Origin of the sequence: Microvirga puerhi, assembly GCF_020089865.1 — a bacterium.
In the GTDB taxonomy this organism is placed as follows: Bacteria; Pseudomonadota; Alphaproteobacteria; order Rhizobiales; family Beijerinckiaceae; genus Microvirga; species Microvirga puerhi.
In genome coordinates this window covers 55,237-169,790 of record NZ_JAIRBM010000006.1, presented here as the reverse complement: position 1 = coordinate 169,790, position 114,554 = coordinate 55,237, and the positions used below count along the sequence as shown (strand labels likewise).

Sequence of the window (114,554 nt, the reverse complement as noted above, 5' to 3'; positions counted from 1 at the left end):
CGCCGTCGTGGTCTTCATAGACAAGCCACAGCTTCGATGTGAGAGCCGTCGATGTGAACGCATAGTTGTTCTGAACGCCCCATGCCCATCGAATCTCGAGAGGAGCGCCGGGAACATTGAAAACCACCTTTGGTTGACGCGCGTGAAAATCCCATAGCACCATTGTCTGGCCGAATTTCTTGAGCGCCTCAGGATCTTTGATGAGCTCGCCGAACGGCCGCATGTAGTTGTCCTGCCCGGTGAAGGACGACGTGAGCATCACGTTTTTCCGGGGAAGCACTCTCGCGTCATAGCCGTATCCGTCGGCGACGTTCTCGACGGCTGCTCCGCGTGGGCTTGCTGCAGTCGGCATCCAATGGGTGGTAATATATTGGCCATCGTTAGAGTATTCGACGAGGGCCGTGCGGCCGTCTCCATTCCTATTGGACAATCCCGGAATCAGCATTCGCCCCGGAAGGGCATAGGCGCCATGAGGGCCGGTCACGCCGCCGCTCTTCTCCACAAAATCGCTGATGGTCTTGATGACCTTCGGGTTGGCGGGGTCTGTCGAAATATCGAAGATATAAATCTTGCTGTCGGCTAAACCGGCGGCCCAGAATGTCTTGCGATCATCCGTGAAGCCACCATGATGAGCTTCACCGCGCCCACCAACTGAATCCGAGTCGATGACCTTGCCAAACGTGGGAGAGTTCGTCCGAACATCGACCGTGACGATCTTGTCCATACCGTCGCCGACGCCTTCTTGGCCGAGCGTCCAGACATAGACGAACTCTTCTTCGCCGGTGATCTTGGCCATATAGGGAGACTGGCATGTCTCATCGGCGCGTGCCGTCCTCGCAGTCATTGGAAAAGACAGGGTGAGTGCGGCAACGGAGAGGAGAAGGGACGAGCGGAGGAGGCGGACGGAAGCGCATCCTGCGATACTTCCCGGTATGATTGCCGTTTCACACATTTCTTCCTCCATTGAGGAGCGCGGTCCTAATGTGCGAGCGAGCACACTGTCGCGCTGGCGTGGCTTCATAGTGGAGCCGGACGGCTTGCGCCGAAACGGGCGATCATGACAAAGTGTGAGGGCGAGAATGCCAGGGAGAGTGCAATGCTCCGTGTGGCTGTTCTATTTCTCAATGGCGGATGCGCTTCCACGGCTCTTCTGCCGATGGAAATTTTCCGCAATGCCGGCGTGCTCTGGAATCTCTTGAACAATCGCGCGCCCGTTCCGCGCTTTCACGTGACGACAGCCTCCGTCCGTGGAGAACCGGTCGTGACGGATCACCTCGTATCGCTGACGCCCTCGTGCGCGTTGGAGGAAGTGGATCGTCCTGACATCGTCTTCGTGCCCGCCGGTGGATTGCCGTTCGAGACATTGCTGCGGACCGGCTACGTCCTCGAGGATGTCATCGAGCGCAACCGGCCTGTGATCCCATGGCTGCGTTCCTGGGCATCGGACGGAGCCAGAATCGCCGGTGTCTGTTCCGGCGTGGCGCTCCTGGCTGAAGCGGGATTGCTCGACGGGAAGCGCGCGACCACCCATTGGGGGCTCGTCGATAGCTATCGGAGCCGCTTTCCGCAGGTGGACTGGCAACCCGAATATCTCATCACCGATTCCGGCGACGTATTCTGCGGCGGCGGCATCAACTCGGCCGCCGACCTTAGCCTATATCTGGTGGAGAGATTCAGCAGTCGCGACCTCGCGCGCGAGTGCGCCAAGGCTCTCCTGATCGAGATGCCCCGCATGTGGCAAGTCACCTTTGCCGATGCCGCGCTTCGGAAGGATCATAACGATGAGATTATTCGCCGCGCGCAGGATTGGATGCATGAGCATTTTTGCAGCGCATTGAGTATGGATGCCGTCGCAGCACGGGTGGGCATGAGCCCACGGAATTTCATTCGCCGCTTCAAAGCTGCGACGGGTCGCACCCCTTTGAGCTACGTTCATACTATTCGCATCACCATGGCGAAGAGATTTCTGGAGGATGGGCAACAGACGATTCAGGCCGTCTCCCAGGCGGTCGGCTACGACGACGTGATTTTCTTCCGGGATCTCTTCAAGCGGCACACGGGCTTGTGTCCGACGGAGTACCGAAGCCGATTTGGACCGCCTCCGGGAACCGCCATACGAAATACCCTCAAGCTGGATTCTATGTCTGACTCGCTCCCGCATGACACTGCGACCCACCATTGAGTCCTGCCCGCATCAGAGAAGGTGAGGCGTCGGCGTGTCTTTAAAAGGTGCGGAATGTATCCGCACCAGGAAGCGCGAGAGATCAAGCTCTGCAACGCATCGTGAGGCGCCAATCGAGGCGCGAGCGGTCGGTCCCCGGTGCATCAATCGACGAATGTCACTCCGCACTCATTCCCCGAGGACCACACTAGCCGCACTCTGGCATAAGCTCCTTCCTCCGGCACATGCAGATTAAATTCCAGTGGGATCTCCGCCGGATCCAGGATTGCAAGCCGCGCTCCGGTCTCCGAGATGTCGCACAGCACACAATCTGCAAGTACGGAGCTGTCATGATTCACGATCCGTCCGTCGAGATTGGTGAGAAAACGCTCCTTGGCGTATTGTCCTGTTATTCTGTTTAACATGTTTACATCCAACGTCTCGGGGGAGGGATCTCGTATCGCAGGAAGCTGACGCGAAGATTTCCTCGATCCAGTCTCCAGTGGCGCATGATCAGTCAGCGCAGTCTTGTTGGAGTAAATTGTTTTGATATTACAATGCCGATTGGCCCCATGGAGGATGCCAATCGGCTGGGACGATGGAGCGCCGAGAGCCTCAAAGGGTCGAAGTCACGGCCTCCACAGCGGATTTGGTCGCCGAGATAATCGTATCCGCTTCGTCCTTTGTCAGGCAGAGCGGCGGCGCGAAACCGAGGATATCGCCCTGCGGCATGGCGCGCCCGATCACGCCACGCTCCAGAAGAGCGGCCGTAATGCGAGGACCGACCTTCTCCGAGGCATCGAAGAACACCCTATCATCGCGATCGCGCACGAATTCCATAGCTGCCATCAATCCCTCTCCGCGCACCTCGCCGACGAAGCGGTTCTTGCCGACCGCGTCGGTGAGAGACTGCTTGAAGTAGGCGCCGACTTCCCGTGCGTTCGTCACAAGGTCGAGGTCGTCGACCACTTCCAAATTCGCGACGCCAGCGGCTGCGCACAGCGGATGAGACGAGTAGGTCCAGCCATGTCCGATCGGCCCGTAGGTATCGGAACCCTGCTCGAGGATACGCCAGAGCTTCTCGGACACGATGACGCCGGACAGTGGCGCATAGGCCGAGGTCAGACCTTTCGCGATGGTGATGAGATCCGGCTTCATCCCATAATGGTCGGAACCGAACATCGTGCCGAGGCGGCCAAATCCCGTGATCACTTCATCAGCAATGAGCAGGATGTCATATTTGTTCAACACAGCCTGAATCTTGTCCCAGTAGCCGGCCGGTGGCGGCACGATTCCACCTGTGCCGAGAACGGGCTCGCCAATGAAAGCCGCAATCGTCTCCGGCCCCTCTGTCTGGATCATCTCGTCGAGCTTGTCGGCGCAGTATTGCGAGAACTGTTCCTCGCTCATGGAACGGTCGGGACGACGGAAATAGTATGGCGCTTCCGTGTGGAGGATTGGCGGCCGCGGCAGATCGAACAGGTTGTGAAATGCCGCCAAGCCGGTCAGGCTTCCGCTCATCAGGCCCGAGCCGTGATAGCCGCGCCAACGGGAAATGATCTTCTTCTTCTCCGGGCGACCTAGAACGTTGTTGATGTACCATACGAGCTTAAGGTTCGTCTCATTGGCATCCGAGCCTGACAGGCCGAAGAACACGCGACTCATGTTCTTTGGCGCGCGGTCGATGATCATTTTGGCGAGCCGGATTGACGGCTCGGAGCCGTGACCGACATAGGCATGATAATAGGGCAGGGCGGCAGCTTGCGCCGCGATCGCGTCGGTGATCTGCGTGCGACCGTATCCGACATTCACGCAATAGAGGCCGGCGAAGGCATCGAGGCTGCGCTTGCCTTGCCGGTCGACGATATAGACACCCTCTCCGCCAGCGATAATGCGGTTGGGAGTCTCGCCGCGCGCATGCTGGGCCATATGAGTCGAGGGATGGAAGAAGTGGTCCCTATCCCAGGCGTTGAGCTCGTTGTCGAGGGTGTCGGCTTCGGTCAGCATGGTTGGCTCCGGATCAATTGAGGTCAAGGCAGAGGTATTTGAGATCTGTAAAGGCTTCCAGGCCATGGCGCGACCCCTCGCGTCCAACGCCGGATTGTTTCATTCCCCCGAAGGGAATCGGTGCGCCGGTAATCTTGACGCGGTTGATTGCGACCATGCCATATTCCAGCGAGCGCCCCAGGCGCAAAGCGCGGGCGCCATTCTCCGTCACCACGTAGGCGACGAGGCCGTACTCCGTGGCATTGGCCCGTGCTACCACTTCGTCCTCCGTATCAAACGGCGTCACGGCCGCGACCGGCGCAAAAGTTTCCTCGCTCATGATCAGTGCCTCATCCGGCACATCGGCGAGCAAGGTCGGCATGACATAGAGCGGCCCGATGGAAGCGCCGTCCCCAGTCATTTGGCGCGCTCCACGAGACACGGCATCGTCGATCTGCGCCCGCGCTTTCGAAACCGCCGTGGCATGCATCAGAGGGCCGATTTCCGTGTCCGCTTCCAGCCCCGGCCCGACCTTCAGAGACGAGATTCGCTGGGCGAAAGCTTCGCAGAAAGCTTTGTAGAGAGGACGCTGCACGAAGATGCGGTTTGCGGCAAGACAGTCCTGCCCCGATGTGGCGAACTTGGCTGCCATGGCTATGTTGACGGCCTTGTCCAGGTCGGCATCCTCGAATACCAGGAGCGGGGCATGGCCGCCGAGTTCCATCACCAGACGTTTCATGGTGGCGGCGCAGCGGGAGGCGATCTTGCGGCCGATCTCCGTCGAGCCGGTGAAGCTCACGACGCGGACGCGCTCGTCATCACAGAAGCGGTTGGCAATCGGCTCCGCGTCGCCCGTTACGATGTTGAACACACCGGCTGGCAGGCCGGCGCGCTCCCCAAGCTCTGCCAGCGCAAGGGCGGACAGCGGCGTATAAGAGGATGGATGCGCGACGATCGTGCAGCCGGCGGCAAGAGCTGCAGCCGCCTTGCGCGTCAGCATGGCCGAGGGGAAATTCCAGGGGGTCAGCAAGGTCGCCACTCCGAGTGGCTCGCGCCGGACCATCATCTCCGCGCCAGCCAGATGGCTCGTCACGCTTTCCACGTTCAGCCGCTTCGCTTCCTCTGCGAACCATTCCACGAAGGATGCTGCATAGTCGATCTCGCCGAGCGCTTCGGAATACGGCTTGCCTTGTTCGAGGGTCATGATCAGCGCCAGATCCTCCCGCGCGGAAAGGATGAGGCCGTGCCAGGCACGCAGAAGCGCTGCGCGCTGCTGCGGCAGAAGCCGCCGCCACGCCGGCAGGGCTCGACTCGCCGCGTCGACCGCCTGCGTGGCGTCATCCGCACCGAGGCGGGACACGCGCGCCACGATGAGACCCGACGCGGGATCGCGGATGTCGAAACGATCGTCTGAGGCCGCGCCGGTCCAGCGGCCGTCGATATAGGCCATCTCGCGAAGCAGGCGTGGATCCTGCAGGCGATTGAGAGCCGGATGGATATCCGCTTTCGTGGGCATGGAAGCAGTCGGGTATGTTATCGCGTTCATGCGGTGCTCTCCTGGAGGCCGGTATGACAAAACTAGCCCTGGAGGCGGCGAGACAGTTTCCGTTCTTTCGGGAGATCGCAGATAGAGTCTCGGTTTTTATGGAGCTGCGCCGAGACTCTCATCGTGAGTGGATCAGGTGTTCAGAATCGAGCTGAGGAACTCCCGCGTGCGCGGCTGTTCTGGATTGGTGAAGAACTTCTCCGGCTCTCCCTGTTCCACGATACGGCCTTTGTCGAAGAAGCAGACGCGGTCGGAGACTTCGCGGGCAAAGCGCATCTCGTGAGTGACGAGCAGCATGGTCAGGTCATGCTCACGGGCAAGATCGCGAATGACACCTAGAACTTCGCCGACCAGCTGCGGATCGAGCGCCGACGTCGGTTCATCGAACAGGAGGACCCGCGGCCGCATCGCAAGAGCGCGCGCGATGGCGACACGCTGTTGCTGGCCACCGGAAAGCTGGCTTGGGTAGTGATCCTTCTTGTCGAGAAGCCCCACCATGCGCAGAAGCTCGGTCGCTCGCGTCTCCGCTTCGTCACGCTTCATGTTCAGAACGGCGATCGGCGCCTCGACGATGTTGCGCATGACGGTCATGTGAGGGAACAGATTGAAGCTCTGGAACACCATGCCGACATTGCTGCGGATCTTGTGAAGGTGCTTCTCGCTGGCCTTGAACGTTCCGCGCCCATTGGGCTCATGGTAGCTGAGGCCGGCCAGTTCGAGCTTTCCTTCCTGGAACGGCTCCAGCGTCATGAGAATGCGCAGAACAGTGGATTTTCCGGAGCCCGATGGTCCAATCAGGGTGACTTTCTCGCCCTGTTGAACTTCGAAGTTGAAGTTGTCGAGGACGGTGAGGGCCCCAAATCGCTTGGTGACGTTCTGGAAACGGATGATGGATGTCATCGCAGGGGAATCCCGCTCTTGGGCAGGGCTCTTTCAACAAGGTGGATCAGAGCCGAGCAGATGAGAGTCATGGGGAGGAAGATCAGGCCGACCATGGAAAGTGGTACGAGATAGTCGAAAGTCCGCTCTCCGATCATGTTGGCAAGGCCGAGCATGTCGAGTACGGTCACCACGGACAAGACCGGAGTCTCCTTCAACATGGAAACTAGATAATTTCCCAGCGACGGAACGATCCGTGGAATCATTTGCGGAATCACGATGTCGCGGTAGGTCTGAAACCGGGAGAGGTTGAGTGCGGTCGCCGCCTCCCATTGGCCACGCTGGATCGCATCGATGCCTCCGCGATAGACTTCCGACGTGTAGGCCGAGTACTGCAGGCCCAGAGCCAAGGCGCCTGTCATGAACGCAGGCAGGACAATTCCGAAATCCGGCAGGACGTAGTAGAGGAAGAACAATTGCACCAGAAGCGGTGTGTCACGGACGAACTCGGTAAAGCATGCGACCGTCCATGAGATGGCCCTGATCCGGCTCCGACGCAGGAGCGCAAGAACGAGCCCGAAAACAAGGGCGATGGCATAGCCGACCGCTGCGGCCTGCAAGGTGACGAGAAGCCCGATACCGAGGATCGGCAGGATCGACGTTGCGAAGGCGAGGGTGGAGGACGTATCCCATTCATAGCCGTACATCATGAGTGGGCACTCCGAGAAAAGGCCGCGCCACGCCGTAATTTCATCTCGATAAGGCGGACGATGAGCATCAGCCCGAGCGCGATAATGAAGTAGCCGACCAAGGTCAGCGTATAAACCGTCGCGCTGTCGAGGGTGATATTGCGCAGGGATTGCGCCTGGAACGTGAGGTCCGCAATGGAGATCAGCGAGACGAGGGCCGTGTCTTTGAGGTTCTGGACTGCGAGATTGCCGAAGGCGGGCATCATTTCGACGACCGCTTGCGGCATGAAGATATGCCAGAGCGTATAGGTCTTGCTGAAATTGAGCGCCCGGGCGGCCTCATATTGGGAGACGGGAACCGCGAGCAGCGCGCCGCGGACCACTTCGGCTCCGAAGGCCCCTGTCAGAAGCGAGAGAGTCATGATTCCCGTCGTGATCGGATTGAACGAGATGCCGATCAAGGGAAGCGCATAGTAGAACCAGAAGAGCTGAACGAGCAGGGGTGTGCCGCGAAACAGCACGATATAGACGAAGGCGATTCCCGACACGATCGGATTGCTCGACGTGCGCGCGATTCCTGCTGCGAAGGCCAGAATCGTGCCGAGCACGATCGAAGCCAACGAGATTATGACGGTGATCTGTGCGCCCTTTAGGAGAGGCGCGAGATACTGCATCCATGTCATCGTCGTGATCTCCTCGCGAAGAGACCCTCCGGTCATGCGCAACGCTCATGGCCGGAGGGTGGGGCGATGTCGGCGACTATTTGCCGGCGCAGAGATCCGCGACGTTCTTGGCAGCGGCGGCCTTGATGCTTTCTTCGCTCAGACCATAGGACGTGAGAATCTTCTTGTAATCGTCCGTTTTGCGAAATTCCACGAGCGCCTTGTTGAAGGCGTCGTGAAGGTCCTTGTCCTCCGGGCGGAAAGCAAAGCCGCCATAATTGCGGACCGGCTTCCCATCGACGATCGGATCGGTGAAGGGACGAACCTGCTCGACATCCTTGCCGCCTTCGGCGAGCTTGGAAACCGTCAGCTCCGTCGCCGCATAGGCGTCCGCCCGCGTCTGCACCGTGGACAGGGCGTCGGCATTGGCCTGGATGATGATGATCTGATTGTCCTTCACGCCGACCGCACGCAGGAAGTCGATATTGTTGGCGCCGGAAACCACGGCCACTTTGAGCGACGGATCCTTGGCGATGTCGGCGTAGGTGGTCAGCTTCTTCGGATTGCCCTTCTTCACCAGGAGGCCTTCGCCGTAGCTGGAGTTCGGCTCCGTGAACGTTACCTGCTTGCAGCGCTCGGGCGAAATGTTTTGCTCGGCGGCCGCGAAAGCGAAGCGGCGTGCCTTGAGGCCCGGAATGAGGGTGCCGAACGGCGTCACCGTCCAGTTGACCTCATTGACGCCCATACGTTTGAAAACCGCCACGGCAACATCCGGACCGATGCCGGCGGCGGAGCCGTCTTCCTTCATATAGCCGTAGGGTACCTCGTTGGCGGTCGCGCCCTGGACATAGCCGGCGCTTTTGACGTCATCGAGCGTCACGGCATGGGCGCTCGCGATGCCTGCGGCAAGAGATAGTAAGGCTACGCCATAACGAACTGTCTTATGCATCTGGTCTTCTCCTCTGGGTTGTGGGTCCGCGTGCCGGTTGCTCCGGCTTGCAGCGTTGTCGCTGGCGGGTCTGGTTCAGTGTGCTTCCTCCATGGTTGCGACTACTGAGAGGCAGTCGCCCATCTTGACGAGGCCTGGAAAGTGCCGCGCAGCAAGAACGCCGTCGAGCTTGGCCCGGTATTCGGCAGGAGGCAGTCCGGTGCGTCCGATGGGATGAATGCGGGCGATGATGTCGCCCGCTCGGACGGGAGCACCAAGATCGATGCAAGGTTCGATGAGCCCGTCATCCTCTGCAAAGCTGAAGCAATCGTCCGACGGCATGTCGAGCCAGCGCGTCGGTGCGGTCTCCGGCGTTCCGGAAACGATGCCTGCATGTTTGAGCACGTTCATGACGCCGCGCTTGGCAATTCCGGCTGTGAAGGCTGTGGAAGTGCCGCCGCCCGACAGCTCCGTTGTGACGAACACTTTGCCCATCTCTTCGGCCGCAGAGTCGTACATACCGACCGAGTCGATCTCGACCATCTTCATGGAGTAGGGTGCGGCGAAGGCTACAACGGCGTCGAAGCAACGTTTCTCCTGTGTCTTGTCCGGCAACTGGTGTGCGGCCGCATAAGGCAAGAAATCCAGCGTACGTCCTCCGGAGTGAAAGTCGAGCACGATGTCGGCCAGGGGTAGTAAGGTACGCTGGAAATAATCTGCAATCTTCTCCGTTACCGTGCCGTCGGGCCGGCCCGGAAAGCTGCGATTGAGGTTGCCCCGGTCAATGGGAGATGTGCGCGTCCCGGCCCGGAAGGCCGGATAGTTCATGGCCGGTACGATCACGACGCGGCCATGGACGTCCTCGGCCTTCAGGGTTCGTGCCAGATCGAACAGGGCGACCGGCCCCTCATACTCGTCGCCATGGTTGCCGCCCGTGAGAAGCGCCGTTGGGCCTTCACCGCGCTTCACGACCGTGATTGGGACCATGACCGAACCCCAGGCGGAATCATCCCTGCTATAGGGAAGGCGCAGGTGGCCGTGTTGAACCCCGTCGACTTCGAAGTCGACGGTGGCCGCAATCGGGGAGGGGCGCAGAACGGGCGTCATGATGTTCATGGCTTCACGAAGAGCTGGCGCGGCATGTTGGAGAGGCATTCGACACCGGTATTCGTGATGACGATGCTCTCCGTGATCTCAAGGCCCATGTTTTCGAGCCAGAGGCCTGTCATGAAGTGGAACGTCATACCGGGTTGAAGTTCCGTCCGGTCGCCGGGGCGCAGGCTCATGGTGCGCTCGCCCCAATCCGGAGGATAACTCAGGCCGATCGGATAGCCCGTGCGGTTGTCCTTCACGATGCCGTAGCGCTTGAGGACAGCGAAGAAAGCGTTGGCGATGTCTTCGCAGACGTTTCCGGGCTTGGCTGCCGCCAGTCCTTCTTCCATGCCTTCAAGAACGGCTTTCTCCGCATCCAGAAAGGCCTGTGTCGGCCTGCCGAGGAAGAGGGTGCGTGAAAGAGGGCAATGATAGCGCTTGTAGCAGCCCGCGATTTCGAAGAACGTGCCTTCGCCGCTGCGCATCGGGCGGTCATCCCAGGTCAGATGCGGAGCCGAAGCCTCTTCTCCGGACGGAAGCAACGGCACGATGGCAGCATAGTCCCCACCGTAGCCGTCGACACCGCGCAGACTCGCATCGTAGATCTCCGCGACGAGATCGCTCTTGCGGATGCCGGGCTCGGCTTTTTCAAGAATGCGCCGATGCATGGCCTCTACGATGCGGCCCGCCTTCTTCATGTATTCGATTTCTGTCGAGCTCTTCACGGCGCGCTGCCAATTCACGAGCGACAGGGCATCCTTGAATCGGGCATTCGGCAGGTGCTTCGTTAGCGAAAGATAGGCTGCAGCGGAGAAGTAGTAGTTGTCCATCTCGACCGCGATCGTCCCCTTGTCCCAACCGCGCTTCGCGATGAGGTCGGACAGGAAATCCATCGGATGGCGTTCCGTCGACTGAACATAGTGGTCTGGGTAGCCGACGATGTTGTCGTGCGCCAGATAGGCGGTGCGCTTGGCGCCGTTGGCATCCTGACCGCGTCCGTACCAGATCGGTTCGCCGTCCGGGGGAACCAGGACGCATTGATGAACGTAGAACGACCAGCCATCATAGCCCGTCAGCCAGTGCATGTTCGATGGATCGGTGACGATCAGGAGATCGATCCCCGCCTTGTCCATGGCCTTGCGGGTCTTTTCGAGCCGCGCGGCATATTCGGCGCGGCTGAAATTGAGATGAGGCGGGTTCAAGGGCGTCCTCCGGCTGATTCTTGAGTGTTGATGGTTCGACCTGCTGCCGACTCGCGTGCCCGCCGGTGGGCGAGCGTTGCGATGGCGGTATCCTGGACACCGGTGCCGGTCAGATCGCAGAAGGTGATGGAATCGCGCGTCTCACGGCCGGGCTTTTGACCGGCGATGACCTGTCCCAGTTCCGGAAATGGTCGATCGGGAGCAATCAGTCCCGCCTTGATGGCATGATGCAGTTCGCCGAGCCGGCGCGTCTGGGCGACACTGTCGGCGACGTAAGACGAACGCGCAAAGACAGCAGGTTCGATCTCGTTCTTATGTTCGGAATCGGAGCCCATCGCTGTGATATGCTGGCCGGGCCGGAGCCATTCCGCCTTCAGGATCGGCTGTTCGGCGGGAGTCGTCGTGACGATGACGTCCGCGTCTTCGCATGCTGCCGCAGGCGTCGACGCTGCTTCCACTATAATCCCGAGCGTGCCGCTGAGCTCGCGTGCCGTTGCCGTGGCTTTTTGCTGGTCGCGCGCCCAGATCCGCGCATATCGGATCGGGCGGACAAGGGTGAGCGCACTCAGTTGAAGGCGGGCCTGAAGGCCGGCTCCAAAGATTGCCGCGCTCTGCGCATCCTCCCGTGCGAGATGTTTCGCCGCGACAGCACCGGCTGCCGCTGTGCGGATGTCGGTGAGATAGCCGTTGTCGAGAAGGAGCGCTTCGACGAGCCCGGTTGTCGTGCTCAAAAGAACCATGAGGCCGTTGAGGCTCGGCAGGCCCAGTTTTGGATTGTCGAAGAATCCTGGGCTGATCTTGATGGCGAAGCCATCCAGACCGGGAACATAGGCGGTCTTCACATCGACCTCGCCGCGATGCTCCGCGATGTCGAGCCTCAGGATCGGCGGCATGACGACCGGCTTCGTTGCCAGCGCCGCGAAGGCATCTTCGATGCAGGTCACAGCACTTGCATCGAGCTTGACGATGGCGCGAAGGTCCGGCTCGGTGAGTACGAGCATCTTTGCCATCAGCCATGTCCTCCTGCACCGCTGGTTTTCTCCGCCGCGCCGAAAGCGATCTGGCGGTGTCGCGCCTCATCGATGTTGCGGCCCGATACGACGACGACCGTAGGGCCTCTCGGCACGACCTTGCCTGCCAGGAGCGCGGCGATACCCACCGCACCGGCCCCTTCCACGATCTCGCCCTCTTCGATGGAGGCATGACGGATGCCAGCTGCGATTTCATCCTCCGACAGCAGCACGACATCGTCGAGGAGGTCGCGGCACATGGCGAAGGTGTATCGGTTGGCGAGGCCAATTCCGCCGCCGAGGGAATCCGCCAGGGTTTCCTGTTCCTCGACTGAAACCGGGTGCCCCGCATTCAGGCTTTCGGACATGGCCGCTCCGCGGGCCATGGATATGCCGACGGCGCGTATGTGAGGAGACTTGTTCTTCATCGCGGCGGCGACGCCTGCCGCAAGACCGCCTCCGGAGAGGGGGATGAGGACGAGCGCGGTGTCGGGTGCATCCTCCACGATCTCAAGGCCGATCGTTCCCTGACCGGCGATCACGGCCGCATGGTCGAAGGGCGGTACAGCAGTCAAACCTTCTTCGCGCACGAGACGGTCGACCTCGTTCTGGGCATCGTCCTGCGAATGACCGACGATGCGGACCTCGGCCCCGAGGGCACGAACGGCGTCGACTTTATTGCTCGGAACGAGAGCAGACATGCAGACGACCGCGTGTACGCCCGCGGCCTTCGCCGCCTGTGCCAGGGCGCGTCCGTGATTTCCGGTCGAGGCCGTGACGAGTCCGCGCTCCCGTGCATCGCGGCTCAAGGAGAGAACCGCATTGCTGGCTCCCCGCAACTTGAAGCTCCCTGTCGTTTGACGGGTCTCAAGCTTGAGGTGGACGGGAGCGCCACACCGGACTGAAAGACTCGCGGAATGATTGAGAGGAGTCCGAAGGATGTGAGGCGCGATCCTCACTCGCGCTTCCATCACCATATCGAGCCCGATCAGCGTCATGCGTTGCAATCCACCGATGCACTGAGATCGCGAAGGTCTAGGCGACCGAAGCCGGATCGACTGATTGGGGCTGCCTTGAAGCAGAGGAACGCTTCGGACCTTGCGCGCATTCGCCATCTTTCACCATGACAAAGCGATGGTGTAATGAGCAAAAAATCATGTCAATAATTATATTGTCATGAAACAATTGCCACTGTTCAGGCGATGGAGCTGACGTCGAAGACCGGCGGTAATTGATCGAAGGTGCGCCTGACGATATGGAGTGCCTCGGCTAGGGCTCCATGGGACAGCCGCCCGCCGAGGCAGATACGGATGCCGCCCGCGTCGGTTTCGCCTGCGATGAAGGGGTCTGACGGCGTGACGGCGACGTGGTTCTGGGCCAGGGCGCGCACCAGGCCTTCTTCCGTCCAGCGTGGCGGCACCTTGAGCCAGGCGCAAAGGGACAGGGGATGCGTCTGGGCAATGTGCTCGCTCAGGATTTCGCTTACGATGGTCTGGCGGGCACGCGCTTCCTGTCGCTGCACGTCGAGCAGTTCCTGCGCCGTTCCGTCCTCGATCCACCGTGCTGCGATCTCCGCAGCAAGATTGGTGGCGCTCCAGGTCGTGACGCGCATGATGCTGGCGACGCGGATGCTGTAATGCGACGGCACGACGAGATACCCGACCCGTAATCCCGTCAGGACCGATTTGGTGAAGCTGGTCGTGAAGAAGCCGAGATCGGGCAGGAGCTCGGCGAATGCTGGAAGCGGCTCCTCCAGAAGGGGCTTGTACACCTCGTCTTCGATGACGAACACGCCGTAGCGACGCGCGACTTCGGCGATGGCCTGCCGGCGTCCGGCCCCCATGACATGGCTCGTTGGGTTGCCCAGCGTCGGCACGAGCACCAGCGCCGTGACGCCTCCGGCTGCACAGGCTTCCTCGAAGGCCTCGACGAGGATGCCCTCTCGATCGATCGGCAGGCCGCGGAGGTTGAAGCCGAGCACGTTGGCGAGGCCGATGATACCGTGGTCCGTCAGGCATTCCGTAAGGACGGTCTCCCCGGCCTGGACGACGGCCGCGACGGCCAGGAAGAGGCCGTGGGCGGCGCCGTTGGTAATGAGGATGCGATCCTTATTCGCCTCGACGCCCAGGCCTCGCAGCCAGGTCTGGGCTGCGGCGCGATGAGGGTCCAATCCCGCGATGGGGCGGCAGGGACGCATGAATGTGCTGTTGTCGGCCTCCGCCAGCCGCTGCATGACGATGCGGGACGCATGCTCATGAGCTTCCGTATAGACCGCCCGGACGATGGAAAGATCCATGGTCTCGCCCTCGTTGCGGTCGAGCATGAATCGATCGGCCTTTTCCGTCACACGGCTGCGGACGAAAGTGCCTCTGCCGACCTCTCCCCGCAGATAGCCCCGCCTCTCGGCCTCCTTGTAGCTGAGGCTGACGGTCTGCACCGAGACGCCCAGCTTGCGGGCGAGATCGCGATGGGTCGGCATGCGGGCGCGCGGCGGCAGGACGTTGGCGTCGATGTCCGCGATGATCCGCTCGGTCAGAATCTTATGTTTCGTCGCTCCCTTCCGCTTGACCAGGATGGGCTGCCAGTCGGCCTCGTCGTCCCCCGGCAGGCCGGGGGCGGCTTCCTGATCGGCTGGGAAAGGTATTGATCCACGCATGGGATTGTCTCGAATGCTGAGGGTCGATAATCATGACATTGTGCTGAAACTCTGGATAGCCATGAAACTCGACAAGATCGATCTGAAAATTCTGACAGCTCTTCAGAAAGATGGTCGGATGACCAAGCTTCGGCTGGCGGAAGCCGTCAACCTTTCGCCGGCGGCCTGCTGGGAACGGCTGAGCAGGCTGGAGAAAGGGGGGGTGATCACGGGCTACGTAGCCCGCATCAACCCTGACAGCTTTGCCCGCCGTCTGACGGTGCTGGTCGAGGTGATGCTGAGGAGCCACCAGCAGATCGACTTTCAGCGGTTCGAGGAGGCGATTCTGAAGGAGCCCGCCATCATCTCCTGTGATGCGACCGGCGGCGGGGTGGACTACATTCTCAAGGTCGTCTCTGACAGTATCGACAGCTATCAGAGGTTGATCGACAAGCTCTTGGCGCTCGATCTGGGGATCGAGCGCTATTTTACTTATGTCATTACCAAGAATGTGAAGACGACAGATCCGCCTTTTGATCTTTTTGCCGAGCAATGATTGGTGAAAGCCCTTCGAAGAGGGCGACAAGATAAGCGGATCGATACAGGAAGCTTTCCTGGAACGAAGTTAAACTGCTCTCACGTGTTCAGGGATCGCGGCAGCCGAGCCTTGGCGCGAAACCCGCTTCATTGCATTTATACGCGGAACGTGTGTCAATGTCCGGGGGCTCTCTAACGTCGAGCGGGAGGTTCTTGATGCGAACCTACTACCTGTTCCGGTCCCAGACGAACCCTGAGCTGCGCGGCTTTGCCGAGGATGCCACCGGCCGTCAGCTTCCGGATGACGAGGGACCATGGACCTTCGTGCAGCAGATCTCTCCGGATGAAGAATGGAACCTGGACATCAGCCGGGCTGTCGTCGCCACGGGCGTGCTGGAGAACGGCTGCTATCTCTGGGGGCCGCTCCAGCATGCAGCCTCCGCCAAGCCGATCGTCGAGAGCGATCGCGTCGAGGGAACCCCGGTCTTCGACCGCGACGACAACCGGGTCGGCACCATCAAGCGGCTGCTGATCGAGAAGGTGAGCGGTCGTGTGCTGTATGTCGATGTGGCCTTCGGCGGGTTTCTCGGCCTCGGAACACGCCACTATACGATTCCTTGGGACCAGCTCTCCTATGCGCCCGGTCTCGGCGGATATCACACGGATATCTCGGAGGAGCAGCTGCGAGGTGCGCCGCCGTTCTACGGCAACAACCAGACGTGGCCGGAGCCTGCGCAGGAGCAGAGGACAAGGGAATATTGGCGCACGGTGTCCGAAGAGCGCATTTGATCCGGGCCCGGAACATGTGAACGTCGCCGAGGTGTATATGACACGGGACGGCTAAAAGGTCTCGTCAATATATGGGGGATGTGGAATGGCCTGGTGGGCGGCACGGAGCGCCGCCGACCAGCGATCGCGGAGATCGCGGAAATACGGCTCGTCCTCCTGGATCCGATAGGACAGCCCGGTCTTAAGGGCATCGCGCTTCGCCACCATGATGTCGATGGGCAGGCCGACGCCGAGATTGGACTTCAGAGTCGAGTCCATGGAGATGAGGCCGAGCTTCAGCGCCTCCACCAGTCCGACATCGTAGGAAATGGCGCGGTCGAGAATGGGCTTACCGTATTTCGGTTCGCCGATCTGCAGAAACGGCGTGTCCTGCGTCGCTTCGATGGCGTTGCCGGCCGAGTAGATCTGATAGAGGCGCATCGGCCCTTTCCCGATCTGTCCGCCGAGCAGGACCATCACGTCGAAGGTCGTGCCTCTCTTTTCCATCTCGGCTCCATCCACCTCATAGACGCGGCGAATGGCGCGGCCGATCAGCTGTGCGGCCTTGAACATGCTGGACACGGTCATGAGCGTCGTCAGCTCACCCGTTTCAGGATCCTCCAATCCGTCTCCGAGGAGCGATAGGACCGACTGGCTCACGGAGAGGTTCCCGGCCGTCGCCAGGGCGATGACCCTATCGTTGGCGGCTTCGAAGACGTGGAGCTTGCGGAACGTCGCGATATTGTCCACGCCGGCATTGGTGCGCGTATCGGCGATCATCACGAGGCCATCCTGAACGAGGATGCCGACGCAATAGGTCATGGGAGTTCCTCCAGGAGCCTTCTGGTCGTGTTGGCTGGTCGGTGCCATCCTAGGCCTGTATCTGTCGCGCGCTCTCGACCCTCAGGGAGACCTCGAGGGCCTCTTGAGATATCCCGTAATAGCTGCCGCGAACAGGGGCAGCCTCGAGGTAATCCAGGCCTATTGCGAGACGGACGTAGTGTTCCGTTGCGGAAACACCATTGGCCGGATCGAAGCTGACCCAGCCGAGATCCTGGATGTGAGCTTCGGCCCAGGCATGACCGGCCTCCTGCTCAGGCGCGTCCGGCTTATGCAGGTAGCCGGACACGTAGCGCGCTGGAATTCGTGCCGTGCGGGCCATCGCCAGAAAGACATGCGTAAAGTCCTGGCAGACGCCGTGCCCAGCCGAGAACGCATCGGCGGCCATGGTGGCGCTGTCCGTTGCCTTGGTGTCGAAACGCATGTGCTGATGGATTGCACCCATCAAGGCATGAGCCTTGTCGAGAGGGTTGGAGTGACGTCCCGCTTCCGCTCCCGCGAGTGCGCTGATCTCCGCACTGCTGCGGGTCAGTGGCGTTTCCCTCAGATAGAATGCAGGAGGAAAGCGTTCGATTCCGCCCTTAATGATACCCGATGTGTCGGATGTCTCGATCTCGCCGGCGACCCGCAGCTTGACTTGAGCGAGAGGGCCGGAGGCATAAAGATTGTGAGCGATGTTGCCGTACCAATCGTCCTGGCGCATGAGGCGGGCATCGCAATCCGTGTCGATGCTCCACGAAATCACGGTCTGACCCTCGTGGCCGCGCGGCGTGAGGCGCAGCATCTGGATCGCCGATTTGACGGGCGTGCTGTAGCTATACGTCGTCTCGTGAAGGATCCGGATGCGCATGGTCAGGACAGATACTGGTTCGAGATGGCGACGCTCAGCCGATTGTTCTCCGCGATGAAGTCCTGAAGAAATTCGTGCAGACCGTTCTGAAAGATGTCAGTGATCGTCTGATTGGCAAGCCGCGCATGGGACGCTCTTGCGCTCCGCTGAGCGACACCCGACGTACCGTAGCGCTGGGCGATGTCGTCGAGATGCCGCGACAGGGAGGCATAGCAGGCGGCCAGGGAGCGTGGCATTTCTTCCCGTAGGATCAGGAGATCCGCGACGAGCCAGGGCTTCAGGTTCTGGTGATAGACCCATTGATAGCTGACGAGAGCGGAAACGGATCGCAGGATGGCGGCCCATTGATAATAGTCGATTCCGCCGCCGACCTCGGCGTCCCGCGGCAGCAGAACGTGATACTTCACGTCCAGGACGCGCGCCGTATTGTCGGCCCGCTCGATATAGACGCCGAGTCTGGAGAACCAATACGCGTCGTTGCGCAGCATGGTCCGCAAGGCGGAGCCGTCATAGCGCAGGGACGCTTCTTTCACGAGGTTCAGGAAGCGGGGCAGGTCCTCGACGTTGATCTTACGGTTCTTGAACGGGCGCAGATCGAGCCAGGCCGAGTTGATGGCCTCCCACATTTCCGATGTGAGGGCGCTGCGCACCGAGCGTGCATTCTGTCGCGCAGTATCGAGGCAGCGCTGGATGCTGGACGGGTTCGCTTCGGAGAATGCCAGGAATTCGATCACCTGCTCCGGCGTCGCGTCACTATAGGCGTTCTGGAACTGGTCCTGGCACCCGGCTGTGACGATGGCCGATTCCCATTCATTGCCGCTTGCGCCGTTGTACCCGATCGGCATGGAGGCCATGCGATAGGCGACGTCCAGGATCCGGGCGGTGTTCTCCGCACGCTCCACATAGCGTGACAGCCAGTAGAGACTATCGGCGTCGCGGCTCAGCACGGAATGTGTCTCCTCACCAGCCCGGTCATTCGCTCAAGACCCATGTATCTTTCGTGCCGCCCCCCTGGCTCGAATTGACGACCAGCGATCCGGGCGTGAGCGCGACGCGCGTCAGGCCGCCAGGCACGATCCGTACGCCGTTGAGCCCGGTCAGGACGAAGGGGCGTAGATCCACATGCCGCGGCGACAAGCCGTCCTTCGTCAGAACCGGGCTCGTCGACAGGGCGAGGGTTGGTTGCGCGATGTAGTTGTCGGGCGCCGCAAGAACCTGGGCGCGAAAACGCTCCCGCATGTCGTTTGTCGCATGGGGGCCAACCAACATGCCGTAGCCGCCCGAGCCGTTCACCTCCTTGACGACGAGTTCATGAAGATTGTCGAGAACGTAGGCGAGCGCTTCTTTTTCGCGGCAACGCCATGTCGGGACATTCTTCAGGATCGGGTCTTCGCCCAGATAGAAGCGGATGATGTCGGGCACATAGCTATAGATCGCCTTGTCGTCGGCAACGCCGGTTCCGGGCGCGTTGGCGATCGTCACGTTTCCGCTGCGGTAGGCCGAGATCAGGCCAGGAACGCCGAGAGCCGAGTCGGGGCGAAAGACCAGGGGATCGAGATAGTCGTCGTCGATGCGACTGTAGATGACGTCGACCCGTCGCGGTCCCTCCGTCGTGCGCATGTAAACGATTTCATCGCGCACGAAGAGGTCACGGCCCTCCACCAGCTCGACACCCATGCGGTCGGCCAGGAAGCTGTGCTCGTAATAGGCGCTGTTCAAAGGGCCTGGCGTCAGCAGCACGACCCGCGGCTCGGCCGCGCCGCTTCCAGGTGAAATCGATTTCAAGGCGGCGAAGAGCTCGTCGACATAGTTGTCGATCGGGCGGATGCGCTGCATTGCCATCAGGTCGGGAAACAGCCGCAGCATGACCTCGCGGTTCTCCAGCATGTAGGAGACGCCGGACGGCGTGCGGAGATTGTCCTCCAGGACGTAGAAATCCTCGTCGTCGACGCGGACGATATCGATACCGGCGACCTGGACATAGATGCCGCCACGGACGGCAAGGCCGTTCATCTGCGGCCGGAAATATGGATTCCGGAAGACGAGCTCCTGCGGGACGATCCCGGCGCGCAGGATTTCGCGCTTGCCATAGAGGTCGCTGAGGAACAGGTTGAGGGCCTTGACCCTTTGTTCGAGCCCCCGCGACAGCCGGGACCATTCTCCGCTCGAAAAGATCCGTGGAATGACGTCGAAGGGAATGAGGCGTTCTTCCGCTTCGGCATTGCCATAGACCGCAAAAGTGATCCCGACTTTGCGAAAGAAGAGTTCCGCTTCTTCGGAACGATGCTGCAGGAGTTGTGGCGGCGAGGAATCGAGCCAGCTCCGGAGCACGCGATAGGCGTCTCGGATCGAGCCACCATCGCCTGTCATCTCGTCGAAAACGGGTCTGATCATGACCGAGAGTCCAACGCCCTCCCTGAACGAGATGCTTTGCCGATAGCGGCAGCACTGCCCGTTTCATAGGCTAGAGGCACGGCAAGCGGCGCGGCAAGGTCAATAAGGGGCAGGTCGCAGGCAACCATTGCCCGGAAAATCATCACTTGCATCTTTATTGCTCAGCTGGCCGCTGGATCCTACAAATGCTGCTAAGCGTAAACCGGGTGACGGGCCACCTCCGGATGGAGAGGAGCCAAGAAATTATTTGATTGCGGATCGGGAAGGTTCGGCTCTCTGCTTCCGTATCGGCATGAGATTGTAGTCCTCAACCGTCGGGCCTGGACCTATGGCCGAAACGGATGATGCTTCTAGTTTTCTTCCCGAGAGGGCCCAAGAAACATGAATTCAAACATGACTTCGCACCAGCCGTTGACCCTACAGGTTCCCGAGCCGGCCGTACGGCCCGGTGGAACGCCGGATTTCTCCAACGTGAAGATCCCGAAGGCCGGGGCCGTTCCGCGACCCGAGGTCGATGCGGATCCCGAGAGCATTCGCGACCTGGCCTATTCCATCATCCGAGTGCTCAATCGAAACGGCGAGGCCGTCGGTCCTTGGGCCGGACTTCTGAGCGATGAGGAGCTGCTCGAAGGTTTGCGCCACATGATGACTCTGCGCGCCTTCGATGCCCGCATGCTGATGGCGCAGCGGCAGGGCAAGACATCTTTTTACATGCAGCACCTCGGCGAGGAGGCGATCAGCTGCGCGTTTCGCAAGGCGCTTTCTCCTGGTGACATGAATTTTCCGACCTATCGCCAGGCCGGTCTTCTGATCGCTGACGGCTATTCCATGGTCGACATGATGTGCCAGGTATATTCGAACTCGCGCGATCCCCTCAAAGGGCGCCAGCTGCCGATCATGTATTCGTCGAAGGACCACGGCTTCTTCACGATTTCCGGCAATCTGGCGACCCAGTTCGTGCAGGCCGTCGGCTGGGCCATGGCCTCCGCGATCAAGAATGACACCAAGATCGCTGCGGCATGGATCGGAGACGGCTCTACGGCCGAGTCGGATTTCCATGCGGCTCTCGTCTTCGCGTCCACCTACAAAGCGCCCGTTATTCTCAACATCGTCAATAACCAATGGGCGATCTCGACGTTTCAGGGGATCGCGCGCGGCGGCTCGGGCACCTTCGCGGCGCGGGGCTTGGGCTTCGGGCTGCCGTCGCTGCGCGTCGACGGCAATGACTACCTGGCGGTGTACGCGGTCGCCAAATGGGCTGTCGAGCGCGCGCGCCGTAATCTCGGACCGACCCTCATCGAATACGTGACCTATCGGGTCGGCGCGCATTCTACTTCCGATGATCCTTCCGCCTATCGTCCGAAGACCGAGTCGGATGCATGGCCGCTCGGCGATCCCGTCATCCGACTGAAGAACCATCTGATCGTCCGGGGCGTCTGGTCGGAGGAGCGGCACAAGCAGGCAGAGGCCGAGATCCTCGACACGGTCATCGCGGCGCAGAAGGAGGCCGAGAGCTACGGTACGTTGCACGCCGGGGCCAAACCGTCCGCACGCGACATGTTCGAGGGAGTCTATGCCGAGATGCCGCCACATCTGCGCAAGCAGCGTCAGCAGGCGGGAGTCTGATCATGGCACGGATGACGATGGTCGAGGCGATCCGCGACGCCATGGACGTCATGATGGGACGGGACGACGGCGTCGTCGTCTTCGGCGAGGACGTCGGCTATTTCGGCGGCGTCTTCCGCAGCACGCAGGGTTTGCAGCAGAAATACGGAAAGACCCGCTGTTTCGATACGCCGATCAGCGAGGCCGGCATCGTCGGAACGGCGATCGGCATGGCGGCCTACGGCCTCAAGCCCTGCGTCGAGATACAGTTCGCGGACTACATGTATCCGGCCTACGATCAGATCGTCTCCGAGGCGGCGCGGCTGCGATACCGCTCCAACGGCGAGTTCACCTGTCCGCTGGTGGTGCGGATGCCCACCGGCGGTGGTATCTTCGGCGGCCAGACCCATAGCCAGAGCCCCGAGGCGCTGTTCACCCACGTCTCGGGCCTCAAGACCATCGTGCCCTCCAATCCCTACGACGCAAAGGGATTGCTGATCGCCGCCATCGAGGATCCGGATCCGGTGATCTTCCTGGAGCCCAAGCGCCTCTATAACGGCCCCTTCGATGGGCATCACGACCGGCCGGTGACTCCGTGGTCGAAGCACGATCTCAGCGAAGTTCCGAGCGGCTATTTCACCGTGCCGCTCGGCAAGGCGACGGTGGTTCGAGAAGGATCGGCTATGACGGTCCTGGCCTACGGCACCATGGTCTATGTCGCTCAGGCCGCAGCTGCCGAGACGGATATCGATGCGGAAATCATCGATCTGAGAACGCTGCTGCCTCTCGACATGGACACCATCGCGGCATCGGTCCGGAAGACCGGCCGGTGCGTCATCGTCCACGAGGCGACCCTGACGTCCGGATTCGGCGCGGAGCTCGCCGCTCTCGTCCAGGAGGCCTGCTTCTTCCATCTGGAAGCGCCGATCGCCCGCGTAGCCGGATGGGACACTCCCTATCCTCATGCGCAGGAGTGGGACTACTTCCCCGGACCGGCCCGCGTCGGGCGCGCTCTTGTCGAGACGATGGAGGGCTAGAGAAGATGGGCGAGCATGTGATCAAGATGCCCGATGTCGGCGAGGGCATTGCCGAGGCGGAACTCGTGGAATGGCACGTCAAGGTCGGCGATCTCGTGCGCGAAGACGCACTCCTCGCGGCCGTGATGACGGACAAGGCGACAGTGGAAATTCCCTCTCCGGTAGAGGGCAAGATCCTGTGGCTCGGCGCCGAGATCGGCGACGTGGTGGCGATCGGCTCGCCGCTCATCCGCCTGGAGGTCGAGGGGGAAGGCAACGTGCGGGCCATGCCCGCGCAGGAGCCGAAGCCCGCCGAACCGGAGAAGTCGCCCGCTGTCGTGGAAGCAGTTGCGTTGCCGGAGCCTTCAAAAGAACGACGCGCAGCCCCGAGGAGCGTTGCACCTGCCGCCACCACCAGCAGCGAAGTTGCGGAGCAGCGGATCGTACCTGTTCCTCGAAGCGAGGGCGAAAGACCACTCGCTTCTCCCGCTGTGCGCCTCAGGGCGAAGGAAGCTGGAATCGATCTGAGACAGGTTCCCGGATCGGGCCCGGCCGGGCGGATCACGCACGAAGATCTCGATCATTTCGTCGCGCATGGCCGCCAGCCGTCGCCTGCACGGGGCCTTTCCCCGAACACATCGGTACAGGACATCAAGGTCGTCGGTCTGCGACGCAAGATTGCCGAGAAGATGGCGCTCGCCAAATCCCGCATTCCGCACATCACCTATGTGGAAGAAATCGACGTCACGGCGCTGGAGGATACGCGCAATGCACTCAATCAGCAGAAGCGGGCCGATCAGCCGAAACTGACGATCCTTCCGTTCCTCATGCGCGCGATGGTTAAGGCCATTGCCGAACAGCCGCATCTCAATTCCCTGTTCGACGACGATGCCGGCATCATCCACCAGCATGGCGGCGTGCATATCGGAATTGCGGCGCAGACGGGTGCGGGCCTTGTGGTGCCGGTCGTGAAACATGCGGAAGCGCGCGATCTCTGGAGCTGTGCCGCCGAAGTCAACCGCCTGGCGGAGGCAGCAAAAGCTGGCACGGCGACGCGGGACGAACTGGGCGGTTCGACCATCACCATCACGTCCCTGGGGGCCATGGGCGGCGTCGCCACGACGCCGGTCATCAACTATCCGGAAGTCGCCATTATCGGCGTCAACAAGATCATGATCAGGCCCGTCTGGAACGGGGCATCCTTCATGCCCCGCAAGATGATGAACCTGTCCTCCAGCTTCGACCATCGGGTCGTCGATGGGTGGGATGCAGCCGTCTTCATTCAGCGCATCAAAGCGCTTCTGGAGACACCGGCCTTGATCTTCGTGGAAGGCTGACCCGATGAAGGACATTTCCTGCAAACTGCTCGTCATCGGCGCCGGCCCGGGGGGCTACGTCTGCGCCATCAGGGCCGGGCAGCTCGGCATCGACACGGTGATCGTCGAAGCCGGAAAGCCCGGCGGCACATGCCTGAACATCGGCTGCATTCCCTCGAAGGCATTGATCCATGCCGCCGAGGAATACGAGAAGATCGCGCGCTGGGCGGAGCATCCGAACGCGCTCGGAATCGCAACAGCGAAGCCCACACTCGATCTTGCCAAGACCATCGCCTGGAAGGACGGCATCGTCGGTCGTCTCAACGGCGGCGTGTCCGGTCTGCTCAAGAAGGCAAGAGTCAAAATAGTCCAAGGCTGGGCGACGTTCCGGGACGGGAAGACCGTCGCGGTAGAAACGGAGACCGGATTGCAGATCATCCGGGCGGAGAACGTGGTCATCGCGACGGGATCGGCACCGATCGCGCTTCCGAACTTGCCCTTTGGCGGCCCGGCGATCTCCTCGACGGAAGCGCTGTCGTTGTCGGACGTGCCGGAAAAACTGGTGGTCGTCGGAGGTGGCTATATCGGGCTGGAATTGGGAACGGCTTTCGCCAAGATGGGGTCGCAGATCACCGTGGTCGAAGCCCAGGAACGGATCCTGCCGCAATACGATGCAGAGCTGACTCAGCCCGTCGCCAAACGTCTGCGGACGCTCGGCATTGAGGTTCTAACGGGAGCGTCCGCCGTCGGAGTCGATGGAAAGGGGCAGGCGCTTCTCGTGAAGACGGCGCAGGGCGAGGACGCCCGTCTGCCGGCCGACAAAATCCTCGTGACCGTTGGAAGAAAGCCCGTCACGGAAGGGTGGGGGCTCGATCAGCTTGTTCTCGACATGGATGGCCGTTTCATCCGGATCGACGACCACTGCCGCACGTCGATGCGCGGAATCTACGCCATCGGCGACGTCACCGGCGAGCCGATGCTGGCACATCGCGCCATGGCGCAAGGCGAAATGGTTGCCGAGATCGTCGCCGGGCATCCGCGATCCTGGGACAAGCGCGCCATTCCGGCGGTCTGCTTTACGGATCCCGAGATCGTCTCGGTCGGTGCGAGCCCGGACGAGGCCAGGGAGGGCGGCGTCGAGATCAAGACGGGGCTTTTCCCCTTCTCGGCAAACGGACGCGCCATGACGAAGCTCGACGAGCAGGGCTTCGTTCGTGTCGTCTCGCGGGCGGACAACCACCTGGTGCTCGGTATCCAGGCGGTGGGGCAAGGCGTTTCGGAGCTTTCCGCCGCCTTTGGCCTTGCTCTGGAAATGGGTGCAAGACTGGAAGATATCGCCGGAACCGTTCACGCCCATCCGACCCAGGGCGAAGCATTCCAGGAGGCAGCCCTGAAGGCCCTCGGCCATGGGCTCCATATCTGAGGGACGATGCTCTGGAAGTCGGCTTTAGCCTGCGCGGGACAGGATGAGGCCGCTGAAGATCAGAGCAGCCGCGAGAAGGCGCTGCCAGGATATGCCCTGGACCGGTAGACCGAATGCGCCGATGGCGTCGAGCAGCAGAGCGGCGGCAAGCTGCCCGAAGACCAGGGCCGCGATGGTGCTGACGGCGCCGAGCTGCGGCACGCCCCAGATCACCACGGCCACATAGAAGGCGCCGAGAAGGCCTCCCAGCCACGACCACCAGGGAGCCGCGGCAATCGCCGATCCGGTGGGCCAGGCACCACGCGCCATGCTGATAATGCAAAGGATCAGAAAGCCGATCCCGAAAGAGAGGCACGCTGCCAGCAGAGGATCGCCCATGGCGCGCGCCAGGGCGGCGTTGACAGGGGCCTGTGCGGCCAGCATCGCGCCGCCGGCGACGATGCCGAGGATGGGGAGCATGATGGTGAGGTTCATGAACGCGTTCTCGGGAGGCGGAGGCCGTAGATGGCCTCAATAGTGGGGAGGAGGGGGCTCGGTCCGCGGAGCGCCGCCGACCTGCTCCTCGGCCTCTCGGACCCTGTCGACCAGAATCGCGAATTGGCGGGTGAGGCTGTCGATCTGCTTCCACTGCTCGACCACGGCCTTGTTGAGATCCTCGATGATCTGATCCTGATGGGCGACCCGCATTTCCAGCGCGTCGATGCGAGCCTGGGGATTCTCGAAATCACTCATCGGACGGCCTTTCTTCCTCGGACACCGGCAAGTTCGGAACTTCCACGAGTCCGTGGCCGAGAGCAATGCGCTCGTCGAAGACGAAGCAGGCGCCGTTCCAGCGGCTTTCCTCTTCCGGAACCGTCTCAAGATATTTCAGGATGCCGCCCTTGAGATGGAAGACCTCCTCGAATCCTTCCGAGAGCATGAACGCGCTGGCCTTCTCGCAGCGAATTCCCCCGGTGCAGAACATGGCGACTTTCCTTTGCGCCTTCGGATCGAGCTCGCGCCTGACGAAGTCCTTGAACTCGCTGAATCTCTCGATCCGAGGATCCACGGCTCCGTCAAAAGTTCCCATCTCGACTTCGAATTGGTTGCGGGTGTCGATGAGGATCACCTCCGGGTCTTGGAGCAGCGTGTTCCAGTCGCTCGGGTCCACATAGGAGCCGACCCTGCGCGTCGGATCGACGGAAGGATCGCCGATGGTCACGATTTCCTTCTTGAGCCGGATCTTGAGGCGCTGGAACGGCATGGCCTCGGCGGTCGAGAACTTCAGCTCGAGATTGTCGAAGCGGCCTTCGAACACGCTGTCGTTGCGAAGATGAGCGACAAAGGCATCGATCGCCTCGGCCGCGCCTGCAATCGTGCCGTTGATGCCTTCAGGAGCGAGAAGGAGAGTTCCTCTCAGCCCGAGCGCCTCGCAGAGCGCCTTCAAGGGCTCCTTGAGCTGTCTGTAGTCCGGCAGGGAGACGAACTGATAAAGGGCGGCAACTTTGTAAGTCATTTCGGTGCTTTATCAGCCGGCGAAACCGCAGGAAACCCTTTCCGATTAGCCTTTTGAAATTGCCGGCAGCATGCTCGATCGGATCGATCTTTCGCCTTTGGATCAGGAAATGGCGCAAAGAAACTGGCATGCGTCATCGTCGCGCAGTCTTCCGCCGGACGTGCCTAACTGGAGTATTCGCTTCGGAAAATCTTCCGGCAAACTGTATTCGAGCGGCTCTTTGCCGCCATCATGACTTTTTCCCGGATTGCGTTCATCGGTCCTTCATGATGGTAAGTCTAGGTTTGGTTTGCTTCCGTATATCGTTGAGGAAGTGGCACCCTGATCATGATTTCGGTCTTCCATTTCGCTCTCTCGACCCTGTCGGGACAGGCGCGCTCGTCGTGCCTGGCAGCGTTTGACGACGCTGCCGGAGCGTCGGAGCGCGCGCGGGTCGAGCGCCTCGGGAGAGAGCATGATCGCCTGCTCTACCGGTTGAGCCACGGCCTCCTCCGTCTTGTGCTGGCGCGCGAGGCAGGCTGCGCACCCGATGAGCTGGTCTTTGCTACGTCGCCGGCTGGTAAGCCGATCTGTCCCGGCAGGCCATTCTTCAACATGAGCCATGCGGCGGATCGGGTCGTCATCGCCATCTCTCCCAACCGGGACGTGGGGGTGGACGTCGAGATCGTCGATGCCGGATCGGATGTGGGTCTTTCTGCCTCGATGGCCGTCGCGAAGGAGGATCGGATCGTCCTGCCGATTCTGGCCGAGGCGCGGGATCAGGCCGAGACGATGCTGTGGTCGATCAAGGAAGCCGCCCTCAAACTGACTGGCGAGGTCATGACCGATCCCGGCCATATGGCAGTGCGGCGGCTCCGGGACGGTTCGTTCCATGTCGGCCCCTCCCGCGCCGCGACGGCGCCGCTGCACGACGTCTTCGTCCGTCAGTCGTGGCTGGATTCAAGCCATGTTCTCTCTCTGGCGACGTTCGAGCCGCGTTCCGCGTCCCAGATCGTCGCCATGCCGGAGAGCTGGCATGGCCCACCCGGTCCGAACATCTCCGCTCGGGCGAACAGCTCAGCTTCGCAACCGTTTGCATGTCCTCTTTGAGAACCGAAACATTCATCCCATGTCCAATCCCCTTCGCGGCCTGACTCGTCCCGAATTTCTGCGCGACGAAGTTCTTTCCGAGATTCTCGAGGCAACCGTCCGGAAGTCGCCGGACCGTCCTGCTATCGTCGATGGCGATATCCGGCTGACTTATGCCGAATTGCATGATCGGGCTGCCGCAATGGCCTGCGGGCTCGTCGCCGAGGGGGTCGGACCCGGCGACGTCGTGGGGCTTTGGGTCCCGCGTGGATCAGACCTGCTGACGGCTCAGATCGCCATCACCATGGCGGGAGCGGCCTGGCTGCCGTTCGATTCCGAGGCGCCCGTCGAACGTATCGGCGCCTGCCTCCAGGACGTGGGCGCGAAAGGCGTCCTGGTCGCCGATGGCTGGTCCGGGCGCGTCGCGTCGCTTGGCGTGACCGTTCTCATGCCGAAAGCCCTGCACGCGAAAGGGCGCGGGCCATTGTCCAGCCCGCGGGATCGGGGTCTCTCTCCCGATCATCCTGCCTACGTGATCTACACCTCCGGATCGACCGGAAAGCCGAAGGGCATCACGGTCACCCATCGCAACATCTGCCATTTCCTGCGAGCTGCGAATGACCTCTATGGCGTTCGGGAGGATGACGTCGTCTTCCAGGGCTGCTCCGCGGCCTTCGATCTCTCCATGGAGGAGATCTGGGTGCCTTATCTCACAGGCGCCTGCCTCTGGGTCGCGCGCCAGGAGTTGCTGAGCGATACGGAGGCTCTCGCACGCACGATGCGCGACGCGGGCATCACGGTCATCGACACCGTTCCGACGCTGCTGTCGATGCTCGGCGACGATCTTCCCTCGCTCCGTCTCGTCATTCTCGGCGGCGAGGCCTGCCCTCCCGGTCTTGTGACGCGCTTCGCCGTGAACGGCCGCCGCCTCTTCAACAGCTACGGCCCGACCGAGGCAACGGTTGTCGCCACCATGGCGGAACTGAAGGCCGGCGACCCGATCACCATCGGTCAGCCGATTCCGAATTATACCTGCTATGTCGCCGACGAGACCATGGCGCTTGTTGCTCCCGGCGTTCAGGGAGAGCTTCTCATCGGCGGGCCCGGCATTGCCGCGGGCTACGTCGGACGGCCTGATCTGACTGCGGAGAAATTCATCTCCAACCCGTTCCCCTCGGATGGCTCCGATCCGATTCTCTATCGCTCGGGCGATGCCGTGACAATCGACGAGAACGGCCGCATCGTATTCCAGGGGCGCATCGACGATCAGGTGAAGATCCGCGGCTTCCGCGTCGAGCTGGGCGAAATCGAAAGTGTCCTGACGAGCTTCCCGGGTATCTCGCAGGCGGCCGTCGTCCTGCGCGAGGACGATGGCCTCGACAGGCTGGTGGCCTTCCTGCTGCCGCAGCGCGGGGTCGATCCGGATCCGACGCAACTTCGCCTTGCTCTGCACGAACGCCTGCCGCCCTACATGGTGCCGGCGCATTTCGAAACCGTTTCCGACCTCCCGCGACTTGCCGCTTCGGGCAAAATCGACCGCAAAGCGCTGAAGGTTCGGCACCTGACGGCTCCCATCGTCACCCTCGATCAGGATGAGCCCGCAAGCTCCACCGAGGCGGTGCTGCTCGCCGCTGCGAAGCGGGTCTTTCCCAATCAAGCCGTTCCGATGGAGGCCGACTTCTTCCTGGATCTGGGCGGCCATTCCCTGCTTGCCGCGCGGTTCGTCTCCTTCGTCCGTGAGAGTGCCCGCTTCTCCTCGATCACGCTGCAGGACATCTATACCGGGCGATCCTTGCGTGAGATCGCCGCACGTCTCGATACGCGCCTGACCGACGAAAAAGCGGGGGCGGCCGTTCGCGGGTTCGAGCCGCCGCCATTGATGCGCCGAATCCTGTGCGGCCTCGCTCAGGCCGCAGCGCTGCCGTTTCTCCTCACGCTGATGTCCGCGCCCTGGCTGTGCATCTTCATCAGTTACTCCCTCATCACCGGCGATGATGCATCGGTCGTGCTCGACACGAGCCTGATCTTCGCCGCCTACATGATGGTGAACGTCTTCACGACCTTCCTCGCCATCGGCGGCAAATGGCTCATCATCGGGCGCATCAAACCCGGCCGCTATCCGCTCTGGGGCGTGTACTACTATCGGCTCTGGCTCGTGCAGCGCCTTCTGAGCCTCGTTCACATGAAATGGTTCCAGGGTTCGCCCGCCATCCGCATCTATTTGCGCCTCCTTGGAGCCAAGGTCGGCAAGGACGCTCTCATCTCCGAGATCGATGCCGGTGCCGTCGATCTCGTGACGATCGGCGATCACGCCAGCGTTGGCGGAAAGGTGACCTTCTCCAATGCGCGCGTGGTCGGCAACGAGCTGATCATCGGACCGGTCGAGATCGGACGCGATGTCTCTATCGGCTCATCCTGCGTGATCGAGGAGGACGTCGTCATCGGAGAGGGCGCCGAACTCGCGGACCTGTCGGCTCTGCCTTCCGGTACCCAGGTTGGAGCCTGGGAGGCTTGGCGTGGGTCGCCAGGCAAGAAAGTGTCGGATCTCGATCCGACCCATCTGCCGCCAGCCGCCGAGGCGAGCAAGGTTCGCAGGTTCTCGCTGGCGACGTTCTTCATCGCCATGCTGGTCATCGCTCCGCCGATCGCGCTCATTCCGATCGTTCCGGCCTTCCATTTGATGGAGAAGGTCGATGCGATCATCAACCCGCTCATCGGCATCCATTACCTCTACTACATGCCGTTCCTGGCGATGCCCGCGGCCGCGATCATGATCTTCGCGACGGTGCTGCTGATCGCAGCCATTCGCTGGATCGTCCTGCCGCGGCTCAGGGCCGGCGTCTATTCCGTCTATAGCGGCCTCTATGCCCGCAAGTGGGTGGTCGGTCTGGCGACGGAAGTCATGCTCGACGTGTTGTCGTCGCTGTTCGCAACCGTGTACATGCGGGCGTGGTATCGTCTGATGGGGGCGAAAATCGGCAAGGGGTCGGAGATTTCGACCAATCTCGCCGGACGCTTCGATCTGATCGATCTGGGCGATCAGAACTTCATCGCGGACGATGTCGTTCTCGGCGACGAGGAACTGCGCCGTGGATGGATGACGCTCGGAACGGTCACGACCGGCTCGCGCGTGTTCATCGGCAACGATGCCGTCGTTCCTCCCGGCTATGCCATTGCCAACGGTGCGCTGATCGGAGTCAAGTCGAAGCCGCCGGAAGGCGGCAACGTGGGTGCGGACGAAACGTGGTTCGGATCTCCGCCCATCCAGCTGCCCGTGCGCCAGAGGTTCAATGCGGCGGTCGCCGACACCTATGAGCCGCCGAAGCGCCTTAAGATCGTCCGCGCGCTCTTCGAGGGCTTCAACATCACGTTGCCGACTGCTCTGTTCATCACTTTTGCAACCATGGCGATGGAAGTGATGGCGCCCGCCGTCATCCAGAAGCAGTGGGGCACGGCCCTTCTCCTCTGCATTGCCGCAAGCGTGGTGATTGCGGTCGGTCAGCTGCTGACTGCAGCAGCCTACAAGTGGCTGTTGATGGGGGCCTATAAGCCGACTATGCGGCCCATGTGGTCTTGGTGGGCGCTGCGTACGGAAGCCGTGGCGGTGATGTATTGGGGCATGGCCGGCAAGGGCATCCTCGATCATTTCCGCGGAACCCCGTTCCTGCCCTGGGCTCTGAGACTCTTCGGAACGAAGACGGGCAAAGGCATCTACATGGACACGACGGACATCACCGAGTTCGATTGCGTCAAGATCGGTGATTACGTGGCCATCAATGCCAATGCCTGCCTCCAGACTCACCTCTATGAAGACCGCCTGATGAAAGTGGGGCGTGTCCGGGTCGGAGAGGGCGTCTCGGTCGGATCCGGCTCGACGGTTCTGTACGATACGGAGCTGGGTAACTTCTCGAGACTTGGTCCTCTGACACTCGTGATGAAGGGTGAGTCGATCCCGGCGGGCGGAGAATGGTGCGGCTCGCCGGCTCAGGTGCGTACGCAGCAAGCCATGACCAAGGCTCCGGCTGCCGAGAAGCTCGAGATTGCTTGATGCGGTCCAGCTTCTGCGAAGCTGAACCCTGAGAGGTATGAAAGACCGGGCTGAGGATACCGCTTCCCGGATTCGGTTTCTTGAAAGTTCATCCGCTCACGTGGAGCGGATGAAGCGCTTGAGGAGGAACTCTTCCCGCAAGATGCACGTCACTTGATGTGCACGGCAGATCAGGATGTTCCGTGATGGCAGCGGATGAGGATATCGATCCGGAAGCGACGAGCCCGGTCGTATCGACGAGCAAGCCCCGGCTTCTCCAGATCCTGGGACCCGGTCTGATCACCGGGGCGTCCGACGACGATCCAAGCGGGATCGCAACCTACAGCCAGGCGGGTGCGCAGTTCGGATACACGCTCTCCTGGATGATGCTCTTCAGCTTTCCGCTGATGACCGCCGCCCAGATGATCAGCGCCCGGATCGGCCGCACCACCGGGCATGGGATCGCCGGTGTTCTACGGCTCCATTACCCGAACGGGCTTCTCCAGGTGATCGTGCTGCTCCTGCTAGTAGCCAACACGGTCAATCTCGGTGCCGATCTCGGTGCGATGGCGGATGCGGTCAATCTGCTGCTGCCCGGAGCCCGGCCGGCCTACATTCTCGTCTTTGCGGGCATATGCATCTACATGCAGGTTTTCCTGCAATACACGCGCTACGTCATGGTTCTGAAGTGGCTGACCCTGGCGCTTTTCGCATACTTCGCCACGCTTATCGCCGTTCATGTGAACTGGAGCCAGTTGGCGCTCAATCTCTTCGTGCCACGGATCAGTTGGGACGCGGATTATCTCACGACCATCGTGGCCGTTCTCGGCACAACGATCAGCCCCTATCTCTTCTTCTGGCAATCGGCCGAAGAGGTGGAGGATATCGCGGCCCATCCACGGCGCGTCGACCTCGTCGACGCACCGGAACAAGGGAAGGCAGCACTTCATCGCATCGAGGTGGACACCATGGTCGGCATGGCCCTGTCCAATCTCGTTGCCCTGGCGATCCTGGTGACGACGGCGGCGACACTCAACATTCACGGGATGACCGATATTCAGACGTCCGCTCAAGCTGCGGAAGCCCTTCGCCCCATCGCCGGGCGCTACGCCTTCTGGTTCTTCACTATCGGCATCGTCGGCACCGGCTTGCTTGCAGTTCCTGTTCTCGCGGGCTCCGCAGCTTACGCCATCGGCGAGGCTCGGCGCTGGCCGATCGGTTTCTCGCGCCGTTGGCAGGAAGCCAAGGCCTTCTATGCGACGGTCGCCCTGGCCACGCTCGTCGGCATGGCGCTGAACTTCACCGCCATCAACCCGATCAAGGCCTTGTTCTGGAGCGCGGTCCTCAATGGCGTCATTGCGGTCCCGGTCATGGTCACCATGATGTTGGTCGCGTCGCGATCGGACATCATGGGAAAGTTTGCCGTTCGTGGAGCGTTGCGGGGGTGGGGCTGGATTTCCACTCTGGTCATGGGCGTTGCCGTGATCGGAATGATTTGGACATCCCTCTAGGACGGTGCTTCATCGGATCGCAGCAAACCCCTTGACGGATGGGTTATCGAGGCGCATTTCCCTCATGTCCGCCTTGCCCTGCTCCGGCAGCTCAAGCGGCCTCACAGGAACCATGACCATTATGCCAAGCGACAGTCACAGTCGATTGACCGCGCCGTCTCGGCCCCGCGCAGACGCCTGATCGCTTGATCGGCTCACCTGCGACAGGGCCGCGACGGCCGGTCGAAAGGAAGGTGAGCCATGAACACGGAAGTGCGCTTCCTCGCCCAGCACCTGCTTCATGCTGGGCTTACTCCCCTCGATGCCCGGGATCGCCGCGTGATTGCGCGCGTTGCTCGGCGCGTTCACACGGCCCGGAACCTGAACCGGGAATTCGACGATCGCCTGACGATGGGCCAGCGCCTGGCCGACCGGGTTGCCGCAGTCGGCGGGTCCTGGGGCTTCATCGTCGGCTTCGGAGTCTTTCTCGGAATATGGGCGCTGCTCAATGTCGTTCTGCTCAGCGAGAAGGCTTTCGATCCCTATCCTTTCGTCTTCCTGAACCTACTCCTCTCGATGCTGGCGGCTCTGCAGGCTCCTGTCATCATGATGAGTCAGAACCGTCAGGCGGCGAAGGATCGGCTCGCTGCGGCGTTGGACTACGAGGTCAATCTCAAGAGCGAGGTGCAGATTGCAAACCTCGGCGACAAGATGGACGCTCTCCAGGCGCAGATGGAGCGCCTCATGGCCATCCAAGCGGCCAACTCGAATGCGAAGCCTGCAAGTACCATTATGAAGATCATCTGAAAGCACCAGCCCGTGCAGGAGAAGGACTCCTGCACGGCCGCTTGTCCACGACAGGCGCTCAGAATGCCCAGCCTTGAGCCTTGGATACCAGGAAATCCCGGAAAACCTGGACGCGGGCGACAGATCGCATTTCTTCGGGATAGACCAGATAGGTATCGAGCGACGGCATCTCGATGTCGCGCAGGATCTTCACGACGTTGCGCTTGCCTTCCATGGCATAGGCGGGCGCCATGCCGATCCCAGCACCGTTCTCGATGGCGTGCCGAAGGGCCAAGCTGTCGTTGACCACGAGATGCCGGGGGCGCGGATCCTTAACGTCCCGCCCGAGCGTGGCGAGCTGGTGCACGGCAAGGACGAAGGCCGGCTGATTTCCGCCCAGACATAGGATGCGGTGGTGGTCGAGATCCTCCACCGCTTTCGGTTCTCCGAAGCGCTCGAGATACGCGATCGACGCATAGGCGTGATAATGCACCGTGAAAAGGCGGCGCTGAATGAGATCCGGCTGGGCCGGTCTGCGGAGTCGAATGGCGACATCCGCCTCGCGCATGGCAAGATCCAGTTCCTCGTTCGTGACGATGAGCTGGATGTGGACATCCGGATAGAGATCGATGAACTCGGAGATCCGCTGAGCCAGCCATATGGCGCCCAGGCCGACCGTCGCCGTGACTTTCAGGGTGCCAGCCGGCAATTCGCTCGTTTCGGTCAGCCTGCTGCGCGTCGCCTCCAGGCGCATCAGCATTTCTTGAGCGGCCTGAAACAACATATCGCCCTGCTCCGTCAGGAGGAGGCCGCGCGCATGCCGGTGAAAGAGGGGGACCTTGAGCTCATGCTCCAAAGCGCTGATCTGGCGGCTCACTGAGGATTGATTGAGACCAAGATTCTCTCCGGCGCGGGTAAAGCTCCCCGCCTCGGCAACCTCATAGAACAGTCTGATCTTGTCCCAGTCCACGATATGTCTTCAGCTCTTGTTCCTGGCCGGCGAAATGCTCCGCCACCGCCCTGATGCTTCTTCAAACAGATGAACGCGGCAACCGCAACTGCGAGGGCGATTCACCACGCAAGGTTTCGATCAGTACTCCCATTCGGCCCCGACACCAATGGATGTGCTGCCGTTGGCGCCGACTTCGCCCTGAACACGGATCCGGCGCGTGACGTCGATATCGACGCTGACGCCGCTTTGTTCCGTCGATGCACCGGCCTTGACCCCGACGCTGATGCGATCGCTGAGGGCCTTGGAAATGCCGATCGTCGGGCCGCCATCGGCGCCGAAGGACAGATCCAGTCCTTCTACGCCCAGGGAACGTCGCAGGACTTCGAAGACGTCGTCGCCACCGCCTCCGGCGAACTGGGCTGCAACCTGCGCCAGCTGAACGGCCTGTCCAACGGACAGCCCGCCCGAAGCCTTGGAAAAGAGAATTCGCGACAGGACCTCGTCCTGCGGCAATGCAGGATCGGACGTGAAGGTGAAATATGGCTCGCGGGCCGAGCCTGCGACGACGACCTGTGCGGTCACGTCTCCGGCGCGGGTCTCAGCCGCGAAATCGAGTTCGGGCGTCAGGTCGCCCGTGAAGGTCAGGCGGCCGCGGGTGAAGTCGAGACGCGTTCCGGCGATGGTGAAGCGACCGTTGCGCAGATCGAATGCGCCAATAGCGATCGGATTGGCCAGCGTGCCTGTCAGGCGCAGGTCGCCACCAAGCTCCGCCTGAATGCCTCGACCTCGCACGAAGATACGGCTCGGTGCCGAGACCGAGAGATTGAGGACGGCATCGAATGGTGGAGCGCGGCGAGCACCGGCCTTTGCCCGCGCTGCGAGTGCGAGCCGTGCTGCGGCTGTCGGTGTCGGCTGCACATGTCTCGTCCCCTCCAGCGGCCTGATGGTGGTGGCGAGGCGTTCGGGAACCGTGACGTCCATCGAGAGAATTCTGATCTCGCCGTCGATGCGCGGGTTTTGCGCAAGAGGGCCGGACAGGGACAGGGCTAGATCGGCGGTGGTCGTCACCACATCGTTCGAGACGAGCTTCGCGCGCTGACCGGTGATGCGGATATCACCAGGAAAGCCCGCCGCAGGGTCGAGACGAATGCGCCCGCTCACTGAGAGGCTGCCGTCGCTGGGGGTGATTGCGGAAAGCTGTTCAATAGTCACATCCGTTTCACGTGCGACCAGGCGGCCGCGAATGTCGGTCAGACGCGTGCCTTGAACGGCATCGGTGAAGGTGCCACGCGAGATATTGGCGCTGCCTGTCACGGCAGGGGCAGCAGGCGACCCCGCCACGCGCGCATCGACGTCGAGTGTTCCGGTAACGCTTCTCCCTGAGATCGACAGGTAGCCGTTTGCAACGCTGGCGTCGATCCGTCCCTGGATCGACAGGTTGAGTTTGCCCGCGGCTGCAAGAGGGACCTCGCCGTTGATCCGGAGGCTACCGGCACTGCCGGCCTGCACCGTCGCATTCAGTGTCGTCTGTCCATTCCTGAGTTGCCCCTCTGACGTAAGGTCGATCGAGGGAAGGCCCAGATTGCTCGTCTGAGGCAGCATCAGTTTGGCGATACGCAGGCGCCAATTGCCCTCCGGGCGGTCGGCCGGGCCCGCAATTTGGGCATTGCCGTCGAGCGTTCCGGACAGGCCCAGACCGGGAGCAAAGATATCCGCCGCGGCAAGCGGTACGGCACGAGCATCGAGGGTGAGATTCAAGTTGGAGCCTACGCGGCCGTTCACCGTGATCGCCCCTCGGTCGATCGCGAGAGACAGACGACGTACGTCGACGCCTCCGTCGGCAAAAGTGAGCGTCGTAGGCTGCACGAGCGAGATCTGGCGTCGGTCACGCCTTGCGGTCAGTGTCGTCAGCTCGAGGCGGATTGGCGTGTCGGGGGCGAGGCGACCCCTCGCCGTGAGATTGAAGTTTCGGGCAACGGCCGTCAGGCTGAGATCGCTCGCTGCGGACGTTCCCTGTGCATCGAGCCTGATCTGGGAAATTTCTTCGCCCGAGACGAATGCGCGATTGATTGCGAGCGTGCCGTCGATGACCGGCCTCGCATAGAGGTCGGTGACGGAAAGTTTCGCTTCGAAGCGGTCGGCGGTCACACTCGCAACGCGCAATCGGCTGCCGGTGGCATCGAAGGTTGCGTTCTGTCGGCCGTTATCCGCGCTCAGGAGCAACGTCGCATTGAGATCGCCCGAGAGGCGGGTCAGGACGAGGGGAGAGAGGTCGTCCAGATTGCGAGCATCGATGGCGAGACGGCCGGCTGCAAGATTGTTTGAATCGAGCGTCAATTGTCCGGATATCGTCGCGGAGCCGACTTTGAGATTCAGCGGATCCAGTCGCCAGCCACTCTCGGATCCGCCGCTCAGATGCAGCGCTCCATCGACCGGCTTGCCATCGATTTCGCCGATCAGCCGCGCCGTTGCGCTCGGTCGGCCGGTCAGGTCGCTGGCGGTGGTGTTAAGCGTCAGCCGGGATATGGGACGGCCGAGGGCTGTGGCATTGTGCAACTGAGCCTGAGCCTGGGCGTTCAATTGCGCGAGTGAACCCGACAGTTTTGCCGTCACGTCGGCGGTGCCAGTCAGCCGATTGTCAGCCTTCGCCAGATTCGAGATCCGCGCTGCAGCACTGAGATCGACATGCTCAGGCGCTGCGTCGCCCGTCAGTCGCAAATCAAGGTAACGACCGAGAAGAGCAAGATCGCGAAGGCCGAAGCCGCCGTGCGGCAAGGTCTGCACCGTGCCGGAGAGATTCAGCTGGCTGTCCACTAACCGGTCGAGTGCTGCAATTCCCGTCCCGATGCGACGAACACCGCCAGAGAGCGCGGCACTGACGGTCTTGCCGGAGAAGAGCCCTGTCGTGTCGGCAGCGAGGTCGAGGTCCCCTCTCAATTGCAGAGAGGCCACGTCCGCAAAACGGGAAAGATCAGGCGCCTTCAGTGTCAGCTTCCCAGTTGCGTCCTGCGTTCCGATTTTTCCGGAATAGGTCGCATCGATCGTTTGCGTCGCAAGGTGAGCGGTCTCGACGTCGGCTGTGCCTTCGGGGAACGCCGTTCCGCGCAACGTCAATTTCAATTGTGTTCCGACGGCTCTTGCAATCGACGGATCGGTCAGGGCAACTCCTGTCGCCGCGGCATCGGCGACGAGCGCTATCCGCGTCGTCTTCTCGGAGATCGGCCCGTCAGGAGTGGCAGAAAATGATGCGGTGAGCTTGCCGAGGCGTCCGATCGGCAAGGATGCATCCTCCGCGTCGAGGTTGCCCGCGATACGGGGCGAGGCGAGGGGGCCGCTCACCTTTCCGTCGAAGGCGAGCTTGCGGATCTCCGCCGCACCTGCGACCGTCTTCTCCCCACTCGTGGGAACGGCCCGCGCGGAGACCGTCAGGTCGATGGCTCTCTCCTTCGTTACGAGACCGGCGATGTCGAGCCGCGCCGTCTGCGAGACGATGGACATTCCGGAGATGTCGATCGTGCCGTCATCGGCGAAAGAGGTTTGCGCCTTCAGCTCCGTCGTGCCGGCGAAGATTGGCGCGACGGGGGTGGGGAGAAGGCCCTCGATTCTCGCTTGGGTGTCGATGTTCAGAAGCCTTGCGCCGCCACTGCGCCGGAGATCAGCCTGGCCTCTTGCGCCGATCGTATCGCCGGCGTCGAAGGTCAGCTGCGCCTTGAAGGCGTCGAGCGTTCCCGATCCAGAGAGGTCGAGCTTGACCGGCGGCAGACCAGGGATGTTCGCGGCGCGCGCGAGGATACCGCCGGCCGGCTCGTCCAGCGCGAGAGTCAGTTGAAGGTTCTCCGTCGCATAGAGAAGGCGCGCGATGAGCTGGCCCGGCGCATCGAGACGCTTCGCATCGAAGCGCAGATTCAAGCCTTCCGAGGGACTGCCGAGAGAAGCGGAACCCGTCGCCGCGAGCTGTGCAGGAACGCCAAGGAGTGGCTGGCCGAGCGCCAGTTCGCGCAAGGAGAAATCCTGAACCTGAATCCGCACCGGAAGCTCCGGCAGAAGCGGCTGATCCGAAGCGGGCACCGCCTCGTCCGATGGAACGGGACGCCGCAAGATCTCGAGCTTGCCGATTTCGAGACGATCGACTTCTAGTCGCCGGGAAAGCAATGCGAGACGTCGCCAGACGAGGCGCGCGCTGTCCAGTCGCAACCAGACACCGTCCCGATCGGCAATCGTAATGTCGCGAATGGTAGCATCCGAAGACAAGGCGCCGTCCACCGCGCCGATGGAGACCTGTGTCGTCGGCGTCGAAAGCGCCCGCGAGATCAGGTCAGCCAAAAAGCCGCGATCGGCTTCATCGCCGCGGGAGCGCAGCGTCAAGGCAAACAGAATGACGATCCCGGCAAGCAGGACGATGGATGGGACGAGGAGGCGGCGCAGCGTCATCATCAGAAGGCCTGCCCGATGCTGATATAAAGCGAGACCGGCCTATCGCCGGGCCGCGGGTTGAGCGGCGTGGCGACATCGAGCCGGATCGGGCCGATGGCCGTGTAGTAGCGAAGGCCCAAGCCAGCCGAGACCTGCAGCCTTTCCTTGAAATCGGGATAGCTCGATTCGAACGCGTTGCCCGCGTCGATGAAAGGTACGACGCCGATCGTATCTGTGATTTTGATCCGCGCTTCGAGAGACCCCTCGAGAAGGCTGCGTCCGCCGACGACATAGCCGAAAGGTCCCTGCGGTCCGAGACTCTGGTAGCGATAGCCGCGCACGGAGCCGCCGCCACCGGCAAAGAAACGGAAATTGGCAGGAATTTCGTCGAGATCGGCGCCGACGATGGAGCCCAGGCCGATCCGTCCAGCCAGGATGTAGCGCGCGTCCTCGTCGAGCGCATAATAGGTCGAGGCTTCGAATTTGCTCACTGTCATTCCGACCGTCGATCCAAGGAAGCTCGGATACGGCGTGATCGACGCATTGATGCGTGCTCCACGGGTCGGATCGAGAGGACGGTCGGTGGAATCGTAGGTCAATGATGCCGGAAGACCGACCACGAAATAGTCGATCTTGCCGAGGACGTCGCTAGTCTGGCCCTTCTGCAACTGGAGGCCGAACTGTGCGGAGAAAGTATCGCTGAAGCGATGGCGGATGGCGGCCCTGCCGTCGATGAAGCGGCTCGTATAGCCGCCGTAGCGGTCGCCGCCCGTACGATCCCTTTCTACACGTCCGTCGAGCAGAAGATCGTTGCGTGTGCCGCCCAACGCGGGCTTCAGGAAACTCGCGCTGAAGCGTCCGCCGATGTCGGAAGGCAACAAATCCTCGATGCGCTTCAGTCGTGTGCCGTCATTGCGCGGTGCGAGAAACAGATCGGATTCGAGCCGCAGACGCTCGGCACCGCCGAAGAGATTGCGATGTTCCCAATAGCCATGAAGCGCCGGACCGTCGATCGTGGAGTATCGCGCCGAGAAGCCGATAACCCTGGGCTTGCGTTCCGTGACTTCCACGAAGATCGGAAGGCGACCCTCGGCATCGAGAGCCTCGGCTTCGCGAATTCTGACCGATCCAAGTGCTTGGATGGTGCTGACCGACTTGCGTGTATCCGCGAGAGCCTTCGGCGAATAGGGATCGCCAGGCTCCAGATAGATGAAAGAACGCACGACCGCGGGATCGACCGTCTCGGTGCCTGAGATCGAAATGGACCCGATTGGCGCGATGGGTCCCGGGTCGATCCGGTAGGTCACATCCATGATCCGTTGCGGATGAAAGACGACCGGATCGACTGATACCGTCTTGGCCAGTGGACGCGATTGGCTCCGGAAGTAGTCGACCATGCGCGCCTGAGCCGCGCGGAGGTCCGCCGCTCTTGCGGGATCTCCTGGCTTCAATCCGATGATTTTACTCGGAAGCTGCTGCGGCGTGAAGGGCTGCCGGGTCCGGGAATCATCGACCTCGATTTGCCCCATTGAGAAAAGCGGTCCTGTGTTGACCAGGACTTTGACGGGAACAGGCTCGCGATTGCGGTATGCTTCGGCAGTGCGGGCAGCACTCCTTGCATCGCTGCCGATCGTCAGAGCGGATTCGCCGATCTCGAAGGCGAGCGTCGCATTGTAATAGCCGGTTCCCCAGAGAGCATCGAGCATGGGACCGAAATCCGCTTGAGCGCGTCTCGCCAGAGAATCGCCGTCGAGCGGCGCATCCTGGCGAAGCCGATAGAGCTCGGACGCGTCCTTCAGGGCCTGTTCGACAGCTTTGCGATCTCCGGCGATATCGAAGGCAAGAGCATAGGGTAGAGCGTTAGGGGAGGCTGCCGGCGGTTTGTCATCGGAGCCAACGAGTCCAAACAGATCCAAGGCCCGGGCGTCATCCCCCGGCCAGGCAAGGGCGCCGAGAAGAACCCAGATCGAAAATGGGACGGCGCCGCGCCAAGGCCACAACTGCATTCATCACTCCTCGCGACCCCAACAGCGGCAAGAATGAGGACATTTTGTGGTCGGATCGGAGAACGGACTGGGTCGTGCCGGATTTATAAAGGGCATTCTCCCATCCCGAAGGGAGAAATTGCACTTAGCGTTAATGGACCTGAGACGCGTGAAATTCTGGTACTCGCAGGCTTCGTCTGCTACATCGTTGCTCCAACTTGCCAGGGCAGGAACTCGGCATCTCCGTAGCCCAGATCTTCGGACTTCGTTCGGTCGCCCGAGGCCACTCGAAGCATGGTGTCGAAGATCTCGCGCCCCTTCTCCTCAATGGAGATGCCATCGAGGATATCGCCACAATTGATATCCATGTCGTCGATCATGCGGCGATAGATATCGCTGTTGGTCGCGATCTTGATCGAGGGCGTCGGCTTGCAGCCATAGGCGGAACCGCGGCCCGTGGTGAAGCAGAGAATGTTGGCTCCGCCAGCCACCTGTCCCGTCGCGGAAACAGGGTCGTAGCCGGGTGTGTCCATGAAGACGAAGCCTCGTGTCGTCACCGGTTCCGCATATTCATAGACGGCGGTGAGCGGCGACGTTCCGCCTTTTGCTGCAGCGCCGAGAGATTTCTCGAGAATCGTGCTCAGCCCACCGGCCTTGTTGCCGGGGGAGGGGTTGTTGTTCATTTCCCCCCGATTGCGCGCCGTATAATCTTCCCACCACGCAATGCGCTCGACCAGCTTCTCGCCCACCTCGCGCGTTGCTGCGCGTCGTGTGAGAAGGTGCTCGGCTCCGTAGATTTCCGGCGTTTCGGAAAGAATCGCGGTCCCGCCATGGCGAACGAGCAGATCGGCTGCCGCGCCCAATGCCGGATTGGCGGTGATACCCGAATACCCGTCGGATCCGCCGCATTGCAGCGCCAGGACCAGCTCCGATGCAGGTACCGTCTCGCGCTTGGCTCTCGAGGCGGCGGGGATCATGTCCGTGATGGCGGCAACGCCGGCTTCGACGGTCTTGCGCGTTCCGCCGATATCCTGGATCGTCATCGTCCTGAAGCTTTCGTTCTCCTGGAGACCGTAGAGCTCCTTCCACTTCGCGATCTGGAACACTTCGCATCCAAGGCCCACCATCAGGACGCCTGCGATATTGGGGTTGGAAGCGTAGCCCCATTGTGTCCGTTTCAGGATCTCGGATCCTTCGCCCTTGATGTCCATGCCACAGCCGGTTCCATGGACGAGGGAAATGATGCCGTCGATATTGGGATGATCGTCGAGCACTCCCGAGCGCTCGACTTCGCGGGCGATGAAGCGCGCGGCCGAGGCCGAGCAGTTCACGCTCGTCAGGATCGCCAGATAATTGCGCGTTCCGACTTTCCCGTTCGCCCGGCGGAATCCTTCGAAAGTCGCTTGGGCTTCGACAGGCAACACGGCGGAGGAAGGCGTGTCCTCCGCGAAATGATAATCACGGGAGAAATCGTGCATCTCGATATTGTGCTCGTGCACCCATTCACCGGGCACGATCGCTTTTGATGCGAAACCGATGATCTGTCCGAATTTCAGGATCGGAGCACTTTCCGGAATGGCGATGGTCGCGACTTTGTGGCCACGCGGGATGCGCTCCCGGACTGTGACATTCTCAGCGACGGAGCCAGGAGACAGCGGATCCACCGCGACAAGCACGTTGTCCAGGTCGTGGAGACGAATTGTTCTGGATTCCGTGATGTTCCTGTCCAACATGTCCTTGATCTCGGTTGTCCGGCTTTCACCGGAAAGGCGGCTCTATACTATACTCAGGCGCTCAGTGCCGCAGCATCCGATTCTGCCTCACATTCGAAAAGCTCAGGTCGCTGAGTCTGCAATTCCGGCAAGGACCGGAGAATTTCACTCAAATGCTCCCTCATGGCCGCTTGTGCGGCCAGCGGATCCTTGGCGCGAATCGCGCTGACGATGATCTCGTGCTGGGCCACGACCACGTGCCGAGGCGTCGCTTGCGTCATGTCGAGGAAGCGCACGCGGTCCATCTGCGGCTTGACGTCCTCAATGATTTCCCATGCGGCCAGGCGACCCGCAGTCTCCGCGAGCAGGCGATGGAACTCCTCGTCGAGCGCAAGGAATTCCTCCGGCGATTTGGAGCGCTGCGCACGGCGCTGACGTCCCAGGCTGGCATTCAATTCCGCAAGCATCGTCGGACTGGCGCTGACGGCCGCCTCGCGCACGACGGCCGTCTCGACCGCCTCGCGAATGAAGCGCGCATTCTCCACCCCGATTCGCGAAATCTTCACCACCTGGGTTCCGCGCTGGGGCAGGACTCTGACGAGGCCTGCCTCGCTCAGCTTGATCAAGGCTTCCCGGACCGGAGAACGGCTCACGCCGAAGCGGCGCGCCAGATCCTGTTCCGATAGCATCTCGCCGGGGGCGAACTGCATCGTCACGATGGCCTGGCGAAGAGTGCGGGTCACCTGCCTCGCAATGGACTCCGGCCGAATATCAGGCTTCGGGAGACTTTTTTCATTCATGATTGCTATACTACCATACTAGTAGACCATTGCAAAGCGGCGGAAGCCGCTCTAAAGTGGAGGCGTTGGTGCTGTGAAACCGGTGGAAGACAAGCCGGGCGCAGCCGCCGAGGGAGTAACGCCATGCTGATCCATCCGGACCGGCTCTTCTCCGCAGAACCGGAAGCGCGCGCCATCGCGCGGTGCCTCTATGCGTCGGTGCGGGATCTGCCGATCATCTCTCCGCATGGTCACACGGATCCGCGCTGGTACGCGGACGACGAAGCCTTTCCCGATCCGGCTACGCTGTTCGTCGTTCCCGATCACTATATTTTCCGCATGCTCTACAGCCAGGGTGTGCGTCTCGAAGACCTGGGTATCCCTGAACGCGGGAATTCCCAGCCCGAGCGCAACGCTCGCGCCATCTGGCGGCGCTTTGCGGAGCATTATCATCTTTTCCGCGGTACTCCGACCCGGCTGTGGCTGGACCACACCTTCGCAACACTCTTCGGCTTCACGGAGCGGCTGTCCGCCCGAACGGCGGATGATTACTTCGACCGGATCAGTGCTGCGCTGAAAACGCCCGAGTTTCGTCCCCGAGCTCTGTTCGATCGCTTCCGGATCGAAGCCATCGCGACGACGGAAAGCCCGCTCGATCCCCTCCGTCATCATGAGACACTCCGTCAATCGGGCTGGCACGGACGCGTAGTTACGGCCTATCGCCCCGATCCGGTGGTCGATCCGGACTTCGAGGGTTTTCGTGACAATCTTGCGCGTTTCGGCGAGATCACCGGCTGCGACACCACCACGTGGAGCGGGTATCTTGAAGCGCATCGCCGGCGTCGCGCCTTCTTCCGCGACTATGGGGCCACTTCGACCGATCACGGGCATCCGACGGCGCGAACGGCCGATCTGCCGCGTGACGATGCGGAGGCGCTGTTCAGAAAGGTATCCACGCGCCAGGTGGCGCCCGAGGAGGCCGAGCTTTTCCGCGCTCAGATGCTGACCGAGATGGCGGCGATGAGCATCGAGGATGGAATGGTCATGCAGATCCATCCTGGCTCCTCCCGAAACCACAACCTGGCGATCTTCTCCAAATTCGGCCGCGACATGGGCGCGGACATCCCATCGCGTACGGATTACGTGCGCGCCCTCAAGCCGCTGCTCGATCGCTTCGGCAACGAACGTAACCTCACGATTATTCTCTTCACGCTCGACGAGACGAGCTACTCGCGTGAACTGGCGCCGCTCGCAGGGCACTATCCCGCGCTCAAGCTCGGCCCGGCCTGGTGGTTCTTCGATTCACCTGAGGGCATGCGACGTTTCCGCGAACTGACGACCGAGACGGCCGGGTTCTACAACACGGTCGGCTTCAATGACGACACACGGGCCTATCTGTCGATCCCTGCGCGCCACGACATGGCGCGACGGGTGGATTGCACATATCTGGCCAACCTCGTGACGACCCACCGCCTCGATGAGGACGAGGCGCACGAGGTCGCACACGATCTCGCCTATCGCCTCGCAAAAGAGGCTTACAAGCTGTGAGTCCGGACATGATCCCGAAGGATCTCGCCGCACAGAATGGGAGGAAGAGGATGAAAAATCTTATCACGAGACGGACCTTTGTGGGCGGAGTTGCCGGTGCTGCTGGTGTCGCCGCGTTTGGAGGTCCCAGCATGGCGCAGCTGGCACTTCCGAAGGAGCCCGTTGCCCTCAACGTCATTGACGTTGCCGGAAATCTGGCGCTCACGCAGAAGGCGATCGAGAACTATCGGAAGGCGAAGCCCAACCTCGTCTCGCGCATTACCTTCACCAAGGCTCCGGCTCCGGAACTCGCCGGAAAGATCAAGGCGCAGCAGGATGCAGGCCGGGTCGATATCGATCTCGTGCTGACGGGCACGGATGCGCTCTCCGCGGGCATCGATCAGAAGCTCTGGGTGGAGCTGTTGCCCGCGCATGCGGCGGCGTTGCCGAAACTCGATGACATCTATCTGCCCGCCGCGGCCAAGATGCAGACGCTTGCCAAGGGGCAAGGCGTCGTCGTGACGTATTATCCGTCGGGTCCGCTGCTTGAATACATGCCGGACAAGGTGAAGAATGTCCCGACCACGGCAGAGGAATTGCTTGCCTGGGCGAAGGCCAATCCGAACCGCTTGATCTATGCTCGCCCGGCGAATTCCGGTCCCGGCCGTACGTTCATCATGGGATTGCCGTACATTCTCGGCGACAGCAATCCGCAGGATCCGGCCAAGGGCTGGGACAAGACCTGGGCTTATCTGAAGGAGCTCGGCCAGTACATCGAGTACTATCCGTCCGGCACAGGTGCCGTGATGAAGGAACTCGGCGAAGGCTCCCGCGACATGACGGTTTCCACGACCGGCTGGGACATCAATCCGCGCGTGCTCGGTGTCGTGCCGAAGGAGGCGAAGGTCGGTGCGCTCAAGGGCTTCCACTGGGTCGCGGACGCCCACTACATGTGCGTGCCGAAGGGCCTCTCCAACGAGAAGGTCGCCGTTCTGCTCGACCTGATGAACTTCCTGCTCACCAAAGAGCAGCAGGCTTACACCTATGACGAGGGCTACTTCTATCCGGGCCCGGCCGTAAAGGGCGTGACGCTCGACATGGCACCGGCCGATAGCCAAGCTGCGATCAAGGAATTCGGCCGTCCCGAATACGAGAAGCTGATCGCCGACAATCCGATCGAACTGCCGCTCCAGCCCGACCAGATGGTCGTGGCCTTCCGGATCTGGGACGAGCAGGTCGGCGGCTCGAAGCGCAAATAAGAAGGAAGCCCGCGATGGCGATTGCTCTTTCGCAGTTCAACGAGGTGCGGCTGGATCGCGTAAGCCGCGAATTCGGAAGCCTCAATGCACTGCGCGACGTGAACCTGACGATCAAGCGTGGCGAGTTCATCGCTCTGCTGGGACCATCGGGTTGCGGCAAGTCGACGACGCTCAATTGCATCGCGGGCCTCCTGCCCGTCACCGGCGGATCGATCTGGCTCGACAAGAACCGGGTCGACACCTTGAAACCGGAAGAGCGCGGTTTCGGCATGGTGTTCCAGAACTATGCGCTCTTTCCTCATCTCAACGTGCGCCAGAATATCGGTTTCGGCCTCAAGATGCGGGGCACGGCGAAGGCGGAGATGGAACGCAAGGTCGATGAGGCGCTTAGTCTCGTTCGCCTCCAGGGTCAGGGACACAAGCTTCCTGGCCAGCTTTCCGGCGGTCAGCAACAGCGTGTCGCCATCGCGCGCGCCATCGTGATCGAGCCGCCCCTGGTTCTGATGGACGAGCCGTTGTCGAACCTTGACGCGAAGCTGCGTCTGGAGATGCGCGCCGAGATCCGCCGCATTCATAACGAGCTCGGCGCGACCACCATCTACGTGACGCACGATCAGGATGAAGCTTTGTCGCTGGCTGATCGGATCGTCGTTCTGCGCGATGGCATCGTGAGGCAGGTCGGGACACCGAAGGAGCTCTATGAGGCGCCGGCGCATCTCGACGTGGCCGATTTCATGGGATTCCGCAACAAGCTCAAAGGCAAGGTGATCGCAACCGACAAGGGCCGCGCGATCGTCGATGTCGAGGGCGCGAAGATCGGCGGCGTCATGCGTGAGCCGCTTTCGATCGGCGCTGCCGCTTACGTGGCGATCAGGCCGGACGATCTGTTCGTTGCCGAGTCCGGCGAGAACGCGCTGGCGGTCATTGTGGACACCGCCGAGTATCGTGGTCGTGAGTTCGTTGGAACGGCTCACACCAAGGGCGGTTTGGAGCTGGTCTTCCGCTCATCCCACGCGGTCGAGCCGGGAACGGCCGTCCAGCTGCGGGCGGGTGAGGAGAACACCCTCGTCTTCGCTGAACCGATATAGAGGAGGAAAGGGCGATGCACGCTCCCGCCGCGATGTCGGCCAGCGGGCCGAGCCTGCGCCAGAGGTTGGCGGCGCGGGGATTTGATGCCGTCACCCTTCTGGTGCTGCCGGCTGCCATCTTCAGCCTGTTGCTGTTCGTCTATCCCTTTGCCTTCGGTCTCATCCTCTCCTTCGAGCCGAAGAGCGGGGACTGGCTTGCGAACTACCAGCGCTTTTTTTCCGACTCCTATCTCTACGATACGATCTACAAGACACTTGCGCTGGCCATTCCGGTCACGCTCCTGAACCTCGTGTTCGCGGTGCCGGTGGCGTTCCGTGTCCGGCTCATGCGGCGACAGCGGCTTTTGACGACCATTCTGGTTCTGCCGATCACGTTGGGAACGGTTCTCGTCGCCGAGGGTCTCCTGAATTATCTCGGTCCGCAAGGGTGGTTCAACCGGACCCTCCTGACGTTCGGGCTTATCTCGCAGCCCTTGCGACTGGTGCACAATTACTGGGGCGTGTTCGTGTCGCTCGTCATCACGGGCTTCCCCTTCACGTTCCTGTTGACGCTCTCCTATGTCACCGGCATCGATCCCGCGCTGGAACAGGCCGGCGCGACGCTCGGCGCCAGCGCGTGGCAGAGATTCAGGCACATCTATCTGCCTCTCCTCATGCCGGGTTTCGCCATCACCTTCTGCCTGTCCTTCGTTCAGGCGTTTTCGGTGTTCCCGTCAGCGGTGCTCCTCGGTGAGCCGGCCGGGCTGACCCGGGTGATCTCGATCGCGGCCTATCAAGCCGCGTTCGAGGAGTACGACTACTCGATGGCGTCGGCCGTCGCGATGATCATGGGCTTCGTACAGTTGGCGATCGTCGTTGCGGTTCTCGCATCCCGTGGCCTGTTCTATCGCGGCCCGGCTTCCGGAGCGAAAGGGTGACAAGCCTATGATCCGCGATACTACTCTCGGCGCAAAGCTCTGGGCCGCCGCCGTCTGGGCGCTGGTGGCCTTCTTCGTGATCAATCTTCTCGCCATGATCGGCACCGTGGTGACGAGCTCCTTTGCGACCCGTTGGCTCGGCACATGGCTGCCTATCGGATGGACGACGCGTTGGTACGCCTCAGCCTGGAGCGAGTTCCAGCTGGGCGATGTCCTGATCGTGACGTTCCAGGTCGTGGGAATGGTGGTTCTGATCTCCGGCGCGCTCGGGGTCACCGCCGCCTATGCGCTGGCCCGGCGCGATTTTCCCGGAAAGCGCCTTCTCGTGCTGCTGTTCCTGCTGCCGCTTCTGATCCCTCCGATCACCTTCGGCATTCCCTTGGCGACTGTCCTCTACAGGACCGGATTGGCCGGAACCTTCTGGGGCGTCGTCGCCGCCAATCTCGTGCCGACGGTTCCTTTCGTGATCCTCGTGATGATTCCGTTCATCGAGCAGATCGATCCGAAGCTTGAAGCGGCGGCACGCGTCTTCGGCGCCAACACCTTCAAGCTGTTCATTCACGTGCTCTTGCCGCTGTTGTTGCCCGGAATCCTCGCAGCGTTGCTCCTGGTTCTGGTGCGTACGATCGCCATGTTCGAACTGACCTTCCTGGTGGCTGGACCGACGAGCCAGACACTTGTGGTCGCGCTTTACTACGCGGTCTTTGCTGCAGGTGTTCGTGCAGTTCAGTCTATCGACGCAATGGCCGTGATCTACATGGTCACCACGTTGGTCTGGCTGATCATCGCGCTGCGCTTCGTCAACCCGACGCAGATCGTCACCCGCGCCAAGCAGCAACCTGCGCATTGAGGCCATCATGGGAAACCGCCTGAATCTGGCAGCCCTTGCCAGCCTGCCGGAAGAGATCGCACGTCCGTCCTACGATCGCAGGAACATTAGCCCCGGCATCGTGCATCTGGGCGTAGGGGCTTTTCACAGGGCGCATCAGGCGGCCTATACGGATGCGGTCCTTGCCGACGATCCCCGTTGGGGAATCGTGACGGCAAGCCTGCGCAGCCCCGACACGCGCGACGCCCTGAATCCTCAGGACGGTCTCTATACGCTGTCGGTGCGCTCGGAAGCGGGCGAGACGCTGCGCGTCATCGGTTCGATTTTGCGCGTCATCGTGGCTCCGGAAGCTCTCGATGATCTGATCGCGGCCATGTCGGACCCCACAACGCGCATCGTTTCGCTGACGGTGACGGAGAAGGGCTATTGCCATGATCCGGCGACTGGTACGCTCAATGAAGCGCATCCCGACATCGTGCGGGATCTGTCGAATCCGCAAAGCCCTCGGACTGCACCGGGCCTCATCGTAGAAGCGCTGCGCCGTCGCAGGGAAGCGGGAATTGCGCCGTTTACGGTCATGAGCTGCGACAATCTTCCCTCGAACGGTCACACGGTAAAACGTGTTCTGGTGCGATACGCGGAGCTGGTTGATTCCGAACTCGGCGCTTTCGTCAAAGAGCATGTCGCCTGCCCGTCGACGATGGTCGACCGTATCGTTCCTGCGACTACGGACGACGATCGTCATCGGATCAGCCGCCTGCTCGGCGTCGAAGACGCCTGGCCTGTGATCACCGAGCCCTTTACGCAATGGGTGATCGAGGACAGCTTCCCTCAGGGCCGGCCGGCATGGGAGAAAGCAGGCGCGCAGTTCGTTGCCGACGTCGTTCCGTTTGAGCACATGAAGCTGCGGCTGCTCAATGGAAGCCACTCGACGCTTGCCTATCTCGGCTATCTCGCAGGCTACGAGACGGTGGCCGAGACCATGGCGAATCCTGCCTTCGAGAGCTTGGTTCGTGGACTCATGGAGGAAGAGGTTTCCCCAACCCTTCATATGCCGCCGGGAACGGATCTCGATGCCTACAGGCGCGCCCTTATCCAACGTTTCAAGAATCCGGCACTCAGACATCGCACTTGGCAGATCGCGATGGATGGCTCTCAGAAGCTGCCGCAGCGCCTTCTTGGCACGATCCGGGACAGACTTGCCGCGAAGCAGTCAATCGGCCGACTGGCCTTGGGCGTTGCAGCCTGGATGCGATACGTGACCGGAGTCGACGAAACCGGTGCTCCGATCGACGTGCGCGACCCGATGGCGGCGCGCCTGCGTGCTCTTGCCGACGGCGCGGGTGCGGATCCCGAGCGGATTGCTCAGCTCTTCTTCGGGGTTACTGAGATATTCGGAAACGATCTCCCTGCTGCTGAGGAGTTCACGCAGCCTGTCATGAAGGCCTTGGCACGTCTCTACCGCGAGGGGTCGAAGGCAACGGTCTCAGTCTCCGTAATATAATCTTATATCATATATTTATCGACGGCCTGTCTGTGCGGAACAAACAGGCCAATTTCATGTTGTATCGTTTTGATTCAAAGTGAGATCCTGATCCATTTCTTATGCGACGCAAGTCTAGGAGAAGTTCAGCATTTGCGCTAAAGCGATCCAAAGCGTCGAATCTCGCGCGAGCTCTTGATTTCGTGGAAGTTGCATGCCGTCTTCTCAGAACAATGCTTGGTCCGGATCGGCAAACCTGCTGAACGACGATGCGGAAATGTTCGATCTAGCCCCGGTTTCGCTCTGGTTGGAGGATTATAGCGGGATCCGGGATCTGTTCGAGGAATGGCGCCAGGCCGGCGTTACGTCGCTGCGGGAGTATCTGCAGGAAGACCTCACGCGTGTCGAAGCCTGCTCGAGCCGCATTCGCGTCATCAAGGTGAACCGCAAGACCCTGACTTTATTCGGGGCCGACGACCTTGCGCATTTGGTGGAGAACCTTGGGAACATATTTCGAAACGATATGCTCAAGGCTCATATCGACGAGATGGTGCAGCTTTGGAATGGGGAAGCCCAATTCTTCAGCAACACGGTGAACTATAGCCTTTCGGGCCAACGACTTGACATTCAATTAAAGGGAACAATTCTGCCGGGGCACGAGCAGAGCTGGGACCGGGTCCTGATCGCCATCGAAGACGTCACGGAACGCGAAACCGCCCGACGTCAGCTTGCGGACAGCGAACAATATGCACGCGGCCTTTTCGAGCACTCGCCGATTTCGCTCTGGGTCGAGGATTTCAGCAGCGTCAAGCGCCTCCTCGACGAGATCCGCGATAATGGCATCAGCGACTTTCGCGTCTTCACCGATGTCCATCCCGAGTTCGTTGAGCGATGCATGAACGAGATCAGGGTGATCGACGTCAATCATCATACCCTCGAACTCTTCGCCGCGCCCGACAAGCCGACTTTGCTGCGAAACCTGCGCGAGGTTTTCCGGGACGATATGGGGCCATCCTTCAGGGAGCAGCTGATCGATCTCTGGGAAGGAAGAATCTTTCAGCGGCGCGAGGTCATCAATTACTCGTTGCTAGGCGACCAGTTGCATCTGCACCTTCAATTCTCTGTTCTGCCGGGGCACGAACACGATTGGTCGCTGGTTCAGATTGCGCTGACGGATATCACCGCCCGCAAGAAGGCGGAGGCTTACCTCGAATATCTGGGTAAGCACGATGTCTTGACGAAGCTGCACAATCGCTCCTTCTTCGTCGACGAGTTGAACCGTCTCGAACGGAAGGGGCCGTTTCCGATTACGATCATCGTCGCCGATCTCAACGGGCTGAAAGCCACGAACGACCAGCTCGGGCATGCGGCAGGCGACGCCTTGCTTCGCCGGGCAGGCGAAGTTCTTAGCAAATCCATCCAGAAGCCGTCTCACGCTGCCCGCATCGGCGGCGATGAATTCGCGCTCCTTCTCCCCAATACCGATGAGCGCGAAGGCTTGATGGTCATGGAGAACATTGAGAAACTCGTGGCGATCAACAATCAGTTCTATTCGAGCCAGCCCCTGAGCTTTGCCATGGGCATTGCGACGGGCGAGCTTGGCGAGAGACTCGAGGACACCGTCAAGCGGGCGGATCTGGCAATGTACGAAGCGAAGAGAAACTATTACGCTCAAGGTTCCGGGATTTCGCAGTATCACGTCGCCCGGCCGGTATAGATTTTTCCGCGGGTTGCTTGGCAAGTCGCACGGTGGCCCAGTGACTACCGCCCTCTAGTATCGACCTTTTGGTGGCTAGCCCCTCCTTTTTCTCTGGGCGCGGCCTTAAGATAGGGTCGAAGATGCAATCAGGAAAAAACGGAATGATGAACCGCATCCAGAAGCACGGTCTGCAGATCGCACCGGTCCTCTACGATTTCGTGAATGGTGAGGCTCTGCAGGGAACAGGCGTGGCTCCGGAGGCCTTCTGGAGCGGTCTGGCTGGGCTCGTTCGCGACTTCGCCCATCGAAACCGTACCCTTCTGACGGTCCGTGATCAGCTGCAGGCGCAGATCGACGCCTATCACCAGGATCGCGCCGGCCAGCCTTTCGATCGCAGTCATTACGAAAATTTCCTGAGAGAAATCGGCTACCTTCGGCCAGAGCCGGAGACCCTTTCCGTTTCGACCGCCCATGTGGACGACGAGATCGCCCGTATGGCTGGGCCGCAATTGGTGGTGCCTGTCTCAAACGCTCGCTATGCGCTGAATGCAGCCAATGCCCGTTGGGGTTCGCTCTATGACGCCCTCTATGGGACCGATGTCATTCCTCAAGATGAAACCGGTCGCGCCGGCGGATACGACAAGGCGCGAGGCGCCAAAGTCGTCGCATGGGCGCGTGACTTCCTGGACCGGGCCATTCCCTTAGCGTCAGGAAGCCATAAGAACGCTGCGGCCTATGTCATTGAGAATGGTGCTCTCAGCGTCAGGCTTCAGGATGGGACGATCACGGGTCTCGCTCGTCCGGATCAATGGGTCGGTTATCAGGGCGATGCCGCCAACCCGTCCAGCGTGCTGCTTCGCCACAACGACCTTCACATCGACATCCGCATCGATCGCACGAGTCCCATCGGCGCCGATGATCCGGCAGGCGTTGCCGACGTGATCCTGGAGGCTGCGCTTTCGACGATCATGGACCTGGAAGACAGCGTCGCCGCCGTCGACGCGGATGACAAGGTGCAGGTCTACCGCACCTGGCTCGGCCTGATGAAAGGCGATCTGGTCGAATCGTTCGAAAAGGGCGGACGCACTGTCGAACGCCGTCTCAATTCGGATCGGGTCTACAAGTCTCCAAAGGGCGGCGAACTTCGCTTGCACGGGCGCAGCCTCATGCTGGTGCGCAATGTGGGGCACCACATGTTCACCGATGCGGTGCTCGACGAAGCAGGAGAAGAGATTCCCGAAACCATTCTCGACGCTGCCGTAACGGCACTGATCGGCAAGCACGACCTAGGCGGTTCCCGACCGCTCCGGAACAGCCGTACGGGCGCGATCTATATCGTGAAGCCCAAGATGCACGGCCCTGATGAAGTCGCGTACGCCAATGATCTGTTTGCCGCCGTCGAGGACATGCTCGGGCTCGCCCGCAACGCCCTCAAGATGGGCATCATGGATGAGGAGCGGCGAACGACCGTCAACCTGAGGGCTGCGATCCAAGCGGCGGCGGAGCGCATCTTCTTCATCAATACCGGCTTCCTGGACCGCACCGGCGACGAGATCCATACCTCGATGGAAGCCGGTCCAATGATCCGCAAGAACGACATGAAGTCGACGGCTTGGATCAAGGCCTATGAAGACAACAACGTCGATGTCGGTCTCGCCTGCGGCCTTCCGGGGCACGCGCAGATCGGCAAGGGCATGTGGGCGGCGCCGGACAAGATGGCCGACATGCTGGCGCAGAAGATTGCGCATCCGAGAGCGGGAGCCAATACCGCCTGGGTGCCCTCACCAACGGCGGCGACGCTTCACGCGCTGCATTATCACGAGGTCGATGTGCCGGCGCGCCAAGAGGAATTGAGAGGCCGTCCTCCTGCCAAGCTCGCCGATATCCTGACCATTCCCGTCTCGCAGTCCAACTGGGCGCCAGATGCGGTCCGTGAAGAGATCGACAACAATTGCCAGGGCATTCTCGGCTACGTGGTTCGCTGGATCGATCAGGGCGTCGGATGTTCCAAGGTGCCCGACATTCACGATGTCGGACTCATGGAGGACCGGGCGACCCTGCGGATCTCGAGCCAGCACCTGGCCAACTGGCTGCGCCACGGTGTCGTAACGGAAGAGCAGGTCATGCAGGCTCTCAAGCGCATGGCGGAGGTCGTGGACCGGCAGAATGCGGGCGACCCGCTCTATCGTCCGATGGCGCCTAGCTTCGACGGGCCTGCCTTCCAGGCGGCCTGCGACCTGATCTTCAAGGGCCGCGAGCAGCCTAACGGCTATACCGAATGGATCCTGCATCAGCGCCGCCGCGAAGCGAAGGCGGTAGGTGCGCCGGATCGCGCTGGCCAGAGCGGTATCGGCGCTCGCTGATATCACCCGAAGAGAGGCGCCTCACAGCGGCGCTTCTCTTCAAAGCGGAATTCCGGCTTTCCTTCACTTCGTCACGGCAACGCTCGGCCGCGGCACCTGCGGGTTCAAGGCGTCCACGGCGCCGCTGATCAGGTTGGCGGCAAGCAGGCGCTCCGTGGTGAGGGCAGGCTGAACGGGAACGAGGCGGCTCGGGAGAGCGGCGATCCATTCCTTCCGCGCCCGTGCCGCCAGCACGGCTTCCGAGCGATCTACTGCCCGGAAGCGGACCGACTCGCCGGGCCGAATTTGCGCCAGACGGCCAAGATCGGCACTGATCACGGTCGCGATCTTCGGGTAGCCTCCGGCCGTCTGCCGATCGCGCATCAGGACGATCGGCTGCCCGCTTCCAGGCACCTGGATATGCCCCTCGATAATGCCGTCCGAGACGATGTTGAAGCCGTTCGCATGGGTCAGGATCGGCCCCGCGAGTTGAAGGCCCATCCGATCCGCCTGCGGGCTGACGCTGTATTCGCTTTCGAGAAATGTCCGGATGGCGTCTAGCGTGAAGTAGTCGTCCTGCGGTCCGAGCATGACCCGGATCGGCCCGTCATCGTTGAGCGGTTCGCCCGGAAGATGCATCAGCGTGCCATCCTGCTCGCCATCCTGGCACGGCAGGCGATCTCCCGGCTGGAGGGGTTGCCCTTGGAGCCCGCCCATTCCGGAACGGAGATGAAAGGAGAGACTGCCGAGTTCCGGCGCGATCGTGAAGCCGCCCGCAACGGCGAGGTAGGCGAACGTGCCCTGTCGCGCATGGCCGATCTCGGCCGTTTCGCCCTCCTTGAGAAGGGCAGAGGTATGGACGGCAACGGGCTTGCCGTCGACGGTCAGGGAGCAATCCGCGCCGGCGAGCGCGATGCGAAGATCGCCGCCCACAGCGGTCACTGCGCCGCCAAGATGCATGAACTCGATGGCGCCGGTTTCCGGCGCATTGCCGACCAGTGCATTCGCGAGGGCCAATCCGCGACGGTCCATGGCGCCGGATGGGGACACGCCGAAGCGCTGATATCCATAGCGCCCATGGTCCTGAAGCGAGGTCATGGGACCGCATGATTTAATCACGAGCGCTGTCATCGTCCGATCTCTTCCGCGACGGGTTCTCCGGCTTGGGCGGCCTGCTCGAGATCCGTCCAAAGCGCTGGATCGATGGGGTCGAAGACGATCTCGTCGCCGGCTGCGAACAGAAATGTCGGATTCCGTTGCGGAGCGTAGCTCTGGACCGGCGTGCGTCCCAGAATATGCCAGCCGCTGGGGCATGCGATCGACGCGACAGCCGCCTGCGCGCCGCCGACGATGATCGAACCTGCCGGAATTTGCGCCCGTGGCTGCGTCCGCCGTGGCGTCGCCAGGCGCGGGTCGAGGCCTCCGAGATAGGCGAAGCCGGGCATGAAGCCGATCATATAGATGCGATACACAGCCGCGGCATGGATGGCGATAAGCGCGTCCGGCGATAGCCCATGACGCTGCGCCAAGTCTTCCAGATCAATTCCGAAGGGGCCGCCATAGGCGACCGGGACCTTCCAGCGGCGGCCTGTCGAAGTCTGGGGTGTCAGGCTTTGCGCCTCCGACAGCAATCTATGCGTCAGGCTGTCGTAGTCCGCGACGGTCGGATCGAAATGCACAAGCAGGGACCGGTAGGTTGGCACGGTCTCCAGGACACCGGGCAGTTCGCTTGCCCGAATGACCTCATCGAGGGCAAGGACCCTGTCGTTGACATCGGGATCGATCGTATCGCCGAACTCGACCGACAGGGCGCTGTCGCCACATGGGAGTATTCTGGCTGTCTGCACAATCGACCCGCTGCAAGATACTGTCACGAGGACCCGCCCATCTCATATCGGAGCGGAATGTTCAACGGAGCCCCGCGAGAGGATTGCGGGAAAAGCATGTCCGGAGAATGACCGCGGAAAGGATGGGTATGCGCTCGGCCGGACTCCCGCCTCAGGGTTGCTTCATGTTATGCCAGATCATCGGAAATGGTCTCATCAGCACATCCGGAGTATCTCATGACCCTGAAATCCAAGTCGGCCGTCGTCACGGGATCGACGAGCGGGATCGGCCTTGCCATTGCAAGGGCCTTCGCCAAGGAAGGGGCTTCCGTCGTTCTCAATGGTTTCGGTCCGGCCGAGGAAATTGCAAAGATCAAAGCGGAGATCGAAACCGAATTCGGCGTGAAAGCCATCCATTCCACAGCGGACATGACGAAGCCGGACGAGATTGCCGGGATGATCCGTCTGGCTGAGGAGACCTTCGGCACCGTCGACATCCTCGTGAACAATGCCGGTGTCCAGTTCGTCTCGCCCATCGAGGATTTTCCTGTCGAGAAGTGGGATCAGATCATCGCGATCAATCTCTCTTCCGCGTTCCATACGATCCGCGCAGCGCTGCCTGGCATGAAGGCGCGTCGCTGGGGCCGCATCATCAATACGGCCTCGGCCCACTCTCTCGTAGCGTCACCCTTTAAATCGGCCTACGTGGCCGCCAAGCACGGCATTGCGGGCCTCACGAAGACCGTGGCGCTCGAAGCCGCCACCTTCGGGGTCACGGTCAATTGCATCAGCCCCGGTTATGTCTGGACGCCTCTCGTCGAGAAACAGATTCCCGACACCATGAAGGCGCGGAATATGACCAAGGAGCAGGTCATCAACGACGTTCTGCTCGAGGCGCAACCGACCAAGCAGTTCGTCACCACCGATCAGGTGGCGGCCCTTGCCGCTTTCCTCTGCACTGATGCGGCCAGTCAGATCACAGGCGCCAACCTGTCCATGGACGGGGGCTGGACGGCGGAATAGACGATTCGTCCGGGCGCGCGCCTTACGCTCTCGCGAATGCGTCCGTCGCTTCGATCAGGTGGTGCAGGATGCCGGGCTCCGTAAAGGCATGCCCTGCATCGTCGACCATGATGAAACGTGCTTCCGGCCAAGCCTTGTGGAGGGCCCATGCGGTGGCCGGCGGCGTTGCGATATCGTAGCGCCCCTGGACGATGACGCCGGGAATACCCTTCAGGCGAGCGGCATCACGCAGGAGCTGCCCCTCCTCGAAAAAGCCTTCGTTGACGAAGTAATGATTCTCGATCCTGGCGAAGGCCAGGGCGTAATGATCGTCTCCGAATTGATTCGAGTAGTCCTGGTTCGGCAGGAGCGTGATTGTTTCCCCCTCCCATAGACTCCAGGCACTGGCTGCTGCCTGCTGGACGGCAGGATCGGGATGGGTCAGGCGCTTCCGGTAGGCGGCCATGAGGTCGCCGCGCTCCTCCGGTGGAATCGGCGCCAGGAAGCGCTCCCACTTGTCCGGGAACATCCAGGACGCGCCTTCCTGGTAATACCAGAGAAGCTCTTCGCGCCTGAGGGTGAAGATCCCCCTCAGGACCAGTTCGCTGACGCGGTCTGGATGGGTTTCCGCGTAAGCCAGCGCGAGCGTGCTGCCCCAGGATCCGCCAAAGACCATCCATTTCTCGGCTCCGATCATCGTGCGGAGACGCTCGATATCGGCAACGAGATGCCAGGTCGTGTTGGCGTCGAGGCTCGCATAGGGCGTCGAGCGGCCGCAGCCGCGCTGGTCGAAGAGAAGAATCTTGTACTTGTCCGGGTTGAACTGTCGGCGCTGAGAGGGCGAGCATCCGCCGCCGGGGCCGCCATGGAGGAAGACGACCGGCTTTCCCTCAGGGTTGCCGCAGAGCTCCCAGTAGACCCGATGTCCGTCGCCGACATCGAGCCAGCCGTGGTCGTAGGGTTCGATCTCAGGATAGAGGGTGCGCATGGCCAAGCTCCGAATTGGGATCGTTCATAGCCTGAAGCGCAAGTCGATGTCAGCTGTCCTTGCGTTAAATTGAGCCGGCTTATCGAGTGGGGTATAAACCTTTCAAGACAGTGGCGCGTCGTCCGACTGTCATATAGTTTTGCAACTGGGGAACACGGGCCGAACCCGGACCACTTTGGAGGATTACGATGTTGACCAAACGCGCCAGCCTGAAGCTGGCTACGGCTTTTGCCGCTTTGATGATTGCCGGCGGTGCGCAGGCCGCTGAGAAGCTGCGGCTTCTAACCTGGGCGGATTACGCGCCGGCTGACGTCGTGCAGCAATTCACCAAGGAAACGGGCATCGAGGTTGAGATCACCCTTTCGAACAACGAGGAGATGATCTCGAAACTGCGCGCCACGCAGGGTGCAGGCTTCGATCTCATCCAGCCGAGCCAGGACCGCATCGCCGGCCCGCAGCAGGAATTCGGCATCTACAAGCCGCTCGACCTGTCCAAGCTCAAGTCCGATCTCTTCATCGCCTCCATGCTCGAGGCCACGAAGAAGAACACGACGGTGGACGGTAAGGTCTACGGTGTTCCGCACATCTGGGGAACCGATGGTCTCGTGGTCAACACGAAGGCAGCGCCCAATGTTGCCGACTATCCGGATCTCTGCAGCCCGGCCGTCGCGGGCAAGTCGAGCTTCCGCGCCAAGCGTCCGACCCTGATCGCCTTCGCCTTCGCCAATGGCATGGATCCCTTCGCGGCCTACAAGGACCAGAAGCAATATGCCGACATGATGGAGAAGGTCGGTGCCAAGCTTGCCGAGTGCAAGAAGAACGTGAAGTTCTTCTGGGACGGAAAGGACCAACTCCTGAACGCCCTGCGTTCCGGCGAAGTCGTGGCGGCCATGGCCTGGGATACGGGCGGGTGGAAGCTGAACTCCGAAAACCCGGACATCAAGTTCATCGCTCCGAAGTCCGGCGCGCTGGGCTGGGTCGACACCTTCGCGATTCCGGCGAAGGGCCGCAATGACGATGCCGCCTACAAGTGGATCAACTTCAACATGCGTCCGGAGATCGCTGCGAAGGTTGCAGCCTCCGCCGGCAACTTCACGGCCTCGAACGGCGCCGACAAGCTGATGCAGGGCAAGCTGAAGGATCAGTTCGCAGAGAGCTTCCCGAAGGCCGCCATCGACAACATCAAGTGGTATCCGGCCGTGCCGGCGGGAATCGAGGAAATCGAGGGCAAGGTCCTCGACCGCCTGAAGGCCGGTTCCTGATCCTCTCCTGATGTCGTTCATCATCCCCCGGTTCGCCGGGGGATGACTTCTTATGCGTGCAGCCATGGCTTCTTCCAGCGATCTCGACCTCGTCGCCGTCACCAAGCGGTTCGGCCCTCATCTGGCCGTGAACGACGTGTCGTTCTCCGTCACCCGCGGTGATTTCTTTTCGATCCTCGGCCCTTCCGGATGCGGCAAGACCACGCTGATGCGGATGATCGCCGGCTTCGAGGACCCGACATCGGGTGATATCCGCATCCGCGGCAAGTCGATGGTGGGGGTTCCGGCCAACCGCCGTCCGGTCAACATGGTCTTCCAGAGCCTCGCGCTCTTCCCCATGATGAGCGTCGGTGAGAATGTCGCCTATGGGCTGAACTGCCGGGGCGTCGCCCGGGCCGAGGCCGAGCAGCGCGCCACGCGCATGCTGGAGCGGGTCGGCCTGAAGGGCTTCGCAGAGCGGCGGGTCACGGCTTTGTCCGGAGGGCAGCGGCAGCGCGTCGCGATTGCCCGCTGCCTCGTTCTTGAGCCGACCCTCGTTCTCTTGGATGAGCCGCTCGGGGCGCTCGATCTCAAGCTGCGCGAGCACATGAAGATCGAGCTGAAGCAGCTGCAGAGCACCTTCAACACGACCTTCGCTTACATCACCCACGATCAATCCGAAGCCCTCGTCATGTCCGATCGGATTGCCGTGATGAATCAGGGCCGCTTCGAACAGGTGGGGAGCCCGCGTGAGCTCTACCACAATCCCGCCACGCCGTTCGTCGCGAGCTTTGTCGGCGAGACGAATCGCTGGAGCGGCGAGGGGGGCGGAGCCGGTGGGACGGACATTCGTCTCGCCGCCGGCGCAACCGTTCACAGCACGGGTATTGTTCCAGCCAAGTCCGTCTTGTGTTTCGTGCGTCCGGAGGCGGTTGCGCTGTCTGCTAATGCCGAGAGCCTCGCGTCGCTTCCCAACCGCTTCGAAGGACGTGTTTCGGCAGTCCTGTTCGATGGAGCCAATTCGAGCCTGCTCATCGATACGCAGGGCTTCGATCAGCCGATTCGCGCCGTTCTCCCTCAGGCCGGGCCGCTGGCCGGGATCGAGGTCGGCGCTTCGATTCATCTCGGATGGACGGCGGACGCCATGAAGGTCTTTCCCGCATGAAGCCGGCGCGGAATCTCACCCTTTTCCTGCTGTTGGCGCCGGCCGTCATCTGGCTGGGCCTTCTGATCATCCTTCCCCACGTGGAGATTCTCGTCCTCTCCCTGAGCGAGCGGGTCGGGCCGCGGGTCTACAAGTTCGGCTTCGGCAACTATCTTGAATTCTTCACGGAGCCTCTCTACTGGCGCACCTTCGCGCGCACCGCGATCATGTCGATCCTGGTGACGGTGATCACGCTCGTGCTCGCCTTTCCGATCGCACTCTACATCGCGCGCGTAGCGCAGGGCCGCCTGAAGGCGATGTTGCTGCTCCTATGCCTTCTGCCGTTCTGGGTCTCCGAACTCGTGCGGACGCTGGGTTGGATGATGCTGCTGCGCGAGACCGGGCTGATCTCTTATCTGTTGCAAATGACGGGCCTCGTCGGCCAGCCGGTGGAAATGCTCTACAACGACGGCGCGGTCATCCTCGGCCTCGTCTATGGCGGACTTCTCTTCATGATCGTGCCGCTTGCCAATGCGCTGGAGAGTCTGGAGCCGTCCGTGGTCGAGGCCGGTTACGACCTGGGCGGCAGCCGGTGGACGGTGCTGCGCCGGATCGTCATTCCCCATGCGACGCCGGGCATCGTCGCCGGCTCGATCATCGTCTTCATGTTGACGGTCGGCAATTTCGCGACCCCGGTGCTGCTGGGCGGAAAGAACGGGCTCTGGTTCACGGAGCAGATCTATGCCCAGTTCATCACGCGATTCAATTGGCCGCAGGGTGCCGCCTTCGGCATGCTTCTGCTCGTGCTTTCATCGGCGATCGTCTGGGCTGGCCTCCGCCTGAGCGGGCAGAGCCTCGGAACGACCTTGCGGCAGGCTTGATCCATGAACCGGCCATCCCTTCTCTGGAAGCTCTATATCGCGGCGTTCTACATCTTCCTGTTTGCGCCGCTGCTCGTCGTCGCGATCTTCGCCTTCAATGCCAGTCCGTTCCCTTCGCCCCCTTGGAAGGGGTGGACGCTGGAATGGTTCATCGGCAATGGGTCGGTCTTCGGGAAGCCCGGTATCCTCATGGATCCGATTTGGCTCACCAGCATCGGCAACAGCCTGAAGGTGGCGGTTCCCGTGGCGCTGCTGGCGGTCCTGCTCGGGACGGTCAATGCCTGGGTGCTCGAGCGGGCGGAGTTTCGCGGCAAGACCATCGTCGCGATGATGATGCTCTGGCCGCTGGTCATTCCCGGCGTCATCCTCGGCATCTCGATCCTTGCCTTCTTCTCCCGCGTCGCGAACAGTTTGGAAGAGGTTCTTCAGACGGATCTCGATCTGCTGCGTCCCGGCCTGCCCCTCGTCATCCTGGGGCAGCTGTCGTTCATCCTGACGATTGCCACGCTGATCATTGCGGCGCGGCTGCGCAAATTCGACCGATCACTCGAAGAGGCAGCTCTCGATCTCGGCGCGAGCCGTGCTCATGTGCTGCGCACGGTCACGCTTCCGTTCTTAAGTCCCGCTCTTGTGGGAGCGGGGCTCGTCGCGCTGCTGATGTCGTTCGAGAACTTCAATACGACATTGATGCTGGTCGGTTCGGATCCGCCGCTGCCGATCACCATGTACGGCCAGATGCGGGAAGGAGCCACGCCGGCCATCAACGCCATCAGCCTTCTGCTGATGCTCGGCGTCGGTGGAATTGCCAGCCTCTTCGCCCTGACCTCGAAGGCACAGGGCTGAGGCGCGCTTACGCGCCCCAGGTCCGCTCCAGGACGTTGACCCAGTTCTCATAGCAGAGCTTGCGCACCGTTGCCTCGTCATAGCCGTGCTTGCGCATGGCATCGACGAGGCGGGGCAGGCCGCGCGCGTCGCCGATTTCCGCGGGAATCGTCGCGCCGTCGAAATCCGAGCCGAGCCCGACGCCATCCACGCCCACATGCTCGATGAGGTGATCCATGTGACGGATCATGTCTTCGAGGGTCGTGTTCTCGCTGCGCTGGCCGTCCGCGCGGATGAATGACGTAGCGAAGTTCACGCCGACCATGCCGCGGCTTTCACGGATCGCCGCCAGCTGCTTGTCGGTAAGATTGCGGGAATGCTGGCAGATGGCATGAGCATTGGAGTGCGTCGCGACGAGCGGAACGTCGCTGATCTTCGCCACGTCCCAGAATCCCTTCTCGTTGAGATGGGAGAGATCGATCATGATCTTGAGACGATTGCAGGCACGGATCAGCTCCTTGCCGAGCTCCGTCAGGCCTGGTCCCGTGTCGGGGCTTGACGGATAGCTGAACGGAACGCCGTGCCCGAAAATATTGGAGCGGCTCCAGACCGGCCCGATGGAGCGCAGGCCGCTGTTGTAGAGCACGTCGAGCATATAGAGATCGCCGTCGATTCCCTCCGCACCCTCGATGTGCAGGATCGCCGCGAGCGAGCCGGTCTTGAGGCACTCCCGGATATCGGCAGCAGTGCGGCAGATTTTCACCCGTCCCTCGGAAGCGCGCTCGATCCGCATCAGGAGCGCCGCCATGTGGACGGTGATCTTCTGGCTGTGATCGAGCCGAAGCGGCTCGGGGAGCGGAACATCGTATTGCGGCTGCGTCATCAGGGCGTCCACGTCGACGCCGCCGCCTTCGGAGGGAACGTAGACCGCGAAGAAGCCGCCCGCGAATCCGCCTTCCTTCATCCGCGGCAGGTCGAGATGGCCGATATTGTCGCCGTCGAGAAAGGCGCGCTCCGGTGGGAGCTTGCCGCGCATCAGGCGCAGAAGGACGTCGTTATGACCGTCGAAAACCGGCATCAAGGAAGATTGGGGCATGGGCTCACGCTGGGCAGTTGGCGGTGGACTTACGGGGCGGTCGCCGAGGCGGCCTTGGTCTCATCACGCGAGAAGCCGCGGCTCGCTTCGATCAATTCCTGCGTATAGGCATTGGAAGCCTTGCCGGATCGGAGCGATGCGGCCGTGGTCTCCTCCACGCCCTCGCCGTGGCGCATGACGAGGAGGCGATCACAGAGATGCGCGACGACCGCAAGATCGTGGCTGACCAGGATGTAGGTCAAGCCCATCTTGCGGCGAAGCTCGTCGAGCAGATTGAGGATTTCCGCCTGCACGGAGGCGTCGAGAGCGGAAGTCGGTTCGTCGAGGAGCAGCACCTTCGGACGCAGGATCAGCGCGCGGGCGATGGCGATGCGCTGCCGCTGGCCGCCGGAAAGCTGGTGCGGATAGCGGAAGCGGAAGGAGGGGCCGAGCCCGACTTCGCGCAGAGCTTGCAGGATCCGCGCTTCCACGTCCTTCTCGCCGTGAATGGCGAGGGGCTCGGACAAGGTGCGGTCGACCGTATGGCGCGGGTGCAGCGAGGCGTAGGGGTCCTGAAATACCATCTGGACCGTGCGATAGAACGCCTTGTCCCGTGGGTCCTTCACTTCCTTCCCATCGACGAGGACTCGGCCTCCCGAGATCGGAGCGAGGCCACAGATAGCGCGCAGGACGGTCGACTTGCCCGATCCCGATTCGCCGACGAGGCCATAGGATTCGCCTGCGCCCACATGGAAGCTGACGTCCTTCACCGCATCGACGCGCAGGCGGCCCGTTCCATAGACAACTTTGAGTTTCTGAATATCGAGCATCGGATGTTTATCGGGCCCAGGCGGGATCACGGTTGAGTGTGGGTAAGGGGCGAACGTCATCGGCCAGAGTCGGGAGGCACCGCATGAGGCCCTGCGTATAAGGATGCTTCGCCTCGCGCAGATGCTTGGCTTCAAGCTCTTCCACGACGCGGCCCGCATACATCACCAGCACGCGGTCGCAGAACGACGAGACGAGCTTCAGGTCGTGGGAGATGAAGATCAGGCTCATGCCGCGCTCCGCCACCAGCTCGTCGAGGATGCGCAGCACCTCCATCGAGACCGTGACGTCGAGGGCCGAGGTCGGCTCGTCGGCAATCAGGAGATCGGGCTCCGTCACCAGCATCATGGCGATCATCGCGCGCTGGCCCATGCCGCCCGACACCTCGTGCGGATAGAGCGCAAAAACCCGCCCGGGATCGCGCATCTTCACGGCTTCGAGCATGGCGAGCGCGCGGTCGCGCGCTTCCTTGCGGTTCGCCGACTTGTCGTGCGCCTGGTAGGCCTCGATGATCTGCTCGCCGATGGTCATCACCGGATTGAGCGAATATTTCGGGTCCTGCATCACCATGGAGATGCGCCCGCCACGTAGCTGGCGCAGGGTTTTGGTCGAGGCGGTGAGCAGATCGATCCCGTCGAAAGTCAGCCGCTTGGCGGTCACTTCGCCGGGCGGTGGCGTCAGGCCCAGGATGGCACGACCTGTTTGCGACTTTCCGGACCCGGATTCGCCCACGATCCCGAGACGTTCGCGGCCGAGCTGGAAGGAAACGCCGCGCACCGCTTCGACGGTGCCGGTGCGCAGGTGGAATCGGACCCGCAGGTCCTCGACTTCGAGCAGCGGCTTGGTCATTTCGCAGCCTTCGGATCGAGCACGTCACGCAGACCGTCACCGAGCAGGTTGAAGCCCAGGCTGACGACGAAGATGGCAAGGCCCGGCATCGCGGCGACCCACCATTGGTCGATCAGGTAGTTTCTGCCCGTGGCTACCATGGCGCCCCATTCGGGCATGGGCGGCTGCGCGCCGAGACCGAGGAAGCCGAGGCCGGCGGCGGTCAGGATGATGCCCGCCATGTCGAGGGTGACGCGGACGATCACGGACGAGATGCAGAGCGGAATGATGTGGCCGAAGATGATCCTGGGTGTGGAGGCACCCTGCAGCTTCACGGCGGCGATGAAGTCGCTGTTCCGGACCGTCAGCGTCTCCGCGCGTGCGATACGTGCATAGGGGGGCCACGACGTGATCGAGATCGCGATGATGGCGTTCTCGATGCCTGGACCCAGCGCTGCCACGAAGGCCAGCGCCAGAATCAATCGTGGAAAGGCCAGGAAGATGTCGGTGATCCGCATCAGGACAGTATCGACCCAGCCGCCCGTATAGCCGGCGACCGTTCCGATGATAACGCCGATGGGCGTTGCGATCACGGCCACCAGCATCACCACCCAAAGCGTGATGCGCGAGCCATAGACCACGCGCGAGAAGATGTCGCGGCCCTGGTCGTCCGTGCCGAACCAATAGGTTTCGCTCGGGGGCAGCAGACGCTGCGTGCGCAGATCGCCGCCGGCGATCGGCGAATAGGGAGCGATCAGAGGCGCAAGAACCGCCACCAGGATGAGCAGCACGACGATGACGAGGCCCAGCACCGCGAGCGGGTTCTTCGTGAAGGAGCGCCAGCCAAGATAGAAGCGGCCGAAGCGAGCCTGCCAGCGCGAGGCGGGTTCGGGCGAGAGAAGCCAGGCCTGGAGCCTGGACGATTGAGAGAGGGGAGGGGCGCCGGCCATCAGCGGGTCCTCGGATCAAGCAGACGATAAAGCAGATCGGACACGAGATTGAGCAGCACGAAAACGGTGCCGATCACGATCGTTCCGCCGAGCACGGCATTCATGTCCGCATTCTGCAGGGAGTTGGTGATGTATTGGCCAAGCCCTGGCCAGGCGAACACGGTCTCGGTGAGGACGGATCCTTCGAGCAGATTCGCGTAGGAGAGGGCGATGACGGTAATCAACGGCACGGCCGCATTGCGCAGGGCGTGGCGCCAGATCACGCGAAATTCCGACAGACCTTTGACCCGCGCCGCGATCACGTATTCCTGCGCGAGTTCGTTTAGCATGAACGAACGTGTCATCCGGCTGATATAGGCGAGCGAGAAATATCCGAGCAGGCAGGCCGGCAAGGCGACGTGCGAGACCGCATCCCAGAATGCATCCATCTGTCCCTGCATCAGAGTGTCGAGGAGCACGATGCCGGTGACGGGCGTATAGAGATAGGAATAGGTGACGTCGATGCGTCCTGGCCCCGCGACCCAGCCGAGCTTCGCATAGAAGAGCAGCAGGCCCATCAGGCCGAGCCAGAAGATCGGGATCGAATATCCGACGAGACCGAGAAACCGGACGACCTGATCGATGAGCGTCCCGCGCTTCACAGCCGCCAGAACTCCGAGCGGAATGCCGATCAGAGTTCCGATGATCGTACCGAGCGTCGCGAGCTCAAGGGTTGCCGGAAACACTCTCGCGATATCCGACATCACCGGATTGGTGGTGAGCACCGAGTTGCCGAAATCGCCGGTCGCTGCCTTCTTCACATAGATGACGAACTGCTCGGCGAGAGGCTTGTCGAGGCCAAGCTCCTTGCGCGTGCGCTCATAGACATGCGGTGGCGCACGATCGCCCACGATGGCGATCACGGGATCGATCGGGACAACGCGCCCGATGAAGAATGTCACGGCGACAAGCCCCAGCAGCGTCGTCGCGAGAACGATGACGAACTGGGCTAGTCTCTTAAGGAAGGAGCGGAGGGCACTTGCGTGCTCTCCGCCCCGGCTCATGGCTGCAGAAACCATTGTCAGTGTCAGTTCTTCTTGGTCTGGGACACGTCGTTGTCGCTGAAGGACGGGCCGAGGATGAAGCCGTCGATGTTCTTGCGAACCGCTGCCACTTCATTCTGCTGCAGGAAGATCACGAACGGACCGTCGTCGAGAACCGACTTCTGAAGCTCCTTGTACATCTCGGCGCGCTTCTCGGCATCACGCTCCATGACGGCAGCGCGGGTCTTGGCGGTCAGCGGGCCCGGATCCCAGGCGTTGCGCCAGGCGAGCGGCTTTGCCTTCGCGTTGTCCGAGTTGTCGTCGTTCGCCGCGAAGGTGTCCGCGTTGGAGTTCGGGTCCTGATAGTCCGAGCCCCAGTTGCCGATATAGATGTCGTGCTGGCGAGCGCGGTACTTCGTCAGAGCCTGCTTCGAGTCCATCGGCAGGATCTCAAGCTTGATGCCGGCCTGCGCGAAGGTCGACTGCATCGCCTGGGCGATACCGGTGATTTCCGCCGTGGAGCGCGTGTCCATCGTGACGCTGAAACCGTCCTTCAGACCGGCCTTGGCGAGAAGCTCCTTAGCCTTGGCGACGTCGAGCTTGTACGGGTTGGTCGTCGTGGCGCCGAGGAAGCCCTTGGGCAGGAAGTTCTGATGAACGACGCCCTTGTACTTCATGATCGTGTCGCCGATGGCGGCATAATCGACGAGATACTTGAGAGCCTGGCGAACCTCGGGCTTCGCAAGATTGGGGTTCTTCTGGTTGAGGCCGAGATAGTAGACCGTGCCCTTCGGAGCGGACTGGATCTTGATGTCCGGGTTCTTGGCCACGGCATCGATCTCTTCCGGATTCAGGCTGCGGGCCACGTCGATATCGCCCTTTTCGAGGAGGAGGCGCTGGCTCGCGGTTTCCTTGATGTGGCGGTAGATGACGCGGGCGAGCGGAGTCTTCTTCTCGTAGTTCGGGTTACGCTCGAGGACGAGGACCTCGTTGGCCTTCCAGTCGCGCATGATGTACGGGCCGGAACCGGCATAGTGCGTCTTCAGCCAGTTGTAGCCGTAGTCGCCGTCCTTCTCGTTCTGCTGCAGGAGCTTCTTATCCACGATGGAGGCAACCGAGTTGCCGAGGCAGTAGAGGACGAGGGTCGGCGCATAGGGCTTGTCGACTTCGACGGTGAGCTCGAGCGGGCCGGTCTGCTTGATCTTGTCCTTCACGTTGTCCTTGGTCAGGCCGAACTGGCCGAGGATGAAGGCGGGGGACTTGTCGAGAGCGACGGCGCGCTGGAGAGAGTAGACCACGTCCTCAGCGGTGATCGGGTTGCCGGAGGCGAACTTGCGGTTCGGGCGAAGCTTGAACGTATAGGTCTTGCCGTCGTCCGACACCGTCCAGGACTCGGCCGCCTGTCCTGAGATCTTGGACACGTCCTTGATGTCGTACTGGATCAGGCGCTCATAGGTGTTGCCCATGATCTCGGAGGCGCTGAATTCGAACACCTCGGCTGGGTCGAGCGAGATGATGTCGTCGCTCTGCCAAGCCTGGACCAGCGTGTCCGGCGGGGTCGCGGCCTGCACGGCCGTGAAGGAGGTCGCCATGGCGGTGACCATGGCTGCCGAAAGAAGAAGGTTGGGGAGACGTTTCATTGGCCAATTCCCTTACGGCGCTGCATTGCGCCTGTTGTGCCGAATGCAAGAATGCAGATCAGAAAAGCGCTGTCGAGTCTACCAACTGGTTTCGAAGTGGTAAACGGCGCGCACCATGCTCAAAGGGCTAGCAGCCTGTCAATGCGGCTTGGCCTTGGGGCAGGATCTGTGGCAAAGGCATCAAGCCCTTATCTTTGGATGAAACATCGTGTCAGAAGAAGCCAAGAAGTCCGGCGCCAATACCATGTGGGGCGGCCGGTTCTCGTCCTCGCCCAGCGCTCTCATGGAAGCCATCAACGCCTCCATCGATTTCGACAAGCGCCTTGCTTCCGAAGATATTCAGGGGTCCATTGCGCACAGCGCCATGCTGGCCAAGCGAGGCATTATCGCCGAGAGCGATCGTGACGCCATTCAGCAAGGGCTCCAGCGCGTTCTCGGAGAGATCGAATCCGGTTCCTTCACGTTCTCGACGGCGCTGGAAGATATTCACATGAATGTGGAAAGCCGTCTGAGGGAGATTGCCGGGGATCCGGCCGCGCGCCTGCACACGGCGCGCAGCCGCAACGATCAGGTTGCCGTCGACGTGCGTCTGTGGGTGCGCAACGCCCATGACCGGGCCGACGAGCAGATCACCAATCTCATCAAGGTGCTTCTCGACAAGGCGGAGCAGCACGCCGGAACGGTGATGCCGGGCTTCACCCATCTGCAGGGCGCTCAACCTGTAACATTCGGTCATCATCTCATGGCCTATGTAGAGATGTTCGGCCGCGACCGCGGACGGTTCCGGGATTCCCGTGTCCGTCTCAACGAGAGCCCGCTCGGCGCCGGGGCGCTGGCCGGAACGTCCTTCCCGATCGACAGGCACATGACCGCAAAGGCCCTCGGGTTCGACGGGCCGACCCGCAATTCCCTCGACTCCGTGTCCGATCGCGACAGCCTGCTCGAATTCATGTCGGCCGCCGCCATCTGCGCGGTGCATCTCTCTCGTCTGGCCGAGGAGATCGTGATCTGGATGTCGGCGCCCTTCGGCTTCGTCCGGTTGCCGGATCGCTGGACGACCGGGTCGAGCATGATGCCTCAGAAGCGCAACCCGGACGCCGCGGAGCTCGTCCGCGGCAAGACCGGCCGCATCTTCGGATCGCTCATGAGCCTGCTCACGGTCATGAAAGGTCTGCCGCTCGCCTATGCCAAGGACACGCAGGAAGATAAGGAGCCGCTCTTCGACGCTGCGGATACGCTCGAGATCGTTCTCGCCGCGATGACCGGAATGGTCCAGGACCTGGAGCCCGTTCCAGGACGCATGGCGGCCGTGGCCGGCGCTGGTTATTCGACCGCCACCGATCTGGCCGATTGGCTGGTGCGCAGCCTGAACATCCCGTTCCGCGACGCCCATCACATCACGGGGCGGATCGTGTCGGAGGCGGAGAAACGCGGGACCTCTCTGGAAGACTTGGCCCTCGACGTCATGCAGGCCGTCGAGCCGAAGATCCATAAGGGCATCTATGAGGTGCTCAGCGTCGAGAACTCGGTGCGCTCGCGGACGAGCTTCGGCGGGACATCGCCTGTGCGGGTGACCGAGCAGATCGCCTGGTGGCGGGAGCGCGTCTGACGCAACATTCAGGAAAATATCAATTTTTCCAATGGATTAACTCTGCGGGCCTGGCCGAAAGGCCAAGCCCTTGATAGCAAGAAGCCGAGCCTCCATATTGATGTCAACGCCTGGGAACAGGCGCCTGAGTGCCGCATAGGCGGGCTCAAACCAAGCGAAGTGCCTCTTAAACTCTGGGCTTCGAAGATGTCGCGTCAATCGCCCTTTGGGCATCCGTTCCTTCTGGGCTTCGACGAGATCGAGCAGGCGCTCGACCGAGTCGCAAAGGCCGCAGGGGATGGATATCCACCCTACAATATCGAGCGCCTGGCGCGGACTGCACAGGACCCCGAGCGACTCCGGATCACCCTTGCCGTTGCCGGGTTCACCCGGGAGCAGCTCGAAGTGACGCTGGAGGAAAACCAGCTCGTCATTCGGGGGCGGCAGATCGAAGACAAGGCAAGACACTTCCTGCATCGCGGTATCGCCGCCCGTCAGTTCCAGCGGGCATTCCTCCTCGCCGATGGCATGGAGGTGCTCGGAGCTGACCTGTCCAACGGCCTTCTGTCGATCGATCTGGCCCGGCCCGAGCCGGAGCGGATTATCCGCAAGATCGACATCAGTGCTCCGGACAAGCTTGACGGGAACCGCTAAGGAGAGGTCCTCATGAACACCAACTTAAAGACCCTGAACGACGGACTCCTGAACAAGGCCGAACTTGCTGCTCTGGGTGAGGGCGAGATGGCCTATGTGAAGCCGGTCCTGTCGGACGATATTGCCCAGCTCTTTCCCCAAGCTCCCGACATCCAGCCCGGCCTGCAGCTCTTCGCGCTCCTGTCCGCCAGCGGCGAGCCGATCGTGCTGACCGACAGCCGCGACGCGGCGGTGGCCAATGCCTGGGCGCACGACCTTGAGACGGTGAGCCTGCATTAAGGCTCACCTTTCCCTCTTTCATCCCATTGCCTCGACCGCCTGGATCAGGCGGTCGAGATCTTCAGGTCGCGATAGACGGTGATCGCCATCGTTGACGAGCGTGAGGGAGGCACTGTCGCCGGGCAGGTGCTCGACCAGCTTGAGAGCATGGGTCCACGGCACGTCGGTATCCTGCATGCCCTGCAGGATATGGACGGGACATCCGGTGCGGATGGGCGCGCCGAAGAGGAGATGCCTGCGGCCGTCCTCGATCAGGGATTTCGTAATCGGGTAGGGTTCGGGCGCATAGGTCGAGGGAAGCGAATAGCTGCCCTTATCCTCGATGGCGCGTCGGATCACCTCGGGAAAGCGGTCCCACATTAGCCGTTCCGTGAAATCGACGGCGGGCGCAATCAGGACCATTCCGAGTGGCGCGAGAGCAGAACCGGTCTCCAGAAGACGCCGTGTCGCCAGGAGCGCCAGCCATCCTCCCATCGAGGACCCGACGAGAATGGGGCGGGACTTCAGGAAATTGTCGAACACGGCGAGGCTGTCGTCGAGCCAATCCGAGACTGTCGCCTCGTCGAAAGTCCCGCCGGATGCGCCATGGCCGCTATAGTCGAAACGGAGGAAGGCGCGGCCGGTTTTTTCCGCCCACGCATCCAGGGCTTCCGCCTTGGTGGAGCGCATGTCGGATCTGAAACCGCCAAGCCAGACAACCGGCGGCCCCTTGCCGTCCCGCGAAAGAACGGCGATGTGGCGTGCCTCCGCGGCGTTTCCGACGGCGACGGCTTGCTGCATGGTTAACTCATCCTCAACTGCTTTAAAGCAACGTTCTCGGTCATTCTTGGAGAAGGCTCTTACATCGGTGAATCTTTCAAAGCGAGCCAGCGGAGGAGCTCCGTTCCCGTCGTCCAACATTCATCCGTTGGCAGGGCGGACGATCCTCCAGATCATTCCCGAGCTCGAAGCCGGAGGGGCCGAGCGCACGACCGTCGACGTCGCAGAGGGGCTGGCCCATGTCGGCGCCCGCGCTCTCGTGGCGACCGAGGGCGGCCGTCTCGTGGGCGAATTGCAGACCAAGGGCGGCATTTGGATCCCATTTCCTGCAGCGACGAAAAATCCCTTCTCCATGTTGATCAATGTGAGACGGCTTGCCCGGATCTGCCACAATGAGCGGGTGGCCCTCGTCCATGCCCGCTCGCGGGCGCCGGCCTGGGTCGCTCTCGGAGCGGCGCGCTCGCTCAATCTGCCGTTCGTGACCACCTATCACGGCAGCTATGCGGGACGCTCCTCGGTGAAGGTGCTTTACAATTCGGTCATGGCACGGGGCGACGCGGTGATCGCCAACTCGCATTATACGGGCGATCTCATCGGCTCGCTTTACCCCCAGGCCAGGGATCGCATCCGCGTCATCCATCGCGGCACGGATTTCGCGACCTTCTCGCCCTCCGCCGTCTCGCCTGAGCGGGTCGAGAATCTCCGCAAGGCCTGGAACGTATCGCCGCACGAGCGGATGGTGCTGCTGGCGGCACGGCTAACCGGCTGGAAGGGGCAGCGTGTCCTCATCGAGGCGGCGGCCAAGCTGCGTGATGCCGGGATCGGCGATGTCACCTATATCCTGGCGGGTGATCCTCAGGGCCGGGATTCTTATGTGAAGGAGCTGGATGCTCTGATCGAGGCCCGCCGGCTCAACGGCATCGTTCGCCGGGTCGGCCATTGCACGGATATGCCGGCCGCTTTCCTGGCGGCCTCCGTGGTCACGGTGCCGTCGACGGAGCCAGAGGCCTTCGGCCGGTCGGCCGTGGAGGCTCAGGCCATGGGGACGCCCGTCGTCGTGTCCGATCTCGGTGCGGTTCCGGAAACCGTCCTGTCGCCCCCGGCGGTGCTGCCGCAGGAGCGCACCGGATGGCGGATCGTGCCGGGCGACGCCGATGCGCTGGCGGATGCACTCGGGGCGGCACTCGCCTTAGGGGCCAGCGCCCGAATCGCCCTGGGATCCCGTGCGCGAAGCCATGTGGAGCGTCATTTCTCGCTGGAACGCATGGTGTCGAGCACGCTTGATGTCTATTCAGCCCTTTTGGAGGGGCAATTCCCACCTAGAACAAGTTGACTTCGCGCGCATTTGCGCGAAATGTCAGAGCATTCGCGGTATCGCTACGGAGTCGGGAGGGCTGGATGCCCTATGGCTTTCGTCGGGCCGCATAACAGGAGATACGAGCCATTCGCAGACCAATGAGAGCTATGCCGGTTCCGCAGAAGGACGGACCGCGCGCCAACCGGGACATTCGCGGTGTTCGCGAAGTACAGCTGATCGACGATACCGGCCAGAATCGCGGCGTGATGCCGTTTTTCGACGCCTTGCGCATCGCTGAGGATGCCGGCCTCGACCTTGTCGAGATCGCACCGAATTCTTCCCCGCCCGTCTGCAAGATCCTCGATTACGGCAAATACCGCTTCCTCGAGCAGAAGAAGGCGTCCGAGGCGCGTAAGAAGCAGAAGACCGTCGAGGTCAAGGAAATCAAGCTTCGCCCGGGCATCGACGACCACGATTACGACGTCAAGATGAAGGCCATGAAGGGCTTCTTCGAAGAGGGCAACAAGGTCAAGATCACCTTGCGCTTCCGCGGCCGCGAGATGGCGCACCAGGATCTGGGCCTCAAGGTCCTCGATCGCGTCAAGGCCGATGTCGGCGAACTCGCCAAGGTCGAGATGGAGCCGAATTTCGAGGGCCGTCAGGTCGTGATGGTCCTGGCGCCGCGCTGAGCGGCGGCTCACTTTTCGGCCTTCGGGCATTTCATGAAGCGTATTGGCCGTCGGATCACCGGCGGCCATTGCTTTTTGGCCCGTCCTCTGCCATAAGCCGCCCTTCATCGAACCGCCCGGCTGTTAGGGCTGCCGTGGCGGTTCGTTTTGCTCATGCAGCAATGACAAGGCCTCGGGGCGGTTCGCCGCGACGAGGCTTGACCACAGGAGAGCCAAATGCCCAAGCTGAAGACGAAATCGGGCGCGAAGAAGCGCTTCAAGATCACTGGCACCGGCAAGGTCGTTTACGCCCAATCCGGCAAGCGCCACGGGATGATCAAGCGGACCAACAAGCAGATCCGCAACCTGCGCGGCACCACCACCCTGTTCGCGGGTGATGCCTACAACGTGAAGAAGTACTTCCTGCCGAACGGCTAAGGCACTTCCACATCCCGGATTTTGAAGGAGTTTTTTAAATGGCCCGCGTCAAACGGGGCGTTACCGCCCACGCAAAGCACAAGAAGGTTTTCAAGGCAGCCAAGGGTTTCTACGGCCGTCGCAAGAACACCATCCGCATCGCCAAGCAGGCGGTCGAGAAGAGCATGCAATATGCTTATCGCGACCGTAAGAACAAGAAGCGCACGTTCCGCGCTCTCTGGATCCAGCGCCTCAACGCGGCGGTCCGCGAGCACGGCCTGACCTATTCCCGATTTATCGACGGTCTCGGCAAGGCTGGGATTGAGATCGATCGCAAGGTTCTGTCCGAGATGGCCATCCATGAGCCGGCGGCTTTCGCCGCTTACGTGGAGCGCGCCAAGGCTTCGCTGCCGCAGCAGCAGGCCGCTTAAAGACAGCCTGGCTCCGGCGCGGCTGGTTTTTCCGGCCGCGCCACTACATCCCGCCACCGAGACCCAACGCTGCGGCGGCCCAAGAGGCTGTCGATCGGCTTTTCGCGGCTCGGACGGCTTGACGGTTCCCGCGCCGCGCCTCACTCAAGCGCTTGAAAAATGGCAACGGACCGATGACCGACCTCAAAGAACTCGAACGTGACCTGATTTCCCAGGTCGAAACTGCCGGTGACGAAGCGGCGGTGGAATCCGTGCGCGTCTCCGCCCTCGGCAAGAAGGGCTCCGTCTCCGAACTGCTGAAGACCCTCGGCGCCATGACGCCGGAGGAGCGCAAGGAGCGTGGCCCCTTGATCAATGGCTTGCGCGACCGGGTGCAGGGCGCCATCGCCGCCCGCAAGGAAGTTCTCGCCGAGGCCGCCCTCGACGCCCGGCTCGCGGCGGAACGGGTCGACGTGACGCTTCCCGTTCAGGAGGGGCCGGAGACCCGCGGTCGTATTCACCCGATCAGCCAGGTGATCGAGGAGCTGTCGGCAATCTTCGCCGATATGGGCTTCTCCGTGGCGGACGGGCCGGACATCGAGACGGACTATCTCAACTTCACGGCTCTGAACTTCCCGGAAGGGCATCCGGCCCGCGAGATGCACGACACCTTCTTCCTCGCTCCCGACGAGAAGGGCGAGCGCAAGGTGCTGCGCACCCACACATCGCCGGTGCAGATCCGCACCATGATGTCCCAGAAGCCGCCGATCCGTGTCGTCATTCCGGGCCGGACCTATCGCCACGACTCGGACCAGACCCACACGCCGATGTTCCATCAGGTCGAGGGGCTCGTGATCGACAAGCAGGCCAACATCGCGCACATGAAGTGGGTGCTGGAGGAATTCTGCAAGGCGTTCTTCGAGGTCGATCAGGTCAAGATGCGCTTCCGCCCGTCGTTCTTCCCGTTCACGGAGCCGTCGGCGGAGGTCGATATCCAGTGCTCCCGCAAAGGTGGCGAGATCCGCTTCGGCGAGGGCGAGGATTGGCTGGAGATTCTCGGCTGCGGCATGGTCCATCCGAACGTGCTCAGGAATTGCGGCCTCGATCCCGACGAGTATCAGGGCTTCGCCTGGGGCATGGGGATCGATCGCATCGCCATGCTCAAATACGGCATGCCCGACCTGCGCCCCTTCTTCGAGGCCGATGTGCGCTGGCTGAACCATTACGGCTTCCGCCCGCTCGACATTCCGTCCCTCGTCAGCGGACTGACGTCCTGAGCGTCATTCCGGCCGAAGCAACGCGAAGAGCCGGAATCGCAAGTCGATTAAGGCGCCTCATTCTGATCACGATCCCGGATCTGGCTTTGCCAGTCCGGGATGACACTCAAGGAACAGTGTCATGAAATTCACCCTTTCCTGGTTGAAAGACCATCTCGATACTTCCGCGTCCCTCGACGAGATCGTCGAGACGCTGACCCGCATCGGCCTTGAGGTTGAAGGGGTCGAGGACAAGGCGAAGTCGCTCGCGCCCTACAAGGTCGCCTACGTGATTTCCGCCGAGCAGCATCCCAATGCCGACCGCCTGCGCGTCTGCATGGTGGATACCGGCGAGGGCGCGCCGATTCAGGTGGTCTGCGGCGCACCCAACGCCCGCACCGGCATGAAGAGCGTCTTCGCACCGCCCGGCACCTACATTCCGGGCAAGAACATCACCCTCGGCGTCGGCACGATCCGCGGCGTCGAGAGCGCGGGCATGTTGTGCTCGGCAGCCGAGCTCGAGATCTCGGACGATCACGACGGCATCATCGACCTGCCGGCGGATGCGCCGGTAGGGCAGGCTTACGCGGCCTATGCGCGTCTCGACGATCCGGTGATCGAGATCAATCTCACGCCGAATCGGCCCGACTGCACTTCGATCCACGGCATCGCCCGCGATCTCGCGGCCGCCGGGCTCGGCACCCTCAAGGGCGACGCCGTTCCGCCGGTTTCGGGCAAAGGGGCGAGCCCGGTTTCCGTGACGCTCGATTTCGCGCCCGGTGACGAGAAGCTCTGCCCGGCCTTTGCGCTCCGCCTCGTGCGCGGCGTGAAGAACGGTCCGTCGCCGGAATGGATGCAGCGTCGCCTGCTCTCCATCGGTCTGCGGCCGATCAACGCGCTGGTCGATATCACCAACTACATGACCTTCGACCGGGGCCGCCCGCTCCACGTCTTCGACGCGAAGAAGGTGAAGGGCAACCTGACCGTTCGCCGCGCGAAGGACGGCGAGGAGGTGCTGGCGCTCGATGGGCGCACCTACCGCCTCGATCCGGGCAACGTGGTGATCGCCGATGAAGATGGCGTCGAGTCCATCGCCGGTATCATGGGCGGCGAGCATTCGGGCTGCGACGAGAATACGACCGATGTGCTGATCGAGTCCGCTCTCTGGGATCCGCTCAACATCGCGCAATCCGGCCGCCGCTTAGGCATCATCACCGATGCCCGCTACCGGTTCGAGCGCGGCGTCGATCCGGCTTTCACGGTGCCGGGGCTCGATCTCGCGACCAAGATGGTCATGGATCTCTGCGGGGGCGAAGCGAGCGAGGCGATCGTCGCCGGACAGGTGCCGGAGACCCGCCGGGTCATCGCTTTCCCCTGGTCCGAGGTGCCGCGTCTGTCGGGCCTCGACGTTCAGCCGATGGAATCGAAACAGATCCTCGAGAAGCTCGGTTTCCGCATCGAAGGTGAGGGCAAGAGCATCTCGGTAATCCCGCCGTCCTGGCGTCCGGATATCGAGGGCAAGGCGGACCTCGTGGAGGAGGTGATCCGCATCGCGGGCGTCGACCGCATCGCGCCGCAGCCGATGCCGCGCCTCGAAGCGGCGGTCGCCAAGCCGATCCTGACCCTCATCCAGAAGCGCACTGTCCTGGCCCGTCGCGGGCTCGCGGTGCGCGGTTTGGTGGAGGCCGTGACGTGGTCGTTCATCGCCAAGAGCGAGGCCGAGCTGTTCGGCGGCGGCGATGGCCGTCTGGCGCTCGCCAATCCCATCGCGGCGGATCTGTCGGACATGCGCCCCAGCCTGCTGCCGGGCCTCATGAAGGCGGCGCAACGCAATGCGGATCGCGGTTTCGGCGATGTCGCTCTCTTCGAGGTCGGGCAGACCTTCGCCTCGGACGAGCCGGAAGGGCAGGCGATCAAGGCGGCTGCCGTCCGGCGCGGTACGGCGCGCGCCGAGGGCGTCGGGCGTCACTGGAATGGCGGTGCGTCGTCCGTTGATGTCTTCGACGCCAAGGCGGATGCCATGTCGCTTCTCGCTACCCTCGGCATTCCGGCAGGCGGGCTTCAAGTCGTTGCGGGTGGGCCGTCCTGGTTCCATCCGGGGCGTTCCGGCACGCTGCAGTTCGGGCCGAAGAACGTGGTCGGTGCGTTCGGCGAGGTGCATCCGAAGATCCTGAAGGCGCTCGACTTGAAAGGGCCGCTGGTCGCCTTCGAGATCAATCTCAACGCCTTGCCGCCTCCGAAGGCCAAGCCGACCAAGATGAAGGCGAAGCTGACGCTGCCGGACTTCCAGCCGATCAGCCGCGACTTCGCTTTCGTGGTGGGCCGCGACGTCGCAGCCGGCGACATCGTGAAATTCGCGCAGGGCGCCGAGCGTCAGCTGATCACGGGCGTCAACGTGTTCGACGTCTATGAGGGGCCGGGAATCGACGAGGGCAAGAAATCCGTCGCCATCGCCGTGACCCTTCAGCCGACCGAGAAGACGCTGACCGATGCCGAGATCGAGGCCGTGTCGGCCAAGATCGTCGCCGAGGTCGGCAAGAAGACGGGCGCAGTGCTGCGCTCCTGACAAGAACGTCATCCCGGGCGAGCGTTGCGAGACCCGGGATCGTCTTAAGAATAAGACGCCACATTGGTCTTACGATCCCGGATCGCGGCTTTGCCGCGTCCGGGATGACACTCTTGAAAGACCATTCAGCGGGTTCGCCTCGTCCCATTCGTATCGGATCGTTTCGAAGCGCATGGACCGGGCATCGACCATGAGCAGGCGCCCGACGAGGCTTTCTCCGAAGCCTACGATCTCGCGGATCACCTCCATTGCCATCAGGCTGCCCATGACTCCGGCCAGGGCGCCGAGGATTCCTGCCTCCGCGCAGGTGGGAATGGCGCCCGGGGGAGGCGGCGAGGGAAAGAGGCAGCGATAGGTCGGATTCGGCTTGTCCGAAGGTCCGGTCTCGTAGCCTCGGATCGTGGTGAGCGATCCGTCGAACTGGCCGAGCGCGGCCGTCACGAGCGGCTTTCTCTCCCAGAAACAGGCATCCGAGACCGCATAACGGGTCTCGAAATTGTCCGAACCGTCGGCTACGAGATCGTAATTCGCTACGAGGTTCCGGGCATTCTCGGTTGTTATCCTAACGATATGGGCGTCGATGGCCACGTGCGGGTTGAGACGCTGGACGGCCCGGGCCGCGCTCTCTGCCTTCGGCAGATCCACGTCCGGCGTGCCGTGGATGACCTGGCGCTGGAGATTCGACAGGGAGACGCGGTCGTCGTCGACGATGCCGATCCGGCCGATGCCGGCGGCGGCGAGGTATTGGATCAGGGGAGCTCCGAGACCGCCGGCGCCGATCACCAGGACGCGGGCCGCCTTGAGTTTCAGCTGTCCCGGCCCGCCGACGTCCTTCAGCACCAGGTGGCGGGCGTAGCGGTCGATTTCGTCCGGGGTCAGCGACATGGGTGCGACCTTATAGACAACTCGCCCGCTATCAACCATTCCTTGTAGGAAAGACCGGACGCGGCTTGACAGGATGCTTGGCGGCATGGCCCATCCCATGCCATCGTCAAGCGCAACCGGGTAACAGCCCGGGTGACACAGGGAACATGCCGATGACAGCAACCAAACTCGGCCTTGCAGTTGCAGGCCTCGCTCTTTCCGCCTCGGTGGCCTTCGCACAGGATGCGTTCAAGCCGGCCGTCGTCTACGATCTGGGCGGCAAGTTCGACAAATCCTTCAACGAGGGCGTCCATATGGGCGCGGAGAAGTACAAGAAGGAAACCGGAACCGACTATCGCGACTTCGAGCCTCAGAACGACGCTCAGCGCGAGCAGGCTCTGCGCCGCTTCGCCCGCGAGGGGTTCTCTCCCATCGTCGCCGTCGGCTTCAGCCAGGAATCAGCCCTGAAAAAGGTCGCGGAGGAATTCCCGAAGACCAAGTTCGCCATCATCGATGCAGTCGTCGAGAAGCCGAACGTCGAATCCATCGTGTTCAAGGAGCATGAGGGCTCGTTCCTGGTCGGCCTCCTCGCCGCTAAGGCATCCAAGTCCGGCAAGGTCGGCTTCGTCGGCGGCATGGACATTCCGCTCATCCGCAAGTTCGCCTGCGGCTACGTCCAGGGCGTGAAATACGCCAACAAGGACGCCGAAGTGTTCCAGAACATGACCGGCACCACGGGCGCTGCCTGGGCCGACCCGGTGAAGGGCGGCGAACTCGCCAAGAGCCAGATCGATCGCGGCGCGGACGTGGTCTACCACGCAGCGGGCGGCACCGGCATCGGCGTGCTGCGCGCGACGGCGGATGCGGGCAAGCTCGGCATCGGTGTCGACTCGAATCAGAACGGCCTGCATCCCGGCAAGATCTTGACCTCGATGGTCAAGCGCGTCGATGTCGCCACCTACAACGTCTTCGACCAGACCAAGAAGAACACCTTCAAGCCCGGCCTCGCCGTGCTCGGCCTCAAGGAAGACGGCGTGGCCTGGGCGCTCGACGACAACAACAAGTCGCTGATCACGCCCGACATGAAGGCCGCTGCCGACAAGGCCGCTGCCGACATCAAGTCCGGCACCATTCAGGTGCACGACTACATGGCGGATTCCAAGTGCCCGATGTGATCGGCAAGGCTTGTCATTCACCGATTAAGCCATAACGTTGAAAGGGATCCGGGCCGATCGCCATCGGCTCCGGGTCCCTTTCTCCTTTCCGACCAGCGGGGAATGACGTTCGAGTTCCATCGATGAATTCTGCCATCCAGCTCATCGCCATCGACAAGCGCTTCGGAGCCGTTCACGCCAACAAGGACGTGAATCTCGACATCGCGCGCGGCACGATCCACGGCATCGTCGGGGAGAATGGTGCGGGGAAGTCGACGCTCATGTCGATTCTCTACGGCTTCTACGAGGCCGATTCCGGGGAAATCCGGGTCGGTGGAAGGGCCGTATCCATCCGCTCTCCCGCCGATGCGATCCATGTGGGCATCGGCATGGTGCATCAGCACTTCATGCTCGTGGAGCCGCTCTCCGTCGTCGAGAACGTGATGCTCGGCGCGGAAGGCGGGCCATTGCTGCGCAAGGGCGAGGCCAAGGTCAAGGCAGAACTCGCGCGGCTGTCGCGCGACTACGGATTGCAGATCGATGTCGATGCCACGGTGGGCGATCTGTCGGTGGGGTTGCAGCAGCGCGTCGAGATCCTGAAAGCGCTCTATCGCGGCGCCGACATTCTCATTCTCGATGAGCCCACGGCCGTGCTCACGCCCGCCGAGGCGGATGCGCTCTTCGAGCTGCTCAGAGCGCTGAAAACGCAGGGCAAGACCGTCATTCTCATCACGCACAAGCTGCGCGAGATCATGGCCGTCACGGATCGCGTCTCCGTCATGCGCCGCGGCGAGATGGTGGCGACGCTGGAGACCACGAACACATCGCCGCCGGAATTGGCGGAACTCATGGTCGGCCGCCGCGTGCTTCTGCGGGTGGAGAAGACTGAGCGCAAGCCCGGCGCACCGCTCCTCGAAGTCAGCGATCTGTCGGTGATCGACAGCCGTGGCGTGCTTCGCGTCGCGAATGCGTCCTTCACGATTCACGCAGGTGAGATCGTCGGCATCGCGGGCGTTTCCGGCAACGGCCAGAGCGAACTTCTCGAAGCGCTGGCGGGAATGCGTCAGCCCGTTCTGGGAAGCATTCGGTTCGGTGGCCAAGAGATCGCCTTAGATCGTCACAATCCCCATCACATGCGCCAGCTAGGGTTGCTGCATGTGCCGGAAGATCGCCTGCGCATGGGCCTGGTGTCTGCTTTCCCGGCCTTCGAGAGCGCGATCCTCGGCTTCAGCGACGAGCCGCGTCTCGGACACGGCCCGATCCTCGATCATGATCGCATGGTCGAGGACCTGACGCAGAAGATGGAGCAATACGACGTGCGTCCGCCGGCGCCGCGGCTGAAAACGTCGAAGTTCTCCGGCGGCAATCAGCAGAAGATCGTGCTGGCCCGCGAGATCGAACGGAGGCCCAAGGTCCTGCTCGTCGGCCAGCCGACCCGCGGCGTCGACATCGGCGCCATCGAATTCATCCATCGTCGCCTGATCGCGTTGCGCGACGCGGGCGTCGGCATTCTTCTGGTGTCCGTCGAGCTCGATGAGATCATGGCCCTTTCGGATCGCATTCTCACCATGTGCGGCGGTCAGATCACCGGTGAGCGGAAGGCTTCGGAGACCACCGAGCAGGATCTCGGCCTTCTCATGGCCGGTGTCACGGACGAGGCCGCATGATGCAACCGCGCCTTACCCTCGTCACGCTCGGCGTCGCCGACATGGCCCGCTCCCGCGCCTTCTACGAGGCTTGGGGTTGGAAGGCCTCCTCCGCCAGCCAGCCGGAAGTGACGTTCTTCCAGGCCAATGGCCTTGCTCTCGCGCTGTTCGGCCGCGCCGATCTCGCGAAAGATGCAGGCGTGGAGGATCGCCCGACCGGCTTTGCGGCCGTCACTCTTGCGTATAATGCGCACTCGAAGGCGGAGGCCGATGCGGTCTTCGCCCGCGCGATCACGGCAGGTGCAAAGGCCGTCAAGCCGTTGCAGGACGTCTTCTGGGGTGGCTATTCGGGCTACTTTGCCGATCCGGACGGGCATCTCTGGGAAATCGCCTGGAACCCCTTCTTTCCCCTCGACGAACAGGGCCACCTGTTCCTGCCGGATAGCCAGACGTGAGCGCTCCCATCGACCTGCCCAAATGGGCCGATACCATCCTGGTGCCCGCCGTTTCCGTGGTGGCGGCCTTTCTGGTCGCCGGTCTCGTAGTGGTGGGCATCGGCGAGAATCCGCTGACCGCGACGCGGCTTCTGCTGCAGGGAAGCCTCGGAACGGGCGAGGGCCTCGGCTTCACCCTGTTCTACATGACCGACTTCATCTTCGTCGGCCTCGCCGTCGCCGTGGCCTATCACGCGGGCCTGTTCAATATCGGCGGCGAAGGGCAGGCGACGCTGGCAGGCCTGGGCATCGCGCTCGTGCTGAACAATCTGACCTTTCTGCCCGGCATCATCCTGATCCCGCTCGGCATTCTCGGCGCTGCGGCTTTCGGCGCCGCGTGGGCGGCGATCCCCGGCTATCTGCAGGCGAAGCGCGGCAGCCACATCGTGATCACGACGATCATGTTCAACTGGCTCGCCAGCGTGCTGATCGTCTATCTCCTGGTGAACGTCCTGCGCGCGCCGCAGAACATGAATCCCGAAACGCCGGCATTCCCGCCGCAATCGGAGATCCTGTTCATGCACGAGGTCTTTGCGGCCTTCGGTATCGAGATTCCGGCCTCGCAGCTCAACCTCACTTTGTTCCTGGCTCTGGCTGCCGCATATGGGGTGTGGCTCCTCATCTACCGCTCCCGGCTCGGTTACGCGATCCGCGTCGTCGGATCGAGCCCGACGGCTGCCGTCTATGCGGGCATCTCGCCGGCGCGCATCATCGTCGTCGCAATGGTGATTTCCGGCGCGCTCGCCGGCGGTCTCGCGGTCAACGAACTGATGGGCTATCAGCACCGCCTACTGCTCGAATTCACCGCCGGCTACGGCTTCGTCGGCATCGCGGTCGCACTCATGGGACGCGCTCACCCGGTCGGCATCGTCCTCGCGTCGCTGCTGTTCGGAATCCTCTATCAGGGCGGCGCCGAACTCGCCTTCGAGCAACCGGCGATCACGCGCGACATGGTGGTGGTCATCGGTGGGATCATCATTCTGTTCGCCGGGGCGCTCGAAGGACTGTTCCGGCGGTTCGTGGCGCACGTCATGCCGCGCCCGGCACTTGCGAAGGCTTGATCATGAATCCCGGTGATTTCGTCACTCTCCTCGATTCGGGCCTGCGCCTTTCCATTCCGCTCCTGGCGGCGTGTCTTGCCGGTTTGTGGTCCGAGAAATCGGGCGTCGTTGATATCGGTCTCGAAGGCAAGATGCTCGTCGCGGCCTTTGCTGCAGCAGCGGCCGCGTACGCCTTCAACTCCGCCTGGATCGGCCTCGTGGCCGGGATCGCAGCCTCGGTGGTCTTCGCCCTCATCCACGGCTTCGCGGCCATCAGCCAGCGGGGCAATCAGATCGTGTCCGGCGTCGCCATCAACATGCTGGCCGCAGGCCTCACCGCCATCGTCGGGAACGCCTGGTACGGGCAGGGCGGCCGCACGCCGCCGCTCGAAGGCGATCAGCGCTTCCGGGAGATCGTCTTCGGGCATTCCGCGCTGGTCTTCCTGGCGCTGCTGGCGGTGCCGGTGACGTGGTTCGTGCTGGGACGGACGCGCTTCGGCCTGCGCCTGCGGGCCGTCGGCGAGAATCCGGCTGCCGTCGACACTGCCGGCATTTCCGTCACGAAGCTGCGTTATACGGCTGTCGTCATTGCTGGAATCCTGTGCGGATTGGCGGGAACCTATCTGTCGGTCGGCCAGTCTGCCGGCTTCCTGCCCAACATGACGGCCGGCAAGGGCTTCATCGCCCTCGCGGCGCTGATCTTTGCCAAGTGGCGCGCCTGGCCGGCACTCGGAGCCTGCTTCCTGTTCGGCCTTCTCGACGCTATCTCCATCCGCCTGCAGGGCATCGCCCTGCCGGGAATCGGCGAGGTTCCGGTGCAGGCCATCCAGGCCTTGCCGTACCTGATGACCGTGATCCTGCTGGCCGGCGTGATCGGGACGGCCATCCCGCCGCGCGCCTCCGGCATCCCTTACGTCAAGGAGCGCTGACATGGCCAAGCTCGACGCACTTTTCAGCGCCGCCAAGGCGATTCAGGAGAAGGCCTACGCACCCTATTCGCGGTTCAAGGTCGGCGCGGCGATCGCGACGCCATCGGGGCAAATCTTTTCGGGCTGCAACGTGGAGAATGCCGCCTATCCCGTCGGCACCTGCGCCGAGGCTGGGGCCATCGCGGCCATGGTGGCGGCCGGAGAAAACCGGATCGCCGCCATCGTCGTCATGGGGGAGGGCGAGCATCTCGTCACGCCCTGCGGCGGATGCCGCCAGCGCATCCGCGAATTCGCGCAGCCGCAGACGCCGATCCATGTTGCGGGACCGGAGGGAATCCGCAAAAGCTTCACGCTCGACGAACTGCTGCCGTTCTCGTTTGGACCCGACAACCTGGCAGACCGATAGGGATCATGATTCATCCGAACGTTCAGGAAGCCGTCGAATTCGTGCGCGCCAAGGGGATCGCAGGATCGTTCGATGCGGCCATCGTGCTCGGCACTGGGCTGGGATCCCTCGCCGACGCGCTCACCGACACCGTGAGCCTGCCTTATGCCGATATTCCCCATTTTCCCAAGAGCGGCGTCTCCGGCCATGCGGGGCGGCTGGTGGCGGGCATGCTGGAAGGCCGGCGCGTGCTGCTGTTCCAAGGGCGGGCGCATTACTACGAAACGGGCGATGCGGGCGCCATGCGCGTCCCCGTCGCCGTGGTGAAGGAACTCGGAGTGCCGCTCCTGGTACTCACCAACGCGGCCGGATCCGTGCGTGCGCATATCCGCCCCGGCAGTCTCGTCGCCATCAGCGATCACCTCAACCTGTCCGGCACGAACCCGCTCCTGCGGGATCATACCGAGCAGCGTTTCGTCTCACTTACGGGAGCGTATGACGAAACCTCGCGCGGCATCCTTCAGAATGCCGCCGCCAAGGCGGGGATTGCATTGCCTGAGGGCGTCTATGCCTGGCTGTCCGGTCCGAGCTTCGAAACGCCGGCGGAGATCCGCATGGTCCAGACGCTCGGCGGCGATCTCGTCGGCATGTCCACCGTGCCGGAAGTCATCCTTGCGCGTTATTACGGCCTCAAGGTCGCTGCCGTGTCCGTCGTCACCAATCTGGCCGCAGGGATCGAAGGAGCCTCGCCCTCCCACCAGGAGACCAAGGACACGGCGGCCGAGGCCTCCGAGAAGTTCAAGCGACTCATTCGCGCCTTCGTTGCGGAGCTTTCCCATGTCTGATGTCAGCCTTGCCCAGCGCGCTCTGCGCAGTCTCGACCTGACGGACCTGACGGACAATTGCACGGACCAGGCCATCGATGCGTTGTGCGCGAAGGCCGTCGATCCGCGCGGCCCGGTCGCGGCCGTCTGCGTCTGGCCGCAATTCGTCGGCCGTGCGCGCGACGCGTTGCGCGGCTCGCCGGTACGGATCGCCACTGTCGTGAATTTCCCCACCGGCGGCGGGGATGTGGAGCGCGTCATCGACGACGTGCGCGAGGCTCTGAGCGATGGTGCGAACGAGATCGATCTCGTCATGCCCTACGAGGCGCTTCGCCGTGGCGACACGAAGACCGTGACGGAAATGATCGAGGCCGTCCGCGATGTCGTCGACCATGGCCGGCTGCTGAAGGTCATTCTCGAAACTGGCATGCTGGAAGATCCTGCGCTGATCGACCTGGCGAGCCGCATCGCCATCGAAGCGGGCGCGGACTTCATCAAGACATCGACCGGCAAGACGCCCGTCTCGGCAACACCGGAAGCGGCGGAGATCATGCTCAAGGCCATCAAGGCTTCAGGGCGGCCCGTGGGACTCAAGCCGTCCGGCGGCATTCGCAGCGTGGCCGATGCCGGAATCTATCTCGATCTCGCGGATCGCATCATGGGGTCGGATTGGGCGACGCCGAGGACCTTCCGCATCGGCGCGAGCAGCGTTTTCGATGCCCTGATTGCCGCCATCGAAGGACGCGCCGGCAGCGCCGCCGTCGGAGCCTACTGACATGTCGATCCTGCCGCAGGAAATCATCCGCCGCAAACGCGACGGCGGCACTCTCGAGGCCGGGCAGATTCAGGCCTTCATCGAGGGCATGACATCGGGCCGCGTCACGGAAGGTCAGGCAGCGTCCTTCGCCATGGCGATATTCTTTCGGGGTTTGTCCGTGCCGGAGCGCGTGGCGCTGACGCGCGCGATGATGCAGTCCGGTGACGTCCTGACATGGGACCTGCCCGGTCCGGTGCTCGACAAGCACTCGACGGGCGGCGTGGGCGACACGATCAGCCTGGCTCTGGCGCCTGCCGTCGCGGCTTGCGGCGGCTACGTGCCCATGATCTCCGGTCGCGGCCTCGGACATACCGGCGGGACGCTCGACAAACTCGATTCCATCCCGGGCTACGTCTCGCAACCCGACATCGACACCTTCCGCCGTGTCACGCGGGAGATCGGCTGTGCCATCATTGGCCAGACGGCGGATCTCGCACCGGCGGACAAACGGCTCTATGCCATCCGCGACGTGACTGCGACGGTGGAATCGGTGGATCTGATCACCGCTTCGATTCTCTCCAAGAAGCTTGCAGCAGGGCTGCAGGGCCTCGTCATGGACGTGAAGTGCGGCTCCGGTGCCTTCATGGACAACCCGGCCGATGCCCGCGCGCTCGCAGAAAGCCTCGTGCTCGTCGCCAACCGCGCCGGCCTGCCGACGAGCGCGCTTCTCACCGACATGAACGAGCCTCTCGCATCGGCCGCAGGCAATGCCGTCGAGGTCGCCTATATCGCCGACTATCTGACCGGTCGGCGTCGCGAGCCGCGCTTTCACGAGGTCAACGTTGCGCTCTGTGCCGAGATGCTGGTTCTCGGCAGGATCGTCGCGACCTTGGCCGAGGCGCGGTCCCGCATTGAGGAGGCGATCACATCCGGAAAGGCGGCGGAGATCTTCAGCCGCATGGTGGTCGCGCTCGGAGGACCGGCGGATCTGCTGGAGCGTCCCGAGAAGCATCTCGTGACGGCGCCCGTCGTTCGCGAGATCCATGCGGAACGGCCCGGAATCGTACAACGCGCCGCGACACGCGATATCGGTATTGCCGTCGTCGCGCTGGGCGGCGGACGCACGCGCCCGCAGGATCCGGTGGATCACGCGGTGGGTCTCACAAATCTTGCCGAGATCGGCGCGACCGTCGACAGCGAGCGTCCGCTCGCCATCGTGCATGCGCAGACGCCGGAGGCGGCCGACGCCGCAGCGCGAGCCGTGCGCGCCGCCTATACGATCGGCGACAGCGCCGCACATCCCGGCAAGCTGGTTCTCGAACATATCGGAGCGACTGCGTGACCCTTCTCGTTGCCTTGACCTGGGATCCGAAGCCCTGGGTCGAACGGTTCGGGCAATACCTGCCTGAGCATCCCGTCGTCGTGCTCGGGGAGCCGTTCGAGCGGAGCAAGGTCCGCTATGTGGCGACCTGGGGTCCCAAGCCTGGCAGCCTTTCCGACCTGCCGGCCCTCGAGGCGATCTTCTCGCTCGGTGCGGGTGTCGACCATCTGATGGGATATCCGAGCCTTCCCGACGTTCCGATCGTTCGCGTGTCGCAGGACGACCTGACCCGCCGCATGAGCGAATACGTGGTGCTGCACTGCCTCATGTATCTGCGCGAGCAGCGCCGCTACGATACTGCCCAACGCGCCAGGACCTGGGAGCCCGATCGCAATCCGCCGGTCGCGAGCGATGTGCGCGTCGGCATGATGGGCTTCGGCGTGCTGGGGCAGGACGCGGCGCGGAAACTCCAGATCATGGGCTTCGACGTAGCCGGATGGAGCCGGGCGCCGAAGACCGTCGAGGGATTCCAGATCTTCTCGGGCGAGGAAGGGCTGACGCGCTTTCTGGCGCGGACGGATATTCTGGTGAGCCTCCTGCCGCTGACCCCCGATACGCGCGGCATTCTCAACAAATCGCTCTTCGCGAAATTGGCACAGGATGGGCGGCTGGGTGGGCCGGCCCTGATCAATGTCGGGCGCGGAGGCCTGCAGGTCGAAACGGATATCGTCGAGGCTCTCGATGCGGGCGTGCTGAAGGCAGCTACCCTCGATGTGTTTCAGGTCGAGCCTCTGCCCCAGGATTCGCCTCTCTGGACCCACCCGCGCGTGACGGTGACGCCGCACAATTCCGCCGTGAGCGATCCGGACATGACCGCGCGATACATCGCAAGCCAGATCCGACGTCACGAGGCCGGAGAGCCGTTTCAGAACGTGGTGGATCTCACCCGCGGGTATTAGTTATCGAGGAGCAAGGCGCTTGACGCTGCTGATCGGGCCGTAGCTCGTCAGGCGGATCCGTTCTTCGGCAACCGCGAGCGGCTCGATGGTGACGGTCATCGTATGTCCCGTCGCGTGGATCAGGCGCGTTGCGTCCAGCATCAGGCCCACATGGCCCTTCCAGAACACGAGATCGCCGCGCCGAAGGCCGCCGAGGTCCGGCGTCACGGCAACGGAGGTCCCGAGTTGCTGCTCCTGCATGTCGCTGTCTCGCGGCGCGGGAATGCCGGCCGCGGCCAGCACCGTCTGGGCAAGACCCGAGCAGTCGAGACCGAGACTCGTCTTGCCGCCCCAGAGATAGGGGGTGTGCAGGAGGCGTTCCGCAACGGCAGTGTAATCGTTTTCAAAGGTCCCGAGCGCAGTCAGATGGGGCGCGTAGACGAAACCGCCCGTGGCGAGGCGCGCATAGTTGCCTTCGACGTCGGTCACCGCGACCTTGGCGTTGAGGCTCAGCCAGGTGTCATGCGGCAGCTTCAGGTTGGGGCCGGGATAGATGAACGTGCGAACCGCGCTGACCCGATGGGTCGGCTCTGCGCCGGGTGCGCCCAGATCGGCGCTGCGAACGTAGCCGACATAGCCGTCGTCACGCAGTTGCACCCAGGCCCAGCCCTCGTGTTCGTCATAGACCGTGACGCTTTCGCCCCAGATTGCCTGGGTGTCGACGGGCGCATCCGGAGCGGGGTGCCGGTGCACGGCGGTGAACGGTCTTGCGACCCGCTGTGGCGTGCCGGCGGAGAAGCGCGCCACCTCCACCTGCCCACGCAGCTTGTCGTCGGCAAGATCGGCCCTAAAAGGCGTGATGCGACGATCGAAGGTCATACGGGCAGCTCCTTGGCGCGGGCGATGATGACGTCTCCTAGCCGCTCCACGGCAAGAGCGCCAGCGACCGTGCGCTGAATGACGACATTGCGCCGATCCGCCTCATCCCGGCGCCGGGAGACCAGATCGAGCTTTCCCATCGTGTCGAGGGCGCGCGTGATCACCGGTTTCGTAACGTTGAGCTTCTTCGCCAATCCGCGGACCGTGTGCGGCGGCGGTTCAAGATAGATGGTCAGCAGGATCGCGACCTGCCGGGCCGAAAGATCGCTGCCCTCATGGACGAGATCGAGATGGACGTCGTGCCAGAGCTTGAGGGACTGGGATGCGCGAAGCGCAACGGACATGGCAGCACCATTCGTTTCGGAGCCGGATTATTCGGTTCCGAAACGAAGGCTGCAATGGCTGTGTGATCTTATGCTTTAGGAAGCGTAACGCTTCTTCAAGAGGGCATACATGAGCCGCGCCGCCTGGACTTCGCCGCCTTCAGGGCGGCCCGGCCGGGTCGCGTTGTTCCAGGCGAAGATGTCGAAATGGACCCAGGCTTTCGCCGCGGACACGAAGCGGCTCAGAAAGAGCGCCGCCGTGACGGACCCGGCCATCGGCCCGCCGGTATTGTTCACGTCAGCGAACTTCGAGTCGAGCTGGCTGTGATAGGGCTGCCAGAGCGGCATGCGCCAGACCGGATCGTTGACGGTCGCGCCGGTCTCGGCGATCTCGTCCGCGAGCGTATCGTCATGGGTGTAGAAGGGCGGCAGTTCCGGGCCGAGGGCGACGCGGGCTGCTCCCGTCAGTGTGGCGAAATCGACCACGAGGTCCGGATCCTCCTCGTCCGCTAGAGCCAGGGCGTCGGCCAGGATGAGGCGGCCTTCGGCATCGGTGTTGCCGATCTCGACGCTCAGCCCCTTGCGGCTGTGAAGGATGTCGCCGGGACGGAAGGCGTTGGCCGAGATGGCATTTTCGACGGCCGGGATCAGCACCCGCAGGCGCACGGGCAGGTTGGCGCCCATGATCATGTCGGCAAGGGCAAGCGCCGCTGCGGACCCACCCATGTCCTTTCGCATCATCAGCATGGAAGAGGCCGGCTTGATGTCGAGGCCCCCGGTATCGAAGGCGACGCCCTTGCCCACGAGGGTGATGCGCGGTGCATCCATCTTGCCCCACGTGAAATCGATGAGACGCGGTGGCGTCGCGGATGCGCGGCCGACCGCATGGATCATCGGGAAATTGTGCTTGAGCAGGTCATCTCCCACGATGCTCTTGAAGCTGGCGCCATGCTTCTCGGCGATCCTGCGCGCTGCGGCCTCGATGCCGTCCGGACCGAGGTCGCTAGTCGGCGTGTTGACGAGATCGCGGCTCGCCATGACCGCTTCGGCAATGCGGGAAATTTCCGCGCCATCGACGCCGTGTGGAAGGACGAGACGGACCGCTTTGTGCGAGCGCTTGCGGTAGCGGTCGAAGGAATAGGAACCCAGAACCCACGCCAAGGCCGCGAGGTCGGCATTCGGTGCGTCGGTTTCGAACCGGTAGGTGCCCTCCGGAAGGAGCGTGGCGAGCTTGCCTGGAAGGAACGGATCGACGCGCTTGGCATCGGCCGCATCGAGCCCGAAGACGACGCCCAGGAGAGATCCGTCCTGGTTCGGAAGGAGGCAATGGCTCCCCGCCTTAGCCTCGAACCCCTGCGACCGCGCGAAGGCCTGAGCCTGTGGCGGGAGCTTCGCAGCGATGTCGGGCCAGGAGATGTCGTTCGCAAGCCAGATCGGCAGGGTTTCGGTATCGGATGCGACGAGCAGGGGATGTGACATGGGGATGGTCTCTGAAAAACGACTCAAAAAGGATGAAACGAGTTTAGACGATGAGATTCCGGTTGCTACTGTCCAGGAAGCAGATGGTCCCGGGCCAGCTGCATGCCGTGACGCCGTCAGAGTGACGGAACATGCCGGACGATCCGGAAAAGGCCTGCGATCAGGGCGTCCCGTGACGCTTTCGTTTCGATGCCGACGCCATGGCGCGCGAGTGCGCGGGCGTAAAGATCCGCACGCTGAGCGTCGGCGAGAATCGTGACCTTCGTCGGACGTGCGATCTGCGTCAGCGCACTGTTGACCTCGTCGCCGGTCAGGAGCCCGGAGAGATAGGGTCCGAGCAGATTCGTGGCCATTCGCCCCGAAACCACGGCGGCCCGGGCTTCGAAGAGCAAATGAAGCAAGCCAGCGGGCTTGCCTTTTTCCGCATTGTTGCGCTCGGCGGCGTCGAGACCGAGATCGAAGCCGCGGGGATCTTCCGGTTCGGTGGCTGGGCGGCCGATCATCGAATACTCGCGAAGAAGAGCGTACATTTCGCCGGTCATCGACGTGGCGAAGCGATCGATGCGCCCTTTCTCCATGACGATCCATTTCGGATGCGTGCCGGCCGCGCAGACGATGCCGTCGGAGACCCCGGACCCAAGTGCGAGGGTTTCCTCGCCGCGCATCACATCCGCGGCGCCCGGCGCCGGCTCACAGAAGAGACCCGGTACGATGTGGCCCTTGCGTCCGTTTCCAAGATCGACCGCGATCATCACCTTGGCGATTTCCGCCGGGCCCGCCGGGCAGGAGGCGTAGGGCGCCACGACCCAGCCTTCGCGGCTTCCGACCATGCCGACCAGAAGCACCGGTGCCTTGGGTTCGGCTTCCAGCCAATGCGCGCAGCGACGAAGGAAGACGTCGCGATGCTGGCCTTGCCTGAGCACGGAGACCCCCTCATCGGAGGACACCGTGTCGAGGATGGTTTCCTCCTCGACGAGATAGGCGCGGAACCGGGTCGTTCCCCAATCGGCGACGATGAAGCGCAAAGCGAATGTCCGTTGGTGGAAGGCGTTGTTGGGTCGGTTCGATGCTCAGCGTGTTCCGTACATCCGGTCGCCCGCATCGCCGAGGCCCGGAACGATGTAGCCGTGATCGTTCAGGTGATCGTCGATGGCGGCCGTCCAGATATGGACGTCTGGATGCGCGCCGCGCAGCTTCTCGATGCCTTCGGGCGCGGCCAGCAGGCAGACGAAGCGCAGATCCTTCGCGCCGCGCTCCTTCAGGCGGTCGATCGCCGCGACGGCCGAGTTGGCGGTTGCCAGCATGGGATCGAGCACGAGGACCATGCGATCCGCGAGATCCGACGGCGCCTTGAAATAATATTCGACGGCCTGAAGCGATTCCGGATCGCGGTAGAGGCCGATATGCGCCACGCGCGCCGCAGGGACGAGGGTCAGCATGCCGTCGAGAAAGCCGACGCCGGCACGCAGAATGGGCGCGAAGACAAGCTTTTTGCCAGCGATCTGAGCGCCGTCCATCGTCGTCAGCGGCGTCTCGATCTGGATGCGCTCCATGGGAAGATCGCGGGTCACCTCGTAGCAGAGGAGCATGCCGATCTCATTGAGGAGCTGGCGAAATCCCTTCGTCGAGCGCTCCTTGTCGCGCATGAGCGTCAGCTTGTGCTGGACGAGCGGGTGATCGACCACGGTGACGCCCTGCATGCTGTGTACGCCCTTTATCGTCTTGTGCTGATTCATCTAAAACACCGTTCCGTCGCTGATGATGGTCAGAGGGGGCGAACCGTCGCCGCGCCGCTCCTTAGCCAATCTGCGTCCCGTCGCCCAGGTGCCGCCTTCGAGAACCTTGGCGAGCGGGAAATCTTCTGCCTTCAACCCTAGCGTCCGACGGATGGGATCGGCAATCCGGTCGAGAAGCGCCACGGTCAGGGCACGCCATTCCACCACCAGGGTCGAGTCCACCGTATGCGGGCGCGACGCATCCTCGGGATTCTTCAGCGCGAGTACGCCAGAATCGAGGAAGAGGCCACCGTTGCGGTATTCCGGCAGGCCGGTGAGGCCGTCGATCTCGACCACCGAGAAGCCGGCCCATTCGAGCGGCTCGATCAGCGAATAGCTCAGCCACTGGGAAAGCTTGTGGAACGGGATCAGACCCTTCGTGGCGTCGTCGGCCTCCACCATCGGATGGCGCCATGTGTCGCCGAGATCGATGCCGCCAAGCGTGATGCGTCCGGGCCAGATCGGACCGAGATAGGTCAAAAGCGTATCGAGAATGGCGGTGGCCTTGATCCGCCCTTCATGGTCCGCGGTCCCGGCGATGACATCGAAGAGACCGCCCGGCCGGGGATCGTCATGCTGGCCGAAAATGTCCGGATTGGTGGCAACGGTTCTGCCGAGTCGGTTGAGAAGAGCGGCGCGCCCTTCGACGCCGACCAGCGGATTGCCGGCACTCACCTGGAAGCCGTTTGCGAGGTCCTCAGTCGTCAGCGCGAGAAGTACGTCCGCATCGACACGGAACGGATCCTCCGCTCTGCTCGAGAAGATGCCGCTCACGAACATGTCGAAGCTCGCGACCGCAAGCCCTTCCGAGCGTGAGAAGACTTCTCCCGTGCGGCCCTCGTCGTAGCGCCATTGCGGCCCGGCGCCTGCGTCCAGGAGCACGGATACGATGGCGAGATCGAAGGCGGCGCGGGTCATTTGCCCCGCATCGGTCCAGGGTGCGCCCTGCATTACGGCGCCCCAGCGCTCGTAGCCTCCTGCGGAGAAGTGCCGCCAGCGGGCATGAAACGGAATGTCCAGGGATGGGTAGGCGTCACGAATGGTCGCCACCACTTCGGCGGCACAGGCATCGAGCCGGCCGAGATCGACGCTGAAATGCTGCAGCCTGCCGGCGAGCCCGTGATCCAGAATCTGATGCGAACGCGCGCGCACCGCGGATGCATGCAGGAGGCTTCGGGCGGCTTCCGTTTCAGGGGACAAAGGCGGCTGATCCGTCACGCGAGGCTCCATTGCTCTCAATTCGAGAGCGATAGCACAAGTCGGGAACCGGCGATGGCAGATCGCCGGTCCGTTTGAGGAGAAGGTTAAGACCTTGGGCGGGTCATCATCGTACGATGCGCTCAGAAGCGTTCGAGATCGCGGCCCTTGACCTGTCCGAGTGCGGAAGCCTCGGGAGCACCGTCGGGGGTGTAATAGCCTGCGGCCTTCTTGGCTTCCAGCTCCACCTGGGCATCGGGCGGGACGAGTTCCGGCGGAATGGGAACGCGTTCCACGACCTCGATTCCCGAGCCCGTGATGGCGTCGTACTTCATGTTCGACATGGACATCAGCCGGTCGATGCGGCGGATGCCGAGCCAGTGCAGGACATCGGGCATGAGCTGCTGGAAGCGCGCATCTTGAACGCCTGCGACGCATTCCGTGCGCTCGAAATAGGTCGCGGCCGAGTCGCCGCCTTCCTGACGCTTGCGCGCATTGTAGACCAGGAACTTCGTGACCTCGCCCAGTGCGCGGCCTTCCTTGCGGTTATAGGCGATGACGCCGACACCGCCACTCTGCGCCTCGCGCACGCATTCCTCGATGCCGTGGACGAGATAAGGCCGGCAAGTGCAGATGTCGGAGCCGAACACGTCCGACCCGTTGCATTCGTCATGCACCCGGCAGGCGATCCGGCGCTTCGGGTCGCCGAGGCCACTCACGTCGCCGATCACATAGACGGTGATGTTGCCGATCGGCGGCAGGAACACGCTCATGTCGGGGCGCGTCACCAGTTCCGGGAACATGCCGCCCGTCTGCTCGAACAGCGTGCGCCGGAGCTCGCCTTCGGAGCATCCGAAGCGGGCCGCTACACCCGGCAGATACCAGACGGGATCGACGGCGATCTTCGTGACGGAAATGTCGCCGGAGGCATGCAGGACACCCCCATCGGCCTTGAGGCGCTTCGAGCCCATGGCGGAAAGGATCTCCGGCATGTTGAGCCGCGCCTTGGTGATGGCGATGGTCGGCCGGATGTCGACGCCGCTGGCGATCTCGTCCTGGAAGACCTGCCCCACCATGTGGCCCCAGGGATCGAGCGAGACGATCTTGCCGGGCTCCGACCATTGCGGATGCGGCCCGATCACGGCGGTCGGATGGGTGTTGTGCAGGTCCGGGCGGGCGAGAGGATTGAGCGCCCGGGCGGAGATCGCAAGGGCACGATAGAGCGAATAGGACCCGCCGTGGGCGCCGATCACGTTGCGGTCCGCGGGATTGGTGACGGACCCGATAATGGGACCTCGCTCGCGCGGATCGGCAGCGCCCCACCGGATCGGTCGTCGCAAGGTGGCCGCGTTGGGCTCGGGATGGGATGTCAGCCGGATATGGGTCGAACGGTTGGGCGAGTTCATATGACCTTCCACGCGAGAACAGGAAGGCGCCCCAAGGATCTTCGGATCGCTCGGAGAGCTTCCTTACGATCTATGGAAGACTGATCCAAAGTTACGAAGGCGTCAATGCCCGTAAATGACGCTGCGTCAGACGCGCCGTTTCGTCAGATCCATGGCTCACCCTTGCCGAGATGGCTCACGCCCAGATGCGTCAGAACGGTGGCGCCGATATCGGCGAAGCTCTCGCGCCGGCCGATCGGGCCTGCCTTCACGCCCGGTCCGAAGCACAGGATCGGCGTGTGCTCGCGCGTATGATCGGTGCCTTTCCAGGACGGATCGTTGCCGTGGTCGGCAGTGATGACGACGAGATCGCCCGCCTGCAGGACCCCCTCGATTTCCGGAATGCGGCGATCGAACGCCTCAAGCGCCGCGGCATAGCCGGGAATGTCGCGGCGGTGGCCGAATTCGCTGTCGAAATCCACCAGGTTGGCGAATAGGAAACCGCCATCCGGCGCGTATTTCAACGCATCGATCGCCGCCGTCAGGCAGGCATCGTTGCCGTGCGGCTTGATTTCCTCGCCGGTGTTGCGGTGGGCGAAGATGTCGCCGATCTTCCCGACGGTCACGACCGTCCGACCGGCCTTTGTCAAAGTATCGAGAATAGTGTCCGAGGGAGGCAGCGTTGCGAAATCCTTGCGGTTGCCGGTGCGTTTGAAACCGGTTTCCGGCGTGCCGACGAAGGGGCGGGCGATCACGCGGCCGATGCGATAGGGATCGCAGAGCTTTCGTACGACCACGCACAATTCGTAGAGGCGATCGAGACCGAAGTTTTCTTCATGCGCGGCGATCTGGAGCACGCTGTCGACCGAGGTGTAGCAGATCGGCTTGCCGGTTCTCAGGTGCTCTGCGCCGAGTTCGTCGATGATCTCCGTGCCGGAGGCATGCTTGTTGCCGAGGATGCCCGGGATTCCGCCTTTTGCGACGATCGCATCGGTCAGCTCCTTCGGAAAGGACGGCTCCGTATTCGGGAAATAGCCCCAGTCGAAATCGACCGGAACGCCGGCGATTTCCCAATGGCCCGACGGGGTGTCCTTGCCTTTGGACGTCTCGACGCCGTAGCCCCAGGCGCCTTTCACCGGACCTTGTGGTGCAAGATGCGGGTGCATCCGGCCGGTCGAGGCCTCTGCGGCGAGGCCGAGTCCCAGCGCGCTCAGATGCGGCAGGTGAAGAGGACCCTTGCGCAAGCCCGCGCGGTCTCCGCGCCCCTCTGTGCAGGCTTCGGCGATATGTCCGACCGTGTCGGCGCCCTCGTCGCCATAGAGGCGCGCATCTTCCGCACCGCCGATGCCGACGGAATCGAGCACGATGACAAGGGCACGAGGCATGGTGGGGATCCTTCAGAGCGAGAGAATCACGAGTGATACGTCATATCGGCCAAAGATGCGATGGCTTCAGTGGCGATGGCCGCCGCGGGCGTGATCATGCCCCTGGGCGGGGCCGGGTGGGGAGGCGTCGAGCGGACATTCCGGACCGTCGTGATGGCCCTCGGTCGACCTGATCTCGATCTGCAAGGTCGCATGGCCGATGCCGAAGCGCTGCTTCAGCTCCCTTTGGGTTTCCGCCAGGAACCTATCGCCCGGATGCCCACCCGGCATGACCAGATGAACCGTCAGCGCAGTCTCCGTCGTGCTCATGGCCCAGACATGCAGATGATGCACGCGGGCGACGCCCGGCAGCGTCTCAAGGGCCTTCTGCACAACCGGCAGAGATATCCCGCTCGGCACGCCCTGCAGCGAGAGCGTCACCGACTGGCGCAGCAGGTCCCAGGTCGTCCACACGATGACGAGAGCGATCACCAAGCTGATGAGCGGGTCGATCCAGGTCGCCCCCGTCCAGAGAATGATGGCGCCCGCGACGACGACGCCGAGCGACACGGCCGCATCGGCTGCCATGTGAAGGAACGCGCCACGGATATTGATGTCGCTCTTGCTGCCGCTCATGAAGAGATAGGCCGTGAACCCATTCACCAGGATGCCGACGCCGGCGACCACGATGACCGTGCCGGCCGCGACGGGAGCGGGCTGGATGAGGCGCTGGATCGATTCCCAAACGATGCCGCCGGTGGCGACCAGCAGCAGGAGCGCATTGAACAATGCGGCCAGGATGGAGCTGGAGCGCAAACCGTAGGTAAACCGTTCCGTCCGGCTGCGTTTTGCAAGGAGCGCCGCGGCCCAGGCGATGGCGAGGCCCAAAACGTCGCTTAAGTTATGGCCGGCATCGGACAGAAGCGCCATCGAGCCCGCGAGGAAGCCGTAGATCGCTTCGATGGCCACGAAGCCGAGATTGAGCACGATGCCGATCACGAAGGCGCGGCCGTGGCTCACCCTATGACCATGCCCATGGCTATGATCGTGATGCGAATGACCGGCGGCGTGGCTGTGTGACGGCATGGCGTTCACTCGCGGACGGCATGGCGGCTGTCCGCTTCCAGATTGAAGGCCGCGGCAAAGAGCGCACGGGTATAGTCGGTTCGCGGGCTGGAAAAAATCGTCTCCGCCGAACCCTCCTCGACGACCTTGCCGTTCTGCATCACGAGCACGTGGTTGGCGAGGGCCCGCACGACCTTGAGGTCGTGACTGATGAACATGTAGGCCAGATCGCGCCGTTTCTGGAGGTCGCGCAGCAATTCGACGATCTGCGCCTGAACCGACATGTCGAGGGCGGAGGTCGGCTCGTCCAACATGATGAATTGCGGCTCGAGCGCCATGGCGCGGGCAATCGCGATGCGTTGGCGCTGGCCGCCCGAGAACTCGTGCGGATAGCGGTCCATGGTCGCGGGATCGATGCCCACATCATGCAGCGCGCGTGCCACCACGTCCCGGCGCTCGGCATAGGACAGGCCTTGCTTCTGGACGAGAAGACCCTCCTCGACGATCTCCGCCACGGACAGGCGCGGCGAAAGGGAGCCGTAGGGGTCTTGGAAGACGACCTGCAGATCCTTGCGCATCGGCCTGATCTGGCGTGAGCCGAGAGCATCGATCCGGTTGCCGAGAAACACGATGGGTCCCTCGGACGAGACAAGGCGGAGAATGGCGAGCCCGAGCGTTGTCTTGCCGGAGCCGGATTCGCCGACAACCCCGACGGTCTCGCCCTTGCGCACGCGCACGGAAACACCGTCCACGGCCTTCACGTGACCGACGGTCCGGCGCATGAAGCCGCGCTTGATCGGAAACCAGACCTTGATCGGTCCCGCTTCGACGATCGTCGGCGCACCCGCCGCGACGGGATTGGCGCGTCCTTTCGGCTCCGCCGCGAGAAGCTTCTTCGTGTAGGGATGCTGCGGGTTCTGGAAGACTTCCGCGACCGTCCCGTGCTCGACGATCTTGCCCTTGAGCATCACGCAGACGCGATCCGCGACCTTGCGGACGATGCCGAGATCATGGGTAATGAACAGCATCGCCATGTCGAGTCGTCCCTTGAGTTCCGCAAGGAGCTTCAGGATCTGCGCCTGCACCGTGACGTCGAGCGCCGTCGTCGGTTCGTCGGCGATCAGGAGGTCCGGCTCATTGGCGAGGCTCATGGCGATCATCACGCGTTGCCGCTGACCGCCGGAGAGCTGGTGCGGATAGGCGCCGAGGCGGCTCTCCGCATCGCGCAAGCCCACAAGGGAGAGAAGCTCAAGCGTGCGCGCCCGCGCGTCGCGGTCGGACAACCCGCGGTGGAGCTTCAGGATCTCGCCAATCTGCCGCTCGATGGTATGGAGCGGATTGAGCGACGTCATCGGCTCCTGGAACACCATGGTGATGTCGTCACCGCGCACACGGCGCATGGCATTCTCGTCTGCGGCGAGCAGGTCCTGCCCCTTGAACAGGATGCGTCCCGACGGATGCGATGCGGACGGGTAGGGAAGGAGCTTCAGGATCGACAGCGCCGAAACCGATTTGCCCGATCCAGACTCACCGACCAGCGCGACCGTTTCACCCGTTTTGATGTCGAAGGAAATCCTGTCGACCGCGAGCATGTCGCGCCCGTCCTGACGAAAGGCGACGGAGAGATCCTGAACGGAAAGAAGCGGCTCTGTCATTGGAACGTCTTTCGTGGATCGAACGCGTCGCGCACCGCTTCGCCGACGAAGATGAGAAGACTGAGCATCAGGGCGATCACGAAGAAGCCTGTCAGGCCGAGCCATGGAGCCTGCAGGTTCGCCTTGCCCTGGGCGAGCATCTCGCCGAGGGAGGGCGAGCCCGGCGGCAGGCCGAAGCCGAGGAAATCGAGCGAGGTGAGAGTGGTGATCGAGCCGTTGAGGATGAACGGCAGGAAGGTGAGCGTCGCCACCATCGCGTTCGGCAAGAGATGCTTGAACATGATCGTCACGTTCGACAGGCCCAGCGCGCGCGCGGCGCGCACATATTCGAAATTGCGCGCCCGCAGGAACTCGGCACGCACGACGCCGACGAGCGACACCCAGGAGAAGAGCAGGAGGATGCCGAGCAGCACGAAGAAGCTCGGCGTGATGATCGCCGAAATGATGATGAGGAGGTAGAGCGCCGGGATGGCGGTCCAGACCTCGATGAAGCGCTGGAACAGCAGATCGACCCAGCCGCCGAAATAACCCTGAATGGCGCCGGCCAGCACGCCGACGACCGAGGAGATGCCCGCGAGAATCAGGCCGAACAGCACGGAGATGCGGAAGCCGTAGATCAGCCGCGCCACCACGTCGCGGCCCTGATCGTCGGTGCCGAGCCAGTTCCACTCGATGTCGCGGCATCCGGTGCCGCCGTTTCGCTCCGCGATGGAGTGACACTGCGCATCGGTGAGCATCCAGGTCGGCGGCGCGGGCGCCGGAACCGGCAGGTCGAGATTGTGCGTGTTGTAGGAGAAATGAATTGGCGGCCAGATCGCCCAGCCGTTTTCCGAAATCTCCTTGGCGATGACAGGATCGCGGTAGTCGGTCTGCGCCAGAAAGCCGCCGAACTTCTCCTCCGGATAATCGACGAAGACGGGGGTGAGCAGTTCGCCCTTGTAGGAGACGAGAAGCGGCCTGTCGTTGGCGATGAACTCGGCACCCAGACTCAGGACGAACAGGACCATGAAGATCCAGAACGACCAGTAGCCGCGCCGGTTGGCCTTGAAGTTCTGCAGGCGGCGGCGGTTGAGCGGCGACAGGCGGATGAAGCCTTCGCGCGGCAGCGGCGGCGCGAGCGGAGCATTGGCGGCAGGAGACGCGACGGGGACGTTCTCGTTCATCTCACACCTCCCGCGTCTCGAAATCGATGCGCGGATCGATCCAGGTATAGGTGAGGTCGGAGATCAGATTCACCGCAAGACCGACGAGCGAGAAGATGTAGAGGTTGGCGAACACCACCGGATAGTCGCGATTGACGATCGACTCGAAGGACAGGAGTCCCAGGCCGTCGAGGGAGAAGATCGTCTCGATCAGCAGCGCTCCGGCAAAGAACGCGCCGATGAAGGCGCCGGGAAATCCCGCGATGACGATGAGCATCGCGTTGCGAAACACGTGGCCGTAGAGGACCTGATGCTCGGACAGGCCCTTCATGCGGGCGGTCAGGACGTATTGCTTGCGGATTTCGTCGAGGAAGGAGTTCTTCGTCAGAAGCGTCGAGGTGGCGAAGGCGCCCAGTGCCATGGCGATGATAGGCAGGGTGATGTGCCAGAAATAATCGACGACCTTGCCGAAGAGAGGGAGTTGATCCCAATTCTCCGACGTCAGGCCACGCAAGGGGAAGATCTGCCAGAACGAGCCGCCCGCGAAGAGTACGATCAGGAGGATTGCGAAAAGAAAGCCCGGAATCGCGTAGCCGATAATCACCACGCCCGATGTCCAGATGTCGAAGGACGAGCCGTCCTTGACCGCCTTGCGGATGCCGAGCGGGATCGAGATGGCATAGGACAGCAAGGTCATCCACAGGCCGAGGCTCACGGAAACCGGCAGCTTCTCGCGGATAAGCTGCAGCACGGAGATGTCGCGGAAATAGCTCTTGCCGAAATCGAAGCGTGCATAGTCCCACAGCATCTTGGCGAAGCGTTCGGGCGCCGGCTTGTCGAAGCCGAACTGCACTTCGAGTTGTTTGATGAATTGCGGATCGAGTCCCTGCGCGCCGCGATAGCGCGAATTGGTATCGCCTCCGCCGCCGGTCGTATTCTGCCCGCCCGAGAGATCGCCGCCACCGCCGGAGATCCGCGACGTGGCACCGGAATCTTGCCCCTGCAGCTGCGCGATGACGCGTTCGACTGGGCCGCCGGGTGCGAACTGCACGATGACGAAGGAGATCAGCATGATGCCGAGCAGCGTCGGAATCATGAGAAGGATACGGCGGGCGATATAGGCGAACATCAGGCGCCGTCACGCTGCCGGCCGATGCGGCCGAGATGGGTATCCTGGAAGCCGGATGCGTATTTCAATCCATATCCTAACATGCGGTCGAATCCGATATGCGCCGCCCAGATTGCGGCCAAACCTGCGACAAGCGGATCTTTCAGAAAAAACCAGCATCCCGCGAGAATGGCGGGCGCAATGGTAGAATGAAGCGCATTGTAGAGGATAGCCCCCTTCTTAGACCCCGCGAGATAGCCGAGGAAGCTGATGTCGGGGGTGAGGAAGAGCACCGCATAGAGCCACCACGACAGGCCGGTCAGGTCAAATCCCACTGTTGCGACGAGGAAAAGCGCCGCTCCCTCCAGGCGCAGGATCAAGCGCGATCCTCCGGCGACCGCTGCCACGCTTGAGGTCACGCTTGGGGCTGAACGCAAGCCTAGCCTCTCCCGATCCGCCGCGCCTTGTCGGCGTCGTACCACCATGTTCCTGGCGCGCCGGAGCTGAGCCGCGGCTTGGTGGCCGGACGCGAGAACATGTCCCAATAGGCGACCCAGGTGCTCGGCTTGAACCACATGGGCACCCAGTATTGGCCGGCGCGAAGGACCCGGTCGAGGGCGCGGCAGGCGGTTACGAGCTCCTGGCGCGTCTTGGCGGACCCGATGATGTCGACCAAAGCGTCGACAGCGGGATTGTCGATGCCCGCGATGTTGTACGAACCGGGCGATTTACCGGCTTCGGAACCGTAGACGACGCGCAACGAGTCGCCCGGTGTCGACGAACCAGTGAGCGCTCGGGACGCCACGTCGAAATCGTAAACCTCGATCCGGCGCTGATATTGAGCTGCATCGACGATGCGCGATTGAGCGTTGATGCCGAGTCTTTTCAAATTGGCCTGGAACGGTTGCGTATGCGGCTGCAGAGCCGCTTGAAAATCCAGGAACTCGATGGTGAAGGGCTGACCGTTCGGGAGCTTTAAGGTGCCGCCCTCCCGCTTGCATCCGGCTTCGCGCAGCAGCTCGTCGGCGCGGCGCAGCAGGCGGCGATCCTGTCCCGATCCGTCCGAGACCGGCGGGGTATAGGGTTCGCCAAACACCGCTGGCGTGAGCTTGTCGCGGAACGGTTCGAGCAGCGCAATCTCCTCTGGAGAGGGCGGACCGCTTGCCTTCATGTCCGAGTTTTCGAAAAAGGACGTCAGGCGCTCGTAGGCGCCGTACATGATGTTCGCATTCGTCCATTCGAAATCGAAGGCGAGGCCGATCGCCTCGCGGATGCGCGGATCCTTGAACGCGTCGCGACGCGTGTTGAAATACCAGCCCTGGATCGGGGACGGCGCGTCGTTCGGGATCTCCTCCTTCTTCACGCGTCCTTCGCGGAAGGCAGGAAAATCGTAGCCTGTGGCCCAGGTCCGCGACGTGAATTCCTCGTTGAAGTTGAGGGTGCCGTTCTTGAAAGCCTCGAAGGCGACGATCCGGTCGCGGAAATATTCGTAACGGATGCGATCGAAATTGTTCTGCCCCACGTTCACGGGCAGGTCCTTCGCCCAGTAATCGGGAACGCGTTCGAACTCGATGAAGCGGCCCTGTTCGAAATGGCCGACCTTATAGGCTCCGGAGCCGAGCGGTGGTTCGAGAGTCGAGGCTTCGAAATCGCGGTCCTTCCAATAGGCCTGCGAAAAGATCGGAAGGCCGGCGATCACGAGATGCAGATCGCGGCTGCGTTTCGGCGCAAGCTGAACGCGCAGGACGTCGTCGCTTTCCGCTTCGGCACTCGCCATCTGCGTCAGGAGCAGACGGAATGTCGGGTGCCCCTTCTCCTTCAGGATGTTGAACGAGAAGGCGGCATCCTGTGCGGTTAACCGCGAGCCGTCATGGAAGCGGGCCTCCGGCCGCAGCAGGAAGCGGTAGGTCAGCTTGTCCTCGGAGACGCGAACGGCGCGTGCGACCAGCCCATAGAGCGCATCGGGCTCGTCGCCGGACCCAGCCATGAGGCTGTCGAAGGTGCCCGTCATCCCGGCTGCGCCGTCTCCGCGCAGAACATAGACGTTGAGGGTGTTGAAGGTGTCGAAGTTCTGATTGCCGACACCTTGCTTGATCTGGATTGCCAGCGTTCCGCCCTTGGGAGCGTCGGGATTCACATAATCGAAATGCTTGAAGTCCGGCGGATATTTCAGGTCGCCGAAGCTGGAAAGCCCATGGGTTTCGGTGCCGGCAGGTATCTCGCCGGACTGTGCAAGGCCTGTTCCGGACCGGGACGCGACGAGCGCTGCCGCGGCGGCGCCGACGAGCACGGTTCGTCTGGTCGGGCGCGTCATCGGGGCGCTCCCGTCTTGGTGGCCTTTGCCGTATCGTACCACCAGATCGTCGGGAACGCGGAGGCTCCATAGCGCGGCATCGTGTCGGGGTGGCTGAAGCGATCCCACCGGGCGGTGCGCTGCTTGCCATAGGTCCATTGCGGAATGACGTAGTCATGGGCGAGCAGCACGCGGTCGAGCGCCTTGGTGGCGGCGACGAGTTCGTCCCGATCCTTGGCGAAGATCACGCGGTCGATCAGCGCATCGACGCCGGGATCGCTGATACCTCCGAGATTGCGCGAACCTTCCCGCTGTGCGGCCTGCGAACCCCAGAACTCACGCTGCTCGTTGCCTGGCGATTGCGACTGGGCCCAGAGGCCCGTGGTGATGTCGAAGTCGAAGGAGCGCACGCGGTTGACGTATTGCACGTCGTCCACGATCCGCACGGTCGTGACGATGCCGAGGCGATCGAGGGAGGCCTTGTAGGGGAGAAAGATGCGTTCGTCGTTCGCCGTGTTGCCGAGGAGTTCGACCGTCAGCGTTTCGCCCTTGGCGTTCACGCGGCGGCGGTCCTTGAGTTCCCAGCCCGCTTCGCGCAGGAGACGATCCGCCTCCCGCAGATTGTTGCGGACGGCCTCGGGTGAATCGCTGACCGGGTTCTTATAGGCCGTCGTGAAAACCTCCGGTGGGATCTTGTCCTTGACCGTTTCCAGGATCGCGCGTTCCTGCCCCTCGGGCAGGCCTGACGATGCCAGGTCAAGGCCCTGGAAATAGCTGGAAATCCGCTCGTATTGCCCGGCGAAGATGGTGCGGTTGATCTCTTCGAATGGGAACGCGAGGTTAAAAGCGCGCCTGACGCGCTGATCCTTGAACTTGTCGCGCCGCATGTTGACCACGAAGGCCTGCATGACGCCCGATGCCCGGTTCGGGAATTCTTCCAGGATCACCTTGCCCTGCTGGCGCGCCGGAAAGTCGTAGCCGGTCACCCAGTTGCGTGCGCTGTTCTCGGTCCTGAAGTCGATCCGGTCGCCCTTGAAGGCTTCAAGTAGCACCGTGGCGTCGCGGTAATACTCGTAGCGGACCTCGTCGAAATTGTTCTGGCCCACATTCAGGTTCAGGTTTGTGCCCCAATAATCCTTGACCCGCTCGTAGGTGGCATTGCGGCCGGCATCGAAGCTCTTGAGCCGATAGGGGCCCGAGCCGAGCGGCGGTTCGAGACCGGTCTGCGTCACGTCCCGCTTGCGCCCATCCGGGGCCGTTCCCTCCCACCAGTGCTTCGGGAGAACGAGCAACTGGCCCATGATCTGGGGCAGTTCGCGATTCCCGGTCTGATCGAAACTGAACTTCACCTCGAGGTCGCCGAGCTTCTCGGCCTTGGTGACGTTCTTGTAATAGAAGGCGTAGGTCGGGCTGTTCGCCTTCAGGACGTCGAACGAGAAGATCACGTCGTCGGCGGTGACGGGCTTGCCGTCGTGCCAGCGGGCTTCTGGCCGCAACCGGAAGGTGACCGAGGAATAGTCGGCCGGATAGGAAAATTCTTTTGCCAGCAGCCCATAGGAGGCGCTCGGCTCGTCGAGGGAGGGGGACACGAGGGTCTCGTAGACAAGTCCGAGCCCGGCCTCGGGCGATCCCTTCACGCCGGCCACGGCGATATTGAAGCTGTCGAAGGTGCCCTGGATGCCGAAGCGGACGAGACCGCCCTTCGGGGCATCCGGGTTCACATAGTCGAAGTGCTTGAAATCCGGCGGATATTTCGGCTCTCCGAGGAGGGCCGAGCCGTGTCTCCAGGGAGCCTCCTGTGCCGCGACGGTCGAGACAATCAGACAGGCCAGAAGGCTCAGCAGGGCAGGACGGATCACAAGCAACTCCCGAACGTGAGGCGTCTTTTTGCGCGTTCGTACATTTTTGTCCGGAATCGGACGAGTGCAAGGGCGCAAGCCCAAAACAAAAGCCGGGCTCGCGCCCGGCTTCGTGAAGGAAATAATAGCGACGGGTCTTACTGGGCAGCCGGGAATGCGACCGGGCTGTCCGAGAGCGACCGCAGATAGGCCAGGATATCGGCTCGTTCTTCCGCCTTCGCGACGCCTGCAAAGGCCATCAGCGTGCCGGGGACGTCCTTCTTCGGGTTGGTGATGAACTTGTCGATCTCTTCGTAGGACCAGTTGCCGCCCTTGGCCTTCAGGGCGCCGGAATAGTTGAAGCCCTCATGCGAGGCGACCGGGCGGCCGACGACACCGAAGAGATCGGGACCGACCTTGTTCGGGCCGCCCTTCTCGAAGCTGTGGCAAGCCTGGCACTTCTTGGCGGCGGATTGGCCCTTGGCCGGGTCGGCCTTGGCCAGGAGAACCGGGAGAGGCTCGGACGGAGCGGCTGCGGCCGCGGCACCTGCACCGGCCGCCGTTTCCTCGGGGGCCGGAAGATCGTAGCCCGGAATGGCAGGGTGCTTAGGCGCGAACACGCCGCTGGCGATCACGTTGACGCCGACCACGAAGAGCAGCGTCCCAAACACGGCGCCCGCGATCTTATTGGTCTCGATATTCATGAATCAGGCTCTCCTCGCCTTAACCTGCGGCGGAACCGGCGCGACGAAACGGAAGGCGCGCGAGCGGGGGTGCCCGCGACCGTGGCGTTGCTTAGCCGCAGAGACGGGGGTTTGACAATGGGGTTCAGCGGGTTTTGACCGGTCTCGTGGTCGCATGGCTCCCAATTCGACCGCGCTGCCTCGTGTTCCTGAGACCATGACAAAGCGGCCAGGCCTTGGTAAGGACCCGCAACTCCTGCCCGAAGTACATCATGTCCGATCCTCTCGTCCTGATTCCCGCCCGTCTCGCCGCGACCCGCCTGCCGAACAAGCCCATGGCCGATATCGGCGGTGAGCCGATGATCGTGCATGTCTGGCGGCGGGCCATGGAGGCCGGGATCGGCCCCGTCGCCATCGCGACCGATGCGGATACCATTGCGGAAGCCGTGACGAAGGCCGGCGGCGTGGCCGTCATGACCCGGAGCGATCACGCCTCCGGATCGGACCGGATCTTCGAGGCTGTGGAAAAGCTCGATCCGGAAGGCCGCCACGATGTGGTCGTGAACGTCCAGGGCGACCTACCGACCATCGATCCCGCTGCCATCGCCGCGTCCCTCGGACCTCTCGCGGATTCTGCCGTGGATATCGCGACCCTGGTGGCACTCATCACGCGGGAGGAGGAGCGGATCGAGCCCAGCGTGGTGAAGATGATCGGAAGCGAGATCGCCCCCGGCCGATTTAGGGCGCTCTATTTCACCCGGACGACGGCTCCTTATGGGCCGGGGCCTCTCTATCACCACATCGGCCTCTATGCTTATCGCCGCAATGCGTTGCAGCGTTTCGTCGGAATGCCGCCTTCACCGCTCGAGATGCGCGAGAAGCTCGAGCAGCTGCGCGCCGTCGAAGCAGGCATGCGCATCGATGCCGTCGTGGTGAACGACGTTCCGCTCGGTGTCGATACTCACGAAGACCTTGAACGCGCACGTGCCGTCATTGCCGGCCGGAGACCATCATGAGCAAGATCATCTCGTTCCAGGGCGAGCCCGGAGCCAACTCCCACATCGCTTGCGACGAAGTCTATCCCGATTGGACGGTTCTACCGTGTCCCACCTTCGAGGACGCGTTCGCGGCGGTGAACGAGGGGCAGGCCGGTCTCGCGATGATCCCGATCGAGAATTCGATCGCCGGGCGCGTGGCGGATATCCATCATCTTCTGCCGACATCCGGTCTTCACATCATCGGCGAGCATTTCCTGCCGATCCACTTCCAGCTCATGAGCCTGCCCGAGGCCGATCTCGGCACGATCAAGAGCGTGCATAGTCACGTCCACGCCCTCGGCCAGTGCCGCAAGATCATCCGCAAGCTCGGGCTCAAGGCGCATGTGGCGGGTGATACGGCCGGCTCCGCGCGCGAGGTCGCGGAATGGAAGGACAAGACCCGCGCCTCCCTCGCGCCGCGCATGGCGGCCGATATCTACGGCCTCAAGATTCTGGCCGAAGACGTGGAGGACGAGGCGCACAACACCACGCGTTTCGTGATCCTGTCGAAGACGCCGCAATGGACGAAGTCCGGCGAAGGTCCGGTGGTGACCAGCTTCGTGTTCCGCGTCCGCAACATCCCGGCCGCGCTCTACAAGGCGCTCGGCGGATTCGCCACGAACGGCATCAACATGACCAAGCTCGAAAGCTACATGCTGGAGGGCGATTTCACGGCCACGCAATTCTACGCGGAGGTCGATGGGCACCCGGACGATATCAATCTCAAGCGCGCCCTGGAGGAGTTGGACTTCTTCTCTCGGGAATTGCGGATTCTCGGCGTCTATCCCGCAAGCCCCTTCCGCGAGAAGGTCCAGGATGCTGCGGAATGAGCTTTCACGTCGAGCCCGCGCTGGAGACGGACGTCGAGGCGATCGCCCGTGTCCACGTCCAGGGCTGGCGTGAATCCTACAAGGATTTTCTCAATCCCGCGTCGCTTGCAGGCTTGTCGGTCGAGGAACGAGCCCGGATGTGGCGCAGCACCTTCACGGCGCCCGACCCGCGTGCGCTTCTCCTCGTCGGAAGGGCTTCGGACGGCGAGATCGTTGGTTTCGTATGCGGCGGCCCAGTCCGTTTGGAGGACGCGGTGTCGCTCGACACGGCCGCCGAGGTCTATGCGATCTACCTCCTCGACAAGGTCAAAGGTCAGGGCCTCGGCCGCCGACTCATGGCCGGTCTGTTCGACCATTTGACGGGGCAAGGGTTCTCCTCGGCCGGGCTTTGGGTTCTTCGGGACAACTTGTCGGCCCGGCGCTTCTATGAACGCCTCGGCGGCAAGCCTGGGCCCGGACAGGAACTGGAACTGCGTGGTCAGACTGTCACCGAGATCGCCTATCGGTTCGATCCCATTCCGACGATCCGCTGATCCTCATTCGCTCATCCATTGCTGAAGCAAATGATTCGCAATGGCGATGGGGGAGGGGGCTCCGTATTCCTCGTGCGTTCCATCGAGCATCCGCCTGACGTCGTCGCGGGTGAACCAGCGCGCGTCTTCGAGCTCCTCGGTATCGAATGTAATCTCGTCCGTTTCCGCCTCGCCGGCACAGCCGATCATGAGCGAGGACGGGAAGGGCCAGGGCTGGGAGGCCAGATACCGCACTTTTCCGACCCGAATGCCGGCCTCCTCGAAAACTTCGCGCCGCACCGCGTCCTCGATGGTCTCACCAGGTTCGAGGAAGCCCGCCAGGCAGGAATAGGACTTGGGAGCAAAGCGCGCTTGGCGACCCAGCAGGCATTTGTCGCCGCGGGTGATCCGCATGATCACCACCGGGTCGGTGCGGGGAAAATGCTGGGCGCTGCATTGTGGGCAATCACGGCGGAAACCCGCCTGGGCGTGATGGGTCGGGGACCCGCAATTGGCGCAGAAGCGGTGGCGCGCATGCCAGTCGAGCAGGGACTTCGCCATGGCCAGCGTGCCGAGTTCTTCTAGTCTGACGAGGCCGTTGACAGCGATCGCCCGCAGGTTCTCGACGATGAATCGGGAATCATCCTGAAAGGCCGCGGCGTCTTCCGGCTTTGCGAGCGTCGCGATGACGGGCTTATCCTCGCGATAGCCGAGGAAAACCTGTTCCTGATGTTCCGTGATGCGGCTTAAGACCGAGGCCGGCAGGAAGCCGGTTCCAGGCTCTCCGGCCGTCAGGACGGGCAGGTCGCCTGCGAGCAGGACGATCAGGGCTTCCGGATCCTTCGCATGGCGCGCGAGAACTTCCGGATCATGCTCGGAGGTGTGGCGAACGAGCGTATTCGTGGCATAGGCGATGGGCAGAGACATGTCACACTTTCCCGAAGATTACGCGGCCGCGAACAGGGAGGCGGCGCGCTCGATCAGCGCGGTGGCCGCATGGTCAGGGTAAGGGGTCCGCGCCCCATGCCCCCAGACTGGGCCAGGCCAGGCGGGATCAGACCGGAAACGTCCGATCACGTGGACGTGGAGCTGCGACACGATGTTGCCGAGCGCACCGACATTCACCTTGTCCGGACGTGAGAGTTCCATCATCACGCGCGTCGTAACGCGGATCTCTTCCATGAGCTGAGTGGCCTGTTCGTCCGTCAGGTCGGTCAACTCGCTCGCGTTTGGCAGGCGTGGAACCAGGAGGAACCAGGGGAAACGGGCGTCGTTCAGGAGCAGAACCGACGACAGGGCGAGATCGCCGATCGGAATGGTGTCGGCGTCGAGCCGAGAATCGAGCTGAAAGATCATGCCCCTATCTAGCCGACCTTGCCGGCCGATGCCTATCCCGTCCTCGGCGCCGTTCTTCTTGCTGAGGGCGCTCATGGGCGCCCTCGAAATTGCCGATCAGCGATCGGCCAGCCTATCGTGCGTAGCCGCGCTACGCCTAGTTGCCCGGCTTGTTGCGGATTGCCTGCTCAACTTGCCGCTTCACGGCTTCCAGGTTGAACGATGCTGGGTCCTGCATCGGCGGGTAGTCGATCGCCGTCGCTGCCAGTTTCGCGACCTCCTGCTGGACGGAGACGAAGCGCCAGAACTCACGGGCGTAGAAGTCGTTCATGTAGCCGCCACCGAGATCGTTCAAGCTCTGGCGACCAATCGATGGCGTGCGCTCGAACGGATCCTGGCGGATGTTGAACATGACCGGCATGTCCGTCGTGACCTTCGGTCCGGGCCAGCCATCCGGCTGCTGGATGAACTGGAACTTAAAGTCGTCGATGCGGACTGAGCCGAGCTGCGGCCCGCCGAAGTAGAAGAACTCATGCCGAGCCGACGGACCGTTGCCTTGCAGGAGCGCGAGCTGGTTGTAGCCATCGAGATGGTTCTTGTAGCTGCGATCGCCGAGCTGCACTCCCTTGAGAAGCTGATCGGTGATGTTCGGGTTGCCCGCGGCGGCGAGCAGCGTCGGGAACCAGTCGAGCCCCGAGAAGATGCCGTTCTCGACCGTGCCGGGCTTGACCTTGCCCGGCCAGCGGATGATCGTCGGGACGCGGAATCCGCCTTCGTTGACCGTTCCCTTGGTCGCCTTGAACGGTGTCATGCCGCCGTCGGGCCACGTGAACACCTCGGCTCCATTGTCGGTGGTGAAGATGACGATCGTGTTGTCGGCCTGGCCCGAATCCTGCACGCATTTGAGCAGGGCACCGACATTGTCGTCGAGCTGCGCCATGCCGGCCTCTTCGAGACCGTAGTTGGTCTGGCTGTTCATCATGGCCTGATACTTTGGCGACAGGAACGTCCAGATGTGCATGCGGGTCGTGTTGTGCCAGACGAAGTACGGCTTGCCGTCGGTCTTCGCCTTGTCCATGAAGTCGCATGATGCCTTGACCAGCACCTCGTCGAAGGTGGTCATGTCGTACTTCGCCTTCGGCGTGATGTCGTGCATGTTCGGCACGTTGGTCATGTTGGGATAGGGCGCGAGCGGTCCCTCGTCGACGATCCGCTGCTTGCCGATCCGGCCCCAGCGGGGCTGCTCGGTCTGATCATCGGTGCCGGTCGCATAGGTGTGCACTAAATTGCGCGGGCCGACCTTGTCGCGATAGGACTGGTCGTCCGGGAACGAATACCAGTATGGGTCCGACATCGCGTCGAGGTGATACAGGTAGCCGAAGAACTCGTCGAAGCCGTGCAAGGTCGGCAGATATTTGTTGAGATCGCCGAGATGGTTCTTGCCGAACTGCCCGGTCTCATAACCCTGCGCCTTGAGGGCGGAGGCGATCGTCACGGCTTGGTCCGGTATGCCGACATCGGCGCCCGCCTGGCCGACGGTGGTGAGCCCGGTGCGCAATGGGATTTGGCCAGTGATGAAGCTCGCCCTACCTGCCGTGCAGCTCGCCTCGGCGTAATAGTCGGTGAACATCATGCCCTGCGAGGCAAGCCGATCGAGGTTCGGCGTTTTTCCTGACATAATGCCCCGGTGATAGGCGCCGATGTTGAACCAGCCGACATCGTCGCCCATGATGACGAGGATGTTCGGCCGTGCCGGTGCTTGCGCAGCCGCAGGTGCTACGGCGGCGGCGGACACGAGCGCAGTCGCGCCGAACAGAAGGGCGCATGAGGCACTGCGCGCTTTAAATGCTGTCTTCTCAAACCAGGATCTTGTTTCTGTTGAATCCACGCAGAACTCGTCCGTCGGAATTGGCGTGCGCATGACGCATCCTTCCTCTCTCAGGTTTTCGAGGTTCTCGTCCGGATGCTGCAATGTTTCGGCCCGTGTACGGACAGCTCCCGAGGCATCCTAGCGATCTTGATAGGACGCGAACGGGGCCGTGATAGGTCAACGGCTCGGCAATTCAGGATAACAGCCCAGAGTTGTCCCGTTGCGAGGTGTTGCTGACGACGGGTGGCGTCCTGGTGGCCCAATCGCCGGCCATCCCCACTACCCACAGCCGGGTGGGCTGCCTGCGTCCATCGGGCACTCCCGGCCGGCCTTCTTCGCTTGCGTTCGCCCGTCGGAGAGCCCATATAGGCCTCGGGAGGTTGGCGAGGGACGTCTCACTCGCCAACCGGGTCAGATCCGGAAGGAAGCAGCCCTAACGAGACCGAACGGGTCTTCGTCCAGCCTCCCACCCTGGCGCTTGCAGGAGCGTCTCCTGTCGCTTACCCATTCTTGCAGCCGATGGACGAAACCACAGCCGGCACGCCCCTGAACGACGAGCCGGCTCTGCCGGGTTTTCCGCCTGCGCCCGTCTCGTCAGGCGCCGCCGCTTATCGCGTCCTCGCCCGCAAATATCGTCCCCGCACCTTCGACGATCTCATCGGCCAAGAGGCCATGGTCCGAACCCTCTCGAACGCTTTCGAGACGGGGCGCATTCCGCAGGCCTGGATGCTCACCGGCGTCCGCGGCGTCGGCAAGACGACCACGGCCCGAATCCTGGCCCGCGGCCTGAACTATCAGACGGCTGATGGTGCGGGTGGGCCGACCATCCACATGCCGACGCTGGGTGTCCATTGCGAGGCGATCATGGAATCGCGGCACGTGGACGTCTTGGAGATGGACG

Annotated in this window: 102 protein-coding genes and 1 other RNA gene (2 of these 103 only partly in view); 48 read left to right on the top strand and 55 right to left on the bottom strand. The window is 62.5% G+C overall.

The genetic code is table 11. The annotated features are described in order from the left end of the window. Positions 1-952 carry the 5' portion of a methanethiol oxidase gene (mtoX, locus tag K9B37_RS10290; protein ID WP_305072150.1) on the bottom strand. It extends 410 nt beyond the left edge of the window, so 952 of the gene's 1,362 nt are visible here — the first part of the coding sequence; its start codon is at positions 950-952; its stop codon lies off the left edge, out of view. A gap of 144 nt (positions 953-1,096) precedes the next feature. On the opposite strand from mtoX, the gene K9B37_RS10285 reads away from it, so the two are divergent. Next, a complete protein-coding gene (locus K9B37_RS10285; RefSeq protein WP_224312980.1) occupies positions 1,097-2,182 on the top strand; it encodes a GlxA family transcriptional regulator in 1,086 nt (361 codons plus the stop codon). Between the two features lie 143 nt (positions 2,183-2,325). On the opposite strand, the gene K9B37_RS10280 is transcribed toward K9B37_RS10285, so the two are convergent. The 12 genes from K9B37_RS10280 to ehuR form a co-directional block, all read right to left on the bottom strand. Next, positions 2,326-2,586, bottom strand: coding sequence for a PilZ domain-containing protein (locus K9B37_RS10280; RefSeq protein WP_224312979.1), 261 nt, complete (start codon positions 2,584-2,586; stop codon positions 2,326-2,328). Between the two features lie 190 nt (positions 2,587-2,776). After that, the gene (locus K9B37_RS10275) at positions 2,777-4,168 is read right to left on the bottom strand and encodes an aspartate aminotransferase family protein (protein WP_224312978.1); all 1,392 of its coding nucleotides are present in this window, start codon (positions 4,166-4,168) and stop codon (positions 2,777-2,779) included. 13 nt (positions 4,169-4,181) lie between these two features. Then, a complete protein-coding gene (locus K9B37_RS10270; RefSeq protein ID WP_224312977.1) occupies positions 4,182-5,693 on the bottom strand; it encodes an NAD-dependent succinate-semialdehyde dehydrogenase in 1,512 nt (503 codons plus the stop codon). 132 nt (positions 5,694-5,825) lie between these two features. Beyond that, positions 5,826-6,593, bottom strand: a complete 768-nt coding sequence (gene ehuA / locus K9B37_RS10265; RefSeq protein WP_224312976.1) for an ectoine/hydroxyectoine ABC transporter ATP-binding protein EhuA — start codon at positions 6,591-6,593, stop codon at positions 5,826-5,828. After that, positions 6,590-7,282 (bottom strand): ectoine/hydroxyectoine ABC transporter permease subunit EhuD, encoded by a 693-nt coding sequence (ehuD, locus tag K9B37_RS10260; RefSeq protein WP_224312975.1) that lies wholly within the window; start codon positions 7,280-7,282, stop codon positions 6,590-6,592. The genes ehuA and ehuD overlap by 4 nt, the downstream gene beginning before the upstream one ends. Beyond that, positions 7,279-7,944 carry an ectoine/hydroxyectoine ABC transporter permease subunit EhuC gene (gene ehuC, locus K9B37_RS10255; protein WP_224313083.1) on the bottom strand — a complete coding sequence of 222 codons (666 nt, stop codon included), beginning with the start codon at positions 7,942-7,944 and terminating at the stop codon, positions 7,279-7,281. Before ehuC ends, ehuD begins: the two co-directional genes overlap by 4 nt. Before the next feature lie 76 nt (positions 7,945-8,020). Further along, a complete protein-coding gene (ehuB, locus tag K9B37_RS10250; protein WP_224312974.1) occupies positions 8,021-8,872 on the bottom strand; it encodes an ectoine/hydroxyectoine ABC transporter substrate-binding protein EhuB in 852 nt (283 codons plus the stop codon). Between the two features lie 75 nt (positions 8,873-8,947). Further along, entirely contained in the window at positions 8,948-9,958 is a 1,011-nt protein-coding gene (gene doeB / locus K9B37_RS10245) for a N(2)-acetyl-L-2,4-diaminobutanoate deacetylase DoeB (protein WP_439651710.1), read from the bottom strand. 5 nt (positions 9,959-9,963) lie between these two features. Further along, positions 9,964-11,145, bottom strand: a complete 1,182-nt coding sequence (gene doeA, locus K9B37_RS10240) for an ectoine hydrolase DoeA (protein WP_224312972.1) — start codon at positions 11,143-11,145, stop codon at positions 9,964-9,966. Then, positions 11,142-12,155 carry an ectoine utilization protein EutC gene (gene eutC, locus K9B37_RS10235; RefSeq protein WP_224312971.1) on the bottom strand — a complete coding sequence of 338 codons (1,014 nt, stop codon included), beginning with the start codon at positions 12,153-12,155 and terminating at the stop codon, positions 11,142-11,144. The genes doeA and eutC overlap by 4 nt, the downstream gene beginning before the upstream one ends. Then, the gene (gene eutB / locus K9B37_RS10230) at positions 12,155-13,153 is read right to left on the bottom strand and encodes a hydroxyectoine utilization dehydratase EutB (RefSeq protein ID WP_224312970.1); all 999 of its coding nucleotides are present in this window, start codon (positions 13,151-13,153) and stop codon (positions 12,155-12,157) included. The genes eutC and eutB overlap by 1 nt, the downstream gene beginning before the upstream one ends. 197 nt (positions 13,154-13,350) lie before the next feature. Beyond that, on the bottom strand, positions 13,351-14,811 hold the full coding sequence (gene ehuR, locus K9B37_RS10225) for a MocR-like ectoine utilization transcription factor EhuR (protein ID WP_255616527.1): 1,461 nt from the start codon (positions 14,809-14,811) through the stop codon (positions 13,351-13,353). A 13-nt stretch (positions 14,812-14,824) separates the two neighbouring features. Between ehuR and K9B37_RS10220 the strand changes: the two genes are divergently transcribed. Then, positions 14,825-15,346 (top strand): Lrp/AsnC family transcriptional regulator, encoded by a 522-nt coding sequence (locus tag K9B37_RS10220; protein ID WP_224312969.1) that lies wholly within the window; start codon positions 14,825-14,827, stop codon positions 15,344-15,346. A gap of 197 nt (positions 15,347-15,543) precedes the next feature. Then, the gene (locus tag K9B37_RS10215) at positions 15,544-16,116 is read left to right on the top strand and encodes a PRC-barrel domain-containing protein (RefSeq protein WP_224312968.1); all 573 of its coding nucleotides are present in this window, start codon (positions 15,544-15,546) and stop codon (positions 16,114-16,116) included. 51 nt (positions 16,117-16,167) lie between these two features. Here the strand turns inward: K9B37_RS10215 and K9B37_RS10210 are convergent, their stop codons facing one another. Genes K9B37_RS10210 through K9B37_RS10195 form a run of 4 tightly spaced genes read right to left on the bottom strand, consistent with a single transcriptional unit; the run spans position 16,168 to position 20,179 of the window. Beyond that, on the bottom strand, positions 16,168-16,917 hold the full coding sequence (locus K9B37_RS10210; protein ID WP_224312967.1) for a proteasome-type protease: 750 nt from the start codon (positions 16,915-16,917) through the stop codon (positions 16,168-16,170). Positions 16,918-16,966: 49 nt separating this feature from the next. Beyond that, entirely contained in the window at positions 16,967-17,785 is an 819-nt protein-coding gene (locus K9B37_RS10205; protein ID WP_224312966.1) for a transglutaminase family protein, read from the bottom strand. A 2-nt stretch (positions 17,786-17,787) separates the two neighbouring features. Beyond that, positions 17,788-18,732: an alpha-E domain-containing protein gene (locus tag K9B37_RS10200; protein ID WP_224312965.1), complete on the bottom strand. Its 945-nt coding sequence runs from the start codon at positions 18,730-18,732 to the stop codon at positions 17,788-17,790. A gap of 25 nt (positions 18,733-18,757) precedes the next feature. Continuing rightward, positions 18,758-20,179, bottom strand: a complete 1,422-nt coding sequence (locus K9B37_RS10195; protein WP_224312964.1) for a circularly permuted type 2 ATP-grasp protein — start codon at positions 20,177-20,179, stop codon at positions 18,758-18,760. 393 nt (positions 20,180-20,572) lie between these two features. Between K9B37_RS10195 and K9B37_RS10190 the strand changes: the two genes are divergently transcribed. The 4 genes from K9B37_RS10190 to lpdA are packed head-to-tail and all read left to right on the top strand — an operon-like array spanning position 20,573 to position 25,539. Continuing rightward, positions 20,573-21,805 carry a 3-methyl-2-oxobutanoate dehydrogenase (2-methylpropanoyl-transferring) subunit alpha gene (locus K9B37_RS10190; RefSeq protein WP_224312963.1) on the top strand — a complete coding sequence of 411 codons (1,233 nt, stop codon included), beginning with the start codon at positions 20,573-20,575 and terminating at the stop codon, positions 21,803-21,805. Between the two features lie 2 nt (positions 21,806-21,807). Next, positions 21,808-22,821, top strand: a complete 1,014-nt coding sequence (locus K9B37_RS10185; protein WP_224312962.1) for an alpha-ketoacid dehydrogenase subunit beta — start codon at positions 21,808-21,810, stop codon at positions 22,819-22,821. Between the two features lie 5 nt (positions 22,822-22,826). After that, positions 22,827-24,137: a dihydrolipoamide acetyltransferase family protein gene (locus K9B37_RS10180; RefSeq protein ID WP_224312961.1), complete on the top strand. Its 1,311-nt coding sequence runs from the start codon at positions 22,827-22,829 to the stop codon at positions 24,135-24,137. Between the two features lie 4 nt (positions 24,138-24,141). Further along, the gene (gene lpdA / locus K9B37_RS10175) at positions 24,142-25,539 is read left to right on the top strand and encodes a dihydrolipoyl dehydrogenase (protein ID WP_224312960.1); all 1,398 of its coding nucleotides are present in this window, start codon (positions 24,142-24,144) and stop codon (positions 25,537-25,539) included. A gap of 24 nt (positions 25,540-25,563) precedes the next feature. Here lpdA and K9B37_RS10170 read toward each other — a convergent pair whose 3' ends face one another. The 3 genes from K9B37_RS10170 to trhO are packed head-to-tail and all read right to left on the bottom strand — an operon-like array spanning position 25,564 to position 27,034. Continuing rightward, positions 25,564-26,013, bottom strand: a complete 450-nt coding sequence (locus K9B37_RS10170) for a DMT family transporter (protein WP_224312959.1) — start codon at positions 26,011-26,013, stop codon at positions 25,564-25,566. Positions 26,014-26,049: 36 nt separating this feature from the next. After that, on the bottom strand, positions 26,050-26,271 hold the full coding sequence (locus tag K9B37_RS10165; RefSeq protein WP_224312958.1) for a SlyX family protein: 222 nt from the start codon (positions 26,269-26,271) through the stop codon (positions 26,050-26,052). Continuing rightward, positions 26,264-27,034 (bottom strand): oxygen-dependent tRNA uridine(34) hydroxylase TrhO, encoded by a 771-nt coding sequence (gene trhO / locus K9B37_RS10160; RefSeq protein WP_224312957.1) that lies wholly within the window; start codon positions 27,032-27,034, stop codon positions 26,264-26,266. The genes K9B37_RS10165 and trhO overlap by 8 nt, the downstream gene beginning before the upstream one ends. A 327-nt stretch (positions 27,035-27,361) precedes the next feature. Here trhO and K9B37_RS10155 point away from each other — a divergent pair, with 327 nt between their 5' ends. The 4 genes from K9B37_RS10155 (at position 27,362) to K9B37_RS10140 (ending at position 34,426) form a co-directional block, all read left to right on the top strand. Further along, complete coding sequence (locus K9B37_RS10155) at positions 27,362-28,123, top strand: 4'-phosphopantetheinyl transferase family protein (RefSeq protein WP_224312956.1); 762 nt, start codon at positions 27,362-27,364, stop codon at positions 28,121-28,123. 19 nt (positions 28,124-28,142) lie between these two features. After that, positions 28,143-32,150 carry a Pls/PosA family non-ribosomal peptide synthetase gene (locus K9B37_RS10150; protein WP_224312955.1) on the top strand — a complete coding sequence of 1,336 codons (4,008 nt, stop codon included), beginning with the start codon at positions 28,143-28,145 and terminating at the stop codon, positions 32,148-32,150. A gap of 185 nt (positions 32,151-32,335) precedes the next feature. After that, on the top strand, positions 32,336-33,640 hold the full coding sequence (locus tag K9B37_RS10145; RefSeq protein WP_224312954.1) for an NRAMP family divalent metal transporter: 1,305 nt from the start codon (positions 32,336-32,338) through the stop codon (positions 33,638-33,640). A gap of 240 nt (positions 33,641-33,880) precedes the next feature. Further along, entirely contained in the window at positions 33,881-34,426 is a 546-nt protein-coding gene (locus tag K9B37_RS10140; RefSeq protein WP_224312953.1) for a DUF1003 domain-containing protein, read from the top strand. Between the two features lie 58 nt (positions 34,427-34,484). Here the strand turns inward: K9B37_RS10140 and K9B37_RS10135 are convergent, their stop codons facing one another. The 5 genes from K9B37_RS10135 to K9B37_RS10115 form a co-directional block, all read right to left on the bottom strand. Continuing rightward, on the bottom strand, positions 34,485-35,375 hold the full coding sequence (locus K9B37_RS10135; protein ID WP_224312952.1) for a LysR family transcriptional regulator: 891 nt from the start codon (positions 35,373-35,375) through the stop codon (positions 34,485-34,487). A 120-nt stretch (positions 35,376-35,495) separates the two neighbouring features. Beyond that, entirely contained in the window at positions 35,496-39,791 is a 4,296-nt protein-coding gene (locus K9B37_RS10130; protein ID WP_224312951.1) for a translocation/assembly module TamB domain-containing protein, read from the bottom strand. Continuing rightward, positions 39,791-41,776 (bottom strand): autotransporter assembly complex protein TamA, encoded by a 1,986-nt coding sequence (locus tag K9B37_RS10125; protein ID WP_224312950.1) that lies wholly within the window; start codon positions 41,774-41,776, stop codon positions 39,791-39,793. Before K9B37_RS10125 ends, K9B37_RS10130 begins: the two co-directional genes overlap by 1 nt. Before the next feature lie 179 nt (positions 41,777-41,955). Then, entirely contained in the window at positions 41,956-43,488 is a 1,533-nt protein-coding gene (locus K9B37_RS10120) for a UxaA family hydrolase (RefSeq protein ID WP_224312949.1), read from the bottom strand. A 53-nt stretch (positions 43,489-43,541) separates the two neighbouring features. After that, positions 43,542-44,210, bottom strand: a complete 669-nt coding sequence (locus K9B37_RS10115) for a GntR family transcriptional regulator (RefSeq protein WP_369414266.1) — start codon at positions 44,208-44,210, stop codon at positions 43,542-43,544. A 180-nt stretch (positions 44,211-44,390) separates the two neighbouring features. On the opposite strand from K9B37_RS10115, the gene uxaC reads away from it, so the two are divergent. The 8 genes from uxaC to K9B37_RS10075 all read left to right on the top strand — a co-directional run bounded on the left by uxaC (position 44,391) and on the right by K9B37_RS10075 (position 55,411). After that, positions 44,391-45,794, top strand: a complete 1,404-nt coding sequence (gene uxaC / locus K9B37_RS10110) for a glucuronate isomerase (RefSeq protein ID WP_224312947.1) — start codon at positions 44,391-44,393, stop codon at positions 45,792-45,794. A 50-nt stretch (positions 45,795-45,844) separates the two neighbouring features. Continuing rightward, complete coding sequence (locus K9B37_RS10105; RefSeq protein ID WP_224312946.1) at positions 45,845-47,032, top strand: ABC transporter substrate-binding protein; 1,188 nt, start codon at positions 45,845-45,847, stop codon at positions 47,030-47,032. Positions 47,033-47,046: 14 nt separating this feature from the next. After that, on the top strand, positions 47,047-48,120 hold the full coding sequence (locus K9B37_RS10100) for an ABC transporter ATP-binding protein (protein WP_224312945.1): 1,074 nt from the start codon (positions 47,047-47,049) through the stop codon (positions 48,118-48,120). A gap of 14 nt (positions 48,121-48,134) precedes the next feature. Further along, positions 48,135-49,037, top strand: coding sequence for an ABC transporter permease (locus K9B37_RS10095; RefSeq protein ID WP_224312944.1), 903 nt, complete (start codon positions 48,135-48,137; stop codon positions 49,035-49,037). A 7-nt stretch (positions 49,038-49,044) separates the two neighbouring features. Further along, positions 49,045-49,887 (top strand): ABC transporter permease, encoded by an 843-nt coding sequence (locus K9B37_RS10090; RefSeq protein WP_224312943.1) that lies wholly within the window; start codon positions 49,045-49,047, stop codon positions 49,885-49,887. Positions 49,888-49,894: 7 nt separating this feature from the next. After that, positions 49,895-51,370, top strand: a complete 1,476-nt coding sequence (locus tag K9B37_RS10085; protein WP_224312942.1) for a mannitol dehydrogenase family protein — start codon at positions 49,895-49,897, stop codon at positions 51,368-51,370. Between the two features lie 193 nt (positions 51,371-51,563). Continuing rightward, positions 51,564-53,066, top strand: coding sequence for a sensor domain-containing diguanylate cyclase (locus K9B37_RS10080; RefSeq protein WP_224312941.1), 1,503 nt, complete (start codon positions 51,564-51,566; stop codon positions 53,064-53,066). Between the two features lie 146 nt (positions 53,067-53,212). Next, positions 53,213-55,411, top strand: a complete 2,199-nt coding sequence (locus K9B37_RS10075; RefSeq protein WP_224313081.1) for a malate synthase G — start codon at positions 53,213-53,215, stop codon at positions 55,409-55,411. Between the two features lie 63 nt (positions 55,412-55,474). Here the strand turns inward: K9B37_RS10075 and K9B37_RS10070 are convergent, their stop codons facing one another. Both K9B37_RS10070 and pxpB read right to left on the bottom strand, forming a co-directional pair. Continuing rightward, positions 55,475-56,521: a 5-oxoprolinase subunit C family protein gene (locus K9B37_RS10070; RefSeq protein WP_224312940.1), complete on the bottom strand. Its 1,047-nt coding sequence runs from the start codon at positions 56,519-56,521 to the stop codon at positions 55,475-55,477. Further along, the gene (pxpB, locus tag K9B37_RS10065; RefSeq protein WP_224312939.1) at positions 56,518-57,237 is read right to left on the bottom strand and encodes a 5-oxoprolinase subunit PxpB; all 720 of its coding nucleotides are present in this window, start codon (positions 57,235-57,237) and stop codon (positions 56,518-56,520) included. The genes K9B37_RS10070 and pxpB overlap by 4 nt, the downstream gene beginning before the upstream one ends. 216 nt (positions 57,238-57,453) lie before the next feature. Here pxpB and K9B37_RS10060 point away from each other — a divergent pair, with 216 nt between their 5' ends. Beyond that, complete coding sequence (locus tag K9B37_RS10060; RefSeq protein ID WP_224312938.1) at positions 57,454-58,239, top strand: 3-hydroxybutyrate dehydrogenase; 786 nt, start codon at positions 57,454-57,456, stop codon at positions 58,237-58,239. Positions 58,240-58,261: 22 nt separating this feature from the next. On the opposite strand, the gene pip is transcribed toward K9B37_RS10060, so the two are convergent. After that, the gene (pip, locus tag K9B37_RS10055) at positions 58,262-59,206 is read right to left on the bottom strand and encodes a prolyl aminopeptidase (protein ID WP_224312937.1); all 945 of its coding nucleotides are present in this window, start codon (positions 59,204-59,206) and stop codon (positions 58,262-58,264) included. 188 nt (positions 59,207-59,394) lie between these two features. On the opposite strand from pip, the gene K9B37_RS10050 reads away from it, so the two are divergent. From K9B37_RS10050 to K9B37_RS10035, 4 genes are all read left to right on the top strand, one after another. Beyond that, entirely contained in the window at positions 59,395-60,468 is a 1,074-nt protein-coding gene (locus K9B37_RS10050; RefSeq protein WP_224312936.1) for an extracellular solute-binding protein, read from the top strand. A gap of 64 nt (positions 60,469-60,532) precedes the next feature. Continuing rightward, positions 60,533-61,612, top strand: a complete 1,080-nt coding sequence (locus K9B37_RS10045; protein WP_224312935.1) for an ABC transporter ATP-binding protein — start codon at positions 60,533-60,535, stop codon at positions 61,610-61,612. Then, the gene (locus K9B37_RS10040) at positions 61,609-62,472 is read left to right on the top strand and encodes an ABC transporter permease (RefSeq protein ID WP_224312934.1); all 864 of its coding nucleotides are present in this window, start codon (positions 61,609-61,611) and stop codon (positions 62,470-62,472) included. Before K9B37_RS10045 ends, K9B37_RS10040 begins: the two co-directional genes overlap by 4 nt. Before the next feature lie 3 nt (positions 62,473-62,475). Then, on the top strand, positions 62,476-63,315 hold the full coding sequence (locus tag K9B37_RS10035; protein ID WP_224312933.1) for an ABC transporter permease: 840 nt from the start codon (positions 62,476-62,478) through the stop codon (positions 63,313-63,315). Between the two features lie 7 nt (positions 63,316-63,322). On the opposite strand, the gene K9B37_RS10030 is transcribed toward K9B37_RS10035, so the two are convergent. The 6 genes from K9B37_RS10030 to K9B37_RS10005 are packed head-to-tail and all read right to left on the bottom strand — an operon-like array spanning position 63,323 to position 69,637. After that, positions 63,323-64,390: a dipeptidase gene (locus K9B37_RS10030; RefSeq protein ID WP_224312932.1), complete on the bottom strand. Its 1,068-nt coding sequence runs from the start codon at positions 64,388-64,390 to the stop codon at positions 63,323-63,325. A gap of 29 nt (positions 64,391-64,419) precedes the next feature. Next, positions 64,420-65,199: an ABC transporter ATP-binding protein gene (locus K9B37_RS10025; protein WP_224312931.1), complete on the bottom strand. Its 780-nt coding sequence runs from the start codon at positions 65,197-65,199 to the stop codon at positions 64,420-64,422. A gap of 7 nt (positions 65,200-65,206) precedes the next feature. Continuing rightward, a complete protein-coding gene (locus K9B37_RS10020; RefSeq protein WP_224312930.1) occupies positions 65,207-66,046 on the bottom strand; it encodes an ABC transporter ATP-binding protein in 840 nt (279 codons plus the stop codon). Next, positions 66,043-66,975: a nickel transporter permease gene (nikC, locus tag K9B37_RS10015; protein WP_224312929.1), complete on the bottom strand. Its 933-nt coding sequence runs from the start codon at positions 66,973-66,975 to the stop codon at positions 66,043-66,045. Before nikC ends, K9B37_RS10020 begins: the two co-directional genes overlap by 4 nt. After that, positions 66,975-68,033, bottom strand: a complete 1,059-nt coding sequence (locus tag K9B37_RS10010; protein ID WP_439651709.1) for an ABC transporter permease — start codon at positions 68,031-68,033, stop codon at positions 66,975-66,977. Before K9B37_RS10010 ends, nikC begins: the two co-directional genes overlap by 1 nt. Before the next feature lie 8 nt (positions 68,034-68,041). Continuing rightward, complete coding sequence (locus K9B37_RS10005) at positions 68,042-69,637, bottom strand: ABC transporter substrate-binding protein (protein WP_224312928.1); 1,596 nt, start codon at positions 69,635-69,637, stop codon at positions 68,042-68,044. 244 nt (positions 69,638-69,881) lie between these two features. Between K9B37_RS10005 and argH the strand changes: the two genes are divergently transcribed. The 3 genes from argH to K9B37_RS09990 all read left to right on the top strand — a co-directional run bounded on the left by argH (position 69,882) and on the right by K9B37_RS09990 (position 72,158). Then, positions 69,882-71,246, top strand: coding sequence for an argininosuccinate lyase (gene argH, locus K9B37_RS10000; protein WP_224313079.1), 1,365 nt, complete (start codon positions 69,882-69,884; stop codon positions 71,244-71,246). A gap of 186 nt (positions 71,247-71,432) precedes the next feature. Beyond that, on the top strand, positions 71,433-71,879 hold the full coding sequence (locus tag K9B37_RS09995; RefSeq protein WP_224312927.1) for an Hsp20 family protein: 447 nt from the start codon (positions 71,433-71,435) through the stop codon (positions 71,877-71,879). A gap of 12 nt (positions 71,880-71,891) precedes the next feature. Next, the gene (locus tag K9B37_RS09990; protein WP_224312926.1) at positions 71,892-72,158 is read left to right on the top strand and encodes a BQ00720 family protein; all 267 of its coding nucleotides are present in this window, start codon (positions 71,892-71,894) and stop codon (positions 72,156-72,158) included. Positions 72,159-72,176: 18 nt separating this feature from the next. Here the strand turns inward: K9B37_RS09990 and K9B37_RS09985 are convergent, their stop codons facing one another. After that, entirely contained in the window at positions 72,177-72,938 is a 762-nt protein-coding gene (locus tag K9B37_RS09985; RefSeq protein ID WP_224312925.1) for an alpha/beta hydrolase, read from the bottom strand. A 67-nt stretch (positions 72,939-73,005) separates the two neighbouring features. Here K9B37_RS09985 and K9B37_RS09980 point away from each other — a divergent pair, with 67 nt between their 5' ends. From K9B37_RS09980 to pheT, 6 genes are all read left to right on the top strand, one after another. Next, positions 73,006-74,250 (top strand): glycosyltransferase family 4 protein, encoded by a 1,245-nt coding sequence (locus K9B37_RS09980; protein ID WP_224312924.1) that lies wholly within the window; start codon positions 73,006-73,008, stop codon positions 74,248-74,250. A gap of 131 nt (positions 74,251-74,381) precedes the next feature. Beyond that, positions 74,382-74,903, top strand: a complete 522-nt coding sequence (gene infC, locus K9B37_RS09975) for a translation initiation factor IF-3 (protein ID WP_224312923.1) — start codon at positions 74,382-74,384, stop codon at positions 74,901-74,903. 216 nt (positions 74,904-75,119) lie between these two features. Next, positions 75,120-75,320 (top strand): 50S ribosomal protein L35, encoded by a 201-nt coding sequence (gene rpmI / locus K9B37_RS09970; RefSeq protein ID WP_152587093.1) that lies wholly within the window; start codon positions 75,120-75,122, stop codon positions 75,318-75,320. 38 nt (positions 75,321-75,358) lie between these two features. Further along, on the top strand, positions 75,359-75,730 hold the full coding sequence (rplT, locus tag K9B37_RS09965; protein WP_224312922.1) for a 50S ribosomal protein L20: 372 nt from the start codon (positions 75,359-75,361) through the stop codon (positions 75,728-75,730). Between the two features lie 173 nt (positions 75,731-75,903). Further along, a complete protein-coding gene (gene pheS, locus K9B37_RS09960) occupies positions 75,904-76,986 on the top strand; it encodes a phenylalanine--tRNA ligase subunit alpha (RefSeq protein WP_224312921.1) in 1,083 nt (360 codons plus the stop codon). A gap of 121 nt (positions 76,987-77,107) precedes the next feature. Continuing rightward, a complete protein-coding gene (gene pheT, locus K9B37_RS09955; RefSeq protein ID WP_224312920.1) occupies positions 77,108-79,531 on the top strand; it encodes a phenylalanine--tRNA ligase subunit beta in 2,424 nt (807 codons plus the stop codon). 69 nt (positions 79,532-79,600) lie between these two features. Here pheT and K9B37_RS09950 read toward each other — a convergent pair whose 3' ends face one another. Further along, positions 79,601-80,416: a HesA/MoeB/ThiF family protein gene (locus K9B37_RS09950; RefSeq protein WP_224312919.1), complete on the bottom strand. Its 816-nt coding sequence runs from the start codon at positions 80,414-80,416 to the stop codon at positions 79,601-79,603. Between the two features lie 152 nt (positions 80,417-80,568). Between K9B37_RS09950 and K9B37_RS09945 the strand changes: the two genes are divergently transcribed. The 10 genes from K9B37_RS09945 to K9B37_RS09900 all read left to right on the top strand — a co-directional run bounded on the left by K9B37_RS09945 (position 80,569) and on the right by K9B37_RS09900 (position 89,904). Continuing rightward, on the top strand, positions 80,569-81,570 hold the full coding sequence (locus K9B37_RS09945; RefSeq protein ID WP_224312918.1) for a BMP family lipoprotein: 1,002 nt from the start codon (positions 80,569-80,571) through the stop codon (positions 81,568-81,570). Between the two features lie 122 nt (positions 81,571-81,692). Beyond that, positions 81,693-83,216, top strand: a complete 1,524-nt coding sequence (locus K9B37_RS09940) for an ABC transporter ATP-binding protein (protein WP_224312917.1) — start codon at positions 81,693-81,695, stop codon at positions 83,214-83,216. After that, positions 83,216-83,650 (top strand): VOC family protein, encoded by a 435-nt coding sequence (locus tag K9B37_RS09935; RefSeq protein WP_224313078.1) that lies wholly within the window; start codon positions 83,216-83,218, stop codon positions 83,648-83,650. The genes K9B37_RS09940 and K9B37_RS09935 overlap by 1 nt, the downstream gene beginning before the upstream one ends. Next, the gene (locus K9B37_RS09930; protein WP_224312916.1) at positions 83,647-84,750 is read left to right on the top strand and encodes an ABC transporter permease; all 1,104 of its coding nucleotides are present in this window, start codon (positions 83,647-83,649) and stop codon (positions 84,748-84,750) included. Before K9B37_RS09935 ends, K9B37_RS09930 begins: the two co-directional genes overlap by 4 nt. Positions 84,751-84,752: 2 nt before the next feature. Then, positions 84,753-85,658 carry an ABC transporter permease gene (locus tag K9B37_RS09925; RefSeq protein WP_224312915.1) on the top strand — a complete coding sequence of 302 codons (906 nt, stop codon included), beginning with the start codon at positions 84,753-84,755 and terminating at the stop codon, positions 85,656-85,658. Position 85,659: 1 nt separating this feature from the next. After that, the gene (gene cdd, locus K9B37_RS09920) at positions 85,660-86,064 is read left to right on the top strand and encodes a cytidine deaminase (protein WP_224312914.1); all 405 of its coding nucleotides are present in this window, start codon (positions 85,660-85,662) and stop codon (positions 86,062-86,064) included. A gap of 5 nt (positions 86,065-86,069) precedes the next feature. Next, positions 86,070-86,888, top strand: a complete 819-nt coding sequence (locus K9B37_RS09915; protein WP_224312913.1) for a purine-nucleoside phosphorylase — start codon at positions 86,070-86,072, stop codon at positions 86,886-86,888. Continuing rightward, entirely contained in the window at positions 86,881-87,642 is a 762-nt protein-coding gene (deoC, locus tag K9B37_RS09910) for a deoxyribose-phosphate aldolase (RefSeq protein ID WP_224312912.1), read from the top strand. The genes K9B37_RS09915 and deoC overlap by 8 nt, the downstream gene beginning before the upstream one ends. Position 87,643: 1 nt before the next feature. Beyond that, on the top strand, positions 87,644-88,966 hold the full coding sequence (gene deoA, locus K9B37_RS09905; protein WP_224312911.1) for a thymidine phosphorylase: 1,323 nt from the start codon (positions 87,644-87,646) through the stop codon (positions 88,964-88,966). After that, on the top strand, positions 88,963-89,904 hold the full coding sequence (locus K9B37_RS09900) for a 2-hydroxyacid dehydrogenase (protein WP_224312910.1): 942 nt from the start codon (positions 88,963-88,965) through the stop codon (positions 89,902-89,904). The genes deoA and K9B37_RS09900 overlap by 4 nt, the downstream gene beginning before the upstream one ends. On the opposite strand, the gene K9B37_RS09895 is transcribed toward K9B37_RS09900, so the two are convergent. The 16 genes from K9B37_RS09895 to K9B37_RS09820 form a co-directional block, all read right to left on the bottom strand. After that, on the bottom strand, positions 89,905-90,762 hold the full coding sequence (locus tag K9B37_RS09895; protein WP_224312909.1) for a C40 family peptidase: 858 nt from the start codon (positions 90,760-90,762) through the stop codon (positions 89,905-89,907). After that, the gene (locus tag K9B37_RS09890) at positions 90,759-91,106 is read right to left on the bottom strand and encodes a MarR family transcriptional regulator (protein ID WP_224312908.1); all 348 of its coding nucleotides are present in this window, start codon (positions 91,104-91,106) and stop codon (positions 90,759-90,761) included. The genes K9B37_RS09895 and K9B37_RS09890 overlap by 4 nt, the downstream gene beginning before the upstream one ends. A 75-nt stretch (positions 91,107-91,181) precedes the next feature. Next, on the bottom strand, positions 91,182-92,564 hold the full coding sequence (locus tag K9B37_RS09885; RefSeq protein ID WP_224312907.1) for a leucyl aminopeptidase family protein: 1,383 nt from the start codon (positions 92,562-92,564) through the stop codon (positions 91,182-91,184). 116 nt (positions 92,565-92,680) lie between these two features. Beyond that, positions 92,681-93,589 carry a 2-dehydro-3-deoxygalactonokinase gene (locus K9B37_RS09880; RefSeq protein WP_224312906.1) on the bottom strand — a complete coding sequence of 303 codons (909 nt, stop codon included), beginning with the start codon at positions 93,587-93,589 and terminating at the stop codon, positions 92,681-92,683. A 45-nt stretch (positions 93,590-93,634) separates the two neighbouring features. Next, positions 93,635-94,264 carry a uracil phosphoribosyltransferase gene (upp, locus tag K9B37_RS09875; RefSeq protein ID WP_224313077.1) on the bottom strand — a complete coding sequence of 210 codons (630 nt, stop codon included), beginning with the start codon at positions 94,262-94,264 and terminating at the stop codon, positions 93,635-93,637. Positions 94,265-94,300: 36 nt separating this feature from the next. Continuing rightward, positions 94,301-95,569 carry a URC4/urg3 family protein gene (locus K9B37_RS09870; RefSeq protein ID WP_224312905.1) on the bottom strand — a complete coding sequence of 423 codons (1,269 nt, stop codon included), beginning with the start codon at positions 95,567-95,569 and terminating at the stop codon, positions 94,301-94,303. 110 nt (positions 95,570-95,679) lie between these two features. Next, the gene (locus tag K9B37_RS09865; RefSeq protein WP_224312904.1) at positions 95,680-96,942 is read right to left on the bottom strand and encodes a GTP cyclohydrolase II; all 1,263 of its coding nucleotides are present in this window, start codon (positions 96,940-96,942) and stop codon (positions 95,680-95,682) included. A 143-nt stretch (positions 96,943-97,085) separates the two neighbouring features. After that, entirely contained in the window at positions 97,086-98,306 is a 1,221-nt protein-coding gene (locus K9B37_RS09860; protein WP_224312903.1) for a phosphopentomutase, read from the bottom strand. Positions 98,307-98,372: 66 nt separating this feature from the next. Next, a complete protein-coding gene (locus tag K9B37_RS09855) occupies positions 98,373-99,371 on the bottom strand; it encodes a cation diffusion facilitator family transporter (protein WP_224312902.1) in 999 nt (332 codons plus the stop codon). 5 nt (positions 99,372-99,376) lie between these two features. After that, positions 99,377-101,005, bottom strand: coding sequence for an ABC transporter ATP-binding protein (locus tag K9B37_RS09850; RefSeq protein WP_224312901.1), 1,629 nt, complete (start codon positions 101,003-101,005; stop codon positions 99,377-99,379). Continuing rightward, on the bottom strand, positions 101,002-102,168 hold the full coding sequence (locus tag K9B37_RS09845) for an ABC transporter permease (RefSeq protein ID WP_224312900.1): 1,167 nt from the start codon (positions 102,166-102,168) through the stop codon (positions 101,002-101,004). Before K9B37_RS09845 ends, K9B37_RS09850 begins: the two co-directional genes overlap by 4 nt. A gap of 1 nt (position 102,169) precedes the next feature. Further along, the gene (locus K9B37_RS09840) at positions 102,170-103,276 is read right to left on the bottom strand and encodes a microcin C ABC transporter permease YejB (RefSeq protein WP_224312899.1); all 1,107 of its coding nucleotides are present in this window, start codon (positions 103,274-103,276) and stop codon (positions 102,170-102,172) included. Further along, positions 103,276-103,635, bottom strand: a complete 360-nt coding sequence (locus K9B37_RS09835) for a DUF4260 domain-containing protein (RefSeq protein WP_224312898.1) — start codon at positions 103,633-103,635, stop codon at positions 103,276-103,278. Before K9B37_RS09835 ends, K9B37_RS09840 begins: the two co-directional genes overlap by 1 nt. A 59-nt stretch (positions 103,636-103,694) precedes the next feature. Beyond that, on the bottom strand, positions 103,695-105,569 hold the full coding sequence (locus K9B37_RS09830) for an extracellular solute-binding protein (protein ID WP_224312897.1): 1,875 nt from the start codon (positions 105,567-105,569) through the stop codon (positions 103,695-103,697). Then, on the bottom strand, positions 105,566-107,407 hold the full coding sequence (locus tag K9B37_RS09825) for an extracellular solute-binding protein (RefSeq protein ID WP_224312896.1): 1,842 nt from the start codon (positions 107,405-107,407) through the stop codon (positions 105,566-105,568). Before K9B37_RS09825 ends, K9B37_RS09830 begins: the two co-directional genes overlap by 4 nt. A gap of 137 nt (positions 107,408-107,544) precedes the next feature. Beyond that, a complete protein-coding gene (locus K9B37_RS09820) occupies positions 107,545-108,090 on the bottom strand; it encodes a c-type cytochrome (RefSeq protein WP_224312895.1) in 546 nt (181 codons plus the stop codon). A gap of 251 nt (positions 108,091-108,341) precedes the next feature. Between K9B37_RS09820 and K9B37_RS09815 the strand changes: the two genes are divergently transcribed. Genes K9B37_RS09815 through K9B37_RS09805 form a run of 3 tightly spaced genes read left to right on the top strand, consistent with a single transcriptional unit; the run spans position 108,342 to position 110,469 of the window. Beyond that, positions 108,342-109,085, top strand: a complete 744-nt coding sequence (locus tag K9B37_RS09815) for a 3-deoxy-manno-octulosonate cytidylyltransferase (RefSeq protein ID WP_224312894.1) — start codon at positions 108,342-108,344, stop codon at positions 109,083-109,085. Continuing rightward, positions 109,082-109,936 (top strand): prephenate dehydratase, encoded by an 855-nt coding sequence (locus K9B37_RS09810; RefSeq protein ID WP_255616526.1) that lies wholly within the window; start codon positions 109,082-109,084, stop codon positions 109,934-109,936. The genes K9B37_RS09815 and K9B37_RS09810 overlap by 4 nt, the downstream gene beginning before the upstream one ends. Then, positions 109,933-110,469: a GNAT family N-acetyltransferase gene (locus tag K9B37_RS09805; protein ID WP_224312893.1), complete on the top strand. Its 537-nt coding sequence runs from the start codon at positions 109,933-109,935 to the stop codon at positions 110,467-110,469. The genes K9B37_RS09810 and K9B37_RS09805 overlap by 4 nt, the downstream gene beginning before the upstream one ends. A gap of 3 nt (positions 110,470-110,472) precedes the next feature. Here the strand turns inward: K9B37_RS09805 and nudC are convergent, their stop codons facing one another. The 3 genes from nudC to K9B37_RS09790 form a co-directional block, all read right to left on the bottom strand. Then, entirely contained in the window at positions 110,473-111,375 is a 903-nt protein-coding gene (nudC, locus tag K9B37_RS09800) for an NAD(+) diphosphatase (protein WP_224312892.1), read from the bottom strand. 18 nt (positions 111,376-111,393) lie between these two features. After that, a complete protein-coding gene (locus K9B37_RS09795) occupies positions 111,394-111,804 on the bottom strand; it encodes an HIT domain-containing protein (RefSeq protein ID WP_224313075.1) in 411 nt (136 codons plus the stop codon). Between the two features lie 136 nt (positions 111,805-111,940). Continuing rightward, complete coding sequence (locus tag K9B37_RS09790; RefSeq protein ID WP_224312891.1) at positions 111,941-113,704, bottom strand: arylsulfatase; 1,764 nt, start codon at positions 113,702-113,704, stop codon at positions 111,941-111,943. A gap of 323 nt (positions 113,705-114,027) precedes the next feature. Between K9B37_RS09790 and ffs the strand changes: the two genes are divergently transcribed. Both ffs and K9B37_RS09780 read left to right on the top strand, forming a co-directional pair. Continuing rightward, positions 114,028-114,124: signal recognition particle sRNA small type (gene ffs, locus K9B37_RS09785), an RNA gene on the top strand. Positions 114,125-114,172: 48 nt separating this feature from the next. Next, positions 114,173-114,554, top strand: the 5' end (the start) of a protein-coding gene (locus tag K9B37_RS09780; protein WP_224312890.1) for a DNA polymerase III subunit gamma/tau. The gene runs 1,448 nt beyond the window's last position; 382 of the gene's 1,830 nt are visible here — the first part of the coding sequence; it begins with the start codon at positions 114,173-114,175; its stop codon lies beyond the right edge, outside the window.

Bases quoted from the DNA above. Each gene is read 5' to 3' on its own strand.
- K9B37_RS09815 (WP_224312894.1), top strand. From the start codon at position 108,342: ATGTCCGATCCTCTCGTCCTGATTCCCGCCCGTCTCGCCGCGACCCGC.
- K9B37_RS10080 (WP_224312941.1), top strand. From the start codon at position 51,564: ATGCCGTCTTCTCAGAACAATGCTTGGTCCGGATCGGCAAACCTGCTG.
- K9B37_RS10070 (WP_224312940.1), bottom strand. From the start codon at position 56,521: ATGACAGCGCTCGTGATTAAATCATGCGGTCCCATGACCTCGCTTCAG.
- K9B37_RS10035 (WP_224312933.1), top strand. From the start codon at position 62,476: ATGAACCGGCCATCCCTTCTCTGGAAGCTCTATATCGCGGCGTTCTAC.
- rplT (WP_224312922.1), top strand. From the start codon at position 75,359: ATGGCCCGCGTCAAACGGGGCGTTACCGCCCACGCAAAGCACAAGAAG.
- K9B37_RS09940 (WP_224312917.1), top strand. From the start codon at position 81,693: ATGAATTCTGCCATCCAGCTCATCGCCATCGACAAGCGCTTCGGAGCC.
- K9B37_RS09870 (WP_224312905.1), bottom strand. From the start codon at position 95,569: ATGGAGCCTCGCGTGACGGATCAGCCGCCTTTGTCCCCTGAAACGGAA.
- K9B37_RS09995 (WP_224312927.1), top strand. From the start codon at position 71,433: ATGTCGCGTCAATCGCCCTTTGGGCATCCGTTCCTTCTGGGCTTCGAC.
- ehuB (WP_224312974.1), bottom strand. From the start codon at position 8,872: ATGCATAAGACAGTTCGTTATGGCGTAGCCTTACTATCTCTTGCCGCA.
- eutC (WP_224312971.1), bottom strand. From the start codon at position 12,155: ATGGCAAAGATGCTCGTACTCACCGAGCCGGACCTTCGCGCCATCGTC.
- K9B37_RS10085 (WP_224312942.1), top strand. From the start codon at position 49,895: ATGGGAAACCGCCTGAATCTGGCAGCCCTTGCCAGCCTGCCGGAAGAG.
- deoA (WP_224312911.1), top strand. From the start codon at position 87,644: ATGTCGATCCTGCCGCAGGAAATCATCCGCCGCAAACGCGACGGCGGC.
- K9B37_RS09810 (WP_255616526.1), top strand. From the start codon at position 109,082: ATGAGCAAGATCATCTCGTTCCAGGGCGAGCCCGGAGCCAACTCCCAC.
- ehuC (WP_224313083.1), bottom strand. From the start codon at position 7,944: ATGACATGGATGCAGTATCTCGCGCCTCTCCTAAAGGGCGCACAGATC.
- K9B37_RS09845 (WP_224312900.1), bottom strand. From the start codon at position 102,168: ATGAACGAGAACGTCCCCGTCGCGTCTCCTGCCGCCAATGCTCCGCTC.
- ehuR (WP_255616527.1), bottom strand. From the start codon at position 14,811: ATGCGTGGATCAATACCTTTCCCAGCCGATCAGGAAGCCGCCCCCGGC.
- K9B37_RS09850 (WP_224312901.1), bottom strand. From the start codon at position 101,005: ATGACAGAGCCGCTTCTTTCCGTTCAGGATCTCTCCGTCGCCTTTCGT.
- K9B37_RS10010 (WP_439651709.1), bottom strand. From the start codon at position 68,033: ATGGTTTCTGCAGCCATGAGCCGGGGCGGAGAGCACGCAAGTGCCCTC.
- ehuA (WP_224312976.1), bottom strand. From the start codon at position 6,593: ATGACATCCATCATCCGTTTCCAGAACGTCACCAAGCGATTTGGGGCC.
- K9B37_RS09890 (WP_224312908.1), bottom strand. From the start codon at position 91,106: ATGTCCGTTGCGCTTCGCGCATCCCAGTCCCTCAAGCTCTGGCACGAC.
- K9B37_RS10195 (WP_224312964.1), bottom strand. From the start codon at position 20,179: ATGATCAGACCCGTTTTCGACGAGATGACAGGCGATGGTGGCTCGATC.
- K9B37_RS10170 (WP_224312959.1), bottom strand. From the start codon at position 26,013: ATGAACCTCACCATCATGCTCCCCATCCTCGGCATCGTCGCCGGCGGC.
- K9B37_RS09865 (WP_224312904.1), bottom strand. From the start codon at position 96,942: ATGAACTCGCCCAACCGTTCGACCCATATCCGGCTGACATCCCATCCC.
- K9B37_RS09805 (WP_224312893.1), top strand. From the start codon at position 109,933: ATGAGCTTTCACGTCGAGCCCGCGCTGGAGACGGACGTCGAGGCGATC.
- K9B37_RS09945 (WP_224312918.1), top strand. From the start codon at position 80,569: ATGACAGCAACCAAACTCGGCCTTGCAGTTGCAGGCCTCGCTCTTTCC.
- K9B37_RS09925 (WP_224312915.1), top strand. From the start codon at position 84,753: ATGAATCCCGGTGATTTCGTCACTCTCCTCGATTCGGGCCTGCGCCTT.
- K9B37_RS09915 (WP_224312913.1), top strand. From the start codon at position 86,070: ATGATTCATCCGAACGTTCAGGAAGCCGTCGAATTCGTGCGCGCCAAG.
- ehuD (WP_224312975.1), bottom strand. From the start codon at position 7,282: ATGATGTACGGCTATGAATGGGATACGTCCTCCACCCTCGCCTTCGCA.
- K9B37_RS10005 (WP_224312928.1), bottom strand. From the start codon at position 69,637: ATGAAACGTCTCCCCAACCTTCTTCTTTCGGCAGCCATGGTCACCGCC.
- K9B37_RS10120 (WP_224312949.1), bottom strand. From the start codon at position 43,488: ATGTTGGACAGGAACATCACGGAATCCAGAACAATTCGTCTCCACGAC.
- K9B37_RS10285 (WP_224312980.1), top strand. From the start codon at position 1,097: ATGCTCCGTGTGGCTGTTCTATTTCTCAATGGCGGATGCGCTTCCACG.
- K9B37_RS09795 (WP_224313075.1), bottom strand. From the start codon at position 111,804: ATGATCTTTCAGCTCGATTCTCGGCTCGACGCCGACACCATTCCGATC.
- K9B37_RS10040 (WP_224312934.1), top strand. From the start codon at position 61,609: ATGAAGCCGGCGCGGAATCTCACCCTTTTCCTGCTGTTGGCGCCGGCC.
- upp (WP_224313077.1), bottom strand. From the start codon at position 94,264: ATGCAGGGCGTCACCGTGGTCGATCACCCGCTCGTCCAGCACAAGCTG.
- K9B37_RS10275 (WP_224312978.1), bottom strand. From the start codon at position 4,168: ATGCTGACCGAAGCCGACACCCTCGACAACGAGCTCAACGCCTGGGAT.
- pheT (WP_224312920.1), top strand. From the start codon at position 77,108: ATGAAATTCACCCTTTCCTGGTTGAAAGACCATCTCGATACTTCCGCG.
- K9B37_RS09985 (WP_224312925.1), bottom strand. From the start codon at position 72,938: ATGCAGCAAGCCGTCGCCGTCGGAAACGCCGCGGAGGCACGCCACATC.
- K9B37_RS10140 (WP_224312953.1), top strand. From the start codon at position 33,881: ATGAACACGGAAGTGCGCTTCCTCGCCCAGCACCTGCTTCATGCTGGG.
- K9B37_RS10165 (WP_224312958.1), bottom strand. From the start codon at position 26,271: ATGAGTGATTTCGAGAATCCCCAGGCTCGCATCGACGCGCTGGAAATG.
- K9B37_RS10180 (WP_224312961.1), top strand. From the start codon at position 22,827: ATGGGCGAGCATGTGATCAAGATGCCCGATGTCGGCGAGGGCATTGCC.
- infC (WP_224312923.1), top strand. From the start codon at position 74,382: ATGCCGGTTCCGCAGAAGGACGGACCGCGCGCCAACCGGGACATTCGC.
- K9B37_RS10145 (WP_224312954.1), top strand. From the start codon at position 32,336: ATGGCAGCGGATGAGGATATCGATCCGGAAGCGACGAGCCCGGTCGTA.
- K9B37_RS10155 (WP_224312956.1), top strand. From the start codon at position 27,362: ATGATTTCGGTCTTCCATTTCGCTCTCTCGACCCTGTCGGGACAGGCG.
- K9B37_RS09860 (WP_224312903.1), bottom strand. From the start codon at position 98,306: ATGCCTCGTGCCCTTGTCATCGTGCTCGATTCCGTCGGCATCGGCGGT.
- cdd (WP_224312914.1), top strand. From the start codon at position 85,660: ATGGCCAAGCTCGACGCACTTTTCAGCGCCGCCAAGGCGATTCAGGAG.
- K9B37_RS10045 (WP_224312935.1), top strand. From the start codon at position 60,533: ATGGCTTCTTCCAGCGATCTCGACCTCGTCGCCGTCACCAAGCGGTTC.
- K9B37_RS09885 (WP_224312907.1), bottom strand. From the start codon at position 92,564: ATGTCACATCCCCTGCTCGTCGCATCCGATACCGAAACCCTGCCGATC.
- K9B37_RS09830 (WP_224312897.1), bottom strand. From the start codon at position 105,569: ATGACGCGCCCGACCAGACGAACCGTGCTCGTCGGCGCCGCCGCGGCA.
- K9B37_RS10075 (WP_224313081.1), top strand. From the start codon at position 53,213: ATGAACCGCATCCAGAAGCACGGTCTGCAGATCGCACCGGTCCTCTAC.
- deoC (WP_224312912.1), top strand. From the start codon at position 86,881: ATGTCTGATGTCAGCCTTGCCCAGCGCGCTCTGCGCAGTCTCGACCTG.
- doeB (WP_439651710.1), bottom strand. From the start codon at position 9,958: ATGACGCCCGTTCTGCGCCCCTCCCCGATTGCGGCCACCGTCGACTTC.
- K9B37_RS10185 (WP_224312962.1), top strand. From the start codon at position 21,808: ATGGCACGGATGACGATGGTCGAGGCGATCCGCGACGCCATGGACGTC.
- K9B37_RS10130 (WP_224312951.1), bottom strand. From the start codon at position 39,791: ATGATGACGCTGCGCCGCCTCCTCGTCCCATCCATCGTCCTGCTTGCC.
- K9B37_RS10020 (WP_224312930.1), bottom strand. From the start codon at position 66,046: ATGACCAAGCCGCTGCTCGAAGTCGAGGACCTGCGGGTCCGATTCCAC.
- K9B37_RS09820 (WP_224312895.1), bottom strand. From the start codon at position 108,090: ATGAATATCGAGACCAATAAGATCGCGGGCGCCGTGTTTGGGACGCTG.
- K9B37_RS09990 (WP_224312926.1), top strand. From the start codon at position 71,892: ATGAACACCAACTTAAAGACCCTGAACGACGGACTCCTGAACAAGGCC.
- K9B37_RS09895 (WP_224312909.1), bottom strand. From the start codon at position 90,762: ATGACCTTCGATCGTCGCATCACGCCTTTTAGGGCCGATCTTGCCGAC.
- uxaC (WP_224312947.1), top strand. From the start codon at position 44,391: ATGCTGATCCATCCGGACCGGCTCTTCTCCGCAGAACCGGAAGCGCGC.
- K9B37_RS09935 (WP_224313078.1), top strand. From the start codon at position 83,216: ATGCAACCGCGCCTTACCCTCGTCACGCTCGGCGTCGCCGACATGGCC.
- K9B37_RS10280 (WP_224312979.1), bottom strand. From the start codon at position 2,586: ATGTTAAACAGAATAACAGGACAATACGCCAAGGAGCGTTTTCTCACC.
- K9B37_RS09855 (WP_224312902.1), bottom strand. From the start codon at position 99,371: ATGCCGTCACACAGCCACGCCGCCGGTCATTCGCATCACGATCATAGC.
- K9B37_RS10215 (WP_224312968.1), top strand. From the start codon at position 15,544: ATGCGAACCTACTACCTGTTCCGGTCCCAGACGAACCCTGAGCTGCGC.
- K9B37_RS09840 (WP_224312899.1), bottom strand. From the start codon at position 103,276: ATGTTCGCCTATATCGCCCGCCGTATCCTTCTCATGATTCCGACGCTG.
- K9B37_RS10095 (WP_224312944.1), top strand. From the start codon at position 48,135: ATGCACGCTCCCGCCGCGATGTCGGCCAGCGGGCCGAGCCTGCGCCAG.
- K9B37_RS10050 (WP_224312936.1), top strand. From the start codon at position 59,395: ATGTTGACCAAACGCGCCAGCCTGAAGCTGGCTACGGCTTTTGCCGCT.
- K9B37_RS10105 (WP_224312946.1), top strand. From the start codon at position 45,845: ATGAAAAATCTTATCACGAGACGGACCTTTGTGGGCGGAGTTGCCGGT.
- K9B37_RS10090 (WP_224312943.1), top strand. From the start codon at position 49,045: ATGATCCGCGATACTACTCTCGGCGCAAAGCTCTGGGCCGCCGCCGTC.
- rpmI (WP_152587093.1), top strand. From the start codon at position 75,120: ATGCCCAAGCTGAAGACGAAATCGGGCGCGAAGAAGCGCTTCAAGATC.
- K9B37_RS10030 (WP_224312932.1), bottom strand. From the start codon at position 64,390: ATGCCCCAATCTTCCTTGATGCCGGTTTTCGACGGTCATAACGACGTC.
- K9B37_RS09790 (WP_224312891.1), bottom strand. From the start codon at position 113,704: ATGCGCACGCCAATTCCGACGGACGAGTTCTGCGTGGATTCAACAGAA.
- argH (WP_224313079.1), top strand. From the start codon at position 69,882: ATGTGGGGCGGCCGGTTCTCGTCCTCGCCCAGCGCTCTCATGGAAGCC.
- nikC (WP_224312929.1), bottom strand. From the start codon at position 66,975: ATGGCCGGCGCCCCTCCCCTCTCTCAATCGTCCAGGCTCCAGGCCTGG.
- K9B37_RS10100 (WP_224312945.1), top strand. From the start codon at position 47,047: ATGGCGATTGCTCTTTCGCAGTTCAACGAGGTGCGGCTGGATCGCGTA.
- K9B37_RS10025 (WP_224312931.1), bottom strand. From the start codon at position 65,199: ATGCTCGATATTCAGAAACTCAAAGTTGTCTATGGAACGGGCCGCCTG.
- trhO (WP_224312957.1), bottom strand. From the start codon at position 27,034: ATGACTTACAAAGTTGCCGCCCTTTATCAGTTCGTCTCCCTGCCGGAC.
- K9B37_RS10205 (WP_224312966.1), bottom strand. From the start codon at position 17,785: ATGCGCATCCGGATCCTTCACGAGACGACGTATAGCTACAGCACGCCC.
- nudC (WP_224312892.1), bottom strand. From the start codon at position 111,375: ATGTCTCTGCCCATCGCCTATGCCACGAATACGCTCGTTCGCCACACC.
- K9B37_RS10210 (WP_224312967.1), bottom strand. From the start codon at position 16,917: ATGACCTATTGCGTCGGCATCCTCGTTCAGGATGGCCTCGTGATGATC.
- K9B37_RS10060 (WP_224312938.1), top strand. From the start codon at position 57,454: ATGACCCTGAAATCCAAGTCGGCCGTCGTCACGGGATCGACGAGCGGG.
- pip (WP_224312937.1), bottom strand. From the start codon at position 59,206: ATGCGCACCCTCTATCCTGAGATCGAACCCTACGACCACGGCTGGCTC.
- K9B37_RS10150 (WP_224312955.1), top strand. From the start codon at position 28,143: ATGTCCAATCCCCTTCGCGGCCTGACTCGTCCCGAATTTCTGCGCGAC.
- K9B37_RS10220 (WP_224312969.1), top strand. From the start codon at position 14,825: ATGCTGAGGGTCGATAATCATGACATTGTGCTGAAACTCTGGATAGCC.
- eutB (WP_224312970.1), bottom strand. From the start codon at position 13,153: ATGACGCTGATCGGGCTCGATATGGTGATGGAAGCGCGAGTGAGGATC.
- lpdA (WP_224312960.1), top strand. From the start codon at position 24,142: ATGAAGGACATTTCCTGCAAACTGCTCGTCATCGGCGCCGGCCCGGGG.
- pheS (WP_224312921.1), top strand. From the start codon at position 75,904: ATGACCGACCTCAAAGAACTCGAACGTGACCTGATTTCCCAGGTCGAA.
- K9B37_RS10125 (WP_224312950.1), bottom strand. From the start codon at position 41,776: ATGCAGTTGTGGCCTTGGCGCGGCGCCGTCCCATTTTCGATCTGGGTT.
- K9B37_RS10190 (WP_224312963.1), top strand. From the start codon at position 20,573: ATGACTTCGCACCAGCCGTTGACCCTACAGGTTCCCGAGCCGGCCGTA.
- K9B37_RS09950 (WP_224312919.1), bottom strand. From the start codon at position 80,416: ATGTCGCTGACCCCGGACGAAATCGACCGCTACGCCCGCCACCTGGTG.
- K9B37_RS10270 (WP_224312977.1), bottom strand. From the start codon at position 5,693: ATGAACGCGATAACATACCCGACTGCTTCCATGCCCACGAAAGCGGAT.